This window comes from Mycolicibacter minnesotensis (genome assembly GCF_010731755.1).
GTDB lineage: Bacteria > Actinomycetota > Actinomycetes > Mycobacteriales > Mycobacteriaceae > Mycobacterium > Mycobacterium minnesotense.
Genome location: NZ_AP022589.1, coordinates 3603559 through 3718901 on the forward strand (window position 1 = coordinate 3603559; position 115343 = coordinate 3718901).

Annotated in this window: 102 protein-coding genes and 1 tRNA gene (2 of these 103 only partly in view); 68 read left to right on the plus strand and 35 right to left on the minus strand. The window is 66.6% G+C overall.

Going from position 1 to position 115343, the window contains the following annotated elements; genetic code table 11:
* The 12 genes from mraY to G6N09_RS16695 all read left to right on the plus strand — a co-directional run.
* On the plus strand, positions 1 to 347 hold the 3' portion of the coding sequence (gene mraY / locus G6N09_RS16640; protein WP_083025176.1) for a phospho-N-acetylmuramoyl-pentapeptide-transferase. The gene continues 733 nt to the left of window position 1, outside the view; only the last 347 of its 1080 coding nucleotides appear in the window; its start codon lies off the left edge, out of view; it ends in the stop codon at positions 345 to 347.
* Between the two features lies 1 nt (position 348).
* Positions 349 to 1833 carry a UDP-N-acetylmuramoyl-L-alanine--D-glutamate ligase gene (gene murD / locus G6N09_RS16645; RefSeq protein WP_179959850.1) on the plus strand — a complete coding sequence of 495 codons (1485 nt, stop codon included), beginning with the start codon at positions 349 to 351 and terminating at the stop codon, positions 1831 to 1833.
* Positions 1833 to 3359 (plus strand): putative lipid II flippase FtsW, encoded by a 1527-nt coding sequence (gene ftsW, locus G6N09_RS16650; RefSeq protein WP_407662698.1) that lies wholly within the window; start codon positions 1833 to 1835, stop codon positions 3357 to 3359. Before murD ends, ftsW begins: the two co-directional genes overlap by 1 nt.
* A 3-nt stretch (positions 3360 to 3362) precedes the next feature.
* The gene (gene murG, locus G6N09_RS16655) at positions 3363 to 4508 is read left to right on the plus strand and encodes an undecaprenyldiphospho-muramoylpentapeptide beta-N-acetylglucosaminyltransferase (protein ID WP_083025171.1); all 1146 of its coding nucleotides are present in this window, start codon (positions 3363 to 3365) and stop codon (positions 4506 to 4508) included.
* Between the two features lie 61 nt (positions 4509 to 4569).
* Entirely contained in the window at positions 4570 to 6054 is a 1485-nt protein-coding gene (murC, locus tag G6N09_RS16660; RefSeq protein WP_083025168.1) for a UDP-N-acetylmuramate--L-alanine ligase, read from the plus strand.
* On the plus strand, positions 6051 to 7049 hold the full coding sequence (locus G6N09_RS16665; protein ID WP_272937505.1) for a cell division protein FtsQ/DivIB: 999 nt from the start codon (positions 6051 to 6053) through the stop codon (positions 7047 to 7049). Before murC ends, G6N09_RS16665 begins: the two co-directional genes overlap by 4 nt.
* A 211-nt stretch (positions 7050 to 7260) precedes the next feature.
* The gene (gene ftsZ / locus G6N09_RS16670) at positions 7261 to 8424 is read left to right on the plus strand and encodes a cell division protein FtsZ (protein ID WP_083025165.1); all 1164 of its coding nucleotides are present in this window, start codon (positions 7261 to 7263) and stop codon (positions 8422 to 8424) included.
* A 63-nt stretch (positions 8425 to 8487) separates the two neighbouring features.
* Complete coding sequence (gene pgeF / locus G6N09_RS16675) at positions 8488 to 9195, plus strand: peptidoglycan editing factor PgeF (protein ID WP_083025163.1); 708 nt, start codon at positions 8488 to 8490, stop codon at positions 9193 to 9195.
* Between the two features lie 155 nt (positions 9196 to 9350).
* A complete protein-coding gene (locus G6N09_RS16680; RefSeq protein WP_083025160.1) occupies positions 9351 to 10019 on the plus strand; it encodes a cell division protein SepF in 669 nt (222 codons plus the stop codon).
* A gap of 70 nt (positions 10020 to 10089) precedes the next feature.
* Positions 10090 to 10380, plus strand: coding sequence for a YggT family protein (locus tag G6N09_RS16685; RefSeq protein ID WP_083025157.1), 291 nt, complete (start codon positions 10090 to 10092; stop codon positions 10378 to 10380).
* A 406-nt stretch (positions 10381 to 10786) separates the two neighbouring features.
* The gene (wag31, locus tag G6N09_RS16690; protein WP_083025155.1) at positions 10787 to 11596 is read left to right on the plus strand and encodes a DivIVA-like cell division protein Wag31; all 810 of its coding nucleotides are present in this window, start codon (positions 10787 to 10789) and stop codon (positions 11594 to 11596) included.
* 65 nt (positions 11597 to 11661) lie between these two features.
* Positions 11662 to 12000 (plus strand): hypothetical protein, encoded by a 339-nt coding sequence (locus tag G6N09_RS16695; protein ID WP_083025152.1) that lies wholly within the window; start codon positions 11662 to 11664, stop codon positions 11998 to 12000.
* A 4-nt stretch (positions 12001 to 12004) separates the two neighbouring features.
* Here G6N09_RS16695 and G6N09_RS16700 read toward each other — a convergent pair whose 3' ends face one another.
* From G6N09_RS16700 to G6N09_RS16710, 3 genes are read right to left on the minus strand one after another with little or no spacing between them, the layout of a single operon-like run.
* Complete coding sequence (locus G6N09_RS16700) at positions 12005 to 12454, minus strand: DUF5078 domain-containing protein (protein WP_083025316.1); 450 nt, start codon at positions 12452 to 12454, stop codon at positions 12005 to 12007.
* Between the two features lie 20 nt (positions 12455 to 12474).
* Positions 12475 to 15342, minus strand: coding sequence for an MMPL/RND family transporter (locus tag G6N09_RS16705; protein ID WP_083025150.1), 2868 nt, complete (start codon positions 15340 to 15342; stop codon positions 12475 to 12477).
* On the minus strand, positions 15339 to 15785 hold the full coding sequence (locus tag G6N09_RS16710) for an MmpS family transport accessory protein (protein WP_083025147.1): 447 nt from the start codon (positions 15783 to 15785) through the stop codon (positions 15339 to 15341). Before G6N09_RS16710 ends, G6N09_RS16705 begins: the two co-directional genes overlap by 4 nt.
* A gap of 164 nt (positions 15786 to 15949) precedes the next feature.
* Between G6N09_RS16710 and G6N09_RS16715 the strand changes: the two genes are divergently transcribed.
* Positions 15950 to 16543: a TetR/AcrR family transcriptional regulator gene (locus G6N09_RS16715; RefSeq protein ID WP_083025313.1), complete on the plus strand. Its 594-nt coding sequence runs from the start codon at positions 15950 to 15952 to the stop codon at positions 16541 to 16543.
* A 770-nt stretch (positions 16544 to 17313) separates the two neighbouring features.
* Positions 17314 to 18645 carry a lipase family protein gene (locus tag G6N09_RS16720; protein ID WP_109558898.1) on the plus strand — a complete coding sequence of 444 codons (1332 nt, stop codon included), beginning with the start codon at positions 17314 to 17316 and terminating at the stop codon, positions 18643 to 18645.
* 460 nt (positions 18646 to 19105) lie between these two features.
* Here the strand turns inward: G6N09_RS16720 and G6N09_RS16725 are convergent, their stop codons facing one another.
* Positions 19106 to 20173, minus strand: a complete 1068-nt coding sequence (locus G6N09_RS16725; RefSeq protein ID WP_197745884.1) for a LysR family transcriptional regulator — start codon at positions 20171 to 20173, stop codon at positions 19106 to 19108.
* 236 nt (positions 20174 to 20409) lie between these two features.
* Between G6N09_RS16725 and G6N09_RS16730 the strand changes: the two genes are divergently transcribed.
* From G6N09_RS16730 to G6N09_RS16755, 6 genes are all read left to right on the plus strand, one after another.
* Positions 20410 to 21624, plus strand: coding sequence for an acyl-CoA dehydrogenase family protein (locus tag G6N09_RS16730; protein WP_083025142.1), 1215 nt, complete (start codon positions 20410 to 20412; stop codon positions 21622 to 21624).
* Between the two features lie 4 nt (positions 21625 to 21628).
* Positions 21629 to 22771: an LLM class flavin-dependent oxidoreductase gene (locus G6N09_RS16735; protein WP_083025140.1), complete on the plus strand. Its 1143-nt coding sequence runs from the start codon at positions 21629 to 21631 to the stop codon at positions 22769 to 22771.
* An 18-nt stretch (positions 22772 to 22789) separates the two neighbouring features.
* Positions 22790 to 23917: a dimethylsulfone monooxygenase SfnG gene (gene sfnG / locus G6N09_RS16740; protein WP_083025138.1), complete on the plus strand. Its 1128-nt coding sequence runs from the start codon at positions 22790 to 22792 to the stop codon at positions 23915 to 23917.
* A gap of 14 nt (positions 23918 to 23931) precedes the next feature.
* The gene (locus G6N09_RS16745) at positions 23932 to 25119 is read left to right on the plus strand and encodes an acyl-CoA dehydrogenase family protein (protein WP_083025136.1); all 1188 of its coding nucleotides are present in this window, start codon (positions 23932 to 23934) and stop codon (positions 25117 to 25119) included.
* A gap of 78 nt (positions 25120 to 25197) precedes the next feature.
* Positions 25198 to 26157 (plus strand): cation diffusion facilitator family transporter, encoded by a 960-nt coding sequence (locus G6N09_RS16750; RefSeq protein ID WP_083025135.1) that lies wholly within the window; start codon positions 25198 to 25200, stop codon positions 26155 to 26157.
* A gap of 17 nt (positions 26158 to 26174) precedes the next feature.
* Entirely contained in the window at positions 26175 to 26780 is a 606-nt protein-coding gene (locus G6N09_RS16755) for a methyltransferase family protein (protein ID WP_083025133.1), read from the plus strand.
* Between the two features lie 7 nt (positions 26781 to 26787).
* Here G6N09_RS16755 and G6N09_RS16760 read toward each other — a convergent pair whose 3' ends face one another.
* Positions 26788 to 27744 carry a carbon-nitrogen hydrolase family protein gene (locus tag G6N09_RS16760; protein ID WP_083025130.1) on the minus strand — a complete coding sequence of 319 codons (957 nt, stop codon included), beginning with the start codon at positions 27742 to 27744 and terminating at the stop codon, positions 26788 to 26790.
* A 733-nt stretch (positions 27745 to 28477) separates the two neighbouring features.
* Here G6N09_RS16760 and G6N09_RS16765 point away from each other — a divergent pair.
* Both G6N09_RS16765 and G6N09_RS16770 read left to right on the plus strand, forming a co-directional pair.
* Positions 28478 to 30583: a DNA methyltransferase gene (locus G6N09_RS16765; protein ID WP_197745885.1), complete on the plus strand. Its 2106-nt coding sequence runs from the start codon at positions 28478 to 28480 to the stop codon at positions 30581 to 30583.
* Positions 30584 to 33082, plus strand: a complete 2499-nt coding sequence (locus tag G6N09_RS16770) for a DEAD/DEAH box helicase (RefSeq protein WP_083025127.1) — start codon at positions 30584 to 30586, stop codon at positions 33080 to 33082.
* Positions 33083 to 33324: 242 nt separating this feature from the next.
* Here the strand turns inward: G6N09_RS16770 and G6N09_RS16775 are convergent, their stop codons facing one another.
* Together G6N09_RS16775 and G6N09_RS16780 are read right to left on the minus strand one after the other, a co-directional pair.
* The gene (locus G6N09_RS16775) at positions 33325 to 34044 is read right to left on the minus strand and encodes a creatininase family protein (RefSeq protein WP_083025125.1); all 720 of its coding nucleotides are present in this window, start codon (positions 34042 to 34044) and stop codon (positions 33325 to 33327) included.
* Positions 34041 to 35246: a hypothetical protein gene (locus G6N09_RS16780; RefSeq protein WP_083025305.1), complete on the minus strand. Its 1206-nt coding sequence runs from the start codon at positions 35244 to 35246 to the stop codon at positions 34041 to 34043. Before G6N09_RS16780 ends, G6N09_RS16775 begins: the two co-directional genes overlap by 4 nt.
* 167 nt (positions 35247 to 35413) lie before the next feature.
* On the opposite strand from G6N09_RS16780, the gene G6N09_RS16785 reads away from it, so the two are divergent.
* The 4 genes from G6N09_RS16785 (at position 35414) to G6N09_RS16800 (ending at position 40642) form a co-directional block, all read left to right on the plus strand.
* Entirely contained in the window at positions 35414 to 35752 is a 339-nt protein-coding gene (locus G6N09_RS16785; protein ID WP_083025123.1) for an SCO3933 family regulatory protein, read from the plus strand.
* A 94-nt stretch (positions 35753 to 35846) separates the two neighbouring features.
* On the plus strand, positions 35847 to 37277 hold the full coding sequence (locus G6N09_RS16790) for an FtsK/SpoIIIE domain-containing protein (RefSeq protein ID WP_083025121.1): 1431 nt from the start codon (positions 35847 to 35849) through the stop codon (positions 37275 to 37277).
* A gap of 53 nt (positions 37278 to 37330) precedes the next feature.
* Positions 37331 to 38815, plus strand: coding sequence for a replication initiator (locus G6N09_RS16795; protein WP_234806983.1), 1485 nt, complete (start codon positions 37331 to 37333; stop codon positions 38813 to 38815).
* 186 nt (positions 38816 to 39001) lie between these two features.
* Complete coding sequence (locus G6N09_RS16800) at positions 39002 to 40642, plus strand: recombinase family protein (protein WP_083025117.1); 1641 nt, start codon at positions 39002 to 39004, stop codon at positions 40640 to 40642.
* Here G6N09_RS16800 and G6N09_RS16805 read toward each other — a convergent pair.
* Positions 40624 to 40709: transfer RNA gene (locus G6N09_RS16805), tRNA-Leu, on the minus strand. The two genes, G6N09_RS16800 and G6N09_RS16805, sit on opposite strands and share 19 nt — an antisense overlap.
* A gap of 108 nt (positions 40710 to 40817) precedes the next feature.
* On the opposite strand from G6N09_RS16805, the gene G6N09_RS16810 reads away from it, so the two are divergent.
* Together G6N09_RS16810 and G6N09_RS16815 are read left to right on the plus strand one after the other, a co-directional pair.
* Positions 40818 to 42164: a M20/M25/M40 family metallo-hydrolase gene (locus G6N09_RS16810; RefSeq protein ID WP_407662624.1), complete on the plus strand. Its 1347-nt coding sequence runs from the start codon at positions 40818 to 40820 to the stop codon at positions 42162 to 42164.
* 20 nt (positions 42165 to 42184) lie between these two features.
* The gene (locus G6N09_RS16815; protein ID WP_083025113.1) at positions 42185 to 42715 is read left to right on the plus strand and encodes a YbhB/YbcL family Raf kinase inhibitor-like protein; all 531 of its coding nucleotides are present in this window, start codon (positions 42185 to 42187) and stop codon (positions 42713 to 42715) included.
* Between the two features lie 81 nt (positions 42716 to 42796).
* On the opposite strand, the gene G6N09_RS16820 is transcribed toward G6N09_RS16815, so the two are convergent.
* The 3 genes from G6N09_RS16820 to G6N09_RS16830 are packed head-to-tail and all read right to left on the minus strand — an operon-like array spanning position 42797 to position 45127.
* Complete coding sequence (locus G6N09_RS16820) at positions 42797 to 43864, minus strand: quinone-dependent dihydroorotate dehydrogenase (protein WP_083025112.1); 1068 nt, start codon at positions 43862 to 43864, stop codon at positions 42797 to 42799.
* Positions 43865 to 43868: 4 nt separating this feature from the next.
* Positions 43869 to 44135, minus strand: a complete 267-nt coding sequence (locus G6N09_RS16825; RefSeq protein ID WP_083025109.1) for a DUF5703 family protein — start codon at positions 44133 to 44135, stop codon at positions 43869 to 43871.
* A complete protein-coding gene (locus G6N09_RS16830) occupies positions 44132 to 45127 on the minus strand; it encodes a YncE family protein (protein ID WP_083025107.1) in 996 nt (331 codons plus the stop codon). The genes G6N09_RS16825 and G6N09_RS16830 overlap by 4 nt, the downstream gene beginning before the upstream one ends.
* A 179-nt stretch (positions 45128 to 45306) precedes the next feature.
* Here G6N09_RS16830 and G6N09_RS16835 point away from each other — a divergent pair, with 179 nt between their 5' ends.
* The 8 genes from G6N09_RS16835 to G6N09_RS16870 all read left to right on the plus strand — a co-directional run bounded on the left by G6N09_RS16835 (position 45307) and on the right by G6N09_RS16870 (position 51744).
* The gene (locus G6N09_RS16835; protein ID WP_083025105.1) at positions 45307 to 45600 is read left to right on the plus strand and encodes a hypothetical protein; all 294 of its coding nucleotides are present in this window, start codon (positions 45307 to 45309) and stop codon (positions 45598 to 45600) included.
* Between the two features lie 45 nt (positions 45601 to 45645).
* Positions 45646 to 46500, plus strand: coding sequence for an undecaprenyl-diphosphate phosphatase (locus tag G6N09_RS16840; protein WP_083025303.1), 855 nt, complete (start codon positions 45646 to 45648; stop codon positions 46498 to 46500).
* Entirely contained in the window at positions 46497 to 47183 is a 687-nt protein-coding gene (locus G6N09_RS16845) for a histidine phosphatase family protein (RefSeq protein WP_083025102.1), read from the plus strand. The genes G6N09_RS16840 and G6N09_RS16845 overlap by 4 nt, the downstream gene beginning before the upstream one ends.
* A 51-nt stretch (positions 47184 to 47234) precedes the next feature.
* A complete protein-coding gene (locus G6N09_RS16850; RefSeq protein WP_083025100.1) occupies positions 47235 to 47828 on the plus strand; it encodes an Rv2134c family protein in 594 nt (197 codons plus the stop codon).
* On the plus strand, positions 47812 to 48633 hold the full coding sequence (locus G6N09_RS16855; RefSeq protein ID WP_083025098.1) for an Rv2133c family protein: 822 nt from the start codon (positions 47812 to 47814) through the stop codon (positions 48631 to 48633). The genes G6N09_RS16850 and G6N09_RS16855 overlap by 17 nt, the downstream gene beginning before the upstream one ends.
* 116 nt (positions 48634 to 48749) lie before the next feature.
* Positions 48750 to 49526, plus strand: coding sequence for a 3'(2'),5'-bisphosphate nucleotidase CysQ (locus G6N09_RS16860; protein WP_083025096.1), 777 nt, complete (start codon positions 48750 to 48752; stop codon positions 49524 to 49526).
* Positions 49527 to 49606: 80 nt separating this feature from the next.
* On the plus strand, positions 49607 to 50842 hold the full coding sequence (gene mshC, locus G6N09_RS16865) for a cysteine--1-D-myo-inosityl 2-amino-2-deoxy-alpha-D-glucopyranoside ligase (protein WP_083025095.1): 1236 nt from the start codon (positions 49607 to 49609) through the stop codon (positions 50840 to 50842).
* 29 nt (positions 50843 to 50871) lie between these two features.
* Positions 50872 to 51744, plus strand: a complete 873-nt coding sequence (locus G6N09_RS16870; protein WP_083025094.1) for an SDR family oxidoreductase — start codon at positions 50872 to 50874, stop codon at positions 51742 to 51744.
* Positions 51745 to 51764: 20 nt separating this feature from the next.
* On the opposite strand, the gene G6N09_RS16875 is transcribed toward G6N09_RS16870, so the two are convergent.
* Positions 51765 to 52631 carry a PAC2 family protein gene (locus G6N09_RS16875; RefSeq protein ID WP_083025093.1) on the minus strand — a complete coding sequence of 289 codons (867 nt, stop codon included), beginning with the start codon at positions 52629 to 52631 and terminating at the stop codon, positions 51765 to 51767.
* Positions 52632 to 52819: 188 nt separating this feature from the next.
* Between G6N09_RS16875 and metH the strand changes: the two genes are divergently transcribed.
* The 5 genes from metH to G6N09_RS16900 all read left to right on the plus strand — a co-directional run bounded on the left by metH (position 52820) and on the right by G6N09_RS16900 (position 59033).
* Positions 52820 to 56599, plus strand: coding sequence for a methionine synthase (gene metH / locus G6N09_RS16880; protein WP_083025092.1), 3780 nt, complete (start codon positions 52820 to 52822; stop codon positions 56597 to 56599).
* 26 nt (positions 56600 to 56625) lie between these two features.
* On the plus strand, positions 56626 to 57327 hold the full coding sequence (locus G6N09_RS16885; protein WP_083025301.1) for an HAD family hydrolase: 702 nt from the start codon (positions 56626 to 56628) through the stop codon (positions 57325 to 57327).
* A 6-nt stretch (positions 57328 to 57333) separates the two neighbouring features.
* Complete coding sequence (locus G6N09_RS16890; RefSeq protein WP_046190833.1) at positions 57334 to 57615, plus strand: phosphoribosyl-ATP diphosphatase; 282 nt, start codon at positions 57334 to 57336, stop codon at positions 57613 to 57615.
* A gap of 2 nt (positions 57616 to 57617) precedes the next feature.
* Positions 57618 to 58478, plus strand: a complete 861-nt coding sequence (gene hisG / locus G6N09_RS16895; RefSeq protein ID WP_083025090.1) for an ATP phosphoribosyltransferase — start codon at positions 57618 to 57620, stop codon at positions 58476 to 58478.
* Between the two features lie 72 nt (positions 58479 to 58550).
* A complete protein-coding gene (locus tag G6N09_RS16900; protein WP_083025298.1) occupies positions 58551 to 59033 on the plus strand; it encodes a DUF4126 family protein in 483 nt (160 codons plus the stop codon).
* 8 nt (positions 59034 to 59041) lie between these two features.
* On the opposite strand, the gene G6N09_RS16905 is transcribed toward G6N09_RS16900, so the two are convergent.
* A complete protein-coding gene (locus G6N09_RS16905) occupies positions 59042 to 59827 on the minus strand; it encodes a thioesterase family protein (protein ID WP_083025296.1) in 786 nt (261 codons plus the stop codon).
* Complete coding sequence (locus G6N09_RS16910; RefSeq protein WP_109558897.1) at positions 59824 to 60636, minus strand: RecB family exonuclease; 813 nt, start codon at positions 60634 to 60636, stop codon at positions 59824 to 59826. Before G6N09_RS16910 ends, G6N09_RS16905 begins: the two co-directional genes overlap by 4 nt.
* A gap of 65 nt (positions 60637 to 60701) precedes the next feature.
* Here G6N09_RS16910 and G6N09_RS16915 point away from each other — a divergent pair, with 65 nt between their 5' ends.
* Complete coding sequence (locus G6N09_RS16915) at positions 60702 to 61538, plus strand: tRNA (adenine-N1)-methyltransferase (RefSeq protein ID WP_083025088.1); 837 nt, start codon at positions 60702 to 60704, stop codon at positions 61536 to 61538.
* A gap of 4 nt (positions 61539 to 61542) precedes the next feature.
* Here the strand turns inward: G6N09_RS16915 and G6N09_RS16920 are convergent, their stop codons facing one another.
* The 3 genes from G6N09_RS16920 to G6N09_RS16930 all read right to left on the minus strand — a co-directional run bounded on the left by G6N09_RS16920 (position 61543) and on the right by G6N09_RS16930 (position 64392).
* Entirely contained in the window at positions 61543 to 63249 is a 1707-nt protein-coding gene (locus G6N09_RS16920) for a hypothetical protein (protein WP_083025087.1), read from the minus strand.
* Positions 63250 to 63343: 94 nt separating this feature from the next.
* A complete protein-coding gene (locus tag G6N09_RS16925) occupies positions 63344 to 63886 on the minus strand; it encodes a lipoprotein LppK (protein ID WP_083025086.1) in 543 nt (180 codons plus the stop codon).
* 11 nt (positions 63887 to 63897) lie between these two features.
* Positions 63898 to 64392: an MTB12 family secreted protein gene (locus tag G6N09_RS16930; RefSeq protein WP_083025085.1), complete on the minus strand. Its 495-nt coding sequence runs from the start codon at positions 64390 to 64392 to the stop codon at positions 63898 to 63900.
* Positions 64393 to 64546: 154 nt separating this feature from the next.
* Here G6N09_RS16930 and arc point away from each other — a divergent pair, with 154 nt between their 5' ends.
* Positions 64547 to 66370, plus strand: coding sequence for a proteasome ATPase (gene arc, locus G6N09_RS16935; protein WP_083025289.1), 1824 nt, complete (start codon positions 64547 to 64549; stop codon positions 66368 to 66370).
* A gap of 2 nt (positions 66371 to 66372) precedes the next feature.
* Here arc and G6N09_RS16940 read toward each other — a convergent pair whose 3' ends face one another.
* Positions 66373 to 67005, minus strand: coding sequence for a hypothetical protein (locus tag G6N09_RS16940; protein WP_083025082.1), 633 nt, complete (start codon positions 67003 to 67005; stop codon positions 66373 to 66375).
* Positions 67006 to 67084: 79 nt separating this feature from the next.
* On the opposite strand from G6N09_RS16940, the gene dop reads away from it, so the two are divergent.
* The 5 genes from dop (at position 67085) to G6N09_RS16965 (ending at position 71167) form a co-directional block, all read left to right on the plus strand.
* Positions 67085 to 68593 (plus strand): depupylase/deamidase Dop, encoded by a 1509-nt coding sequence (gene dop / locus G6N09_RS16945; protein WP_083025081.1) that lies wholly within the window; start codon positions 67085 to 67087, stop codon positions 68591 to 68593.
* Between the two features lie 84 nt (positions 68594 to 68677).
* Positions 68678 to 68872 (plus strand): ubiquitin-like protein Pup, encoded by a 195-nt coding sequence (locus G6N09_RS16950; protein WP_068917438.1) that lies wholly within the window; start codon positions 68678 to 68680, stop codon positions 68870 to 68872.
* A complete protein-coding gene (prcB, locus tag G6N09_RS16955) occupies positions 68869 to 69750 on the plus strand; it encodes a proteasome subunit beta (RefSeq protein ID WP_083025079.1) in 882 nt (293 codons plus the stop codon). The genes G6N09_RS16950 and prcB overlap by 4 nt, the downstream gene beginning before the upstream one ends.
* The gene (gene prcA / locus G6N09_RS16960) at positions 69747 to 70493 is read left to right on the plus strand and encodes a proteasome subunit alpha (RefSeq protein WP_083025076.1); all 747 of its coding nucleotides are present in this window, start codon (positions 69747 to 69749) and stop codon (positions 70491 to 70493) included. The genes prcB and prcA overlap by 4 nt, the downstream gene beginning before the upstream one ends.
* 8 nt (positions 70494 to 70501) lie before the next feature.
* Positions 70502 to 71167 (plus strand): GntR family transcriptional regulator, encoded by a 666-nt coding sequence (locus tag G6N09_RS16965; protein ID WP_083025074.1) that lies wholly within the window; start codon positions 70502 to 70504, stop codon positions 71165 to 71167.
* Positions 71168 to 71176: 9 nt separating this feature from the next.
* Here G6N09_RS16965 and G6N09_RS16970 read toward each other — a convergent pair whose 3' ends face one another.
* From G6N09_RS16970 to G6N09_RS16980, 3 genes are read right to left on the minus strand one after another with little or no spacing between them, the layout of a single operon-like run.
* Positions 71177 to 71407 carry a DUF167 domain-containing protein gene (locus G6N09_RS16970; RefSeq protein WP_083025071.1) on the minus strand — a complete coding sequence of 77 codons (231 nt, stop codon included), beginning with the start codon at positions 71405 to 71407 and terminating at the stop codon, positions 71177 to 71179.
* Between the two features lie 13 nt (positions 71408 to 71420).
* Positions 71421 to 72617, minus strand: a complete 1197-nt coding sequence (locus tag G6N09_RS16975; protein ID WP_083025068.1) for a lipid-transfer protein — start codon at positions 72615 to 72617, stop codon at positions 71421 to 71423.
* On the minus strand, positions 72610 to 73059 hold the full coding sequence (locus tag G6N09_RS16980; protein ID WP_083025287.1) for a Zn-ribbon domain-containing OB-fold protein: 450 nt from the start codon (positions 73057 to 73059) through the stop codon (positions 72610 to 72612). Before G6N09_RS16980 ends, G6N09_RS16975 begins: the two co-directional genes overlap by 8 nt.
* A 114-nt stretch (positions 73060 to 73173) precedes the next feature.
* On the opposite strand from G6N09_RS16980, the gene G6N09_RS16985 reads away from it, so the two are divergent.
* Complete coding sequence (locus tag G6N09_RS16985; RefSeq protein WP_083025066.1) at positions 73174 to 73461, plus strand: putative quinol monooxygenase; 288 nt, start codon at positions 73174 to 73176, stop codon at positions 73459 to 73461.
* A 29-nt stretch (positions 73462 to 73490) separates the two neighbouring features.
* Entirely contained in the window at positions 73491 to 76187 is a 2697-nt protein-coding gene (gene polA, locus G6N09_RS16990; RefSeq protein WP_234806976.1) for a DNA polymerase I, read from the plus strand.
* An 83-nt stretch (positions 76188 to 76270) separates the two neighbouring features.
* Here polA and G6N09_RS16995 read toward each other — a convergent pair whose 3' ends face one another.
* The gene (locus tag G6N09_RS16995; RefSeq protein ID WP_083025063.1) at positions 76271 to 77398 is read right to left on the minus strand and encodes a PrsW family intramembrane metalloprotease; all 1128 of its coding nucleotides are present in this window, start codon (positions 77396 to 77398) and stop codon (positions 76271 to 76273) included.
* Positions 77399 to 77571: 173 nt separating this feature from the next.
* On the opposite strand from G6N09_RS16995, the gene rpsA reads away from it, so the two are divergent.
* Together rpsA and coaE are read left to right on the plus strand one after the other, a co-directional pair.
* The gene (gene rpsA / locus G6N09_RS17000) at positions 77572 to 79011 is read left to right on the plus strand and encodes a 30S ribosomal protein S1 (RefSeq protein WP_083025285.1); all 1440 of its coding nucleotides are present in this window, start codon (positions 77572 to 77574) and stop codon (positions 79009 to 79011) included.
* A gap of 30 nt (positions 79012 to 79041) precedes the next feature.
* The gene (coaE, locus tag G6N09_RS17005) at positions 79042 to 80259 is read left to right on the plus strand and encodes a dephospho-CoA kinase (protein WP_083025061.1); all 1218 of its coding nucleotides are present in this window, start codon (positions 79042 to 79044) and stop codon (positions 80257 to 80259) included.
* 13 nt (positions 80260 to 80272) lie between these two features.
* On the opposite strand, the gene G6N09_RS17010 is transcribed toward coaE, so the two are convergent.
* Complete coding sequence (locus G6N09_RS17010; RefSeq protein ID WP_083025060.1) at positions 80273 to 80713, minus strand: hypothetical protein; 441 nt, start codon at positions 80711 to 80713, stop codon at positions 80273 to 80275.
* Between the two features lie 59 nt (positions 80714 to 80772).
* A complete protein-coding gene (locus tag G6N09_RS17015; protein WP_083025282.1) occupies positions 80773 to 81312 on the minus strand; it encodes a ribonuclease FAU-1 family protein in 540 nt (179 codons plus the stop codon).
* A 56-nt stretch (positions 81313 to 81368) separates the two neighbouring features.
* On the opposite strand from G6N09_RS17015, the gene uvrB reads away from it, so the two are divergent.
* Together uvrB and G6N09_RS17025 are read left to right on the plus strand one after the other, a co-directional pair.
* Positions 81369 to 83540, plus strand: a complete 2172-nt coding sequence (gene uvrB, locus G6N09_RS17020) for an excinuclease ABC subunit UvrB (protein WP_083025058.1) — start codon at positions 81369 to 81371, stop codon at positions 83538 to 83540.
* A complete protein-coding gene (locus G6N09_RS17025) occupies positions 83537 to 84934 on the plus strand; it encodes an MFS transporter (RefSeq protein WP_165756576.1) in 1398 nt (465 codons plus the stop codon). Before uvrB ends, G6N09_RS17025 begins: the two co-directional genes overlap by 4 nt.
* Here G6N09_RS17025 and arsB read toward each other — a convergent pair.
* Positions 84898 to 86388, minus strand: a complete 1491-nt coding sequence (gene arsB / locus G6N09_RS17030; protein ID WP_083025055.1) for an ACR3 family arsenite efflux transporter — start codon at positions 86386 to 86388, stop codon at positions 84898 to 84900. The genes G6N09_RS17025 and arsB overlap by 37 nt on opposite strands.
* Complete coding sequence (locus tag G6N09_RS17035; protein ID WP_083025278.1) at positions 86388 to 86783, minus strand: ArsI/CadI family heavy metal resistance metalloenzyme; 396 nt, start codon at positions 86781 to 86783, stop codon at positions 86388 to 86390. The genes arsB and G6N09_RS17035 overlap by 1 nt, the downstream gene beginning before the upstream one ends.
* Positions 86784 to 86885: 102 nt before the next feature.
* Between G6N09_RS17035 and G6N09_RS17040 the strand changes: the two genes are divergently transcribed.
* Complete coding sequence (locus G6N09_RS17040) at positions 86886 to 87245, plus strand: Rv2640c family ArsR-like transcriptional regulator (protein WP_083025265.1); 360 nt, start codon at positions 86886 to 86888, stop codon at positions 87243 to 87245.
* 7 nt (positions 87246 to 87252) lie between these two features.
* Here the strand turns inward: G6N09_RS17040 and G6N09_RS17045 are convergent, their stop codons facing one another.
* Positions 87253 to 88812, minus strand: coding sequence for a glycosyltransferase family 39 protein (locus G6N09_RS17045; protein ID WP_083025053.1), 1560 nt, complete (start codon positions 88810 to 88812; stop codon positions 87253 to 87255).
* Between the two features lie 235 nt (positions 88813 to 89047).
* On the opposite strand from G6N09_RS17045, the gene G6N09_RS17050 reads away from it, so the two are divergent.
* Positions 89048 to 89494, plus strand: a complete 447-nt coding sequence (locus G6N09_RS17050) for a universal stress protein (protein ID WP_083025050.1) — start codon at positions 89048 to 89050, stop codon at positions 89492 to 89494.
* 31 nt (positions 89495 to 89525) lie between these two features.
* Here G6N09_RS17050 and G6N09_RS17055 read toward each other — a convergent pair whose 3' ends face one another.
* Positions 89526 to 90212, minus strand: coding sequence for an MBL fold metallo-hydrolase (locus G6N09_RS17055; protein ID WP_083025048.1), 687 nt, complete (start codon positions 90210 to 90212; stop codon positions 89526 to 89528).
* Between the two features lie 57 nt (positions 90213 to 90269).
* Here G6N09_RS17055 and uvrA point away from each other — a divergent pair, with 57 nt between their 5' ends.
* The gene (gene uvrA, locus G6N09_RS17060; protein ID WP_083025046.1) at positions 90270 to 93176 is read left to right on the plus strand and encodes an excinuclease ABC subunit UvrA; all 2907 of its coding nucleotides are present in this window, start codon (positions 90270 to 90272) and stop codon (positions 93174 to 93176) included.
* On the opposite strand, the gene G6N09_RS17065 is transcribed toward uvrA, so the two are convergent.
* From G6N09_RS17065 to lysX, 4 genes are read right to left on the minus strand one after another with little or no spacing between them, the layout of a single operon-like run.
* Positions 93177 to 94358, minus strand: coding sequence for a winged helix DNA-binding domain-containing protein (locus G6N09_RS17065; protein ID WP_083025043.1), 1182 nt, complete (start codon positions 94356 to 94358; stop codon positions 93177 to 93179).
* 3 nt (positions 94359 to 94361) lie between these two features.
* Positions 94362 to 94601: a hypothetical protein gene (locus tag G6N09_RS17070; RefSeq protein WP_083025041.1), complete on the minus strand. Its 240-nt coding sequence runs from the start codon at positions 94599 to 94601 to the stop codon at positions 94362 to 94364.
* Between the two features lie 25 nt (positions 94602 to 94626).
* Positions 94627 to 95943: an alpha/beta hydrolase gene (locus tag G6N09_RS17075; RefSeq protein ID WP_083025262.1), complete on the minus strand. Its 1317-nt coding sequence runs from the start codon at positions 95941 to 95943 to the stop codon at positions 94627 to 94629.
* Between the two features lie 57 nt (positions 95944 to 96000).
* Positions 96001 to 99348 (minus strand): bifunctional lysylphosphatidylglycerol synthetase/lysine--tRNA ligase LysX, encoded by a 3348-nt coding sequence (gene lysX / locus G6N09_RS17080; protein WP_083025039.1) that lies wholly within the window; start codon positions 99346 to 99348, stop codon positions 96001 to 96003.
* A 325-nt stretch (positions 99349 to 99673) separates the two neighbouring features.
* On the opposite strand from lysX, the gene infC reads away from it, so the two are divergent.
* From infC to G6N09_RS17100, 4 genes are read left to right on the plus strand one after another with little or no spacing between them, the layout of a single operon-like run.
* Positions 99674 to 100327 carry a translation initiation factor IF-3 gene (gene infC, locus G6N09_RS17085; RefSeq protein WP_083025259.1) on the plus strand — a complete coding sequence of 218 codons (654 nt, stop codon included), beginning with the start codon at positions 99674 to 99676 and terminating at the stop codon, positions 100325 to 100327.
* A 27-nt stretch (positions 100328 to 100354) separates the two neighbouring features.
* Positions 100355 to 100549: a 50S ribosomal protein L35 gene (gene rpmI / locus G6N09_RS17090; protein WP_046188963.1), complete on the plus strand. Its 195-nt coding sequence runs from the start codon at positions 100355 to 100357 to the stop codon at positions 100547 to 100549.
* Positions 100550 to 100606: 57 nt separating this feature from the next.
* Positions 100607 to 100996: a 50S ribosomal protein L20 gene (gene rplT / locus G6N09_RS17095; RefSeq protein WP_083025038.1), complete on the plus strand. Its 390-nt coding sequence runs from the start codon at positions 100607 to 100609 to the stop codon at positions 100994 to 100996.
* Between the two features lie 14 nt (positions 100997 to 101010).
* Complete coding sequence (locus G6N09_RS17100; RefSeq protein ID WP_083025036.1) at positions 101011 to 101793, plus strand: TrmH family RNA methyltransferase; 783 nt, start codon at positions 101011 to 101013, stop codon at positions 101791 to 101793.
* 7 nt (positions 101794 to 101800) lie between these two features.
* Here the strand turns inward: G6N09_RS17100 and G6N09_RS17105 are convergent, their stop codons facing one another.
* Positions 101801 to 102919 carry an oxygenase MpaB family protein gene (locus G6N09_RS17105; RefSeq protein WP_083025034.1) on the minus strand — a complete coding sequence of 373 codons (1119 nt, stop codon included), beginning with the start codon at positions 102917 to 102919 and terminating at the stop codon, positions 101801 to 101803.
* Positions 102920 to 103074: 155 nt separating this feature from the next.
* On the opposite strand from G6N09_RS17105, the gene G6N09_RS17110 reads away from it, so the two are divergent.
* Both G6N09_RS17110 and G6N09_RS20370 read left to right on the plus strand, forming a co-directional pair.
* Positions 103075 to 103980 (plus strand): adenylate/guanylate cyclase domain-containing protein, encoded by a 906-nt coding sequence (locus G6N09_RS17110; protein ID WP_083025031.1) that lies wholly within the window; start codon positions 103075 to 103077, stop codon positions 103978 to 103980.
* A 142-nt stretch (positions 103981 to 104122) separates the two neighbouring features.
* Positions 104123 to 108253 carry a PGRS repeat-containing protein gene (locus G6N09_RS20370; protein WP_163752843.1) on the plus strand — a complete coding sequence of 1377 codons (4131 nt, stop codon included), beginning with the start codon at positions 104123 to 104125 and terminating at the stop codon, positions 108251 to 108253.
* A gap of 79 nt (positions 108254 to 108332) precedes the next feature.
* Here G6N09_RS20370 and G6N09_RS17120 read toward each other — a convergent pair whose 3' ends face one another.
* Both G6N09_RS17120 and G6N09_RS17125 read right to left on the minus strand, forming a co-directional pair.
* Positions 108333 to 108590 (minus strand): Txe/YoeB family addiction module toxin, encoded by a 258-nt coding sequence (locus tag G6N09_RS17120; protein WP_083025028.1) that lies wholly within the window; start codon positions 108588 to 108590, stop codon positions 108333 to 108335.
* Entirely contained in the window at positions 108587 to 108862 is a 276-nt protein-coding gene (locus G6N09_RS17125; protein WP_083025025.1) for a type II toxin-antitoxin system Phd/YefM family antitoxin, read from the minus strand. The genes G6N09_RS17120 and G6N09_RS17125 overlap by 4 nt, the downstream gene beginning before the upstream one ends.
* Before the next feature lie 218 nt (positions 108863 to 109080).
* Between G6N09_RS17125 and pheS the strand changes: the two genes are divergently transcribed.
* The 5 genes from pheS to argJ form a co-directional block, all read left to right on the plus strand.
* Positions 109081 to 110133, plus strand: coding sequence for a phenylalanine--tRNA ligase subunit alpha (gene pheS, locus G6N09_RS17130; RefSeq protein ID WP_083025023.1), 1053 nt, complete (start codon positions 109081 to 109083; stop codon positions 110131 to 110133).
* Entirely contained in the window at positions 110133 to 112616 is a 2484-nt protein-coding gene (gene pheT, locus G6N09_RS17135; RefSeq protein ID WP_083025021.1) for a phenylalanine--tRNA ligase subunit beta, read from the plus strand. Before pheS ends, pheT begins: the two co-directional genes overlap by 1 nt.
* Positions 112617 to 112637: 21 nt before the next feature.
* Entirely contained in the window at positions 112638 to 114125 is a 1488-nt protein-coding gene (locus G6N09_RS17140) for a dihydrolipoyl dehydrogenase family protein (RefSeq protein WP_109558896.1), read from the plus strand.
* 78 nt (positions 114126 to 114203) lie between these two features.
* Entirely contained in the window at positions 114204 to 115262 is a 1059-nt protein-coding gene (gene argC, locus G6N09_RS17145; protein WP_083025018.1) for an N-acetyl-gamma-glutamyl-phosphate reductase, read from the plus strand.
* On the plus strand, positions 115259 to 115343 hold the 5' end (the start) of the coding sequence (gene argJ / locus G6N09_RS17150; protein WP_083025016.1) for a bifunctional glutamate N-acetyltransferase/amino-acid acetyltransferase ArgJ. It continues 1118 nt past the right edge of the window; the window shows 85 of its 1203 coding nt (coding positions 1-85); the start codon lies at positions 115259 to 115261; its stop codon lies beyond the right edge, outside the window. Before argC ends, argJ begins: the two co-directional genes overlap by 4 nt.

The following is a 115343-nucleotide window of genomic DNA, read 5'->3' on the forward strand; positions in this document are numbered from 1 at the left end:
TCCTGTGGTGGAATGCCGCCCCGGCCAAGATCTTCATGGGCGACACCGGCTCGCTGGCGCTGGGCGGCGTGATCGCCGGGATGTCGATCACCACCCGCACCGAGATCCTTGCGGTGGTGCTGGGCGGGCTGTTCGTCGCCGAGATCACCTCGGTGGTGGTCCAGATCCTGGCCTTCCGCAGCACCGGCCGCCGAGTGTTCCGAATGGCGCCGTTCCATCACCACTTCGAGTTGGCCGGCTGGGCTGAGACCACCGTCATCATCCGGTTCTGGCTGCTCACAGCCATTGCCTGTGGTTTGGGTGTCTCGATGTTCTACGGCGAGTGGTTCACCGCCGTAGGTGGCTGAGGTGTCTGGCGTAGCGGGCCCGCCCGGATTGGCCCTGCTCTCGGGCGAAGCGCGGGTCTTGGTGGCTGGGGCCGGGATCACCGGCCGGGCCATCGTGACCGCGTTGGCGCCGTTCGGGCTGGATGTGACGCTGTGCGACGACAACCCCGCGGCGCTGCGTGCCTATCCCGACGTGACCACCTGCCCCCCGCACCAGGCTGCGGCACGCATCAGCGACTACGCGCTGGTGATCACGAGTCCCGGCTTTGGGCCGGAGACTCCGGTGCTGGCCGCTGCGGCGTCGGCAGGGGTACCGATCTGGGGCGACGTGGAATTGGCCTGGCGGCTCGATGCCGCCGGCCACTACGGACCGCCGCGGCGCTGGCTGGTGGTGACTGGCACCAACGGCAAGACCACCACCACCTCGATGCTGTACGCGATGCTGGTGGCTGCGGGCCGCAGCGCCCAGTTGTGCGGCAATATCGGCAGCCCGGTACTTGAGGTCCTGGGACCGCCGCATGAATCCGAACTGCTGGCCGTCGAGCTGTCCAGTTTCCAGCTGCATTGGGCTCCCTCGTTGCGCCCGGAGGCCGGTGCGGTGCTCAACGTCGCCGAGGATCACCTGGACTGGCACGGCAGCATGGCCGCTTACACCGCGGACAAGGCTCGCGCGTTGGCCGGACGGGTGGCGGTGGTCGGGATGGACGATGCCCATGCCGCGGCGTTGCGCGATGCCGCGCCCGCGCCTACCAAGGTGGGCTTTCGGCTGGGGCACCCGGCGCCGGGTGAGCTTGGCGTCATCGACGGCATGCTGGTCGACCGGGCCTTCGGCGACACCCTGGCGCTGGCATCGGCGGCGTCGATCCCGGTGCCGGGGTCCGTGGGGGTGCTCAACTCGTTGGCGGCCGCCGCGCTGGCCCGCAGTGTCGATGTTGCCCCGGAGGCGATCGCTGCCGCGCTGGAATCGTTCCAGGTGGGCCGCCACCGCGCCGAACTGGTCGTCGTCGATGCCGGCGTCCGCTACGTTGACGACTCCAAGGCCACTAATCCCCATGCCGCTGAGGCCTCGGTGCTGGCCTATCCGCGGGTGGTCTGGGTGGCCGGCGGATTGCTCAAGGGCGCCTCGATCGAGCCGACGGTCGCCAGAATCGCCGGGCATCTGGCTGGGGCGGTGCTGATCGGCCGCGATCGCGGAGAGGTTGCCAAGGCGTTATCACGACACGCGCCGGATGTCCCCGTCGTCCACGTTGTGACGGGCGAGGATATTGATATGGGTGATACTGCTGTGTCTCCAGTTACTCATGTGAGGCGAGTGACTGACGGGCTGGACGAGACGCTGGGTTCGCGGGTGATGACCGCGGTGGTGGCCGCCGCCCGCGAGCTGGCCCGGCCCGGTGACACGGTGCTGCTGGCTCCGGCGGGAGCGTCCTTCGACCAGTTCGCCGGCTATGGCGCCCGGGGCGACGCGTTCGCCGACGCCGCCCGCGCCGCGGCGGGATCGGTGTGATCGCCATCCTGGCCCGGCTGCGGCGGGATGCCGGAGCCGCCGACGGCGCCGCAGCCGACGAGGCCACCACGGACAAGCCCGCCAAGACCGAGCCGCGCACCCGGTTCGGTGCCTGGTTGGGCCGCCCGATGACCTCGTTTCATCTGATCGTCGCGGTGGCGGCGCTGCTGACCACGCTCGGCCTGATCATGGTCCTGTCCGCATCCGGGGTGGAGTCCTACGGCGTCGACGGATCTGCCTGGCGGATCTTCGGCAAGCAAGTCATGTGGACGTTGATCGGGCTGATCGGCTGCTATGTGGCGTTGCGGATATCGGTCCGGTTCATGCGCCGGATGGCTTTTGCCGGTTTCGCGTTCACCATCGTGCTGCTGGTGCTGGTGCTGATCCCAGGCATCGGTACGTTGTCCAACGGTTCTCGCGGCTGGTTCGTCATCGCCGGCTTCTCCATGCAGCCCTCGGAGCTGGCCAAGATCGCCTTTGTGATCTGGGGCGCGCACCTGTTGGCGAGCCGGCGCATGGAGCGGGCGTCGCTGAGCGAGATGCTGGTCCCGCTGGTACCGGCCGCCGTGGTCGCGCTGGTTCTGATTGTCGCCCAGCCCGACCTGGGACAGACGGTGTCGCTGGGCATCATCCTGCTGTCGCTGTTGTGGTACGCAGGCCTGCCGTTGCGGGTGTTCCTTACGTCGCTGACGGCCATCGTCGCCGCGGCCGCGATCATGGCGGTGACCGAGGGCTACCGCTCTGACCGGGTGCGGTCCTGGCTGGACCCCGACGCCGACCTGCAGGGCGCCGGTTACCAGGCGCGGCAGGCGAAGTTCGCCCTGGCCAACGGAGGCATCTTCGGTGACGGCCTGGGACAGGGCACCGCGAAATGGAATTACCTACCCAACGCCCACAACGACTTCATCTTCGCGATCATCGGCGAGGAACTCGGCTTCATCGGCGGGTTCGGACTGCTGGCGCTGTTCGGGCTGTTTGCCTACACGGGCATGCGGATCGCCAAGCGCTCCGCCGACCCGTTCCTGCGACTGTTGACCGCCGCCACCACGATGTGGGTGATCGGGCAGTCGTTCATCAACGTCGGGTACGTGATCGGGCTGCTGCCGGTTACCGGAATCCAGCTGCCGTTGATATCTGCAGGCGGAACATCCACGGCAACAACACTTTTCATGATCGGTATCATGGCCAATGCGGCCCGGCACGAGCCGGAGGCGGTGGCGGCGCTGCGGGCGGGCCAGGACGACCGGATGAACCGGATCCTGCGGCTTCCCTTGCCGGAGCCGTACTCGCCGACCCGCCTTGAAGCGCTGCGCGACCGGCTGAGGTCACGCCCGCAGCAGGGGGCGCGGCCGCGTAGTGGGACACGGCCACCGGCTCGATCCAGCCGCCAAGGAGCAGCCGCCCAGCCCACGGCACGGGCAGCGAGTCACCGCGCAGGGAGCGCAGGGCAAAATGGAGGCGGCCGGCGTCACGCCGGGGCGCGTCCGACCGGCGGGCGCGTACGCGCATTGGAAGGTCAGCGATAGGCGGTGAACGACTCGGTCATTAAGCCGGACCGCGGTGCGCCACTCTCGGTTGTTCTCGCCGGCGGCGGCACGGCCGGCCACGTTGAGCCCGCGATGGCCGTCGCCGACGCGCTGCGCGCGCTGGATCCCGACGTCCGAATCACCGCGCTGGGTACGGCCCGCGGCCTGGAGACCCGGCTGGTGCCTGCCCGCGGCTACGACCTGCAGTTGATCACCCCGGTGCCGTTGCCCCGCAAGCTCAACGCCGATCTGGTCCGGCTGCCGGTGCGGGTGCTGCGCGCTGTCCGGGAGACCCGGTCGGTCTTGCGCGACGTGCGCGCCGACGTGGTGATCGGCTTTGGCGGTTACGTTGCGCTGCCGGCCTACCTGGCCGCTCGGGGCCTGGGGTCGCGGCGTGTTCCTGTCGTTATTCACGAGGCCAACGCGCGCGCCGGCCTGGCCAACCGGGTGGGTGCGCGCGGTGCGCAGCGGGTGCTCTCGGCCGTCGCCGACTGTGGACTGGCTCGACCCGAGGTGGTCGGCGTACCGGTCCGGGCAGCCATCACCACTTTGGACCGGTCAGCGTTGCGTGCGGCGGCTCGCGCCGAGTTCGGCTTCGCCGACGACGCCCGGGTGCTGCTGGTCTTCGGTGGTTCCCAGGGCGCCCGGTCGATCAATCAGGCGGTCGCCGGGGCAGCTAAACAGCTTGCCGCCGCTGGTATTTCGGTCCTGCATGCGCACGGCCCGAAGAACACCCTGGACCTGCCGGAAACTGCTGCCAGTGACCCGCCCTATCTGGCAGTGCCCTATCTGGACCGGATGGACCTGGCCTACGCGGCCGCAGACCTGGCGATCTGCCGGTCGGGGGCGATGACGGTCGCCGAGGTGTCGGCGGTCGGGCTTCCCGCGGTCTACGTCCCGCTGCCGATCGGCAATGGTGAGCAGCGCCTCAACGCGCTGCCCGTGGTCAACGCCGGTGGCGGCATCCTGGTCGAGGACGCGGCCCTGACGCCGGATTTTGTGGCCGACACGGTCGCTGGGCTGCTCACCGACACCGCCCGGCTGGCCGCGATGACAAGCGCCGCGGTGCTGGCTGGACATCCGGAGGCGGCCCGACGGGTGGCTTCCGTCGCGCTGGACGTCGCGAGCGCAGCGAGGGGCGGCCAGTGAGCGGCATGAGTACGGTCGCGCTGGACGTCGCGAGCGCAGCGAGGGGCGGCCAGTGAGCGGCATGAGCGCTTCGCAACTGCCGCCGGAGCTGAGCCGGGTGCACATGGTCGGTATCGGCGGAGCAGGGATGTCGGGCATCGCCCGGATCCTGCTGGATCGCGGTGGCCTGGTCTCGGGTTCGGACGCCAAGGAGTCCCGCGGTATCCACGCATTACGAGCCCGCGGCGCGCAGGTGCGCATCGGTCATGACGCGTCGGCCCTGGACCTGTTGCCCGGTGGGGTCACCACGGTGGTCACCACGCACGCGGCGATCCCCAAGACCAATCCCGAACTCGTCGAGGCCCGGCGACGCGGCATTCCGGTGGTATTGCGACCGGCGGTGCTGGCGAAGCTGATGGCGGGTCGCACCACGCTGATGGTCACCGGCACCCATGGCAAGACGACCACGACGTCCATGCTGGTGGTCGCCCTGCAGCGCTGCGGACTGGATCCGTCCTTCGCCGTCGGCGGCGAATTGGGTTCTGCCGGTTCCGAAGCCGGCACCAATGCACACCACGGCAGCGGGCCACTGTTTGTTGCCGAAGCCGACGAGAGCGACGGCTCGCTGTTGGAATACACCCCCAATGTCGCGGTGGTGACCAACATCGAGGCTGATCACTTGGACTTCTTCGGCAGCGAGCAGGCCTACACGCAGGTGTTCGATGCGTTCGTCGAGCGCATCGCGCCGGGTGGGGCAGCGGTGATCTGTGTCGATGATCCTGGCGGCGCCGAGTTGGCGGACCGCACTGCGGCACAGGGCATTCGGGTGTTGCGCTATGGAAGCGAAGGAACCGGGACCGCCCCACTCGACGGCGTGCTGGCCAGTTGGGAACAGCGGGGCACCGGTGCGCTCGCCGAGGTAGCACTGCTCGGCAGTGGCGAGCGCCGCTCCATGCGACTCTCGGTTCCCGGACGGCACATGGCCCTCAACGCGCTCGGCGCGCTGCTGGCCGCGGTCGAGGTCGGCGCGCCGCTGGAGGGGGTGCTCGACGGATTGGCCGGATTCGACGGGGTGCGCCGCCGGTTCGAACTGGTCGGCTCGGCCGGCTCCACCGGGTCGGTGCAGGTCTTCGACGATTACGCCCACCATCCCACCGAGATCACGGCCACGTTGACCGCGGTCCGAGCCTTGCTCGACGAGCGGGGTACCGGGCGCAGCCTGGTCGTGTTCCAACCGCATCTGTATTCGCGCACCCAGGAGTTCGCCACGGAGTTCGGCCGGTCCCTGGACCGCGCCGACGAGGTCTTCGTCCTAGACGTCTACGGTGCGCGTGAGCAGCCCTTGCCCGGGGTGAGTGGGGCCAGCGTCGCCGAACACGTCAGCGTGCCCGTGCACTACCTGCCGGACTTTTCTGCCGTTCCCGAGGCAGTCGCGGCGGCGGCCGGTCCCGGCGACGTGATCGTCACCATGGGTGCCGGTGACGTGACCGTATTGGGCCCGGAGATCGTCACCGCGCTGCGAGCGCGGGCCGATCGGAGCGCTCCCGGCCACCCGGGCGTGCTGTGAGCGTGCCGCCCGAGAGCACCGAGGACCCCGAAATCGTCGGGGACACTCCTGACGGCGAGGCCGCTTCGGCGCCGCCGACGGATGCCGCAGAGGCTGTAGCAGGCGTTGCGTCCGCCGAGGAAGAGTCGACCGAGGAAGAGCCCGCCGGCGAAGGGTCGGCGGAGGGCGAGCCTGCCGAGGAGGAGGGCCCGCGTCGGCGGGCTCGTCGGGAACGCGCGGAGCGGCGCGCGGCGCAAGCGCGCGCCGAGGCCATCGAACAGGCCCGCAGGGACGCCAAGCGGCGGCTGCGTGCGGGGTCCACTGAGCCACCCAAAGGCGTTCCCCGGGGCACCATCAGGGGCCTGAAGATAGTGCTGGCCGCCTTCCTGGCGGCTGCGCTCGTAGTCGGGATCGGGCTGATCCTCTACTTCACGCCGCTGATGTCGGTTCGCGAATTCGAGGTCACCGGGATCGTCGCGGTGACTCGCGAGGAAGTGTTGGACGTGGCGCGGGTGCAGTCCGGGACGCCGCTGCTGCAGATTGACACCGGCAGCGTGGCCGAGCGGGTGGCGACCATCCGGCGGGTGGCGAGCACCCGGGTTCAGCGGCAGTATCCCTCGGCGCTCGGGATTGAGATCGTCGAGCGGATCCCGGTGGTGTACAAGGATTACCCCGACGGCCCGCACCTGTTCGACCGTGACGGTGTCGACTTCGCGACGGGTGCGCCGCCGTCGATGCTGCCGTTCTTCGACGTGGAGAATCCTGCCCCGGCCGATCCGCCGACGATGGCGGCTTTGCAGGTGATGACCGCTTTGGCTCCCGACGTCGCTGGGCAGATCAGCCGGGTGGCGGCTCCATCGGTGTCGTCGATCACGTTGACGCTGGCCGACGGCCGGGTGGTGGTGTGGGGCAATACCGACCGCACCGCGGAGAAGGCCCAGAAGTTGGCGGCCCTGCTGACCCAGCCGGGCCACACCTATGACGTGTCGAGCCCGGATCTGCCCACCGTTCGGTAGGGCGGCCGCAGGAAAATTCGCGCGGCGTGTCTCGGCGCGTCGGCGCCGCGGACGACCGAGCCGGCCCTACTGTGGCGGTTGCACGGAACAACTTGACATAACTCTAAGCCTTTGGTTGAGGTTGAAGGTTTAACCGAAGGCAGTTCGGCGAGTTTCGCGTCAAGCCCGGCCCCAGAGAGGACTCCAATCCCACCAGGGAGGAAGACGAACGATGACCCCACCGCACAACTATCTGGCCGTCATCAAAGTCGTGGGTATCGGTGGTGGCGGCGTCAATGCCGTCAACCGGATGATCGAGCAGGGGCTCAAGGGCGTCGAGTTCATCGCGATCAACACCGACGCACAGGCATTGCTGATGAGCGACGCCGACGTCAAGCTCGACGTCGGCCGTGAATCCACCCGCGGCCTCGGCGCCGGCGCCGACCCCGAAGTGGGTCGTCGGGCTGCTGAAGACGCCAAGGACGAGATCGAGGAGCTGCTGCGCGGCGCCGACATGGTGTTCGTCACCGCCGGCGAGGGTGGCGGTACCGGCACCGGCGGCGCTCCGGTGGTGGCCACCATCGCCCGCAAGCTCGGTGCGCTGACCGTCGGCGTGGTCACCCGGCCGTTCTCCTTCGAGGGCAAGCGGCGTGGCAACCAGGCGGAGCTGGGCATAGCTGCCCTGCGCGAGAGCTGCGACACCCTGATCGTGATCCCCAACGACCGGCTGCTGCAGATGGGCGACGCCCAGGTCTCGCTGATGGATGCGTTCCGCAGTGCCGACGAGGTGCTGCTCAACGGTGTCCAGGGCATCACCGACCTGATCACCACCCCCGGATTGATCAACGTCGACTTCGCCGACGTCAAGGGCATCATGAGCGGCGCAGGCACGGCGTTGATGGGCATCGGGTCGGCCCGCGGCGACGGTCGGGCGCTCAAGGCCGCCGAGATCGCGATCAACTCGCCGCTGCTGGAGGCCTCGATGGAGGGCGCCCAGGGCGTGCTGATGTCGGTCGCCGGCGGCAGCGACCTGGGCCTGTTTGAGATCAACGAGGCGGCATCGCTGGTTCAGGACGCCGCGCACCCCGAAGCCAACATCATCTTCGGCACTGTGATCGACGACTCGCTCGGCGATGAGGTGCGGGTGACGGTGATTGCGGCGGGCTTTGACTCCGCGGGCTCCGGCCGCAAGCCGGTTACCGGTGCCTCCAGTGCGGCCCGGCATGCCATGGCGCCCGGACAGGCCGGCAAGGTGACCTCGTCGTTGTTCGACCCGGTGGATGCGGTCGGTGTTCCCCCCGCCACCAACGGGGCAACGGTCAGCGTGGGCGGTCGCAACGGCGACGACGGCGTCGATGACGACGACGTGGACGTTCCGCCGTTCATGCGGCACTGAGCTGATGGCGCTGGCCCGCGTCGCCCGGCTTCGCCGCGCTAGCGACCACCGCTGGCTCGCCCCGTGACTTTTCGCGTCCGGCGGGTGAGCACCACCCGCGCCGGTGGTGTGTCGAAGGCACCGTTCGACAGCTTCAACCTCGGCGATCATGTCGGTGATGACCCTGCCGCGGTAGCGGCCAACCGTGCCCGGCTGGCCAAGGCCACCGGTCTGGGGGCTGACCGTCTGGTCTGGATGAACCAGGTGCATGGCGATCATGTGGTGAGGGTCGATGAACCACGCGCGAGTGTGGTCGAAGAGACCGATGCACTGGTGACCACCGTGCCCCGGCTGGCCATGGTGGTGGTGACCGCCGACTGCGTTCCGGTGCTGATGGCCGACGCGCGCGCGGGGGTGGTCGCTGCGGTGCATGCCGGCCGGGTCGGCGCGCAGCACGGCGTGGTCGTTCGGGCACTGGAAACCATGCTCGCGGCCGGCGCCCGGGTGGGCGACGTCTCGGTTTTGCTGGGCCCGGCGGTGAGCGGGTTGCACTATGAGGTGCCCGCCGCGATGGCCGACGAGGTCGAGGCAGCCCTGCCCGGCAGTCGCACCGTCACGTCTGCGGGCACGCCCGGGTTAGACCTGCGCGCCGGAATCGCACGTCAACTAAGGGAATTGGGCGTGGCGGCCATCGATGCCGACCCGCGTTGCACCGCTGCGGATCCGAAGCTGTTCAGTCACCGCCGGGACGGGCTTACCGGCCGGCTGGCATCGGTTATCTGGCTGGAATGAGCCGGCGGTAAAGGTCGCTGGCAGGGGCGGGTGAAACCGGTGGGAGGTGTCCGCGTGTCGGTGCCACGCCATCACGCTCGCTGCCGTTACCGTCACCGTTATTAGTCACTTCAGTCACACCTTCATCACAGTCATCAGCCTAGAAGGGTCCAAGGATGAGCACACTCCACAAGGTCAAGGCCTACTTCGGGATGGCTCCAATGGAGGACTACGACGACGACTACTACGAAGACGGCGACGACCGTGCCGGGTCACGTGACTACGCACCTCGGCCCGAGCGATTCGGCGAGGATGTCTTCGACCGCGTCGCCGGCCGCGCGGAGAGCCGCTATGACGAGCGTTTCGAGGACCGTGACTATGACGACGCCCCGGCCGGCTACCGCGGCGGCTATGAGGATGACCCCCGCGAGCCCCGGTACCGGGGCCGTGAGTTCGAACGTCCTCGTGACTTCGAGCGCCGGTTCTCCTCGCTGCGCGGTTCCACCCGCGGCGCCCTCGCGATGGAGCCGCGCCGGATGGCCCAGATGTTCGATGAGAGCAGCCCGCTGTCGAAGATCACCACGCTGCGGCCGAAGGACTACAGCGAGGCGCGCACCATCGGGGAGCGATTCCGCGACGGCACCCCGGTGATCATGGACCTGGTCTCGATGGACAACGCAGACGCCAAGCGACTGGTCGACTTTGCCGCGGGCCTGGCCTTCGCTCTGCGGGGTTCCTTCGACAAGGTCGCCACCAAGGTGTTTCTGCTGTCGCCGGCCGACGTCGACGTGTCGCCGGAGGAGCGCCGCCGCATCGCCGAGACCGGCTTCTACGCGTATCGGTAGGCTGGAAGGGCAGTCGAGCCGGTCAGCGCTGCTGATGCGGGCCCACCCTCGTCAGTAAGGTCTCACTCCGTTGGCGCTGTTCTTTACGATCCTCGGTATCGCGCTGTTCGTCTTCTGGCTGTTGTTGATCGCCCGAATCGTCATCGAGTTCATCCGCTCATTCAGCCGTGACTGGCATCCGCGCGGTACCACGGTGGTGATTCTCGAGCTGATCATGAGCATCACCGACCCGCCGGTAAAGCTGCTCCGACGCCTCATCCCTCAGTTGACCATTGGGGCAGTGCGTATCGACCTCTCGATCATGGTGCTGCTGCTGATCGCGTTCGTCGGGATGGAACTGGCTCTGCAGCACGCTGCGTGACGCGGAACGGCGCCCGGCGCGACACGTTTGGCCGCGCCGCGAAATAAATCACATTCTGGGTGCGTCGCCGCCTCAGTGCTTTGCTGTCGGGCATCCGGTGGGGCCGATCCGGCCGCGGTGGCCCGCGGTGCTCCGCGAGGCAGGTCCAGCCGGTTTCGGCCCCGGTCAGGGCCGTCGGCGGGCCGCGTTCCCCGGTGGGGACCTCTGATAGCCCTCAGAGCTCCCGTTTGCCAAAGCGTGATTTCTGTGGCAGCAATTTGAAATTCGCTCTTAATATCATTCACATTGCCGAGCGCAGCGGCGGATGTGACAGGATGGACGGCAGTTACACACGGCTAGCGTGTTTCCGGTCGACCTACCCGTGCCCGATCGGCGCTAACTACTACCTGACTCGAGGGGGCAGACGATGCCACTAACACCGGCCGACGTACATAACGTCGCGTTCAGCAAACCGCCGATTGGGAAGCGCGGCTACAACGAGGACGAGGTCGACGCCTTCCTCGACTTGGTCGAGACCGAACTGACCCGGCTCATCGAGGAGAACGCCGACCTGCGCCAGCGGATCAGCGAGCTCGACCAAGACCTGACCGCGGCCCGCGCCGGTGGTGGGTCGCAGCAGCCGGTTCCCTCCATCCCGGTCTACGAGCCCGCCCCCGAGCCGGTGGCACCGCCTCAGCCTGTGGTGGCCGCACAGCCCGGACCGGAAGTGTCCACCGAGGAGCAGCACCTCAAGGCGGCACGGGTGCTGAGCCTGGCCCAGGACACCGCGGACCGTTTGACCGGCACCGCGCGCGCCGAGTCCGAGAAGCTGATGGCCGACGCCCGCGCCAACGCCGACCAGATCCTCACCGAGGCACGTCAGACCGCGGAGACCACGGTCACCGAGGCCCGGCAGCGGGCCGACGCGATGCTGGCCGACGCCCAGACCCGCTCGGAGACCCAACTGCGCCAGGCGCAGGAGAAGGCCGACGCATTGCAGGCCGACGCGGAGCGCAAGCATTCCGAGATCATGGGCACCATCAACCAGCAGCGCACTGTGCTGGAGGGCCGCCTCGAGCAGCTGCGCACCTTCGAGCGCGAGTACCGCACCCGGCTCAAGACCTACCTGGAATCCCAGCTCGAAGAGCTCGGTCAGCGGGGTTCGGCCGCACCGGTCGACAGCAGTGCTTCCGGAGACGGCGGCGGGTTCAACCATTTCAACCGCGGTACCAACTGACCGTCAGAATCGAGCCGCCTCACCGCGGAATCGAGTAGTTCGCCCGTCGGACTGGAGGTGATTCGATGCTGGTCATCGCATTGGTATTGGCGGTAGTCGGCCTTGCCGCGTTGGTGTTCGCCGTGGTCACCAGCAATGCCCTGGTGGCGTGGGTCTGTATCGGCGCGAGCCTGTTGGGTGTTTTGCTGCTGATCGTGGACGGGCTGCGAGAGCGGCGCGCGAACACGCGCCCCGCGCAGGATCCCACCGACGAGGTGGACCCTGAGACGCCCGCCGACGATGACGACAACGTCGAGGTGGAAAGCGCCGACGAGGCCGAGGTGGCGGACTTCGACGCCGAGGCGTCCGCTGAGCTGCCTGAAGCGACCGGCGAGGACGAGCCCGCCGCGCACCCGCTCGACTGACGCGCTAACGCCAGTCCCACACCGACATGTCGCCGGCGGGATAGTTCAGGCAGATTTCTGTGGTGCGCGCGGCCACACCCTTATTGTTGAAGAACAGCTTGGCCCAGTTCGGCCAGCGCCAGGACATGGGCTCGAAGAAGGCGTTGGTGGCGGTGTCTTCGGCGTACTGGCGCCGCCCGGCGTAGTCCATGGCGAAGAACCTGTGGATGCTGTCCTGGGCGGCTTGGCGGTCGGCCACCGGCTTGTTGTGATAGTCGATCATGTAGCGCTCGTAGTAGACGGGTTCGACGTCGCGGGCAGCGGCCATGATCTGCTCTGCCGTGCATGGGGTTCGCAGGATCCGGCGGGGAATCGGATAGTCGTCGGTGGCGTCGGCGGCGGCGACCCCCGCGGTGGCCAGTGCGCCGGTCAGCATTGCGGTGGCGATGGCGGAGCGCAATCCGAAGCCGACCATCCGCGCGGCGACGGCGCGCTTCACTGCACGACCTCTTCGGGTGTGCGCCGAAGGGGCTCGGGCCATTTCGCGGGGATCGGGCGCTGGCGCACCAACTTCGGCCACCAGAACCACTTGCCCATCAGTGCGGCGATCGACGGGGTCATGAACGACCGCACGATCAAGGTGTCGAACAACAGGCCCAGTCCGATAGTCGTGCCGATCTGGCCGAGGATGACCAGCGGGCTGAAGATGAAGGCTGCCATGGTCGCCGAGAACACCAGCCCCGCCGCGGTCACCACCGAGCCTGTGCCGCCCATCGACCGGATGATCCCGGTGTTGAGACCCGCGGGCAACTCTTCCTGGAAGCGGGACACCAGTAGCAGGTTGTAGTCCGCGCCCACTGCCAGCAGCAGAATGATGGCCAGTGGCACCACGACCCAGAACAGGTGAATCCCGAAGATGTACTGCCACACCAGGACCGACAGGCCGACCGATGCGCCCAACGAGACCACAACGGTGCCCACGATGATGGTGGCGGCGACGAGGCTGCGCGTCACGATCACCATGATCAGCAGAATGAGAGCGACCGCGGCCAACGCCGAAATCAACAGGTCGTATTTCATTCCCTCGGAGATGTCCTTGTTGGTCGATCCGATCCCGGCGACGTAGATCTTGGCGTCGGACATCGGCGTCGCCTTGAGCGCGTCGAAGACCGCCTCCTTGATGGCGTTGATATGCGGAATCGCCTGGGGATCGGCCGGATTGCCCTGATGAGTCACGATCATGCGGGCCGCCTTGCCGTCGGGTGACAAGAACAGCTTGAGGCCGCGTTTGAAGTCGGCGTTGTCGAAGGCCTCCGGTGGCAGGTAGAACGAGTCATCGTTTTTGGCGTCATCGAAGGCCTTGCCCATCGCGGTGGCGTTGTTCAGGGCCTCTTCGCTTTGGGCATTGATGCCGCCGGTGGTCGCGAAATTCGACAGCGTGAGTTCGCGGTTGCGCTCCTGGATCGCGATCTGCGGCGGCAACAGGGCCACCAGTTGCGGCTGTAGGGCGTCGAGGTTGTCGAGGCTTGCGGTGATGTCGCCGAACTTCTCGGACAGTTCCGAGATTCCGTCCAGCGAGTCGAATACGGACCGCATTGCCCAACACATCGGAATGTCGAAGCAGTGCGGTTCCCAATAGAAGTAGTTGCGCAGCGGGCGGAACTGATCGTCGAAGTCGGCGAGTTTGTCGCGTAGGGCGTTCATCGTGGTCACGGTGTCGTGGAACGCCTCAGTTTGCTCGTGGGTGACTGTAGCGCTCTGCTGCTGCAGGGCGAGCTGTTGTCTGAGCACCGCGATCGTGTTGTCGATCTCGCCGGCCTGCTTGAGCAGATCGTTGGCCCGGTCCTTCTGGTAGTCCAGGTTCATGATCTGGCTCGCACTGGACGCGCTGATCTGGAACGGAATGGAGCTGTGCGTGATCGGTGTCCCCAGCGGGCGGGTGATCGACTGCACCAGAGCGATTCCCGGCGTGTGGAGCACCGCCTTGGCCGCACGTTCGAGGATCAGCATGTCCGCCGGGTTGCGCATGTCGTGATCGGTCTCGATCATCACCAACTCGGGATTGATCCGCGCTTCGGTGAAGTGCCGTTCGGCGGCCTCCATCCCGACGACACCGGGCGCGCTGGCGGGGATGTAGGGCCGGTTGTCATAGCTGGTGTGGTAGCCAGGCAACGCCAGCAGACCGATGAGTGCGACTCCGCTGGTGACCACCAGGATCGGTCCGGGCCAGCGCACGATGGCGGTGCCGATCTTGCGCCAGCCGCGGGTTCGTTGCGCGACTTTGGGTTCCATCAGTCCGAACCGGGTCGCCATCAACAGCACGGCGGGCCCCAGCGTGAGGGCGGCCGCCAAGGTCACGAGAACACCGACGGCTGCCGGTATCCCGAGGGTCTGGAAATAGGGGAGGCGGGTGAAGCTCATGCATGCGACCGCGCCGGCAATGGTCAGGCCCGAGCCGACCATGACATGGACGGTGCCGCGCCACATGTCGTGGTAGGCGTCAAGGCGCTCCATTCCCTTGCCGCGGGCCTCCTGGTAGCGGCCGACGACGAAGATCGCGTAGTCGGTTCCCGCGGCAATCGCCAACAGCGTCAGCAGATTCGTCGCGTAGGTGGACAGACCGATCACGCCGGCGTGCGCCAGCACCGCCACCACACCGCGGGCGGCGGCGAGCTCGATGGCCACCGTCGCCAACACGATCACCATGGTGGTCAGTGAGCGGTAGACGAACAACAGCATCAGGCCGATGACCAGGAAGGTGATTCCGGTGACCTCGTTGGTGCCCGCGCTGCCGACCTCGAAGTTGTCGGTCACCAGGGGTGAGGCGCCTGTGACGTAGGCGTGGAGGCCGGGCGGAGGTGGCGTGTCGTCAACGATCTTGCGGACGGCGTCGACGGATTCGTTCGACATCGCCTCGCCCTGGTTGCCGCGCAGATAGATCTGCGTCAGGGCCGCCTTGCCGTCTTTGCTCTGTGACCCGCCCGCGGTGAGTGGATCGCCCCAGAAGTCCTGCACATGTTCGACGTGTTCGGTGTCGGCCTGCAGCTTCTTCACCAGGCCGTCGTGGTAGGTGTGCGCTTCGGGGCCGAGTGGTTCATCGCCTTCGAGCACGATCATCGCCGCACTGTCGGAATCGAATTCGTTGAAGACCTGCCCGATGTGCCGCATCGCGAGAATGCCCGGTGCATCCGGGGCGTTCTGCCCCACGGAGCGCTCCCACCCGACGATCTCGAGCTGGGGCGCGATGGTGTTCGAAATCGCGGCGATGGCGATCCAGATCAGCAGGATCGGCAGCGAGAGTCTGCGGATGATCCGGGCTGCCCGCGGGCCTTCGGCCGGGGGAGCGGTGCGGTGCCCGCTCATGCCGTCTTGTCCAAGCAGGCGATGTAGCCGTTGACGTTGTCCGACGAACGTTCGTCTTTGACGATTCCGTTGACGGTGATGCGGCAGCCGATGCTGGTGCCGTCGCCTTGTGCGCGCAGGTCGGCATACATCGTCGGGTCGTCGGTGGTCAGCGTCTGTGACCACGGCAGACGGACATCGGCGACGCGCTGAGGTTGGGCGTTGATGTCCAAGAAGTTGATGGTGGCCACTGTTCCGGGCGTTCCGAATACTTCGAACAGCACGTGTTTGGGGTTGTAGCCGGTGTTCTCCAGGGCCTCTGATCCGGGTCTGGATACTTCGTTGTCGGATCCGAAGATGCCGCGCAGCCGGTCGACGCTGAACCCGACCAGGGCGACCACCACGACCACCACGATCGCCACCCACTGTCGGCGTGCCAATGCGGTTACCGAAAACCTGCTCACAGCAAAGCCCCTCGACGTGCCGGTGACGATCGCGCGATGCAGTGTGGCGATATCGTCGCGTACGGGAGAACGGTACGGTACCGTACGCTGTATCGCAAGGCACTTGACATGCAGACAAATTGCTGCGCAAGCGTGAGGTCTGCGGCGCGGTGGGTAAGGGGTCGATGATTTCCGAGGACAGTTGCGACGAGTCGGCATGCCCGTGGAGTGAGCGGGAGGCTGAGATGTTGGCGATCACGCTGGAGCTGCTGCAGCAGCACGGCTATGACCGTTTCAGCGTCGAGGCGGTGGCGACCACGGCCAAGGCGAGCAAAGCAACCGTGTATCGGCGCTGGCCGACCAAAGCTGATCTGGTGCTGGCGGCAATCATCGAAGGCACCCGTAGCGCGGCCACTCCGCCCAACACCGGCTCGCTGCGCGGCGACCTGCTGGAAATCGGTCGCGCCACCTGCGCGCAGGCGCTGGAGCACATGCGCACCATGCGTGCGGTCCTCAACGAGATGTCGCACAGTCCCGCTCTCCAGGAGGCCATGCAGCAGAAGTTCGTTCTGCAGCGCAGCCTGGTGATCGACGCGGTGTTGGCTGCCGCTGTCGAGCGCGGCGAGATCGAGGCCACGGCGATCAACCACGAGATCTACGACCTGCTGCCGGGCTACCTGGTGTTCCGGGCGCTGGTCGCCGACCGGCCGCCGACCGAGAAAACGGTCCGCGTGGTGGTCGACGATGTGCTGTTGCCCAGCCTGAAGGCTAAAAAATAGTGCGCCGCCGGCAACCTCCGAACCGCTATATATGCAGGGGCACGGTGGAACGCAGGGTAGTGGCACCAGGGTCTCTGGTCACGTCTGACTAGATAGCCAACGGTTGGCCCGCGCGATCGCTCGACTTGGCCCCGTCCGGGCAGGCCGCAGGCGTCACTCCGAGTCAAGAACACCGATGTGGCTTAGTTCGTAGCGACAAAATCGATTACCGAGAAATTTCGGTAATCAGGATTCCCTATCGGCTGATAGTAATTACCGGGCACAACTACGGCGGTATATAGGATTCCCCTTACCCCGCATAGGAGATTTCTATAACGCGGGATTGGCCCGTCTCTATATTCGTCCGATCTTCATTCGGGAAACGTCCCAAGAGATGCGTTGATCAATTTTTCATCATAATGGATCAAATCCGGATTATGGGATGAAACCGCTGGTCAAGAGGTCTTTGGTGGATGGTTGGTGATCACGTTCGGGTCTCTGGTGGGTATCGGCACCGTTATGTTCAGTGCGACAACAGACGCACTCACGTGGTTTCGTCGCCGGCCATGTCGGCAAATCGCGCGGGAGTGCTGGAGAACCAAAATCGTGGTATTTCAGTCGAGTCGACAGTCGCGGGCGATTAGTCGTGGTATCAGCGGCGGTCAACACCCTCTGTTCGGCGAGAAAGGTCTCAAGGAATGCGGGCACAAGTGAAAAAGTGGAACCAGGCCTCCGGCTCTCCGTCTCGGATGCTGCTTGGTCGATCGGCCAGAGCGCGCGGCGCTCAGCTGATGCCAACCCGGCCCGCTGCGGGTGCTCGTCAGACTCTGCGATTGACGGCGGCGCTGGTGGTCGCGTTCATGTTCGGTGTCGTAGCGGTGGTGCCGGCGGGCGTTGCGCACGCAGATGACATCAAGTACGAGCAGTTCTACACTCCGCCCGACCCCCTGCCGTCTGGCAAGCCCGGTGAATTGATCCGTACGGAGCCGTCGCGGCTGGTGCTAGAACCGTCGGGCCAGCTTGGCGCATTTGTCGGCTCCGGCACCCGAATCATGTACCTCAGCACTGATGCTCAGGGCAGGCCGGTGCCGGTGACCGGTACTTATATCGAATCCGACGTGCCCTGGCCCGGCAAAGGATCGCGCCCACTTTTGGCTTACGCCACCGGACCATACGGAGTGGGTGAGCAGTGCGCACCGTCGCGGCTGTTCGATCAGGGCATCCACTTCTCGCAAGGCTTCGACCTGATGTTCAACTACGAAGAGGGTTTCATCGCCACGCTGCTGGCGCGCGGATACTCCATCGTGGTGACCGACGGTGTCGGAGAGGGCATTCACAGCCCCGTCTCGCCTCAGTTCCTGAATCGGGTGGCGGCCGGAACTGCGTTGATCGATGCTGCCCGTGCAGCCCAGAAGCTGCCGGGGACTTCACTGGATCCAGATGGTCCTGTCGCGTTCTGGGGCTGGGCAACAGGAGGGCAGGCCTCGCTGTCTGCGGCTGAACTGGCCTCGACCTATGCGCCGGAACTCAAGGTTGTCGGCAGCTATGCGAATGCCCCGATCACCAATATTCCCGAGGTCATCCCGGCCGTGGATGGCAACTTCCTGGCCGTCCTGGCGGGCTACCTGCTTCGAGGCATCCAGGCCTCCTATCCCGAAACCGAGCAACCGATCTGGGATGCGCTGACGCCACGTGGTGTTCAGATGCTCGATTGGAGTGGACACACCTGCCTGGTGCAGGGCGGCGTGGACTACGCCTTCCGCCATCTGCAGTTCTACTTCAAGGATGACTTGAATCAGATCGCCTCAACCGATCCGTTCAAGAGCATCTTCGCAGCGCAACGCATCGGCAACATCAAACCCACAGTGCCGGTATACATTTCGCACAACCGGTGGGATCCGCTGGCCCCCTACAACGCTGCACACGACACTGCTCGGGACTGGTGCGCCAAAGGTGCCGACGTCCAGTTGTGGACCAACGAACAGCCGCCCTTCCTCAATAAGATGGACGTCAACATCCTGTTGCCGCAGTTCGTTGATGGTGAACGCAGCATGGCGTGGGTCGCCGATCGGTTCAACGGTGTCTCCACCACGCCCAACTGCGGCGAGATCCAGGGGGCGTGAAGCCAGACGCTCACTCCCGCGGCGCAGACACACTGCAGCGTGTCTGCGCCGCGGGGGAATCAAAGAGTTCCGTCGCGACCCCCAGATGGTGACAGGGCTGCCGGCCAGGTCAACACGATAATTCGAAGAAGAGCTTGCCGTATCGGCGGAATTGATTCCGATTCAACTGTCCCTTGGGATCAAGTTCAGGGCAGTACTTTTCGCATGCCCGGATTTCGCAGTCCTACACGTAGCGATCTGCAACTCATATCGCAGTGACGATTGGGCGTCCTTACGGTCTATTAGGCCACCTTATCGCACTTGTGTTGTCTCAGTGAAGAGAATTGTTGCCGCCTCGCCTGCCGCAACAATTCGAAAGGATAAGGCGCACGTTTTCCGGCCTTTAGAGTCACGATGACGGAATACCTCGCGGGCGCGGTCAGCCTAGAGGCTTGGCCAAGCTAGTGATAGGCAAAACCATTCAGATGGCGAGTTGGTAGTCGAGCGCCCGCCGCTGCAACGCGGACTGGAGTGCCCCTAGCGCCTGGGGCACATGCCGAACCGCGCGCGTCTGCATGACGAGCGAGACCGCTGTTGATTCGTCGGCGAGTGGGCGCAGGGTGAGCACTCCGGCGCGCACGAGCGGATCGCCGGCAACCGAGTAGTCCGGCAAGATAGTGACGCCCAACCCCTGGGCCACCATGAGCTTGCCCATCTCGGCGCCGTCCGCGGAGTAGAGAAAGGTAGGCATCTCTGTGCCGAAGAGCCGACGGGCGAAGCGATGCATCGCGTAGCCCGCCCGCATGGCGATAAGGTCTTGCGCGCGGAGCTCATCTGCGCAGATCGCCGTGTTCTGCGCGAGAGCGCTGTCTGCGCGGAGGCAGACGACAGGTCGTCCACGCAGCAACTGCACTGTCGTCAAGTCTGATTCGGGGTCATCGCCGTCGAGCAAATTGGCCAGTCCGAGGTCAAGCGAGCCCTCCCGAAGTGCCCGGTGGATGTCTTCCTGAATCGCAGTCAGAACCTCAACCTGGGTCCCGACGCGCTGGGCCTGAAGTGCCTCTATCGCGGGCAGCAACAACGGCACCGTCGCGCCCCCGACCGTCCCGACGCGCAGCATCCGACTGGTGCGTTGCTGTTCGCTTGCGGCAGATCGGAGCCGGTCGACGGCCTCCAGAATGTCGACGATGTGGGGCAGTAGTTCCCGACCGTCGGCGCTGATCCGAGCGCCCGACCGCTGCCTGTCCAGCAGAGTCACACCAAGCTCGGACTCCAAGTTGCGCAAGGTTTCACTCAGTGCCGGTTGCGATATCTTCAGGGACTCGCCGGCCCGCCGCAGCGATCCCAGCCGCGTGACCGCGGCGACGTACTCCAGCTGTTTGATGCGCACTCGTGCAGCATAGTCCAGCTGCTGAGAGGTTTCTCCTATCGAATTGGGCCGATCGGAATCGGTGCCGCTCCGCATTCTTCTTGACCGGCGCACCTCGTGGCTGAACTCTGGAGCCTCGCCGCCACCTCGTATTTCCATTCGCAGCATCATCGAATTCATTGATCGACGTACCGAGCGCGGTAAATTGCCAAGTATCGCCACCCTGTGACTCGTTAGAATCAGCATGATGCTTAGGTTGGATCATGCTAAATGAATGGTCACAGCTCTAAGTGGTCGATCGGCTCGATCCGCGGGCTGCGACAGGCGGCATTGCCTGTCTCTATATTCGGCGGAGTATTACCTGATCCGCCACTGGCTCTTTGCCTGTGGTTGCACTAAGCCCTGGGAGTCGAGCTATGTCTGTCATTACCGCCAACGCCCCTGCCGTCGCTGAAGTTCTTGCCCGCGTGCTGGCCACCGCGGATCGTGTCGCTGACGAGCTGCGCCAGACCGCCGCTGCTCGGGACAAGGCCAACGCCGCACCCCGCGCAGAGATCGAGTTGTTGCGCCGCAACGATCTGCTTCAAGTGCAGGAGCCGGTCGAATACGGTGGCTCGGGGCTCAGCTACCCGCAGGCCTCCCAGGTGACACGGCGGATCGCCCGAGGCGATACATCGATCGCCCATCTCCTCGGATACCACTTCGCCCAAACCCGCATCGCCAGCTTGTTCGGGACCCCTGAGCAAGCTGATGAGCTCTCACGCCGCAATGGGTCCGAGAAGCTGTTCTGGGGCGGGATCCAGAATCCTCGTGGCGGCTCTGACCTCGTTCTGACCCGCGACGGCGATGGCTTCCGTCTCAACGGCAGCCGGACCTTCGCCAGCGGTGCGAGCACCGGCGACCAGCTCTCTGTGACGGCGTCGTTGGATGGCTCACTGGTATTCCTGTCGCTGGACGTGCGCGGTGGCCGTCAGGGATTCACGTTTCTTGACGACTGGGACAACATCGGTCAGCGGCTGACGGACTCGGGTGGCGTACGCATCGTCGATGCGCGGATCGAGCACCAGGAGGTGCTCGGCGAGGAGCCTTTTGGCAGTGCGGATCTCACGCCGTATCAGACTCTCGTAACGCCGCACTGGCAGTTGGCATTTGTGAACTTTTACGTCGGGACCGCCGAGGGTGCGCTGACAGAGGCCTTTGATTGGACACGCGCCTACGCGTCGCCGTGGGAATCCTCGGGCGTCGAGCGCGCCACCGATGACCCCTACATCCTGCAGACCGTAGGCGAACTCGTCAGTGAGGTTCGGGCCGCTGCGCTGCTCGCCGACCGCGCCGGCGATGCCTTGCAGGCTGCCCTCGACATCGGTCCATCGCTGACCGAGGATCAGCGGGCAGAAGCGGCCATCGCCATCTACGAGGCCAAGTATCTGTCCACCAAGGTGGCCCTGGACACGGCCAGCCGACTTTTCGAGATCCAGGGCGCCCGTGCGACGACCAGCAAGTACGGATTTGACCGGCATTGGCGCAACCTGCGCACCCACACGGTGCACGATCCGGTGGCGTACAAGGCCAAAGAGGTTGGTGACTGGGTTCTCAACGCCCAGCGCCCCGAGTTCTCGCTGTATCGGTAGACCGATGGCCATCACATTGCATTGGTTCCTGCCCACCAACGGCGACTCACGCAGTGACCTGAGCCTCGGCAACGCGGTTGGCGAAGCAGGCAGCCGGGTGGATTCCTTCGGCGCGGATCGGGCCCCTGACCTTGACTATCTCAGTCTGGTGGCCGGCGCCGCGGAGCAGCTCGGGTTCACTGGAGCGCTGACACCCACCAGCAGTTGGTGTGAGGACGCCTGGGTATTCACCGCCGCGCTGACCCAACGCACCGAACGGTTCAAGTATCTGGTGGCATTCCGCCCGGGACTGCAGGCTCCGACGCTAGTGGCGCAGGCCGCAGCGACCTACCAGCGGATCTCGCAGAATCGGCTGCTGCTCAACGTTGTTACCGGCGGTGACGACGTCGAGCAGCGCCGGTTCGGCGACTACCTGGGTAAAGCGGAGCGCTACGAGCGCGCGGCCGAATTCCTCACCATATTTCGGCAGTTGTGGTCTGGGCAGTCGGTGACGTTCACCGGAAAGCACCTGTCGGTTGAGGATGCGACCATTGTTCCCGCCGCCGCGTGGCCTGATATCTACCTCGGCGGCTCGTCCTCTGAAGCGCTGGATGTCGCCGCAGAACATGCCGATGTCTATCTGACCTGGGGAGAGCCTCCCGCGCAGGTTGCGGAGAAGATCGACGCGGTGCGACGCCGCGTGAAGAACCTCGGCCGAGCGCGGGCGGCTGCGGGCGACTTGCGATTTGGGATCCGACTACACGTCATCAGCAGGCAGACGGAAGAAGAGGCCTGGGCACAGGCCAACCGGCTGCTGTCCGGCTTGGATCCTGACCAGATACGCCGCGCTCAACAGATTCAGCGCAACTCACAATCAGAGGGGCAAAGGCGGATGTCCGCGCTACACGGCGGCAGCACCGACAACCTAGAGGTATCGCCCAACTTGTGGGCAGGCGTCGGGTTGGTCCGCGGAGGCGCCGGCACAGCGTTAGTCGGCAGCCACGAACAGGTTGCCGATCGTATCGCCGAATACCACGAGCTGGGCCTCGATGAGTTCGTCTTGTCCGGCTATCCGCACTTGGAAGAGGCCTACGCCTTCGGCGAAGGAGTCATCCCCATTCTTGCCGACCGTGGGCTCCTTGCCGACCGTCCTGCCCGTTCCAGTTAGCTTCGCGAGGAGACCGTTATGCCAACCGATCCCACTACACCCCTGAGTTTCGCGTACTGGGTACCCAACGTCAGCGGTGGGCTGGTGACATCCACTATCGAGCAACGCACCGACTGGAGCTATGACTACAACGTCGCGTTGGCGCGGCTGGCGGAGGAAGCTGGCTATGAGTACGCACTGACCCAGGTGCGCTACACCGCCAGCTACGGAGCCGAATACCAGCAAGAATCAACCAGTTTCAGCTTGGCGCTGCTCTTGGCCACTGAACGACTGAAGGTGATCGCCGCCGTCCACCCTGGTCTGTGGCAGCCCGGCGTGTTGGCCAAGTGGGTGGCAACCGCCGACCATCTCTCCAACGGCCGCGCTGCAGTCAACGTCGTTAGCGGATGGCTCAAGGACGAGTTCACCAAACTGGGAGAGCCCTGGCTCGAACACGACGAACGGTACCGGCGCAGTGCCGAATTCATCCAGGTGCTCAGAGAGATCTGGACCGAGGAACGAGCCAACTTCGCCGGCGATTTCTACCGAATCCGTGATTTCAGCCTCAAACCGAAGCCACTGTCGTTGCCAGACCGACCCCACCCGGAGATCTTTCAGGGTGGCAACTCCACGGCAGCCCGCCAGAACGGGGGCCGCTACTCCGACTGGTACTTCTCCAACGGCAACGACTTCGACGGCGTCAGCCAGCAACTTGCCGACCTCCGCAGGATCGCCGCGGAGGCGGGCCGCACCGAGGGGCCACGGTTCGGGCTCAACGGATTCGTGATTGTTCGCGACACTGAGGCTGAAGCACGAGAGCAACTGCGCGAAATCGTCGCGAAGGCCGACAGGCCCGCGGTCGAAGGGTTCGGGGCAGCGGTCAAACAAGCTGGTGCCGCCACGTCCGATCAACGTGGAATGTGGGCCGACTCCAGCTTTGAAGATTTGGTTCAGTACAACGACGGGTTCCGCACCCAACTGATCGGCACCGCTGAACAGGTCGCCGAACGCATCGTCGCGTACCGCAGGCTGGGCGTTGATCTGATCCTGACGGCTTTCCTGCACTTCCAGGAGGAGCTTGAAGCCTTCGGAAAGAAGGTGTTGCCGCTCGTTCGGGAATTGGAGGCCGCCGAAGTCAACCGGCCCGCGGTCTTCACGGCATCTTGACCGGGGCAGAACCTGTGACGAGAAGGACACACGCGGAAGTCGTCGCCACAGCCGAACAATTCGCCAGCGCAGTGCGGTTCAGCGCCGCTGACCGAGATCGGGCCGGGACGGTTCCGCGAGCTGAGGCGGCTCAGTTCGATGATCTCGGTCTACCGGCTATCACGGTTCCCGTCGAAGACGGTGGGGACGGGCTCGGACCTCGCACCCTGGCCGAGGTGATCAGGATCATCGCGGCAGCCGATCCCGCGTTGGCCCAGATTCCGCAGGGCCACTTCCTGGCCATCGACATCCTGCGGCTACTGGGGACTTGGCAGCAGCGGGCCCGGATCTTTCCGGCAGTGGTCAAAGGTGCACGCGTCGCCCCCGTGCTAGCTGAGCGCGGCGGTCACCATGCGCAAGACCTCAAAACTCGCTTGGTTGCCGACGGCACCGGCTGGCGGATCGAGGGGGTCAAGTACTACTGCACCGGGGCGATTACCTCGCAGTGGCTGGCGGCCAGCGCGTTGGATCCCGACGGTCGCCTCGTTCTCGCTTTCGTCGAACGCGACACCCCTGGTGTGACCATTGATGAAGATTGGGCCGCCATGGGTCAGCGCTCGACCGTGAGCGGAACCACCACGTTGGACGGCGTGGTCGTGGATCCCGACCTCGTCGTCCCTTACTGGTCAGCGTTCGAGAGGCCGCAGTTGCTCGGTGCGCGTGCCCAGCTTGTCCACGCATCGATCGAAGCAGGCATTGCCGAAGGTGCCCTGGCTGAGGCCGCCGAGTTCGTTCGCACCCGTTCGCGCCCATTCTTTGAGGCTGTCCGACACGGACAAATCAATGCGGCCAGCGAAGACCCCCATATCCTGCTGCGATTCGGTGAACTTGCCACCCGAACCCGTGCCGCAATCCAATTATTACGCTGGGCTGCAGACGAACTCGAAGACGCCGAACTCGCGCCAGGTGACCCGAACACCGCAGGCCATGGCTCGATCGCGGTCGCCCAAGCCAAAGCGTTCGCCAGCGATGTGGCTGTCGATGTTGCCAGCCAGATCTTCGCATTGACTGGGGCCAGCGGAACCGACCGTCGTTACGACCTTGACCGACACTGGCGAAACGCCCGCACCCATAGCGTGCATGACCCCGTCGATTGGAAATACCACCACATCGGAGCATGGGAACTGGCCGGGGTGCCACCACCCAACCACGGTCAAATCTGACGGATGTCCGGGTCGGCCGGAGCTTGCACCGATCGGCCCCTACTTGCACATATAGTGATATATGCATATATTTTGGTCATGGCAAATCGCGGGGAAGTGGCGGCAGGGGCCTCCGGGCACGCTCACGCGCATACATCGCCCGACAGTGACCGGCGCTGGCTGACCGGTGCCTTGGCAGTGATCGTCGTGTTCATGCTCGGCGAAATCACGGTTGGTGTGCTGGCCGGCTCGTTGGCGTTGCTCTCCGATGCAGCGCACATGCTGACCGATTCCGCGTCGATCGTGTTGGCGCTGTGGGCGATTCGGCTGGCCGCCAGGCCCGCTGCGGGGCGTATGACCTATGGCTGGAAACGGGTCGAGATTCTGTCCGCGCAGGCTAACGGTGTGACCTTGTTGGTGCTGGCGGCGTGGCTGGCCTATGAGGCCATTCGTCGCCTGGTCCACCCGCCCGAGGTCACCGGCGCCCTGGTGCTCATCACGGCGCTGTGCGGGATCGTCGTGAATCTCGCCGCGACCTGGATGATCAGCCGCGCCAACCGCTCCAGCCTCAATGTCGAGGGTGCCTTCCAGCACATCCTCAACGATCTGTTCGCGTTCATCGCGACCGCCGTGGCCGGAGTGGTCATCGTGACCACCGGGTTCGCGCGCGCCGACGCGATCGCCACGCTGGTGGTCGTGGTGTTGATGATCAAGGCCGGCGTCGGGCTGGTGCGCGCCTCCAGTCGGATCTTTCTGGAAGCGGCCCCGCTCGACCTGGACCCGGCCGCGATCGGGCGCGAGATGGCCACGCAAGACAGCGTCCTCGAAGTTCACGACCTGCACATCTGGGAGATCACGTCGGGCTCTCCAGCGCTCTCGGCGCATGTTCTCGTCCCGCCGGACAGCGACTGCCACGCTGTGCGCGCCGATCTGAACCGGTTACTGACAACGAGTCACAACATCGAACACTCGACCTTGCAGGTCGACCATGCCCAGTCCGGCGCCGGCGCGCACTGCGACCACCCCCACGGCCCGAGCCACCGGGCCGACCACCGCTAACTCCAGGAGGTTTTGTCATGGCTGCCACCGCGATCGTGCTCTACGTCGTCTTCGTCGCGCTCGGATTCGGCTGGCGCAGCTGGGTGCAGTACCGCCATACCGGCAGCGCCGGATTCCGCGGCGTCAGCGGACGTCCCGGCTCGCCCGAGTGGCTGGCCGGTGTCGGATTCGTCGTTGCGATGATCGCCGGCATCGCCGCCCCCCTGTTGCAGCTGAGCGGGATACTCGCACCGATTCCCCTGTTGCACACGCTCGGAGTGCAGGCGGCCGGTACGTTCCTTGCGCTGGCCGGCATAGCGGCGACCCTCTACAGTCAGCGTGACATGGGGGAGTCCTGGCGCATCGGGGTTGACGCCGACGAGACCACCGCCTTGGTGCGCCACGGCGTGTTCGCGCGGGTGCGCAACCCGATCTTCACCGCCATGCTGACCTTCGCCGCCGGCATCACCCTGATGACCCCTAACCCGCTGGCTCTCCTCGTGTTCGGGGTTCTGCTGGTCTCGATCGAACTGCAGGTCCGCGTGGTTGAAGAGCCTTACCTGGTGCGCACTCACGGCGAGGCCTACGGCAACTACCGCAGCGCTGTGGGCCGGTTTGTGCCCGGGGTAGGGCGGGTGGGATGAATCGGCTTTACGTCGCTAGAGCGTCAGATGCGGTGGCCGACGTCGGCGCCGAGGCGACTGCGCTGCGGGCGCTGTTGTCGACGGTGAGGGTGAACACGTCCGGTCGGGAGTAGTGGCCGGTGACGTCGAGGTCGTATTTCCCGCGGACCTGATCGTCGAGATCGAGATCGGCCACCAGCAGTGCTTCCGCGCCGTAGACCGGCCCGGCGAGCACCTCGCCGAGCGGGGAGACGATGACGCTGCCGCCGCGGATCAGCTCGCCCGGCACCGGCTGCGGATCATGGTTCTGATAGTCCTCGGGCAGGTCGGCGGTGCTCAGGTACTGGCAGGCGCTGAGTACGAAACACCTTCCCTCATAAGCGATGTGCCGCATGGTCGACTGCCAGATGTCGCGGTCATCGACCGTCGGTGCGCACCACAACTGCACGCCCTGCTGATAGGTGGCGAGGCGGAACTGGGGCATGTAGTTCTCCCAGCAGATCGTCGCGGCGAACCGGCCGGAGGGGGAGTCGAAGACCTCGATCGTCGAACCGTCGCCCTGGCCCCAAATGAGCCGTTCACTCCCGGTCGGCATGAGTTTGCGGTGCTTGCCCAGCAACTGCCCGTCGGGGCCGAAATAAACCGCCGTGCAATACAGGGTGCCACCGTCGCGCTCGATCACACCCACCACGATCGTCATCCGCGACCGGCGCGCTAGCTCGCCGATCCGCTGGGTCGCCGGGCCGGGCACCGCCACCGCTGACGAGCAGTAGCGCAGGTAATCTTCGCGACCAGCCGGGGTGCGAGACCCCACGACCGCGCCGAACGACAGCCCCTTGGGGTAGCCGCCCACGAAGGCTTCCGGAAACACCAGGAACTCGACCCCCGCCGCCTTCGCACGGTCGACGAACGTCTCCAGCTTGGCCAGGGTCGCGGCGGTGTCGAACAGCACCGATCCGACCTGTGCAACCCCGGCTTTTGGCATATTGGTCCTCCCGATTGGTACCCCAATCGTAGGAGGTGCCAGGTGTGAGCGGATGCGGTGAGGCCGCCGTGACACGTAGAGATTCGTGCCGGGCCTCCTGGCCCAGGAAACAGAAAGGCCCCGGCACGCGCCGGGGCGATCCGTCATTGATGAGCTGACTCATCACACTGTGTCCGAGGGGGGACTTGGCCACCTGCGACACGGGTTGAGATCTTTCAACTGAGTTGACCATCGCCTCGGATTGATGAAGGGGCGTCCGCGGGCCTGGTGGCAACCTCTTCGGGTTCGACCAGGCCCGGCGCAGTGATGCCCGGTCGGGTCTTATTGCTTACAGTCCCGCATTCGCTGGATTCGGGCAGCTACACGCTTGGACTGCTGGGTTCCGTACCTGCGAATCGTGTGCCGTCGTCTCACCGAGGGTGGATACGGCGACGACGAACCGTGGGACGGTGGTTATCGCTGCTGGCCCGTGTCGATGCCTTGGGCGACGCTTTGCGATGATGACCATCCGCAGGAAAGCCCTGGCGATCGGCCCATTCCGGTGGGCGAACCGCCCCCGATGGCGTTCCGCGGGTCTTCTACCGGGGTCGGGACGCGGCTGATAGCCGCCGTGGTATGCCTGACCGATTTTGAGTCGAACGCACTAGACGTCGGGGGTTCCAGGTAGCGTGACGGTTCGTTCGGCAAGCTGGTGTGGCGATGGCCACTGCTGTCTGGGGGGCGGGGATACACGGTGGCTCACATTGACGCCCTTATCGATAAGGTTGCTGATCCAGCGTTGAGGCAGGCGCTTCGCGAGCAGGTCGATACGATGCTGACAAAACAGTCGTTTGGCCTGGTATTTCAAGCGCACAAGCCGGAGACGGTCGAGATTCCCCATTTTAGGGTGCGCAGGGGCTGCAAGGTCCGCATCAAGTCTGAAGCCCGTCAAGATCTCTACGAAGTCAAGAAAGTCACGCGAGGTGTGGCAAGGGTGGCTTCGCTCACTGATGAACCCGAATTCTGGGACGTCGATGTAGCAGACCTAGTGGTGGTCCGCGAGTTCGGAGAGCCAATCTATCCAGGGCTGATCTCGACCGGCTTAGTCAACAACGGGGGTAACAAACCTCCACACTTGGTTATCAATTCCGAGAATTTTCACGCGCTAGAAGCTTTGCTCTATACGCACGAAGGCAAATTTGATGCAATTTACATCGACCCACCGTATAATTCTGGCGCACGCGATTGGAAATATAACAACGACTATGTCGACAGCGTCGATCAATATAGACACAGCAAGTGGCTTGCGATGATGCAGCGGCGCCTTGATCTCGCGAGTCGGCTTCTCAGGCCCGAGAACTCAGTGTTGATCGTAACGATTGATGAGAAAGAATGTGTCACGCTTGGGATGCTGTTGGAGCAGGTTTTCCAGCAGGCGCGGATCCAGATGGTGTCGATCAGCATAAACCCTGCCGCAGTGGCCCGAAATGGTATGTTTGGGCGGGCGGATGAATATGCATACTTCGTCATGTTCGGCGAGGCCGGCCCCCAACCGCTTGCGCTTGGCCCTGAGTGGATCACAACCAAGGGTCGGACTCATCTCGGTGCAATCCGATGGGACCTTTTGCGCAAATCAGGCTCCAGCCCATTGCGACAAGGCCACCCCGGCACCTTTTATCCAATTTTTTTAAGGGCCGATGGCAGCGCTATCCATAGCATCGGGGATATCTTGGATGTGGGTCAAGACCGTGCCACGGTGGTGGCACCGCCGGGAACAATTGCCGCTTTTCCGATCCGCAAAGATGGAAGTGAGGGTCGATGGGCAGTCGGACCGCGTGTCGCCCGTAACATCTGGGCCGATGGTCATCTCAAACTAGGTACTTTCAGCGGCGAGAACACACCGATTTACTACCTTGCCCGCGGCGAACGGGCGAAGATCAAACAAGGTATCTACACAGTGATCGACCGCGCCGCGGACGGGTCAGTCGTGACCGATCTGCTTGAGACTACTGATCGTTATTTTGTCCCGGGAACTCAGTGGAGAATTCCGAGTCATGATTCCACCCAATACGGATCTCGTTTACTCCAACGGCTTATACCCGGCCGACGTTTCCCGTTCCCAAAATCGCTATATGCGGTTGAGGACTGCCTACGGTTCTTCATTGCAGATAAGCCCGATGCGGTCGTCCTAGACTTCTTCGCTGGATCTGGCACAACCATGCACGCAGTCGCCAGGCTGAACCGCCAAGACGACGGACGAAGAAGAACGATTTGTGTAACCAACAACGAGGTGTCTGAAGCAGAGGCGAATCTACTCACCGAAAAGGGATTCGAGCCTGGTGACCCTGACTGGGAGCAGCTGGGAATTTGCGAACATATTACCAAACCGAGGGTGCGGTCCGCGATTACTGGATTGACACCCGACGGCGATCCGATAGCTGGCGACTACACCTATGTAGATGAGTTTCCCATTGCGGAAGGTTTCGCGGAGAACGCAGAATTCTTTGATCTAACATACGAAGATCCCGATCTCGTCAGTCTGGGGCGCAATTTCGAGGTTATCGCGCCGCTGTTATGGATGAAAGCTGGCGGGACTGGAACGCGCATTGAGAAACCGAGTGAGACATGGGTTGTACCGACAGGTGCATTCTATGGTGTGTTGTTTAAGACCGACTTGTGGCGCGAGTTTGTAGATGCAATCACGGAGCGCGCTTCCGAAATCAAGCATGCGTTCGTGGTGACCGACTCCGAAGCGACCTTCCAGCAGATAGTCAGTGGACTTCCCAGCAATGTCGATGCGACTCAGCTCTACAGCGACTACCTGCGCAGCTTTGAAATCAACACGAAGGGGCGTGCCTGAGTGAGATACACGCTGAAAGATTACCAACTTTCGTCTTCTACTGAGATCGTCAAGGCGCTTCGCCGTGCTGGAGCGGCTTGGGAAGCGGATAACGACGATTATTGGTCAGTGATCCTAAGCGCACCAACCGGTGCCGGCAAGACCGTTATCGCTGCGTCAGTTATCGAGACGTTATTCGATGGCTCATCGACTTTTGCAGAAGATCCGCTTGCGACCGTCTTATGGGTCACAGATGATCCGGCGCTTAATGAGCAAACTAAACGTAACATGCTCCAGGCTTCGTCAGTATTGGGACCGAGCCGATTAATAACAATCGATTCCGGCTTCGATGAGCCAGTATTTGGAGCACGCCAGGTCTATTTCCTAAATATCCAGAAACTTGCTCGTAGCAATCCGTTGTCGCGTGGCAATACGAATGGTCGAACCTATTCCCTATGGTCGACGATTTCGAACACAATAACCTCTAACGGTTCACACTTCTACGTTGTCATCGACGAGGCGCACCGTGGCATGCGCAATGAGGGAGACCGTAGGACGATAGTTTCGCGAATTATCAACGGCCAAACGGGCATTAATCCACCGGCGCCAACGGTGTGGGGGATCAGCGCTACGCCCGAGCGTTTCATGGCAGCAATCGAGCGGTGGGAAGTTGAGCGTACCAATAAGCCAGTAACCGTTCCTCTAGAGGACGTTCGGGCCTCGGGCCTGCTCAAAGACAAGATTATTCTGGATAATCCTTCCGCAGGTCAGGCGGAAGGAGACACGACTCTCACGCGGGCCGCGGTCAAGCAGACGCTTCAGTTCGAGGAGGACTGGAATAAGTACGCGCTGGCCCAAAATGAGCCGCCAGTGCTACCCGTGCTTGTCGTCCAAGTTCCGAATACGCCTAGTGATGGAGAGATGTCTGAGATTCTCGGTGCGGTTTTCGGTGCGTGGGAGGGCTTAAAGGATAGAAACGTCGTCAACACTTTCGGAGAACATACTGCTATAAGTGTGGCCGGGCACACGATTGGATATATGGCTCCGCAGGATATCCAGGACGATCTGGATGTGAGGGTCGTGCTCTGCAAAGATGCCATTTCGACCGGTTGGGATTGCCCGCGTGCGGAGGTCCTCGTTTCGATGCGGCGGGCCCAGGACTATACCTACATTGCGCAGCTTATCGGTCGTATGGTGCGCACACCGCTTGCCCGTCGGATCGCGACGGACCAATCGTTGAACGATGTCCACTGCTATCTGCCGCGATTCGATAGTCAGCAGGTACAAGAGATCGTGACTCGATTCGCGGAAGGCAGGAGTGATGAGCCACCGGTGGAGGTGGTTACGAATGCTGTCCGCGTGTGGCGGAACGAGACTCTTCTACCGGAACTGTTTGATATGACCCAGGCCCTTCCGACATACGTTGTGCCGGGGAAGATTTACCGAAGTCAGATTTCTCGTCTGACAACGTTGGCAACGCTCCTTTCTGGCGATCACATAGTTGAAGATGCGCTCGCTCAGGTCCGTATGCAGCTAAACGGTGTCTTGGCGATCCAGCGTCAAGGGCTTGAGAGCGATGGAACATTCGAAAAAGCCCTGCAAAGACTTCGGAGCCTCAGGGTAGAAAGAAGCTACGCGTTGTTAGCCGCTGAGTCGATGGACGACCTGCCGCCTGAAGTTTTGTACGATATGGACCGAGATGATAACAATATCGAAGATCTATACCGGGTCGCAAAACGAAAGCTACCTGAGGGTGTTGCATCGAGCTACTGGAACGATCTCGTAATTTCCCAGGGTGACGATGATTACGATCCGATCGAGGCAAAAGCTGTCACTGCAGCGCTAGCGCTCCACCCAGAGGTTATCGAAGCAGTGGAGGCAGCAGCCGAACATCAAGTGCGCACGTGGTTGCGAGTCCATCAGCCATCGATATCGAAACTTCCGGATGCCCGAAAGGTTGTTTACGAGCCTGTCAAGAGGGAGACACGAGAGCCTGAATTGAGCGACCTAGTGCTGCCCGAGACGAAGGTAGTTTCAGATGCTGACGAGCGCTGGGCCAAACATCTATTATGTGATGAAAAGGGCGAGTTCCCCAGCGCTTTGAAAGGCTGGGAGCGGAAAGTACTTGTACGTGAGTTAGCTGATAATGACTTGATTGGTTGGTATAGAAACCCCACGGGCGGCTCTTCGTCATTGCGTGTGCCGTACCGCTCAACTCAGTTTGACCGGGCGATGTACCCGGATTTCATTCTTTTCCACAGAACAGACGAAGGGGTCAAGGCTTCCATAGTTGACCCTCACGGCTTTCACCTCTCAGATGCCAGTGCAAAGCTAAAAGGTCTGGCCCGGTACGCGGAGGTTCACGAGGCGAAGTTCGGAAGGATCGAGGCGGTAGCCGAAATAGACGGCGTTCTGCTTGCGCTCGACCTCCGATCGGCTGCTATACGCGGCGCGATTCGAGAAGTGGGTGAGGGTGGCGTGCGTGCTCTGTTCGAAGGCCATGCGGGCCGGTATAGCTAGGAGCCCTTAGGGGAATTCAAAGAGCCTCAACGCTATTCGACCAGGGGCTCGCTCGCACCGCTTCACTCGTGGTCACCGGGTGCAGTTCAGTCTTGAGCGCTACTTGATACCAGTAGAGAAAGTTCTCACAAGTTGGGTCAGCGGTGGTCGCTGCTGGGCGTCGGCGGTCCAGGGGCCGGGGTGTTGCGGGGCGGCGGACGGGAGCGCCAGCGGACGGTAGCCGCCCCGCCCGGCTGCTTGGCTTATTGACCGGTGAGTAGTCCGATCAGCGTGGCCGCGTTGCGGCCGAGGTGGTCGATGGCTTGGGTGCCTTTGGTTTCGGTGGCTTGTGATGGGTAGCCGATGACGCCGGTGGGGGTGTAGGCGTGGATGCCGATGGTGGTCAGGTAGCGGCGGTCGCTGGCGGTGTGGTCGCTGGTCTGCCACCCGTCTCGCAGGTAGTCGGGGTGAACGGCGAGCAGGATGGAGGTTTCTAGTTCCCCGGCGTGCATGTCGTCATGGCTGCTGCTCTGGATGCCTGCGGCGTTGCGGGCCTCGGCCCAGTCTTCGCGGCTGGGGTAGAGCCCGACGTTGATGGGGGCCTTCGGCTGGTTGGCCTGCTGGACGACGTTAGTCAGTACAGCGTTGCCGCCGTGGCCGTTCACGATGATCAACCCGGCGGTGTTTTGTTGTGACAGTGATTCGATGATGTCAGTGACGATCGCGGCGAGGGTGGTGGCGCTGATGCTCACGGTGCCGGGGTAGGCCGCGTGTTCGTGAGAGCAGCCGAATGTAACCGGTGGTAACTGAAACACTTTGTGGTGCTGACTGATTGACGATGCGATAGCACTGGCGATGAGCGTGTCGGTGCCGAGCGGAAGGTAGGGGCCGTGTTGCTCGAATGAGCCGATCGGCAGCACCGCGATAGAGCGGGCAGTTGCGGGGTCTGTGCTGGTGGTGTCGGGAATGACTCGACGGCTCATGCGATGACTCCTTGGGTGGCGTTTTTGATACGGCCGGCGAGCTGTTGCAGGATCGGGTCCTTGTTCCGTCGTCGTCGGCGGTCGCGCACGAGTGTGCCCGCCTTGGCCAAATGAAGTCTGGCCCGCTGCGAGGGCGCCGCGAGGTAGCCCGGGATCGCCGTGTCGGTGAGGGCCAGTGCTTGCTGGTATTCGCCGGTGGCGATATAGGCGTGCAGGAGTCGCATGTCGGCCACGGTCTGATCGCGGTACTGGTGGGCGGTCCAGGCGTGATGGTGTCCGGCGAGCAGGGTGACGGCCTTGTCGGGGTCATCGATGCGGAGGTAGCCGAAGGCGATCTCGCTGGCGACGTAGGCGGCGTGGGCGTAGATCGCATGATCATGAGGGTGGGGTTGCAGATCGCCGAGTTCGAGGGCTGCGGCGGCACGGCGATGAAATTCTCGCTCATTCTGGTTAGCCAGCTCAGCTAGGGCCAGTTGGCGGGCGATACTGGCGGCCAGGCGACCCACGTCGCGCCCATCGATCAGTTCGGCGGCCTCAGCAGCCAAGACGGCGGCCAGGTCGGGGTCGCTGCGGGTCAGGATGTTGGACTGGCGCATCAGGATCATGGCGTTGAATGCTGGGCCGGCTGTGCGCAGGTGCAGGGCAGCGGTGTGGGTGAGTTTCTCTGCGGCGGCGTAATCACCGACATCTTGGGCGATCCATCCAGCGACCTCGGCGGTAGCCCCGGCAGCATGCCGCATCTCGGTCTTGATCTGCGAAGGTGCGTGCGCAATCAGGGATTCGATCGTGGCAAGGTCGGATTCCACCAGGGGGCGGGCGTGCTGAGGGCCGAAGGTGTGTTCGACTTCGATATGGGCTTGTTGCCGGGACTCGATGACAGCGAGTACATCGCGGTTGACAGGAAGTCGCACCAGCAGCGGGTGCGGCAATGCGGTGGCGATGGGCACGCTGAACAACTCGTCGGGTTCGACGCCGAACACGGCGGCGAGGTCTTCTCGCCACATCGGGCCGAGCATCCCGGTTCGCTCGATCTGGGCGATCTTTTGTCGCAGGGACTCCAGTTCGGGTAGATCGGCATCGCCGCGTAGCCTGCGGACGTTTTCAACCTCGATTGCCAACTCACGCAGGCTGTAGCCGTAGCGTTTCCGGGCCGCGCTGAGCCGCTGCGCATTGAGTGCGCGGATCGGGTCGGCTGCGGCCATGATTTTGATCATGCCGCATACATCGGCGCAGGTCAGCTAAGTGCGCGTGTTTGCGGTCATCACTGTTATCACTGCCCGTCACTTCCAGCAGCATCGTCGGTAGCGCTGTCCTTGATCCGCGGATGAACACACCCGCGTGAGAACAACAAAGGAAGGACAGCATCGAGATGAAACTGAAAATCGATACGACCGGCGTGACGTTCCTGTGCACCCGGATTCCGGAGCAGCGCACCAATTTCGACACCGGGACGCCACGCATCGATAAGGCAACTGGTCAAGCGTTGTGGCAGGTGCAGTTGATCGCCCTGGACGCCACCGGAGGCGAGGTGCTCGCCGTCACTGTGGTCGGGGAACCGAAGCTGACGGTCGGACAGCCGGTCGCGGTGTCGGGTCTGGTCGCGTTGCCGTGGTCGCAGGACGGCCGCTCGGGCATCGCGTACCGCGCCGAAACCATCGCCGCCGCCGACCCGGCCGCGGCCACCAAGACGGCCCAGCCGCCCCGGTAACTAAGGCCTGGCCCGGCAAGTACCCGCAGTAGTGCTTGCGGGCTTGCCGGGTCAGCGCCCCATCATCTTCCCGCCGTAGCGAAAGCAGATCCCCATGTCCAATGCCCCAAACCGTAAGAATCACAACACTAATCAATCAGATGATGACTGGATCGGCGAGCTGATCTGGGCAGGAGTCAAAGCCGCCGGACAGTTACTGTGGTGGGCGATCCTGTTCCCAGCCCTGAGCATCCCCGCCGGTGCAGCGATCTGGGCCGGTGTTAGCCACGGCGTCCGCACCGGGTTCGGGGTTGCTCTCGCGGCGGTCGCGGCATATATCGGCTGGGCTGTGCTGGAACCGGCATCATTCACTCGGTGGGTGAGCGCACCGCTGCGGCACCGCTGGCTGGCGTGGTGGCGCTATCACCGAACCTGGGAATCGGTGTGCGCCCTGCACGGTTTGACCGCCAAACATGGCGAGCGCACCCTGGTGCCGATCGTGAACTCGGTGCAGATCGGCCACCACGCTGACACGCTGACCGTGCAGGTCGTGACCGGCCAATGCCTCACAGACTGGCAGAAATGCGGTCCGGCGTTGGCGGCGGCGTGGCGGGCTGAGCGGTTGACGATCCGGGCCACCGCGCCGGGGCAGGTACGGATCATCATCGGTCGCGGTGATGTACTCGGCCAACCGATCGCGTTGCCCATGCCCCGCCCTGCGGCCCCAGTTGACCTGGGCGCGGTGCGTGTCGGGATCACCGAATCGCGCGCCTGGTGGCGGCTGCCCGTGTTGGGGCAGCACCTGTTGGTCGCCGGTGCCACCGGGGCTGGGAAGGGCTCGGTGTTGTGGTCGCTGATTGCCGGACTAGCGCCCGAGGTCAAGTCCGGCCGGGTCAGGTTGTGCGTGATCGACCCGAAAGGCGGCATGGAACTCGGCGCTGGCGCAGGGCTGTTCACTCGGTTCTGTCATCACACCGGTGAACCCGTGATGGTGCTGCTGCACGAGCTGGTGGAGCTGATGCAGGCACGCGCCAACCGGCTGCGTGGACACACTCGCCTGCACAACCCCACGCCCAGCGAGCCGCTGATCGTGTTGATCGTTGACGAGATCGCCGCACTGACCGCCTATGTCACCGACCGCAAACTGCGCACCGAGATCGAGCAGCTGCTGGGGCTGTTGTTGTCGCAAGGTCGTGCGGTCGGGATTTCGGTGGTGGCGGCGGTGCAGGACCCGGCCAAAGACACCCTGCCGGTGCGGCAGTTGTTCACGGTGCGGATCGGGTTGCGCATGACTGAGGCCACCCAGACCACGATGGTGCTCGGCCAGGGGGCTCGTGATGCTGGTGCCGAATGCGATCTGATTGCTGATGCCACCCCCGGGGTCGGGTACGTGATGATCGACGGCACCGCTGAGCCGGTGCGGGTGCGATCCTTTCACGTCACTGACCGCGACATCGCCAGCTTGGCCCGCACCTTTCGGGCACCGCGCACGGGCGGTGAGCATTCGCAGGGCCGGGTCCAGCCGACGTGGGGGGCGGTCCGGTGATCACGCTGCCGGGCCTGCCCACCACCACCGACCCCGCGCCGGTGATCACCCAGATGGTTCGGCGCGCATCCTCGCCGGGGTTCGAGATGTGGTGGCAGCGGGTGGAATCGGTCGGCCACTGCGCCCACCCGATCCAGCTGGTCGGCGCTGGCTCTATTGGGCGCCGGCAGGTGGTGTGGACGCGCTGCAACAACCGCCGAGCCACCGTCTGCCCGTCATGCTCGGATCTCTACGCCCGTGACACCTGGCAGCTGGTGCACGCCGGTGCCGCCGGTGGCCACCACAACATGCCCGCCGAGGTCGCTGCTCGCCCACAGGTGTTCGCCACCTTGACCGCGCCGAGCTACGGCACGGTGCACAACGCCACCGGCGCGCGTTGCCGGCCCACATCGACGAGTCCAGGCAGCCGCTGTATTCATGGGAATCGGTTGCAGTGCAACATAACCCATTCCGCTGATGATCCAATAGTAGGACAGCCGTTATGCGGCCAGTGTTACGACTACTTCGGGCATGTTCTGTTCACCTGGCATCTGCCCGAGCTGTGGCGGCGTTTGACCATCGCGCTGTGGCGTGCCGTAGCAGCACAGTTGCGAGCACGTGGAATGGACCGGGGTTCGGTGCGAGTGAGTTTTGTCAAGGTCGTCGAACTGCAAGCCCGTGCCATCCCGCACATCCACGCCTTGATCCGTCTCGACCCGCCGTCAGCACCCACCACCCAGAGTGACCAGAACCATTACGGCCCCGCCGCCACCTGTGGCGGTGGGGAGCCCCGTCCGGGTGCCGGACACCGCGACTGGGTATCGCCAATCACCGCGGGCGAGCTGGCCACGCTGATTCAGAGCGCTGCGCGCCAGGTCCGTGTCGATGTTCTGGCCCTCGATGGCGAGGCACGCGAGCTGCGGTTCGGCACCCAGATCGACGCCCAACCGCTCAGCGGCGAAGTACTGGCAGAACCGGCCGATACCGGGCCGACAGCTCGCTTATCACCGCGCCGCGTTGCGGCATACCTCGCCAAATACGTCACCAAATCCCTGCAGGACTTCGGTATCACCGCCCGGCGACTCTCGACGGAAGCGATCGCCACGCTCGACGTCACCGAACACGTCCGGGCGATCCTGACCACCATCGCCGAACTCGCCGAACGTGTTGAGCCGATGGCCGGAATTGGGCGATGGCTGCACACGCTGGGATACCGCGGACACATCACCACCAAATCCCGGCACTACTCAACCACCATGAGCGCCCTGCGCGCCGCACGTGCAACCTGGAAGCGAAGGAAGGACGCCAAACCGATTGAACGCCAGGGTGATAAATGGTCAATCGGGCAGGACGTCCCGACAGCGGAGGCGCCGGCCAACCTGGATGCTGACGAGGTGCTCTGGAAGTTCGACCACGCCGGACACACCAGCGCGGGGGAGCGCACCCTCGTCTACTCCGCGGCCCTCCAACGTATCCACACCCGGCGCATCGGACTGGTGGAAGCCCGTCGTCAAGTCCGCGACCAGCACGGAGATCCGCCAGGAGGACACGATGGCTGACGGTTCCCAAACAGCACAGCCTCGCTCCGAGTGCGGCGGTCGAAGCGACGCGCCGACGATGTCAGAGGGAGGTGTTGAAATTGTCGTACCAGAGAGCTATTGCCTTCCGCATGAGGCCAACCGCGCGCTCGTGCGCGTCATACTGGCCGTGCGGGACCGGATGCTCGGATCAGACAGGGGAGTCGCGTGAGCCTGAGGTTCGCCTTCTACGGCCGAGTGAGCACGGAGGATGCTCAAGATCCGGAGGCGAGTCGCGGCTGGCAGAAGCGCCGTGCCCTGGATTTGATCTCCCCGCACGGCGGAGTCCTTGTCACTGACTACTTCGATGTGGGACAGAGCCGCTCGCTGCCGTGGAAACGCAGGCCGGAGGCATCGCGCCTGCTTGCCGATGTCGCCGCTCGTGACCGTAGTTTCGATGCCGTCGTGATCGGGGAACCCGCCCGCGCGTTCTACGGTCCGCAGTTCGCGCTGACTTTCCCGGTGCTCACGCACTACGGAGTCGGCCTGTGGGTGCCCGAAGTCGGTGGCGCGGTCGATCCCGGCTCCGAGGCGCATGACCTGGTGATGACACTGTTCGGTGGCATGAGCAAAGGCGAGCGCGCTCGAATCCAGATGCGCGTCCGCACCGCGATGTCGGCACTGGCGCAGGACACCACCAGATATCTCGGTGGCCGACCGCCGTATGGTTACCGGCTCGCCGACGCCGGCCCGCACCCGAACCCTGCCAAGGCAAGTCTTGGGCAGCGGCTGCACCGCCTCGAACCGGACCCCGCGACATCGTCGGTCGTCGAGCGGATCTACCGCATGTACGCCGACGGAGCGGGCCTGCGCTACATCGCCCAACGGCTCACCGACGATGGTGTGCCGTCACCGAGCCAGTACGACCCGGAACGCAATCGGCATCGTGACCCGCGAGGGTGGTCGCATTCGGCGATCCGCGCCATCCTCGACAACCCGACATATCTCGGTGTGCGCGTGTGGGGCAAGCAGGAGAAATACGAAGTGCTGGTCAACCCCGACGATGTCGCGGCGGGGTATGAGACGCGGATGCGGTGGCGCGATCAGGCGAACTGGGTTGTACCGGACCGTCGCACGCACGAAGCTCTGATCTCTGACGAACTGGCGCAGGCTGTTCGTCTTCGCACCCAGACTCGGCGGGGTCCGGGTCTGGTGTGCAGCAGAGAATCGACGGTGCCGTACGCACTTCGCGGAATCCTGTTCTGCGCCGTCTGTGGACGGCGGATGCAGGGCGCCGCTCGCGGCGGGAAGCAAGCAACACGCATCCTGTACCGGTGTGAGCTGGGTAAGTCGCGTTCGGTGCCTGTGGACCTGACGGATCACCCGCGCACGGTCTACCTGCGTGAGGACGCGGTGACACCTCGACTCGACGAATGGATCGCCAGCCTGGCCGATCCAGAAGACCTGGCCCGCGGTCAGGAAGTCGACCCGGAAGCCGACAACGTCGCCTTGCTGCGCCAGCTCAGCGAAGCGAACAGCAAGGTTGCCGCGTTGGTAGCCGCAGTGGAGTCCGGTGTGGCCGTCGAGGACCTCACCGATGCGTTGCGCCGCCGGACCGCAGAGCGCGACGAACTGAAGGCCCGCCTGGAACGAGCCGAGCGACCCCGCGCCATGTCTGCCGCACAGGTCACCGAGTTGGTGCAGGAATTGGGCGGGCTGGCAGCGGTGCTAGGCGAAGCAACCGGGGCCGAACGAGCTCAGGTATACGCGAGCCTGGGCTTGCGTCTTGACTTCGATCCCAACCTGCGTCAGGTCAAGGCGACTGTCGACATAAGTCGTGTCGCCGGATGTGTCCGAGGGGGGACTTGAACCCCCACGCCCGTTAATAGGGCACTAGCACCTCAAGCTAGCGCGTCTGCCATTCCGCCACTCGGACCTACCCGGCTCGGCCGGGCAGCTAAGGCTAACGGATGCCCAGGGCCGGACCCAAACCCAGCCCTCGCAACGCGATCCGAAGGGGCGCGAAGTGGTAGTAAAGGTAACTGTGACCGAATTCCCCGATCCTGCCGTCGATGCAGTGGGCGAGGTGGTCGAACTCGTCAGCACCCTCATCCGATTCGACACGTCCAACACCGGCGAGCTGGCTACCACCAAAGGTGAGGCCGACTGCGCGCGCTGGGTCGCTGCCCAGCTCGAAGAGGTGGGCTATGAGACCGAGTACCTCGAATCCGGCGCCCCCGGGCGAGGCAACGTCTTCGCTCGCCTCAAGGGCAGCGATCCGTCCCGCGGGGCGCTGCTGATCCACGGCCACCTCGATGTGGTGCCGGCCGAGGCCAGCGACTGGAGCGTGCACCCGTTCTCCGGGGCCATCGAAGACGGCTATGTCTGGGGCCGCGGCGCGGTCGACATGAAGGACATGGTCGGCATGATGATCGCGGTGGCCCGGCACCTGGCCCGCGCGGGCATCACCCCGCCGCGCGACCTGGTGTTCGCGTTCGTTGCCGACGAGGAGGCCGGCGGAAAATACGGCGCCCACTGGCTCGTGGAGAATCGCCCCGATCTGTTTGCCGGGGTCACCGAGGCGATCGGAGAGGTCGGCGGCTTCTCCCTGACCGTGCCGCGGCGCGACGGCGGCGAGCGCCGGCTCTATCTGATCGAGACCGCGGAGAAGGGCCTGTGCTGGATGCGGCTGCGGGCGCACGGCCGGGCCGGGCACGGATCGATGATCAACGACGACAACGCCGTCACCACCCTGGCAGAGGCGGTGGCCCGGCTGGGACGGCACCGCTTCCCGCTGGTGCTCACCGAGGCCGTGGAGCAGTTCCTGATCGCGGTGAGCGAGGAGACCGGCCTGGCCATCGACGTCGACTCCCCGGACCTGGAGGGGATGATCGAGAAACTGGGGCCGATCGCCCGCATCGTCAACGCCACCCTGCGCGACACCGCCACCCCCACCATGCTGCAGGCCGGCTACAAGGCCAACGTGATCCCGGCGACGGCCGAAGCGGTGCTGGACTGCCGGGTGCTACCCGGCCGCCAGGCGGCGTTCGAGGCCGAGGTCGACGCCCTGATCGGCCCCGATGTGACCAGGGAATGGGTCACCATCCAGCCGTCGGTCGAGACCACCTTCGACGGCGACCTGGTGGAGGCGATGAATGCCGCGCTGCTGGCCTGCGATCCCGACGCCCGTGCCGTGCCCTACATGCTGTCCGGCGGAACGGACGCAAAAGCCTTCGCCAAGTTGGGTATTCGCTGCTTCGGATTCGCCCCGCTGCGCCTTCCGCCCGACCTTGATTTCGCCGCGCTGTTCCACGGCGTCGACGAGCGCGTCCCGGTCGACGCGCTGGAGTTCGGCACCCGCGTCCTGCACCACTTCCTGACACACTGTTGACCACAACGAGAGGACCACACATGAGCTCTGCCCCCGACCCCTACGCCGCGCTGCCCAAGCTGCCGACGTTCACCCTCACCTCGACCTCGCTCACCGACGGGCAACCGCTGAGCAAGGCCCAGGTCAGCGGAATCATGGGCGCCGGCGGTGAAGACGCCAGCCCCCAGCTGAGCTGGTCGGGCTTCCCCGAGGAGACCCGCAGCTTCGCGGTCACCGTGTATGACCCCGACGCCCCCACAGCCTCGGGCTTCTGGCACTGGGCGGTGGCCAACCTGCCGGCCACCTGCACCGAACTTCCCGAAGGCGTGGGTGACGGCAGCCTGCTGCCCGGTGACGCCCTGGCCCTGGTCAACGACGCCGGGATGCGCCGCTACGTGGGTGCCGCGCCGCCCGCCGGCCACGGCGTACACCGCTACTACGTCGCGGTACACGCCGTCGACGTGGAGAAGCTGGAGCTGGCCGAGGACGCCAGCCCGGCATACCTGGGCTTCAACCTGTTCATGCACGCGATCGCCCGCGCGGTGATCGTCGGGACCTACGAGCAGAAGTAGGCAAACCTCCGAGAGGGAATTCCACGACGCGACACGCCAGATGTGCGTCGTGGAATTCCGTTTCGGCCTGGCGGGGGTGCACTAGCGACTGGCGGACCCGACCGCCTCGGCCAGCGACGCGAATCCGCGGGCGCGCAGCCGCTGGGCCAGGCCCTCATGGATGGACTTGGCCCACAGGCCGCCGCCGTAGATGAACCCGGTGTAGCCCTGCAACAGTGAGGCGCCGGCGGTGATGCGTTCCCAGGCGTCGTCGGCGGTCTCGATCCCGCCCACACTGATCAGCACCAGTTGATCGCCCACCCGGGCATACAACCGCCGCAGCACTTCCAGGGCCCGGTGGGCCACCGGGGGACCGGAAATGCCGCCAGGGCCCAACTCGGCCACCCCCGGGGTGGCCAACCCGTCACGCGAGATCGTGGTGTTGGTCGCCACGATGCCGGCCAGGCCCAACTCCACGCAGAGATCGGCGATCGCATCCACATCGGTGTCGGCCAGATCCGGCGCGATCTTCACCAGCACCGGCTTGGTGGTCTCGGCTCGTACCGCGGCCAGAATGGGCCGCAGCGACTCGATGGCCTGCAGGTCGCGCAGCCCCGGGGTGTTGGGCGAGCTGACGTTGACCACTACATAGGCGGCCAGGGGGGCCAGCAGATGGGCGCTGGTGCGATAGTCCGCTACCGCGTCCTCGGGCGGAGTCACCTTGGTCTTGCCGATATTGACCCCGATCGGCACCTCGGCCTGATGCCGGGCCAGCTGTTCCGCCAGCGCGGCCGCCCCATGATTGTTGAATCCCATCCGATTGAGCAGGGCGCGGTCCTGCGGCAACCGGAAAAGGCGCGGCGCGGGATTGCCCGGTTGCGCAACAGCGGTCACGGTGCCCACCTCGGCGTAGCCGAAACCCAATGCACCCCAAGCCTTTATCCCGACACCGTCTTTGTCGAAACCCGCGGCCAGTCCGAGCGGGCCGGGAAAGTGCACCCCGAACACGGTGCTGGCCAGCACCGGGTCGTGCGGAGCGAGCCGGCGTCGCAGCGCACGGCGCGTCGGTGGCGCAGCGGTGGCGCCGCGCAGCGCGGAGAACGCGACGGTGTGAATGCGTTCCGGTGGCACCAGGAACATGGCGCGACGCAGCGCGCTGTAGAGGCCCATCGCGCTACAGTCCCGGCTGGTCGACGCAGCGGCTGTCGCTGATCGCAGTCACGGCGGACTTCTTGCGGCGCAGCAATACTCGTCTGCTTCCGTCGGTATACAACCGCACTCGGGTCAGCTCCCAACCTCGGTATTCGGCTTCGATGGACAGTCGGGTGGACGCCCCGATCCGGGTGACCTCCGGCGGTAGGCGCAGCGGGATCCACTCGTAGTCATCGGAGAGTTCGGCTTCCCAGCTCGCCGGTAGCCGGCGGGGGCGCAGCGCGGTCAACGTGGCCTCACCGCGTGCTCGATCACCTGGACTCCGTCACCCGAGCCGGACACCACATACAAAGTGTCCGACTTCTCATCTAGGGCCAGGGTATTGGGCTGCTGCACGGTCGGATAGCGAACCTTCTCCACAGGGATTCCGGTGGTCAGATCGTAGCCGACCACAACGTTCGTTCCGGTCTGTGACACCCACGCGAACCCGCCCGCGCCGGCCAGGCCGTAAGGCGCGTTCGGCACTGGGAAATCCTGGTGCAGCATCAGGGGGTCCACGCCATAGACCAGCAGTCGGCCCCCGCGGGGATCGGCGGCCAGCACCGGCCCGCGCGGATCGGCGGCCAAGGTGGTCGCGCCCTGGCCCGCGCGCAGCGCGTACTGAGGTTTGCCGTCGGTGCCGATGGTCGTCACCGAGGTCTGGCCACGGTCCAGCACGACCGCGACATCGCCCTGGGTCACGATCTGGTCGACCCGGGCGAAGATCTTGGCCCGCTCGGCCACGTGCCTGCCATCGGAGGTCAGGGTGAAGACCGCGCCGTCGGCGCTGCCCAACACCAGGATGCCGTCCGAGCGTCGGGCGATCGCGGTGAAGTCGACGTCTGCCGCTTCGTCGACGTCGACCTGGGTGAGTTCACGGGTGGCCAGGTCGAGCGTCACATAGCCGCCGCGCCTGGACAGGTAGACCACGCCGCGGCCATCGCCGGCCAGCGCGCTCGCCGGTCCCGGCAGCGCCACCGCCGTGGGTGGCTTGGCGGACCCGCCCACCAGCCCCACCGTGGCGGGGGCCTGCGGATCCGGCCCGGGGGACAGCACCGCCAGCAGCCCGGTGGCGGCGTCGAACACCGCGGCGGTGGCCGCACCGGCCAAGGGCCGCACCGTGCCGGCCGGCCGGGCGGTGGTGGCGGGGGACACGGCGGGTTGGGCCGGCGCGATCGTGGGTGGCGGTGCGGTGATGGGATTGGAGGAGCAGGCTGTGAGCAGCAGCAACAGTGCCAACATGGGGCCTGCAAGGAGCCGGCGGGGCCGGCGGGTGAAGCGCTTCAGCACGGGGCAGATCTTCCAGCTCGTCGCGGTGGGTGGGCGGTTCGTGGGACGAACACCGATTCTAAGGACGGCGGCGAGGTGAATCCCGCATGTCTGATGGAACTATAAGTTCGCTTAGGTGTAACCTCGCGGACATGACTGTGGTCGAAGACTGGCAGCTGGTTTGTTCGGAGTTCCGCATCGAGGAGATCTGGACCGGGGCCTTCGCCAGTGGCTTCGGTGAGGTCGGCGACGGCCGCAGTTTCTCCTTCCATATCCAGCAGCAGAAGCTGGTGGTCGACATCTATCGGCCCCGGCTGGTCGGGCCCGTCCCGCAGGACGAGGACGTGGTGGCCACCGCGAGCCGGCACTTGTTCGCGATCGACATCGCCGACGAGCGCAGTCTGACAGCGGCCGTGCGTGACGTGGTGTCCGATCTGATCCGCTGACCTTCGCCCGGTACGGTCATCGTCGTGTCGGTAGTGGAGACGGTGATGTCGTGGCCGCAGGTAATTGTCCTGGCGATTGTGCAGGGCCTCACCGAATTTCTGCCGGTCTCATCTTCGGGGCATCTGGCGGTGGTGTCCCGACTGCTGTTCGCCGGTGACGCCGGCGCCTCGTTCACCGCGGTGACCCAGCTCGGCACTGAGCTGGCCGTGCTGGTCTATTTCGCCAAGGACATCGCGCGCATCGCCACCGCCTGGCTGTCCGGGGTGGCCTCGGCGCTGGCCAAGACTCCATTGCCCGCCGAACGCCGGACCGATTATCGGATGGGCTGGTTTGTCATCATCGGCACCCTCCCGATCTGCGTCCTGGGCCTGTTGTTCAAGGACTTGATCCGGTCCGGGGTCCGCAACCTGTGGGTGGTGGCCACCGCATTGGTGGTGTTCTCACTGGTGATCGCCGCCGCCGAGTATTTCGGCCGGCAGACCCGGCATGCCCAGGAACTGACCTGGCGTGATGCCGTGCTGGTGGGCTCCGCGCAGACCTTGGCGCTGGTGCCCGGGGTGTCGCGGTCCGGGGCAACCATCAGCGCCGGGCTGTTCGCCGGTCTGGACCGGGAGTTGGCTGCCCGTTTCGGGTTCCTGCTGGCCATCCCGGCGGTCTTCGCCTCCGGGTTGTTCTCCCTGCCGGATGCGTTTCATCCCGAAGGTGCGGGCATGAGCGCCTCTGGGCCGCAGCTGCTGGTCGCCACCCTGATCGCCTTCGTGGTGGGCTGGGCCGCCGTCTCCTGGTTCCTCAAATTCCTGGTGTCGCACAGCATGTACTGGTTTGTCGGATATCGGATCGTGGCCGGCACGACGATCCTGGTCCTGCTGGCCACCGGCGTATTGGCAGCCTCGTCATGACCGTCATCCTGGTGCGGCACGGCCGGTCCACCTCGAACACCTCCGGGGTGCTGGCCGGGCGCACCGAAGGCGTCGAACTCGACGACCTGGGTCGTGAGCAGGCCGTGCAGCTCGTCGACCGGCTGGCCGGCCTGCCGATCAAGGCGGTGGTGCGCTCACCGCTGCTGCGCTGCCGTCGCACCCTCGAACCGCTGTCGGAGAGTCTGGGCCTCGAACCCCTCGTCGACGAGAGGCTGGTCGAGGTCGATTACGGCACCTGGACGGGTCGCAAGATCAGCGAGCTGACCGCGGAGCCGCTGTGGCGGGTGGTGCAGGCCCAGCCCAGCGCGGCGATCTTCCCCGAAGGCGAGGGACTGGCGCAGGTACAGGCCCGGGCGGTCGCCGCGGTGCGCGACCACGACCGGCAACTGGCCGCGCAGCACGGCACCGACGTGCTCTGGGTGGCGTGCACGCACGGCGACGTGATCAAGGCCGTCATCGCCGACGCGCTGGGCGTCCATCTGGACGGGTTCCAGCGGATCACCGCCGACCCCGCTTCGGCCAGCGTGATCCGCTACACCCCGTTGCGTCCGTTCGTCATCCACCTCAATCACACCGGCGCGTCCTTGGCCGCCGCGGTGCAGAGTTCGCCGGCCCACGCCGGCGGTGAAAGCGACGCCGTCGTCGGCGGTTCGACCACCTAGCCGATGCCAGATACCGGTGGACAACCGGACTGCCGGTATTTTGGAGTTGCCATGTCCCGAGCAATTCACGTCTTCCGCACCCCCGACCGCTTCGTGGCCGGGACCGTCGGCCAGCCTGGAAACCGCACCTTCTACCTGCAGGCGGTCCACGCCGAGCGGGTGATTTCGGTGATGCTGGAAAAGCAGCAGGTCGCCGTGCTCGCCGAACGAATCGGCGCATTGTTGCTGGAGGTCAACCGCCGATTCGGCACCCCGGTGCCGCCCGAACCCACCGAGATCGACGACCTGAACCCGCTGGTCACGCCCGTGGACGCGGAGTTCCGGGTCGGCACCATGGGGTTGGGCTGGGATTCGGAGGCGCAGGCCGTGGTGGTCGAACTGCTCGCTGTCAGCGACGCCGAGTTCGACGCGTCGGTGGTGCTCGACGACACCGATGAGGGGCCGGACGCGGTGCGGGTGTTCCTCACTCCGGAATCCGCGCGCCAGTTCGCCACCCGCTCGAATCGAGTCATCTCCGCGGGACGCCCGCCGTGCCCGCTGTGCGAGGAGCCGCTGGACCCGGCCGGTCACATGTGCGTGCGCACCAACGGCTATCGCCGGGGCGCTTTCGGGCCCGATGACGAGCCCGATGAGTCCGACCTCTGACGAGCGGGAGGCGTTGCACTCCGGGGAACTGGAGATTCTGGGCCGCATCCGCTCGGCGAGCAACGCCACCTTCCTGTGCGAGGCCACGCTGGGCGAGCACCGTGTGCACTGCGTCTACAAGCCGGTCGCCGGCGAACAGCCGCTCTGGGACTTCCCCGACGGCACGCTGGCCGGACGCGAACTCGCTGCCCACCTGATATCGGTGGAGTCGGGCTGGGATCTGGTGCCCTACACAATTATTCGGGACGGTCCCGCTGGTTCGGGCATGGTGCAGCGGTGGATCGATCAACCCCAGGATGACGGCGACGAGGCGTCACCGGTGCCGGAGCTGGTCGACATCGTTCCCGCTGACCACATTCCCGCCGGCTACCTGCCGGTGCTGCAGGCCTACGGAAACGCCGGCGAACCGGTTGCCCTGGTGCATGCCGATGACGCCCGGTTGCGCCGGCTGGCCGTCTTCGACGTGGTGATCAACAACGCCGACCGCAAAGGCGGCCACGTGCTGTGCGGCACCGACGGCCATGTCTACGGTGTCGACCACGGGGTGAGCCTGCACAGTCAGGACAAGTTGCGCACGGTGCTGTGGGGCTGGGCGGGTCGGCCGGTGGCAGACCTGGACGATGACGCGCTGCCGGCGCTGTCCCGACTGCTGACCGCGCTCGACGGGCCGCTGTCGGCAACACTGCAACCCCACCTGACCGCCGAGGAGATCGCTGCGCTGCGCCGGCGGGTCACCGACCTGCTGGAGCACCCGGTGATGCCCGCCCCCAACCGGCACCGCCCGATACCCTGGCCGGCCTTCTGAGCCTGGCCGCAGTTGTACCGTCGAGTGTGCGTTTTTGCCGGCGCAATCCCCTAAGTGCCCACTAAAGCGCACACTCGCGAAACCGGTGCCGCCTCGCGTCGGGAATACTGCCAAGCGTGACGCTGACTGACGCGGCGCTGGCCGCCGAACTGGCAGTCGACGCCGGAAAGCTTTTGCTGGCAGTGCGTGACCAGGTGGGATTCGCCCAGCCCTGGCACCTCGGCGACACCGGCGACGGTCGAGCCAACCAGCTGATCATCCGCCGGTTGCGCGACGAACGCCCCGGTGACGCGGTGCTCAGCGAGGAGTCACCTGACACCCTGGCCCGGCTGACGTCTGACCGGGTGTGGATCGTCGACCCGCTGGACGGCACCCGCGAGTTCACCATGCCCGGACGCGACGACTGGGCGGTGCACATCGCGTTGTGGCAGCGTGATGGCGCCGACGGCTTCGGGGCCATCACCGACGCCGCGGTGTCGCTGCCGGCCTACGGCAACGTCGTCTTTCGCAGCGACACGGTGACCCCGCCCGCGATGTCTGCCGAGGTGCCCCACCCCATTCGGGTAGCGGTCAGCGCGTCCCGGATGCCGTCGGTGGTGCGGCTCATTCGGGAGGTGCTGCCGGTTGAGCCGGTCCTGATGGGATCGGCGGGCGCCAAGGCCATGGCGGTGGTGCGCGGCGACGTAGACGCCTACCTGCACGCTGGTGGCCAATGGGAGTGGGATTCCGCCGCCCCGGCCGGTGTGGTGTTGGCGGCGGGTCTGCACGCGTCTCGCATCGACGGTTCGCCGTTGCGCTACAACCGGCCCGACCCTTACCTGCCCGACCTGCTGATGTGTCGGCCCGACGTGGCGCCGATCCTGCTGGACGCAATGCGGCGGACAGTGCTCTAGAGCCCTGCCCATGCGGCGGTTCCAGCTTCGCTTCGCCTCCGGCGAACCTCGCTAAACCGCCGGGCCCTAAAGTCGTGGGCATGCAATCGTGGTCCGCGCCGGCCGTTCCGGTTCTGCCCGGGCACGGCCCGGCATTGCGCCTCTATGACACCGCCGACCGCCAAGTGCGTCCGGTGTCGCCGGGCCCTACGGCCAGAATGTACGTCTGCGGCATCACGCCGTATGACGCCACGCATCTGGGCCATGCGGCCACCTACCTGGCGTTCGATCTGATTCACCGGCTCTGGCTCGATGCGGGCCATCAGGTGGACTACGTGCAGAACGTCACCGATGTCGACGACCCGCTGCTGGAGCGCGCCGAGCGCGACGGGGTGTCGTGGGAGTCGCTGGCGGCCAGTCAGGTCGAGCTGTTCGGCACCGACATGACCGCGCTGCGGGTGCTGCCACCCCGCGACTATGTGGCGGCCACCGAGGCGATCGCCGAGGTGGTCGAAGTGGTGGAGAAGATGCTGGCCGCCGGTTCGGCCTACGCCGTTGACGGCGACTACCCCGACATCTACTTTCGCGCCGACGCCACCGAGCAGTTCGGCTACGAATCCGGATTCGACCGCGCCACCATGCTGGAGCTGTTCGCCGAGCGCGGCGGAGATCCGGACCGGGCTGGCAAGGCTGACCCGCTGGACGCCCTGCTGTGGCGCGCCGCTCGCCCGGGGGAACCCAGTTGGGCCGCGCCGTTCGGGGCCGGCCGGCCGGGCTGGCACGTCGAGTGCGCCGCGATCGCGCTGAGCCGCCTCGGCTCCGGCCTCGACGTTCAGGGCGGCGGATCCGACCTGGTCTTCCCGCACCACGAGTTCTCCGCCGCGCACGCCGAATCCCTCACCGGGGAGCGTCGCTTCGCCCGGCACTATGTGCACGCCGGGATGATCGGCTGGGACGGCCACAAGATGTCCAAGAGCCGCGGCAACCTGGTACTGGTGTCGAAGTTGCGCGCGCAGGGGACCGAGCCGGCCGCGATCCGGCTGGGCCTGCTGGCCGGGCACTACCGCAGTGACCGGTTCTGGGACGACGCGACCCTGCAGGACGCGGTCGCGCGCCTGCACCGCTGGCGGGCCGCGACCAGCCTGTCCGCCGGCCCGGACGCCGCCGACGTCATCGCCCGGGTTCGCCGCTACCTGGCCGACGACCTGGACACCGGCAAGGCGCTGGCCGCCCTGGACGGCTGGACCACCGACGCGCTGGAGTACGGCGGCCACGACACCAGCGCGCCGGCGCTGGTGTCCACCGCCGTCGATGCGCTGCTGGGAGTGGAGCTCTAGACCACCCGCACCGAGGGTAGGTTGAGCACATGTCTTCGATTCATTCCCAGGTCGTCTTCATCACCGGCGGCGCGCACGGTATCGGCGAGCAGTTGGCCCGCCGGCTGCACTCACAGGGCGCCCGCGTCGTGGTGACCGACCTGGACGAAGCCGGGCTCGCCAAGCTGGGCGATGAACTCGGCGAACGGGTGCTGACCGCCGTCGCCGACGTGCGGGATCTGGCCGCCCTGCAGTCGGTGGTCGCCCAGGCCGCGCAGCGTTTCGGCGGCATCGACACCGTGGTCGCCAACGCCGGCATCGCCAGCTACGGGTCGGTGCTGAATGTGGATCCCGAGACGTTCAAACGGGTGATCGACGTCGACGTGGTGGGGGTCTTCAACACCGTGCGCGCCGCGCTGCCCTCGGTCATCGAGCGTCGCGGCTACGTGCTGGTGGTGTCTTCGCTGGCGGCGTTCAGCCCGCTGGCCGGGATGGCCTCCTACGATGCGGCCAAGGCCGGGGTCGAGCACTTCGCCAGTGCGCTGCGCCAGGAGGTCGCCTACCTGGGCGTTGAGGTCGGATCGGCGCACATGGGCTGGATCGACACGCCCTTGGTCCGCGACACCAAGGCCGATCTGGGCGCTTTCGACGACATGATGGCTACGCTGCCGTGGCCGCTGAACAAGACCACCTCGGTCGAGAAGTGCGTTGACGCCTTCGTCAAGGGCATCGAGGGCCGCAGCCGTCGCGTCTACTGCCCGCGCTGGGTGGGGGCGTTCCGCTGGCTCAAGCCGGTGCTGACCCTGCGTCCGGTGGAAGGCTCCCTCATCAAGGGAGCCGCCACGATGGTTCCGCGGATGGACGCCGAAATCGCTGCTTTGGGCCGCTCCACCAGCGCCTATAACGAGAAAATGGAGAAGTAGAGCCGCATCGGCCCGGTGGCTCAGCGCCGTCGGCGCCGCAGGTAGCGCTCGAACTCCGCCGCCAGCGCGTCGCCGTCGACCTTGCTCAGCGCATCGGTCATGTCGACCTCGGCGTCGCCGCGCTCTTCCAGAGCGGTCACGTAGTCGGCGATCTCATCGTCCTCACTGGCCATCTCGCTGACCGCCAGCTCCCATTCCTCGGCCTGCGCGGGCAGGTCGCCCAGCGGAACTTCGATGTCCAGGGCATCCTCGACGCGCTGCAGCAGGGCGACGGTGGCCTTGGGATTGGGCGGCTGCGAGACGTAGTGCGGCACCGCCGCCCAGAACGTCACCGCCGGAATGCCGGCCGCCACGCAGGCGTCCTGGAACACCCCGGTGATACCGGTCGGACCTTCGTAGCGGGTCTCGGCCAGCCCGAAGCGGGCGGCCGACTCCGCCGAGTACGCCGCCCCCGATACCGGCACCGGGCGGGTGTGGGGGGTGTCGGCGAGCAGTGCCCCCAGGATCACCACGGTGTCGACATTGAGTTGCTCGATGATCCCCAGCAGCTGGGCGCAGAACGACCGCCACCGCATGTTCGGCTCGACCCCGTGCATCAGCACGATGTCGCGGTCGCTGCCGGGCGGCCTGCAGTGCGAAATACGCATCGACGGCCAGACCAGTTCACGGGTGACGCCGTCGAGCTGGCGGATCACCGGCCGATTCACCTGGTAGTCGTAGTAGGCCTCGTCGTCGATCTCGACGATCAACCGGGCTTCCCAGATGTCGTTGAGGTGCTGCACCGCGTCGCTGGCGGCGTCGCCGGCATCGTTCCAGCCCTCGAACGCAGCCACGACGATGGTGTCGTGCAGTTCGGGAAGCGCAGCGCCGTCGTCCGGTCGGGTCACGGATTCAGCCTACGGCGTGGGTCACGCACACGGGCTCTACCCGACCCGCCGAGTCGCCTCGTTGCGTGGGGTATTGGTCCCCACGGCGGGGGACGACGTAGACTTTCGGGCGTCGAGAGGCGTTGCAACGGTTCGCCGGTCTCTGCCGGTGACCGCCACGCTCGGCAGAGTTAAGGACGCCTTCCGTCATGGAAGGGACGTACGTGAACGCCACTGAGCTGAACTCCTCGGCGCCCGAAACCTTCGCGCCCAACATCCGGCCCGACTGCACCGATGAGCTGACGGCCGCCCTGAACAGCCGGATCATGGTGATCGACGGCGCGATGGGCACGGCCATTCAGCGAGATCGCCCCGATGAGGAGGGCTACCGCGGAGATCGCTTCACCGAGTGGCCGACTGCGCTGCAGGGCAACAATGACCTGCTCACCCTGACGCAGCCGCAGATCATCGAGGGCATCCATCGCGAATACCTCGAGGCGGGCGCCGACATTCTGGAGACCAATACGTTCAACGCGAACGCGGTCTCGCTCGCCGACTACGACATGGCCGACCTCAGCTATGAGCTGAACTACGCCGGCGCGGCCCTGGCGCGCAAGGCCTGCGACGCGTTCAGCACCGCGGAGAAGCCCCGCTACGTGGCCGGTGCCATCGGGCCGACAACGCGGACCGCCTCGATCTCGCCGGACGTCAACGACCCCGGTGCCCGCAACGTCTCCTACGACCAGCTGGTGGCCGCCTACCTGGAGGCCGCCAACGGCCTGGTCGACGGTGGTTCCGACATCATCATCATCGAGACCATCTTCGACTCGCTCAACGCCAAGGCCGCGGTGTTCGCCGTCGAGACGCTGTTCGAGCAGCGCGGACGCCGTTGGCCGGTGATCATCTCGGGCACCATCACCGACGCGTCCGGTCGCACGTTGTCGGGTCAGGTCACCGAGGCGTTCTGGAATTCGATCCGGCATGCGAGGCCGATCGCGGTGGGCCTCAACTGCGCCCTGGGTGCTCCGGAGATGCGGCCCTACATCGCCGAGATGGCGCGGATCGCCGACACCTACGTGTCCTGCTATCCGAATGCCGGTCTGCCCAACGCCTTCGGCGAGTACGACGAGTCCCCGGAGCGGCAGGCCGGCTATATCGCCGACTTCGCCGATGCCGGCCTGGTGAACCTGGTGGGAGGGTGCTGCGGTACGGCGCCGCCACACATCGCCGAAATCGCCAAGATCGTCGAGGGCAAGCCACCGCGTGAGCTGCCCACACTCGACGTGGCCACCCGGCTCTCGGGCCTGGAACCGCTCAACATCACCGATGACTCGCTGTTCGTCAACATCGGTGAACGCACCAACATCACCGGGTCCGCCCGGTTCCGCAACCTGATCAAGGCTGAGGACTACGACACCGCGTTGTCGGTCGCGCTGCAGCAGGTCGAGGTGGGCGCGCAGGTCATCGACATCAACATGGACGAGGGCATGATCGACGGCGTCGCCGCGATGGACCGGTTCACCAAACTGATCGCGGCCGAGCCGGACATCAGCCGCGTCCCGGTGATGATCGACTCCTCCAAATGGGAGGTCATCGAGGCAGGCCTGAAGAACGTGCAGGGCAAGCCGATCGTCAACTCGATCTCCATGAAGGAGGGCGAGGAGAAATTCATCCGTGAGGCGCGGCTGTGCCGCAAGTACGGCGCCGCCGTGGTCGTGATGGCTTTCGACGAGCAGGGCCAGGCCGACAACCTGGAGCGCCGCAAGGAGATCTGCGGGCGGGCCTACCGGATCCTCACCGAGGAGGTCGGTTTCCCGGCTGAGGACATCATCTTCGACCCCAACTGCTTCGCACTGGCGACTGGCATCGAGGAGCACGCGACCTACGGCATCGACTTCATCGAGGGCTGCGCGTGGATCAAGGAGAACCTTCCCGGGGTGCACATCTCCGGCGGTATCTCGAACGTGTCGTTCTCGTTCCGGGGCAACAACCCGGTCCGAGAGGCCATCCACGCGGTGTTCCTGTTCCACGCGATCAAGGCCGGCTTGGACATGGGCATCGTCAACGCTGGGTCGCTGGTGCCCTATGACTCGATCGACGCCGAGCTGCGCGACCGGATCGAAGACGTGGTGCTCAACCGTCGCCCCGACGCCGCCGAGCGACTCCTGGAGATCGCCGAGAAGTTCAACAGCTCCGAGAAGGCTGAAGATCCGGTAGCGGCCGAGTGGCGCAGTCTGCCGGTCCGCGAACGCATCACGCACGCCCTGGTGAAGGGCATCGATGCCCACGTCGATGACGACACCGAGGAACTGCGGGCCGAGATCGCCGCCGCGGGCGGACGCCCGATCGAGGTGATCGAGGGCCCGCTGATGGACGGCATGAACGTGGTCGGCGACCTCTTCGGTGCGGGCAAGATGTTTCTGCCCCAGGTCGTGAAGTCGGCCCGGGTGATGAAGAAGGCCGTCGCCTACCTGCTGCCGTTCATCGAGGCGGAGAAGGAAGCGGCCGGCGCCACCGCGGACAAGGACACCAACGGCACCATCGTGATGGCGACCGTGAAGGGCGATGTGCACGACATCGGCAAGAACATCGTCGGAGTCGTCCTGCAGTGCAACAACTACGAAGTGATCGATCTCGGCGTGATGGTGCCCGCCCAGAAGATTCTGGACGCCGCCAAGGAGCACGACGCCGACATCATCGGTCTGTCCGGCCTGATCACCCCGTCACTGGACGAGATGGTCAACTTCGCGGTCGAGATGGAACGCGAAGGCATGGAGATCCCGCTGCTGATCGGCGGCGCCACCACCTCGCGAGCCCACACCGCGGTGAAGATCTCACCGCGCCGCAGCGGTCCGGTGGTCTGGGTCAAAGATGCCTCGCGGTCCGTTCCCGTGGCTGCCGCGCTGCTCGACGACAAGCAGCGGCCGGCCCTGCTGGAGTCCACCGAGGCCGACTACGCGTCGCTGCGGGAACGCCACGCGCAGAAGAACGAGCGGCCTATGGTGCCATTGGAGAAGGCCCGCGCGAACCGCACGCCGATCGAGTGGGACGGCTACACCCCGCCGGTGCCCGCTATCGGCGTCGGAGTCCGGGAATTCCTGGACTACGACCTCGCCGAGCTGCGGGAATACATCGACTGGCAGCCGTTCTTCAACGCGTGGGAGATGAAGGGCCGTTTCCCCGACATCCTCAACAATCCGGCCTCGGGAGAGGCGGCACGCAAGCTCTACGACGACGCCCAGGAGATGCTGGACGCCCTGATCAAAGAGAAGTGGCTGACCGCCAACGGCGTGATCGGCTTCTTCCCGGCAAACGTGGTCGGTGACGACATTGAGGTCTACACCGACGAGACCCGCACCGAGGTCCTGACCACGCTGCACAACCTGCGCCAACAGGGTGAGCACCGGGCCGGCATCCCCAACCGTTCGCTGGGCGACTACATCGCACCCAAAGAGACGGGCCTGAGGGACTACGTCGGCGCCTTCGCGGTCACGTCTGGGCTCGGCAGCGGAGAAAAGATCACCGAATTCAAGGAGGCGCTCGACGACTACAGCGCGATCCTGCTGGAGTCGATCGCCGACCGGCTGGCGGAGGCATTCGCCGAGCGGATGCACCAACGGGTCCGCACCGAGCTCTGGGGATACCAGCGTGACGAGCAGCTGGACAACGAGGCGCTCATCGGGGAGAAGTACGTCGGAATTCGCCCCGCCCCCGGCTACCCGGCCTGCCCCGAGCACACCGAAAAGGCGACGCTCTGGGAAATGATGGATGTCCACGAGCGGACCGGTATCGAGTTGACCGAGTCGATGGCGATGTGGCCCGGTGCCGCCGTCAGCGGCTGGTATTTCTCGCATCCACAGTCGCAGTACTTTGTGGTCGGCCGGCTGGCACAGGATCAGGTCGCCGACTACGCCCGGCGCAAGGGGTGGACCCTGACCGAAGCCGAGCGCTGGCTGGCCCCCAATCTCGGCTACAACCCCGAGGACTGAGCCTGTTGGATGAGGGCACGGCGGTGCTGCGTGCGGTGCTGTGCGACATGGACGGCACCCTGGTGGACTCCGAGAAGCTCTGGGATGTCGCGATGCACGCGCTCTATGACCACCTGGGTGGCGTGCTGACCCCAGAGGTTCGAGCGTTGACGGTGGGCGGTAGCGCACCCAACACCATGCGCACGGTCTACGAGGATCTGGGCCTACCGCTGGATCCGGAGGCGATGGCGGCCTCGACGCGCTGGATGCACGACTTCACCGGCGAGCTGTTCGACGCCGGTCTGCCCTGGTGCGACGGAGCCCGTGAGTTGCTCGATGAGCTGGCCGCCGCGGCAGTGCCGACCGCATTGGTGACCAACACCGCGCGGATGCTGACGGAACGGGCGCTTTCCAGCATCGGGCGCCACTATTTTGCGGTCGTGGTCTGCGGTGACGAGGTGCCGCAGGGTAAGCCGGCCCCGGACCCCTACCTGCGTGCCGCGCAGTTGCTGAAGCTCGAGACGCGCTCGTGCCTGGCCGTCGAGGACTCACCCACCGGTGCCGCTGCCGCGGAGGCGGCCGGTTGCACGGTTCTGGTGGCACCGAATGCGGTTCCGGTCCCTGGCGGGCCACGACGGCATCAGGTCGCGTCATTGTCCGGGCTCTCCGTTGGGGATCTGAGCAGAATTCACGGCGAGCTGACCGGCTCGGCGCGGGTCGCCGCCGGAAACCGGCGTGACCTTCGCTGACCGGGCATGAAACAATCGCTGCTCGTGAAGACCTTCGAGGAGCTGTTCGCCGAGCTCGGTGAGCGTGCTGCCACCCGCCCGGCCGGCAGCGCCACCGTGGCCGCGCTGGACGCCGGGGTACACACCGTCGGCAAGAAGATCCTGGAGGAGGCCGGCGAGGTGTGGCTGGCCGCCGAGCATGAGTCTGACGACGCGCTGGCCGGTGAGATCAGTCAACTGCTGTATTGGACGCAGGTGCTGATGATCTCGCGCGGCCTGACGCTCTCCGACGTGTACGGCAAGCTGTGAGCATGTTGCGGGTGGCGGTCCCCAACAAGGGGGCGCTCAGTGAGGCGGCCGCGGCCATCCTGTCCGAGGCCGGCTACCGCAGCCGCACCGACGCCAAGGACCTGACCGTCATCGACCCGGTCAACAAGGTCGAGTTCTTCTTCCTGCGTCCCAAGGACATCGCCATCTATGTCGGTTCCGGGGAGCTCGACTTCGGGATCACCGGACGGGATCTGGCTGCCGAGTCGGGCGCGCCGGTGGCCGAGCGATTGGCACTGGGTTTCGGGTCCTCGCGATTCCGCTATGCCGCTCCCGCCGGACGAGAGTGGGTGGCCGCGGACCTGGCCGGCAAGCGGATCGCCACCGCCTACCCCAATCTGGTCCGCAAGGATCTGGCCGGCAAGGGGATTGAGGCCACCGTCATCCGGCTCGATGGGGCGGTGGAGATCTCGATCCAGTTGGGGGTCGCCGACGCGATCGCCGACGTGGTGGGTTCCGGCCGGACACTGCGTCAGCACGGACTGGCGGCTTTCGGTGAGTCGCTGTGCGATTCGGAAGCGGTGTTGATCGAGGGCGCGCAGCCCAACGGCCGTAGCGCCGAGACCGCCGCCGCCCGTGACCAGTTGGCTGCCCGGGTGCAGGGCGTGGTGTTCGGGCAGCAGTACCTGATGCTCGACTATGACTGCCCGCGTGCGGTCCTCGACCAGGCCACGGCGATCACCCCGGGCCTGGAATCACCGACCATCGCCCCACTCGCCGACCCGGATTGGGCCGCCGTTCGCGCGCTGGTGCCACGTCGCGGCGTCAACGCGATCATGGATGAGTTGGCCGCGATCGGGGCCAAGGCCATCCTGGCCTCCGACATCAGATTCTGCCGATTTTGATCAGTGCCGGTCACAGCGGCTTTCGCGTGTTAGCGTCGGCGTGATCCGGCTCGATCGGCCTTGGAGGTTGTGGTGACGCATTTCATCGTCTTGGTCCTCGCACTGCTCATCGGCGCTGTCGCCGGTCTGCGGGCCCTCACCGCGCCGGCCGTCATGGCCTGGGCGGCTGCGCTGCACTGGATCAACCTGGACGGCACTTGGGCTCATTGGCTCAGCCACCCGGCAACCGTCACCGTGCTCACGGTGTTGGCCGTCGGTGAACTGATCACCGACCAACTGCCCAGCACTCCGGCGCGCACCGTGCCCGTGCAGTTCGGTACCCGGATCTTGTTGGGCGGCTTCTCCGGTGCGGTACTGGGCACGGCCTGGAACTTCACCTGGACATCTCTGGGCGCGGGCATCATCGGTGCGGTGATCGGCACCCTGGTCGGTTTCCAGCTGCGCCGGCGCCTGGTTGCCGCCAATGGTGGCCATGACCTGCCGATCGCGTTGCTGGAAGACAGCGTCGCGGTGTTGGGCGGTCTCGCGATCGCCGCCTTGACCGCGGTGGTCTGAGCCGCCGGTCAGCGCCGCTGCACCAGCAGCGCCTGCGCCGAAGTGCCGACGAATCCCTTGTCGTCGAACAGGTCTGCGGTGGTGACACCCACGCCGTCCGGCCCGATGGAGGCGCGCGCCCGTAGCCCGAAGTCCGTCCCGACGGGCATCCGGTGCAGGTGCACGACGGTATCGGTGTTCATGAACATGTACTCGTTGACGTTGAGCACGGCGCCGACCCCGTTCGCGGAGTCGACCACCATCGCCAGCCGCTGCAGGGCGGTAGTCGGTTCACCGTCCACCAGATGCACCTGTGGGCTCAGCCACGCGATCGCCGTGCCGTCGGGCGCGTCCGGCTGGACGCGCCACCGCACGGACGTGGCGTAACCGTCGGCCTGGGCGAACCACGCCGGCGGCGGCAATGCGGGCCCGCGGGTCAGCGGAGCATGCCGGTCGGAGGCCACCGCGGTGGTGTCGGAGCGGGCCAGTGCCCACGCGCTGAGCCGGGCCACGGGCCGGTCGTCGCCGGGGGTGAGCATCTCGGCCTCCAACAGGGCGATTCGCCGGCCAGGCCGTTGCACCCGCGCCCGAACCCGTACCGGCGCGACGGGAATGGCCCCGAGAATGTCCAGACTCAGCCGAGCGATCTGCTGCCCCGACCCGGCGATCAGCTGCTCCACTTCTCGGGTGAGCATTGCCAGCGGGGGAGAGCCGTGTTGCAGCTGACCCCAGTTACTGCGGGTCAGATCACTGGACTCATAGGTCACGCCATCGGGGCCAGAATCGTCAACCCGGCGGTAGTAGCTGGCGGTCATGCCGCGCTCTCCGCTGGCCAGCCGGGGTAGGGCGGCGCGGCCCCGCCGAACGCCGGACACAGCGCGCGGTGCGCGCACCAGTCACACAGTCGTGACGGCTGGGGGCGGAAATCCCCTGTGGCACCGGCATTCTGGATGGCCTGCCAGATGGCGACCAACGTCTTCTCGAAGCGAAGCAACTCCTCGTGGTCGGGGGAGTAGTCCAACAGTTGACCGTCGGCCAGGTAGATCAGCCGTAACCGTGCGGGCATCACGCCGCGTGAGCGCAGCAGAGCGACGGCGTAGAACTTCATCTGGAACAGTGCCTTGGCCTCGGCGGCTCCGGATGTCCGGCCGGTAGCGGCAGGCGCCCGGCCGGTCTTGTAGTCCACCACCCGCAACGCGCCCGTCGGAGAGACGTCGATCCGGTCGACGAATCCGCGCAGCAGCGTGCCGTCGGTGAGCTCGACCTCGACCCGTTGTTCGCAGCTCTGCGGCTCGAAGCGGCGGGGATCCTCCAGCCGGTAGTAGCCGGTCAGCAGCTTGCGTGCCTCGGCCATCAACTGCTCGGCGTCCATGCCGTCCGAGATGGCCGGGATGGTGCTGAGCAGGTGTTCCCAGGCCGGCGTGACCAGCGCACGAGCGGCGTCGGGGCCGCGCTGCGCCGCGGGGAGCGCATAGAGCCGCTCCAGCGCCCCGTGAACCACCGAGCCGCGCAGTTGTGCGGCCGTCGACGGCTCTGGCAACCGGTCGATGGCCCGGAACCGGTACAGCAGCGGGCACTGTTTGAAGTCGGCCGCCCGCGACGGTGACAACGCCGGCTTGCTCATAGCTGCGAACCCTACGGGCATGCGCCGACAACCCCTCTCGAACACGCTGCGTAGGGTGGACGCCTGTGTCCGAATCCGGGATCTTTCAGGCGGGCGATCGGGCCCAGTTCACCGACGCCAAGGGGCGCCGTTACACCACGGTGCTGGTTCCTGGCGGAGACTTCCACACCCATCGCGGGGCCATTCCGCACGATCAGGTGATCGGGCTGCCCGACGGCAGCGTGGTCAAATCCGCCAACGGCGACCCGTTCCTGGTGCTGCGGCCGCTGCTGGTCGACTACGTGATGTCGATGCCGCGCGGTGCGCAGGTGATCTACCCCAAGGACTCGGCGCAGATCATCCACGAGGGCGACATCTTCCCCGGGGCCCGAGTGCTCGAGGCCGGGGCAGGGTCGGGGGCCCTGACGTTGTCGCTGCTGCGGGCGGTCGGGCCGGAGGGCAAGGTGATCTCCTACGAGCTGCGCGACGACCACGCCGTGCACGCCCGCGCCAACGTCGAGACCTTCCTCGGGGAACAGCCCGACAACTGGCAGTTGGTGATGGGTGATGTGGCCGACTGCGACCTGCCCGACGGGTCGATCGATCGGGTGGTGCTGGACATGCTGGCGCCTTGGGATGTGCTGGGCACCGTGTCGCGGGTCCTGGTGCCCGGCGGCGTGCTGGTGATCTACGTCGCCACCGTCACCCAGTTGTCCCAGGTGAACGAGGCGCTGCGGGAGCAGCAGTGCTGGACCGAGCCGCGGTCCTGGGAGACCATGCAGCGCGGCTGGAACGTCGTCGGCTTGGCGGTGCGGCCCCAGCACGCGATGCGCGGCCACACCGCATTCCTGGTCTGCGCTCGCCGGCTGGCGCCGGACACCGTCACCCCGACGCGGCTGGGGAAAAAACGGGGACGGCCGTAGCGGGTTAGGACGTCCTGGTGAGCAGCGTGGCCACCACGTCTTTTTCGGTGCGCGTCTGCAGGGCGCGCACCAACGCCGGCTGCGATCGAACAAGGTGCCCGACAAAGGCATAGGCATCGTCGGTGTCGAGCAGATAGGCCGCGGCGCGGATCACCTTGCCGGTCTCCTGAAGCTGCTGGTGTCCGGTCAGGCCGGCATAGGCCGGTAGTCCGATGTTGAGCACCGTCGGGTCGTACTTGATCGGGTCGCCTGGGCCTGGCCGTCCCATCGGCTCGTATTGGACCTTGTATTTGTCCAGCATCGCCGTGTAGCACCGGCTCAGCGCGGCCAGATAGTTCGCGTCGGCGATCAGTTCCGCACCGACGAATCCGACGACGATACTGGGTGTGGCGATCACGTTCGTCGCCACGTTCCCCACGATCGACGCATCGGTCACGCTGCAGCTCACCGGCAGATCGAAGTTGCCGCCCGGATCGGTCACCGTTAGATCCAACACGGTGTCCGTTGCGGTGTAGCCCACGCTCACTCGCCGCACCGCCGTCACCGGGTTCTGGCCGTTGTAGCCGTCCACTGGAACCGTCACTTGCACGGTGCCAGAACCGGATACGGCGATTCCGCGGATGCTCCAACTGGCTCGGGGCGTGCGGTACCGGGTCCAGTTCAGCCGAATCCGAGCGGTCTCGGACACCGAGTACAACACGTACTCGTAGTGGTCATCGGCGATGCAGCAGGCCGGTATGGTCGCGCAGGCACGGCGGACCGCGGGGTCGGTCACCAGAGTTCCCCGCGCCACCTCGCGCCGGCTGGTCTCGGACACCTTCGCCTCGATCTGCGCGCCGTAGTCGTCGTCGATCGGGATGATGGTGGCCCCGTGCCGGACCGACCAGTACGACTGCACACGAACGTCGTTGACCCAGGCGCGTTGCCGCACCTGGCCGCCGCTGACCGTCGAATTGCTCCAGTCGCAGATCTCGCAGTTGCTGTCCAGCGGTTCCCGCCGCCACCCGTCTGCCTCGGGATCGGTCAGGATTTCCACCAACTCGTGGCCCAACGTCGACATCGTCAGCTCGATGTCCTCGGTCGCCGGGTCGAAGTAGCGCACCCAGCCCGCCCAGTACCGATCGGTGTCGAACGGGAAATCGAACGTGTAGTCCGTGGAGTGCGCGCCCGCAACGGCGCCGCCGGCCACCGTAAAGCCCTGCGGCATCAACACGATGAAAGCGATCCGCGGGCCGTCGTCGGGATCGGGGAACACGCCGTCGTCGATGGAGTCCTCGATCAACCCCAGTACCTTCCGCATCGTCGCGGTGGAATCCACGGCACCCAACGGCGGAGCGGGGGAGATCACCGTGACCGAGCCTCGCCAGGTCGGGGCGCCGGCGATGTAATACTGCGCCAGCTCACTGAAATATCGACTCGCCAGCAGCGACTGAGTGCGGGACTCGATCAGACCGCGCTGAGCCGAACCCGCGCCGTTCCACCAGCCTCCCCAGAACACCAGCTGTACCGGCGTCTGCGTGCCGCCGAGTACGCCGTGGTGGTAGGCCACCGCCGACCCGTCGTGGGAGTTGTCGGAGAAGACCAGCGCTGGCACCTTCGGGCGTGACCACGCCCCGCTACACGAGTGATCGTCACGCTGATAGGTGATGATCGGTATGGAATCCGGTATCTCGTCAACAACGCTGACGATCAGCCGTTGCTCGATGGGCATGTTCGGAGTATGCGCCGCAGTTGACGGCGGCGCGCGGAATTTGCCCTACGAAGTTAACGTACGTTTCGGTGACGCTCGACGCGGGCCGCCCGGGCTAGGGCGTCGGTGGCGCGGGCTCGGCGGTGCTGCTGCCGGTCTGGGCTTTGCCGAAGGCCAGCAGGCTCTTGGCTGTCGCCTGCGACAGCTGCCAGTTGCCGTCCTTGGGTGCGAACTCCATGGGGAAGAAGAACTCCCCGGCGTCCGGATTGGCCGTGGTCACTCGGACATCGACGGTCACGTTGCCGGGGGAGCGATCCGCCCAGCTGATCGCGGCGGCATCGAGATTGAGCGGCAGATACCCGCCGTCTCGGAGTGCGGTGGCGAACTTGTCGATGGTTTCGGCGTCGGTGGGTTTGGCGCCTTCGATGAGGGCCACCTTGTCGGTGCCGGGAACCTCAGGGTCCGCTAACCGGTAGAGCACATCGGTCAGCACTTCGGGCCCGGGCAGCGGCGACGACGGCACCGAGACAGTCGCCGTCGTCGAGATCGCGGGAACCTCTGCTGCCGGCACCGTCTCCTGGTGGCCGGTACAGCCCGAGATCGCCCACACCACCACAGCCGTGGCGGTGGCGGTGCGGGCGATGCGGCGGTAACACATGGGGTCTGCGATCAGCCCGACGTCAGCTGCGACAACGAGAGCAGCGAGGCCCGGGACAGCTTCCAGCCGCCCTGGTCGACGAACGTCAGATTCACCGTGTGCGGCTCCAGCTTCGGGCTCGACGCGGTGATGTCCGCGCTGGCCGCGCCGGGGCCCGTGGGTACGACATTGGCCACGCTGATCGACAGCGGCAGTGCACCCTTCTTGAGCGCCTTCTGCAGCTTGTGGTCAATGACACCGCTCTCCGCCGGCCCGAGACCACCCTCGACGAGGTCGGACTTTCCGGCGGCGGGCACACCCGGGTCGGCCAGCGTGTTGAGCACGCTGGCCAGCTGCTCCGGAGCAGGCACAGCGGCGGCCGGGTCTAAGGGCAGCGGTGCGAAGAACACCGTCGTCGGCACTTCCGCAGCGGCAGTGACCGGTGCTGTCAGGTAGCTCACAGCGGAGGCTGCGGTGCCGATGGCTGCCACCGCCGCCATAGCCGTGGCGAGGGATTTCATAGTCATGGAGGTCCTTTCGACTGCTCGATGTGACAGCGAGGCTAACAGCGCAGCCGGTGTGTCGGATTGTCTCTCCACCCGCGAATGGACAATGGCCGGTAGCGTTGAGGCATCCGTCGCTTCAACTTCCAGTTCGGGAAAGGAGCGCACCATGAGCACCATGGGAGAGTCGCCGCGTCCTGAGGGTTTCGGCGCGTCCGGGGGGGCGCACACATCCGGCGAGGGTTTCGCTGAGTTGGAGGAACTTCGCCGCGAGGCCGCGCTGCTGCGCGCACAGCTCGACAACACCCCCCAGGACACCACCCGAGTGGGCCGAGACGTGCGTCAGCTCGAATCGCAGATTGACTCGCTGACCACGCGAAACTCCAAACTGATGGACACCCTCAAAGAGGCGCGCCAGCAGTTGTTGGCGTTGCGTGAGGAGGTCGATCGTCTGGGCCAGCCGCCGAGTGGTTACGGCGTGCTGTTGGGCGCTAACGACGACGACACGGTCGACGTGTTCACCTCGGGCCGCCGGATGCGACTCAACATCTCGCCGAACATCGAGATCGCCACGCTGAAGAAGGGCCAGACGGTCCGGCTCAATGAGGCGCTGACGGTGGTCGAAGTCGGCAATTTCGAGTCGGTCGGCGAAATATCCACGTTGCGCGAAATCCTGTCCGACGGGCACCGCGCGCTGGTTGTGGGGCACGCCGATGAGGAGCGCATCGTCTGGCTGGCTGAGCCGCTGGTCGCCGCGGACCTGCCGGACAGCAACCCCGACGCGCTGTCGGATGACTGGCGTCCCCGCAAGCTGCGGCCCGGTGACTCGTTGCTGGTCGACACCAAGGCCGGCTACGCCTTCGAGCGCATTCCCAAGGCCGAGGTCGAAGACCTGGTGCTTGAGGAGGTCCCCGACGTCAGCTACGGCGACATCGGCGGCCTGACCCGCCAGATCGAGCAGATCCGCGACGCCGTCGAGCTGCCCTTCCTGCACAAGGACCTCTACCGCGAATACGCGCTGCGTCCGCCGAAAGGTGTGCTGCTCTACGGCCCGCCCGGCTGTGGTAAGACGCTGATCGCCAAGGCGGTGGCCAATTCGCTGGCCAAGAAGATGGCCGAGGTGCGCGGTGACGATGCCCACGAGGCGAAGTCCTACTTCCTCAACATCAAGGGCCCCGAGCTGCTGAACAAGTTCGTCGGAGAGACCGAACGCCACATTCGGCTGATCTTCCAGCGTGCCCGCGAGAAGGCCTCCGAAGGCACCCCGGTCATCGTGTTCTTCGACGAAATGGATTCGATCTTCCGCACGCGTGGCACCGGCGTCTCCTCCGACGTGGAGACCACGGTCGTGCCCCAGCTGCTCAGTGAGATCGACGGCGTGGAGGGGCTGGAGAACGTCATCGTGATCGGCGCCTCCAACCGTGAGGACATGATCGACCCGGCGATCCTGCGGCCCGGCCGGCTGGACGTGAAGATCAAGATCGAACGTCCGGATGCCGAAGCGGCACAAGACATCTTCTCCAAGTACTTGGTCGAGACGCTGCCGGTGCACGCCGAGGACCTCGCCGAGTTCGGGGGAGACCGGGCGGCCTGCATCAAGGCGATGATCGAGAAGGTCGTGGACCGGATGTACGCCGAGATCGACGACAACCGGTTCCTGGAGGTCACCTATGCCAACGGTGACAAGGAAGTCATGTACTTCAAGGACTTCAACTCCGGGGCGATGATCCAGAACGTCGTCGACCGGGCGAAGAAGAACGCCATCAAGGCGGTGCTGGAGACCGGTCAACCGGGCCTGCGCATCCAGCACCTGCTGGACTCGATCGTCGACGAGTTCGCCGAGAACGAGGACCTGCCCAACACCACCAACCCCGATGACTGGGCGCGGATCTCGGGCAAGAAGGGGGAGCGGATCGTTTACATCCGCACCCTGGTCACCGGCAAGAGCTCCAGCGCCAGCCGGGCCATCGACACCGAGTCCAACCTGGGGCAGTACCTGTAGCGCTAGCTGGACTGCAGCGAGTAGCTGTTCGTCAGGTCGTCCTGCAACACGCGGGCGACCTCGGTAGTGGTGTCCACCCGCAGCGGGCTGGTCAGCACGCGCGCCTGGTAGGTCCAACCCGATGGGAGCTTGAGGCGACCGGCCAGTCCGGCCAGGTCGGCCCGGGACAGGCTCGGGTCCGCCACCTGACTCCAGGTCTGCATCACCCAATGCTGCCCCTCGGGGTCGATCAGCTCGTAGATCTCCTCGCCGGCGTCGAAGACGAAGATGGAGTGACGGCTCACCTCATTGACGGTGTACGGCGCGGGATTCATCGACGACAGCGCCACCTGGGCCTGCTTGATCATCTCGATGCCGCCGAAGGTCTTGGTCTCGCGTGGGCCTTGCGGTGCCTTCTCGATGGTGTTCATCAGCCAGTAGCGCGGACCGTTGAGCAGAGCGGCGGCCGCACCATTCTCGGTTGCGATGGTCTGCGCGTCCAGGGCGGACCACGGCTGCGCGGGGCAGTCGTTGAGCGGGAACGAGTTGTAGACGCTTGCCTGCGGGCCGGACGGGCCGATTTCGACGAGCAGTACCTCTCCGTAGCGCTTCCCGGCTACTCCGGTGGTCTGCTGGCGGGTCTGCTCGGCGGGCATTGAGTGAAATTAGCCACCGACCTGGGCGACGTCAACACCTCTGCAGGCCTCGTTCCGTCACCCCTTTAGGCTGAACCTCATGCAGCGGATCATCGGGACCGAAGTCGAATACGGGATCGCTTCGCCGTCGGATCCGACCGCCAATCCGATCCTGACCTCAACCCAGGCGGTGTTGGCCTATGCGGCCGCTGCGGGGATCCCGCGTGCCAAGCGCACCCGCTGGGACTATGAGGTGGAATCGCCGCTGCGTGACGCCCGTGGCTTCGACCTGAGCCGCTCGTCGGGGCCACCGCCGATCATCGACGCCGATGAGGTCGGCGCCGCGAACATGATCCTCACCAACGGGGCACGGCTCTACGTCGACCACGCTCACCCCGAATACTCCGCGCCCGAGGTCACCGACCCCCTCGACGCGGTCATCTGGGACAAGGCCGGTGAGCGCGTGATGGAGGCCGCCGCCCGCTATGTGGCCAGTGTGCCCGGCGCGGCCAAGCTGCAGCTCTACAAGAACAACATCGACAACAAGGGCGCCTCCTACGGCACCCACGAGAACTACCTGATGAGTCGCCAGACGCCGTTCTCGGCGATCATCGCGGGGCTGACCCCGTTTCTGGTGTCGCGACAGGTGGTCACCGGCTCGGGCCGCGTCGGGCTGGGCGCGGCCGGCGATGAGCCGGGTTTTCAGCTGTCGCAGCGTGCCGACTACATCGAAGTCGAGGTCGGCCTGGAAACCACGCTGAAGCGCGGCATCATCAACACCCGCGACGAACCTCACGCCGACGCCGACAAATACCGCCGGCTGCACGTGATCATCGGGGACGCCAACCTCGCTGAGACGTCGACGTATCTCAAGGTGGGCACCACCGCGCTGGTGCTCGACCTGATCGAGGAGGGCGCCGCGCACGGGATCGACCTGAGCGATCTGGTGTTGGCGCGGCCGGTGCGCGCGGTGCACGTCATCAGCCGTGACCCGACTCTGCGCGCCACCGTCGCGCTCGCCGACGGCCGCGAGATGACCGGCCTTGCGCTGCAAAGGATCTACCTCGAACGGGTGACAAGACTGGTCGAGGCCCGGGAGCCGGATCCACGGGCCACCGACATCATCGAGACCTGGGCCAGGGTCCTCGACCAGCTGGAGCGCGACCCGATGGAGTGCGCCGACCTGCTGGACTGGCCGGCCAAGCTGCGTCTGCTGGAGGGCTTCCGGCAGCGGGAGAACCTCAGCTGGTCAGCGCCCCGGCTGCACCTGATCGACTTGCAGTATTCCGACGTGCGGCTGGACAAGGGTCTGTACAACCGGTTGGTGGCGCGCGGCTCCATGCGCCGACTGATCACCGAACAACAGGTGCTGGCCGCGGTCCACAACCCGCCGACCGACACCCGCGCCTACTTTCGCGGTGAATGCCTGCGCCGATTCGGCGCCGACATCGCCGCGGCGAGCTGGGACTCGGTCATCTTTGATCTGGGCGGGGACTCGCTGGTGCGGATTCCCACCCTGGAGCCACTGCGCGGCAGCAAGGCCCACGTCGGAGCGCTGCTGGACTCGGTGGACAGTGCCGCCGAACTGGTACAACAACTCACCACCTAGACCCCGAGCAACATCGGCGCTGACCGGTAGGGTGGGAGAAACCGGCCGCGGTCATGCGCGGTCGATGAGATTCAGGAGGCAGCAATGGCTCAGGAGCAGACCAAGCGCGGCGGGGGCGGCGGAGACGACGACGATCTCACCGGCAGCACTGCGGCGGGCCAGGAACGCCGGGAGAAGCTCACCGAGGAGACCGACGACCTGCTCGACGAGATCGATGATGTGCTGGAGGAGAACGCCGAGGACTTCGTGCGCGCATACGTCCAAAAGGGCGGCCAGTGACCTGGATGTCGCGTGATCGTCTGCCCCTCAACTCAGCATCTCCCGGAATCGCGCTCACCGGCGTAGGCCTGTCGTCGTTCTCGGAATTCCTGCGGCTGCAGGCACCCGAACTGTTGCCGACGGGCGCCGGGAATCCCGTCGGTCCTGGCGACCAATTGCCGCACGGCACCACCATCGTGGCCTTGAAGTACCCGGGCGGGGTCCTGATCGCCGGCGACCGGCGCTCCACGCAGGGCAACATGATCGCCGGCCGCGATGTGCAGAAGGTGTATGTCACCGACGAGTACACCGCGACCGGCATTGCGGGCACCGCGGCGATCGCCGTCGAGTTCGCGCGGCTCTACGCGGTGGAGCTGGAGCACTACGAGAAGCTCGAAGGCGTGCCGCTGACGTTCGCTGGCAAGGTCAACCGGCTCTCGACCATGGTGCGGGGCAACCTGGGGGCCGCGATGCAGGGCCTGGTCGCGTTGCCGCTGTTGGCCGGTTACGACATCGACGCCGACGACCCGCAGACCGCGGGGCGCATCGTGTCGTTCGATGCCGCCGGTGGGTGGAATGTCGAGAGCGAGGGCTATCAGGCGGTGGGCTCGGGCTCCCTGTTTGCCAAGTCGTCCATCAAGAAGCTCTACAGTCAGATCAACGACGCCGATTCCGCCCTGCGGGTGGCGATCGAGGCGCTCTATGACGCCGCCGATGACGACTCCGCCACGGGTGGACCGGATTTGGTGCGGGGCATCTACCCGACCGCGGTCACCATCGACAGCGACGGGGCCGTCGAAATCACCGAGGAGCGGATCGCCGAACTGGCCCGTGCCGTGGTCGAGAGTCGCACGCGTGGAGGGAACCCGGTGCCGGAGACCAAGCGGGGTAAGAAATGAGTTTCCCGTATTTCATCTCCCCCGAGCAGGCGATGCGGGAGCGCAGCGAACTCGCCCGCAAAGGTATTGCACGAGGCCGCAGTGTGGTGGCACTGGCGTACGCCGACGGTGTGTTGTTCGTCGCCGAAAACCCTTCGCGCTCTTTGCAGAAGATCAGCGAGCTCTATGACCGGGTGGGTTTTGCTGCGGCAGGCCGGATCAATGAGTTCGAGAATCTGCGCCGCGGCGGAATTCAGTTCGCCGACACACGTGGCTATGCCTATGACCGGCGTGACGTCACCGCACGCCAGCTGGCCAACATCTACGCCCAGACCCTGGGCACCATCTTCACCGAGCAGGCCAAGCCCTATGAGGTGGAGTTGTGCGTTGCCGGCGTCGCCTACCAGGGGCAGACGAAAGCGCCTGAGCTGTATCGGATCACCTACGACGGTTCGATCACCGACGAACCGCACTTCGTGGTGATGGGTGGCACCACCGAGCCGGTGGCCAATGCGCTCAAGGAGTCCTACGCCGAGAACGCGGAGCTGGCCGATGCGCTGCACATCGCGGTCAATGCTCTCCGACAAACCGACAGCGGCAACGGCGCCGAGCCGCGTGAGCTGGGACCGGGCACCTTGGAGGTCGCCATTTTGGATGCCAATCGACCCAAGCGAGCGTTTCGCCGAATCAACCGTGCTGCTTTGGAATCGTTACTCTCACAAACCGACTCGTCGGGGGAGGCGTCAGACGAGGCTTCTGGCTAGGCCCCGAGATGCCGAAGAAATACGGGTTCAAAGAGAAAGATCTGGTCGTCAACTACATCGTCGACCTGGTGTTGGCCGGAGAGTTGCGCACCGACGACCGGATCAACCGCGATGCGATAGCGCGAGCGGTGGGGGTCAGTCGGCTGCCGGTTCAGCAGGCTCTGGATCAACTCGAATGCCAGGGGATGCTCGTCAGCCGCTATCACCGCGGTGTTTTCGTCTCGCGGTTCGACGAGGCGGTTGTTCGTGAGCAGCACGAGTTGCATGGAACATTGAATGCGATTCCGTCGGCGCGAGCGGCCGCGAGTCCAACTCCGCGTGTGCTCGCCGAACTGGATGCAGCGCTGAGAGAATTGCGCACCAGCACCGAGCCAGCCGGGTTTTACGTCGTGGCAACCGGATTCCGCCGAATCATCGTCGAAGAATATGCCGGCCCGCCATTGCAGGCGGCTATCAGCTCCTCACGGGTGTTCATGCCGCGCGGGTTCTGGGGAAGCTACGTCAACGACCACGCGGAGTTCCTGCCGAGTTACGAGGCTGAAGCCGCAGCCATCCACCAGCGTGACCCGGAGGCGGCTCGGGTGGCGTGCATGGACCGCGTCGAATTGCAGGCTCAGGTGGTGCTCGCCGAGTTGAGCCGACGTGGCGTGCTGCGCCCCATCGGTTCGGTCTGACGCTGCCGCCTACCGATCGATCCGGAAACGCTTGACCCGCGCACCCGCGCCGGATGCCAGCTCCACTCGGCTGCGCGGAACCCCGAAATGCCCAGCCAGCACTCGGATGACGGCGGCGTTCGCCTTGCCATCCACTGCTTGTTCGCGCACGTAGACGGTCAGCGCGCCATCATCGTCGGTCTCCACCAGCGGCCCTTTGCGGCTGCCGGGTTTGACCTTGACGACGACGGTTTCGGTCATCGCGCGTGAGGAATCAGCGGGCGACGATCACCGACGAGCCGTGCCCGAACAGGCCCTGGTTGGCTGTCACACCCACGGTGGCGCCTTCGACCTGCCGGCCGGTGGCCTGACCGCGCAGCTGCCAGGTCAATTCGCACACCTGGGCAATGGCCTGCGCCGGGATGGCCTCGCCGAAGCAGGCCAATCCGCCGGACGGGTTCACTGGCACCCGGCCACCGAGGGTGGTGGCGCCGCTGCGCAGCAGCTGCTCGCCCTCGCCCTTGGGGCACAGACCCAGGTGCTCGTACCAGTCGATCTCCAGCGCGGTGGACAGGTCGTAGACCTCGGCCAGGCTGACGTCCTCCGGGCCGATTCCGGCCTCGGCGTAGGCGGCGTCCAGGATCTGATCCTTGAACACCCGCTCGGGGGCCGCCACCACAGCGGTGGAATCCGTTGCGATGTCCGGCAGTTCGGGCAGGTGCTGCGGGTAGCGGGGGGTCACGGTGGACACCGCGCGCACCGACGGCACACCGTCGAGGGAACCCAGGTGCTTGCGGGCGAACTCCGCGCTGGCCACGATCAACGCCGCGGCACCGTCGGAGGTGGCGCAGATGTCGAGCTGGCGCAGCGGGTCGGAGACCACCGGGCTGGCCAGCACATCGGCGACCGCGGACTCCTTGCGGTAGCGCGCATTCGGGTTGGACAGGCCGTGGCGAGAGTTCTTCACCTTGACCTGGGCGAAGTCCTCGGAGGTGGCGCCGTAGAGGTCCATCCGGCGGCGCGCCAGCAGCGCGAAATACACCGGGTTCATCGCGCCGATCAGGTGGAACCGCTGCCAGTCCGGGTCGTTCTTGCGCTCACCGCCGACCGGGGCGAACGCGCCCTTGGGGGTGGTGTCGGCGCCGATCACCAGCGCGACATCGCAGAACCCGGCCAGGATCTGGGCGCGGGCGCTCTGCAGGGCCTGCGAACCGGAGGCACATGCGGCGTAGCTCGACGACACCGGAACCCCGTTCCAGCCCAGTTTCTGGGCGAACGTCGAACCGGCGATGAAGCCCGGGTAGCCGTTGCGGATGGTGTCCGCGCCGGCGATGAACTGAATCTGCTGCGCGTTCAGGCCGGCGTCGGCCAGCGCGGCACGGGCGGCGACCACCCCGTACTCGGTGAAGTCGCGGCCCCACTTGCCCCACGGGTGCATGCCTGCACCCAGGATGTACAGCGGCTCAGCCATTGGAGTCCACCCTCTTCCACGCGTAGACGGTGCGCGTCACGCCGTCGCCGTCGGTGTAGAGCGGCATGGTGGTCAGTTCCATCTCCATGCCGACCTTCAAGTCCGCGGCCAGGGTGCCCTCGACCACCTTGCCCAGCACGATCAGACCCTCATCGGCCAGCTCCACCGCGGCGATCGCGAACGGCTCGAACGGGTCGCTGGGCGGGTACGGGGCCGGCGGTGAGTACCGGTTCTCGGTGTAGCTCCAGATCGTGCCGCGCCGCGACAGCGCGACCGGCTCCAACACGTCGCCGTCGCAGGCGGGATTGGGGCAGTTGTTCTCCCGCGGCGGGAACACGTAGGTGCCGCACTGGGGACACTTCGCGCCGATCAGGTGGGGGAGGCCGGCGTCGTCGGTGGCGAACCACCCGTCGATCGCGGGCTGCGAGGCTACATCTGGCACCCGGTCAGCGTACCCAACGTCGGCGGTGAAATTGAAACGTGTTCCAGTCACCGGGCCGTCGGGTGCTCCGACCTATGGTGGCGAGGTCAGACGCGGAAGCAGAGGGGTTCGGCAATGGTGATCGTCGCGGGCCATCTGGCGGTGGATCCCGGTCAGCGGGACGGCTACCTGCACCAGTGCAGCGACGTCGTGCGTCAGGCTCGCCGCGCACCGGGCTGCCTGGACTTCGCGATCACCGCGGACCTTCTCGACCCGAGTCGCGTCGACATCTTCGAACGTTGGGAATCGCGGGCCGCGTTGGAAGCGTTCCGCGGCAGCGGGCCCAGCGACGAGCAGGCCGCCGTGATTCTCTCAGCGGCGATCGCCGAGTACGACGTCTCCGAGGAGCGACCGCTGACTTGATGTCCGCGGCAGTGCATAGAGTTGTCCCCGTGAGTCAGACCAAACCGACGCTGCTGCTTCTCGACGGAAACTCGCTGGCGTACCGCGCGTTCTATGCGCTACCGGCGGAGAACTTCAAGACACGCAGCGGCCTGACCACCAACGCCGTCTACGGGTTCACCGCGATGCTGATCAATCTGCTGCGCGACGAGGCCCCCACGCACGTGGCCGCCGCGTTCGACGTATCCCGGCAGACCTTCCGTTCCGAGCGTTTCCCGGAGTACAAGGCCACCCGCTCGGCGACTCCCGATGAGTTTCGCGGCCAGATCGACATCACCAAGGAGGTGCTGGCGGCGCTGGGTATCACCACGCTGTCGGAGCCCGGTTTCGAGGCCGATGACCTGATCGCCACGCTGGCCACCCAGGCCGACGCCGAGGGCTATCGGGTATTGGTGGTCACCGGTGACCGCGATGCCCTGCAACTGGTCAACGAGAACGTGACCGTGCTCTACCCCCGCAAGGGTGTCAGCGATCTGACCCGATTCACCCCCGAGGCCGTCGTCGAGAAATACGGCCTGACGCCGGTGCAGTACCCGGATTTCGCGGCGCTGCGCGGTGACCCCAGCGACAACCTGCCGGGCATCCCAGGAGTGGGGGAGAAGACCGCCTCGAAGTGGATCACCGAATACGGCTCGCTGCAGGGACTGGTCGACCATGTCGACACCGTCAAGGGCAAGGTCGGAGATGCGTTGCGCGCCAACCTGTCCACCGTGATCCTCAACCGTGAGCTCACGGACTTGGTGCGTAACGTGCCGTTGGCGCAGACCCCGGACACCCTGCGGCTGGTGCCTTGGGACCGCGAGCAGATTCACCAGCTGTTCGACGACCTCGAGTTCCGGGTGCTGCGGGATCGACTGTTCGAGACACTGTCCACAGCCGGCGGCACGGTGGCCGAGGCCGAAGAGGGCTTCGAGGTGCGCGGCGGCGCACTGGAACCAGGGACGGTCGCGGGCTGGCTGACCGAGCATGCCTCCGACGTGCGCCGCACCGGACTGGCCGTGATCGGCACCCACCGCAGCTTCGACAGTGATGCCACCGCGCTGGCGCTGGCCTCGGCCGACGGGGAGGGCGGCTATATCGACACCGCAGCCCTGACCGCCGAGGACGATGCCGCGCTGGGGACCTGGCTTGCCGACCCGACCAAACCGAAGGCATTGCATGAGGCCAAGCTGGCCATCCATGATCTGGCCGGGCGCGGCTGGGTCTTGGAGGGTGTCACCAGTGACACCGCACTCGCCGCTTACCTGGTGCGTCCCGGCCAGCGCAGCTTCAGCCTCGATGATCTCTCGGTGCGCTACCTCCGGCGGGAACTGCGCGCTGAATCCGATGAACAACAACAGCTTTCGCTGCTCGATGACACCGAGGGCATCGACGACCAAGCCGCGCAGACGGCGATCCTACGGGCCAGGGCGGTCAATGATCTGGCCGACGCCCTGGACCTCGAACTGGACCGGATCGACTCCGCCGGTCTGCTCTCCGACATCGAACTGCCCCTGCAGCGGGTGTTGGCCGAGTTGGAGGACGCCGGGATCGGTGTCGACCTCGGCCACCTGAATCAGCTGCAGAGCCGGTTCGGCGACCAGATCCGCGACGCCGCGGAGGCGGCCTACGCGGTGATCGGTAAGCAGATCAACCTCGGATCGCCCAAACAGCTGCAGGTGGTGCTCTTCGACGAGCTGGGCATGCCCAAGACCAAGAAGACCAAGACCGGCTACACCACCGACGCCGACGCCCTGCAGACCCTGTTCGACAAGACCGGGCATCCGTTCCTGGAGCACCTGCTGACCCACCGCGACGTGACGCGGCTGAAGGTGACGGTCGACGGCCTGCTGAAATCGGTGGCCTCCGACGGGCGCATCCACACCACGCTGAACCAGACCATCGCTGCGACTGGCAGGCTTTCTTCTACCGACCCCAACCTGCAGAACATCCCGATCCGCACCGACGCCGGCCGCCAGATCCGCGACGCCTTCGTGGTCGGTGAGGGCTTCCCCGAGCTGATGACGGTGGACTACAGCCAGATCGAGATGCGCATCATGGCGCATCTGTCGGCCGACGCCGGCCTCATCGAGGCGTTCAACACCGGTGAGGACCTGCACTCGTTCGTCGGGTCGCGGGCGTTCTCGGTGCCCATCGACGAGGTGACCCCGGACATGCGCCGCCGGGTCAAGGCGATGTCCTACGGCCTGGCCTACGGGTTGAGCGCTTACGGACTGGCCTCCCAACTGAAGATCTCCACCGAAGAGGCCAAAGAGCAGATGGACGCCTACTTCGACCGCTTCGGCCGGGTGCGCGACTATCTGCACGAGGTGGTCGAGCAGGCCCGCAAGGACGGCTACACCTCGACGGTGCTGGGTCGGCGGCGCTACCTGCCGGAGCTGGACAGCAGCAACCGCCAGGTCCGTGAGTCCGCCGAGCGGGCCGCGCTCAACGCCCCGATCCAGGGCAGCGCGGCCGACATCATCAAGGTGGCCATGATCAACGTCGACACCGCGCTCAAGGCTTCGGATCTGCGGTCGCGGATGTTGCTGCAGGTGCACGACGAATTGCTGTTCGAGGTGGCCGAAGGGGAGCGCGAGCCGCTGGAGGCCCTGGTGCGCGACAAGATGGGCAGCGCTTACCCGCTCAGCGTCCCGCTGGAGGTCGCGGTGGGCTATGGGCGCAGCTGGGACGCTGCCGCGCACTGACCGAGCACAAGCTCGTTGACTCTGCGCTCACGGCAACGTGTCGCGGCGTGTCGTCGCCCTGACCGCAGAGTCAACGCAGAACGCTAGCGCCGCACCGGCAGGGGAGAGTGATACCCGGCCATGGTGTAGAGCACCGGCGCCGCGGCACGGGCAGCCACCACCCCGTAGGCGTCCTCGTGCTGTTCCGCGAACACCTCGGGATCGCCGAAGCCGCGATCGATGCGGTCCCGGATGAACGCCAGCCGCACCACCTGGACGGCGAATTTCTTCACGGCCCGGCCGGCGGGTCGGCCGCCGATGCGGGTGGCCTCGCGGATGGCGTGCTTGCGGGTCCGGATCGATCCGAGCCAGGTCGCCTCGTTGGCGCTGATCAGCCCGCCGGCCACCATGGCGGGCAGTTTGGTCGCTACCAGCTGCTGTTCGTGTCGACGGCTGAGCATGGCCAGCAACACCATCAGCAGGAACACCGGCACCAGCCAGAACAGGTACGTCACCAGGAACAACTGCCCACCACCAACTGCCAGGGAGGCATTCCAGGAGGCGTGCAGCGCCACCGCCCCCAGGTAGCCGAGCAGAATCACGAATGCCTTCGACCAGAACCCATGGCGGCGCAGTGCGAAGAACACCCCGATCCCGGTCATCGTGGTGAACAGCGGGTGGGCGAAGGGGCCGAAGATCAGCCGGGCGATCGCCACTGCGGCCATCTTCGCCGGTGAGTCGGCAGGGGCGATATAGACGATGTCTTCCATCCAGGCGAATCCCACCGCAACGATGCCCGCGTAGACCATGCAGTCGGTCATCGAGTTGAGCGCGAGGCGTCGGCGTCCGGTCAGCATGATCAGCAGGAAAAGGCCCTTGGCGGCCTCCTCGATGAACGGTGCCTGGATGGCGGCCATGTCGAAGGTCTTCGACACCAGCGGGCGAATGTTGGCCACCGACGACCCGAAGGTCTCCAGGCCCACGGCCAGCACCACGGCCACCGATGCACCCCAGAGGAATGCCAGTTGCAGCAGGCGGCGCGGCTCGGGCTCCCAGCGATCCAGCCACCGGTAGCACAGCAGCACCACCAGCATCGACATGCTCGCCAGCACCAGAGCGGTCAGGGTTCCGCCCGGGTTGGCCGCGGTGAACAACAGCAACAGGAACGTCGTGAGAATGGCGAGCAGGACAATGACGATGAGCGGCGCTCCGACTTTCCGCCGGTTCCGCATCTGAGGCATAGCGAGCGAGCGTAGCCACCGGTTTGTCCAGCGTGCAACGCGTCGAGTAGCCTCAACTGGTAGTCCGCGACTAGTCCCAGACCGAGATCGTGTGCTACCGCGTGTTCAGCATGCGTGACATCACCCGTCCCTACTACGCCACAATGTCCGGAGCAACCCAACACATGCCAAGTCCCACCATCACCTCGCCGCAAGTAGCCATCAACGACATTGGCTCGGCCGAGGACTTTCTCGCCGCTATCGACAAGACGATCAAGTACTTCAACGATGGCGACATCGTAGAAGGGACGATCGTCAAGGTTGACCGGGACGAGGTCCTGCTCGACATCGGTTACAAGACCGAAGGGGTCATCCCCTCCCGCGAACTGTCCATCAAGCACGACGTCGACCCCCACGAGGTGGTGTCCGTCGGCGATGAGGTCGAAGCTCTGGTCCTGACCAAAGAGGACAAAGAGGGTCGGCTGATCCTGTCCAAGAAGCGCGCCCAGTACGAGCGCGCTTGGGGCACCATCGAGGAGCTCAAGGAGAAGGACGAGGCCGTCAAGGGCACCGTCATCGAGGTCGTCAAGGGCGGCCTGATCCTCGACATCGGGCTGCGCGGCTTCCTGCCGGCCTCGCTGGTGGAGATGCGCCGGGTCCGCGACCTGCAGCCCTACATCGGCAAAGAGATCGAAGCCAAGATCATCGAGCTGGACAAGAACCGCAACAACGTGGTGCTGTCGCGTCGCGCTTGGCTGGAGCAGACCCAGTCCGAGGTGCGCAGCGAGTTCCTCAACCAGCTGCAGAAGGGCGCCGTCCGCAAGGGTGTCGTGTCCTCGATCGTCAACTTCGGCGCCTTCGTCGACCTGGGCGGCGTGGACGGCCTGGTGCACGTCTCCGAGCTGTCCTGGAAGCACATCGACCACCCGTCCGAGGTGGTTCAGGTGGGCGACGAGGTCACCGTCGAGGTGCTCGACGTCGACATGGACCGCGAGCGGGTTTCGCTGTCGCTCAAGGCCACTCAGGAAGACCCGTGGCGGCACTTCGCCCGTACCCACGCGATCGGTCAGATCGTCCCGGGCAAGGTCACCAAGCTGGTGCCGTTCGGTGCGTTCGTCCGCGTCGAGGAGGGCATCGAGGGTCTGGTGCACATCTCCGAGCTGGCTGAGCACCACGTCGAGGTCCCGGACCAGGTGGTCGCGGTCGGCGACGACGCCATGGTCAAGGTCATCGACATCGACCTGGACCGTCGCCGGATCTCGCTGAGCCTCAAGCAGGCCAACGAGGACTACACCGAGGAGTTCGACCCCTCGAAGTACGGCATGGCCGACAGCTACGACGAGCAGGGCAACTACATCTTCCCCGAGGGCTTCGACGCCGACACCAACGAGTGGATCGAAGGTTTCGACAAGCAGCGCACCGAGTGGGAGGCCCGCTACGCCGAGGCCGAGCGCCGGCACAAGATGCACACCACGCAGATGGAGAAGTTCGCCGCTGCCGAGCACGCGGAGCCGCGCTCGGGTGCCAACGGTTCGCACCGCGACGAGGCTCCGGCCGGCGGTTCGTTGGCCAGCGACGAGCAGCTCGCCGCTCTGCGGGAGAAGCTCGCCGGTAACAGCGCTTAACTCGCGCTCAAGCGGGTTGAAGGGGCGCAGATGCTGCGTATCGGTCTGACCGGCGGTATCGGCGCCGGTAAGTCGACGGTGTCGGCTACCTTCAGCCACCACGGTGGTGTCATCGTTGACGGTGACGTCATCGCCCGTGAAGTTGTGGAGCCCGGTACCGAAGGCCTCGCCAAATTGGTCGAGGCCTTCGGGCCGGGCATCCTGCTTTCCGACGGAGCTTTGGATCGTCCGGCGCTGGCGGCGATCGCCTTCAGTGACGACGACAAGCGAGCGATCCTCAATGGCATCGTCCATCCCCTGGTGGCGCACCGCCGGTCGGAGCTGATCGCCGAAGCCGGTGACGAGGCGGTGATCGTGGAGGACATCCCGCTTCTGGTCGAATCACAGATGGCCCCGCTGTTCCCGCTGGTGGTCGTGGTGCACGCGGACGTAGAGACACGAGTAGCCCGACTCCTCCAGTACCGTGGCATGTCGGAGGAGGATGCGCGGGCTAGGATCGCCGCGCAGGCCACCGAGCCGCAGCGTCGCGACGTCGCCGATGTCTGGCTGGACAACTCGGGGGACCCCGAACAGCTGGCAGAACAGGCACTGGAGCTGTGGCACCGGCGCATCAAGCCGTTCGCACACAATCTGATCACCCGCCAGACGGTGCCCTCCCCGACGCGCGTCAAGCCGGCCGACCCGACCTGGCCGGATCAGGCGCAACGCATCCTCGCCCGGCTGCGCACCGCGTGCGGGCACCGGGCGGTCCGGGTGGATCACATCGGCTCCACAGCGGTGACCGGGATGGACGCCAAAGACGTCATCGACGTCCAGGTCACGGTCGCCTCCCTGGCGATGGCCGACGAACTCGCCGATTCCCTGCTGCGCGCCGGCTATCCCGCGGTGGAGGCGATCACCGCTGACAACGGCAAGCCCGACGCGCGCAGCACCGCAGCCGAATTCGATCACGTGGGAGATCCGGCGTTATGGCAGAAGCGTATTCACGCCTCCGCCGATCCGGGGCGGGCCACCAACGTGCACATCCGAGTCGAGGGGTGGCCCAATCAGCAGTTCGCGCTGCTGTTTCCGGCCTGGCTTTCCGCCGACCCTGCCGCCCGGGCCCAGTACCTGGCGGTCAAGCGTGACGCCGAGCGCGCGGGTATCGACGGCGGTATCGAGGCCTACGCGCAGGTCAAGGAGCCCTGGTTCGACGCCGCCTATCGGCAGGCGTGGGCCTGGGCCGACGACACCGGGTGGCGTCCCTAGCGGACCTGGCCGGTCAGGCCATGCTGCTGATCAGCGCGCCGCACAGCATCGCGCCGGTATGGGGGTCATTGGTATTGCCCCAGGTGTTGACGAACCGCTCACTCTTGACCGTGGTGACCTCGTCGACCTTGATCTCGCAGTGCACGGTCGCGGTGGTCGGGAAGCGCAGCCGGATCACCATGCCGGCCTTGCTGGGGTCAGACATCACGGTGTTGGCCTCGAACGGAGTGCCGAACGCGTCGAGGTCTGCGCTGGCGGTCTCGTAGTCGTTGCGCATGAAGGTGACGACGTTGCCGCTCGACCAGGCGTCGACCTTCGCGATGTAGGTGACGTTGTGCAGCTCGGTGGTGTTGTCGTTGTCATCGGCTGCCGCCGGGGCTGGGATCAGCTGACCGCTGCCGAACAGGGCCGCGGTGGTCGCTGCGGCGACACCGATTCGCAGTGTGGCGTTCATATCAGCGGAGTTTAGCGCGATCACCGAAACTACCTGCGGGCATTGCCCGCTCCCTGGGTCTACTGAGATGCCGGTGGCGTCCCGGTGAATCCGTCGCCGACCGGCCAGCTCAGCTGCATGCCCTGATCGCCGAGCCACCGCTGTAGGTCGTAGCCGTGCCGTGCCAGGCCGTCGACGGCGGCCACCGCACGCAACACCGCCTGCTCGGCGTCGTGCCTGGTCAGCAGGCCCTCGGCGACGGCGGCCACCAGCTCGTCGGTGTCGGCGAGCTCTACGCCGGATCCGGTGCGGACCACCAGATCCAGGTAGTGGTCGCGTGCATGCCAGAGCTGTGGGCCCGCGGTGTATTCGCCGACGTCCAGATAGAAGTCCTGGTCGCGCTCATGGCCCGGGTTGAAGTGGAACACGGTTGCGCGGAGTCCCAGCGACGGCAGCAGCCAGGACTGCAGATAGTGGAACTGCGCGCGGCCGGGGGTGGGCCGGGCCAGATAGAGGCCCCAGGGCTGCACCGTGTAGATGTCGACGGCGCGCACCACCCCTTTGGGGTCGGTGTTGGTGTGGCCGACCAGATCAAAGGTCTCTTCCTTTGGTGCGTGCACCGCGATGCCCTTCTGCCCTGACCGCACTGTCGGCGGCCGCGCTTACTCTGGTTTCCGTGGCCTTCGCAACGGAACACCCCATCGTCGCGCATTCGGAGTACCGGCCTGCCGCTGACGCCGTCGAGGGCGTCGTGCGCGCCGGCGGCCGGTTCGAGGTGGTCAGTGAATTCCAGCCGGCCGGTGACCAGCCGGCCGCCATTGCCGACCTGGAGCGCCGCATCACCTCCGGGGAGAAGGACGTGGTGCTGCTGGGTGCCACCGGTACCGGGAAGTCGGCCACCGCAGCCTGGCTGATCGAACGGCTACAGCGGCCCACCCTGCTGATGGCTCCCAATAAGACGTTGGCCGCGCAGCTGGCCAATGAGCTGCGAGAGATGCTGCCGCACAATGCCGTCGAATACTTCGTCTCGTACTACGACTATTACCAGCCGGAAGCCTATATCGCGCAGACCGACACCTACATCGAGAAGGACAGCTCCATCAACGACGACGTGGAGCGGCTGCGCCATTCGGCGACTTCCAGCCTGCTGTCCCGGCGTGACGTCGTGGTGGTGGCGTCGGTGTCCTGCATCTACGGTCTGGGCACCCCGCAGTCCTACCTGGACCGCTCCGTCGAGCTGCAGGTCGGTGCGGAGGTGCCGCGCGATGCCCTGTTGCGCCTGCTGGTCGACGTGCAGTACACCCGTAACGACATGTCGTTCACCCGTGGATCGTTCCGGGTGCGCGGCGACACCGTCGAGATCATCCCCTCCTACGAGGAGCTGGCGGTGCGCATCGAGTACTTCGGCGACGAGATCGAGGCGCTGTACTACCTGCACCCGCTGACCGGGGACGTGGTCCGCAAAGTCGATTCGCTGCGCATCTTCCCGGCCACCCACTACGTCGCCGGTCCAGACCGGATGACCCAGGCCATCTCCACCATCGAAGAGGAGTTGGCGGCCCGGCTCGACGAACTGGAGCGCCACGGCAAGCTGCTGGAGGCCCAGCGGCTGCGGATGCGCACGAACTACGACATCGAGATGATGCGTCAGGTCGGTTTCTGCTCGGGGATCGAGAACTATTCGCGCCACATCGACGGTCGCGGCGCCGGCACGGCGCCAGCCACGCTGATCGACTACTTCCCCGAGGATTTCCTACTGATCATCGACGAGTCGCACGTCACCGTGCCGCAGATCGGCGGCATGTACGAGGGCGACATGTCGCGCAAACGCAATCTGGTCGAGTTCGGCTTCCGGTTGCCATCGGCGTGCGACAACAGGCCGTTGACCTGGGAGGAGTTCGCCGACCGGATCGGCCAGACGGTCTACATGTCGGCCACCCCGGGCCCCTACGAGCTCAGCCAGGCCGGCGGGGAGTTCGTCGAGCAGGTGATCCGCCCTACCGGCCTGGTCGATCCCAAGGTGGTGGTCAAGCCGACCAAGGGCCAGATCGATGACCTCATCGCCGAGATCCGGCAGCGCACCGAGGCCGACGAGCGGGTGCTGGTCACCACGCTCACCAAGAAGATGGCCGAAGACCTCACCGACTACCTGCTGGAGATGGGCATCCGGGTGCGTTATCTGCACTCCGAGGTCGACACCCTGCGCCGGGTCGAGCTGCTGCGGCAGCTGCGGCTGGGGGAGTACGACGTGCTGATCGGCATCAACCTGCTGCGCGAGGGCCTCGATCTGCCGGAGGTGTCGCTGGTTGCGATCCTGGATGCGGACAAGGAGGGTTTCCTGCGCTCCACTCGCAGCCTGATCCAGACCATCGGCCGCGCTGCCCGCAATGTCTCGGGCGAGGTCCACATGTATGCCGACAAGATCACCGACTCGATGCGCGAGGCCATCGACGAGACCGAACGGCGGCGGGCCAAGCAAGTCGCCTACAACGAGGAGCACGGCATCGACCCGCAGCCGCTCCGCAAGAAGATCGCCGACATCCTCGACCAGGTCTACCGCGAGGTGGAGGACACCGAAGCCGTAGAGGTCGCGGGGTCGGGTCGCAATGCCTCGCGTGGGCGGCGTGCCCAGGGCGAGCCAGGCCGATCGGTCAGCGCCGGGATCATCGAGGGCCGTGACACCAGCAACATGCCCCGCGCCGAGCTCGCCGACCTGGTCAAGGACCTCACTGAGCAGATGATGAACGCGGCGCGCGACCTGCAGTTCGAACTGGCGGCCCGGATTCGCGACGAGATCGCCGACCTCAAGAAGGAATTGCGGGGCATGGACGCGGCCGGGATCAAGTGACCCTGCATGACACGGGCAGCTGGCGTGAGCTGCTCGGCAAGCGGTATTTGGGCACTTCGGCGGTGCTGGCCGGCGGTGTCGCGCTGTATGCCACCAATGAGTTGCTGACCATCAGCCTGCTGCCCAGCACCATCAATGACATCGGCGGGGAGCGGTTCTACGCCTGGGTGACAACTCTGTATCTCGTCGGATCGGTGCTCGCGGCGGCGGCGGCCAACGCGGTCCTGACTCGACTGGGCTCCCGGTCGGCCTATCTTGTGGGCCTGCTGGCCTTCGGCGCGGGTGCGGTGGTGTGTGCGCTGGCGCCCCAGATGGAAGTTCTGCTGGTCGGCCGCACCCTGCAGGGCATGGGCGGTGGACTGCTGGCCGGGCTGGGCTATGCGCTGATCAACGCGGTACTGCCCAGCTGGTTGTGGACTCGGGCCTCGGGGCTGGTGTCGGCCATGTGGGGGATCGGCACCCTGGTCGGGCCGGCGGCCGGCGGCCTGTTCGCCCAGTTCGGGATCTGGCGGTGGGCCTTCATCGTGATGGCGTTGCTGACCGTCGCGATGGCCGTGGCGGTCAGTGTGGTGCTGACGGCCGGCAGCAGCGGGCACCGGGGTGAGCCGACGACATTCCCGCTGCGGTCGCTGCTGTTGCTGGGCGGCGCGGCGCTGGCGGTGAGCGTGGCGCAATTACCGCGCAGCCTGCTCGGGGCCACCAGTCTGTTGCTCGTCGGCGGGATTCTGCTGATGGTGTTTCTGGTGGTGGATCGGCGCTCGCAGTCCGCGGTGTTGCCGCCCAGCGCATTCCATCCCGGCCGTGCGAAGTGGATATACCTGACCCTGGGCCTGTTGATGGCCACCACGAAGGCCAATCTGTACATCCCGTTGCTGGGTCAGCGCCTGGCCCACCTCGCGCCTGTGATGGCGGGTTTTCTGGGCGCAGCGCTGTCGACGGGCTGGACATTCAGCGAGATCGCCAGCGCCTCGGTGAGCAAGGTGCGGGTGGTCATCGGGTTGGTGATCAGCGCACCGCTGGTGATGTCGGCAGGGCTGGCGGTGGTCGCGTTCACCCGGATGAACCACTACAACCCGACGGCGGTGGCCGCGATCTGGGCGGTGGCGCTGCTGGTGGTGGGCATCGGCGTGGGCGCGGGCTGGCCGCACCTGTCGGCGTGGGCGATGAGCTGCGTCGACGATCCCGCCGAGGGGGGTACCGCCGCGGCGGCCATCAACACCGTCCAGTTGATCGGCGGGGCGTTCGGGGCGGGCTTCGCCGGTCTGGTGGTCAACACCGCGATGAGCGCCGGTCAGCCCGCGGCCCGCTGGCTGTTCGCGATCTTCGCTGTGCTCGCCGCGCTGGGATGTGTAGCGGCTTATCGGGCCAGCCGCGGTGCCGGAGCCGTCGCCTGAGGTGACGCGACCGAGGGAAGCAGTTCGTCGACCAAGGCGTGGACCCGGGCGGCGATGTCGTCACGGATGCCCCTGACGGCGTCGATGGGCTGTCCGGCAGGGTCATCGAGCTTCCAGTCTCGATAGATCACGCCGGGGAAGTGGGGGCAAGAATCTCCGCAACCCATGGTGATGACGACATCACTGGTCTGAACCGTGTCGGCGGTGAGGACTTTGGGCGTGGCGCCGGTGAGATCGATACCGATCTCGGCCATCGCCGCCACGGCGCCAGGGTTGATCTGGTCAGCCGGCTCGGTCCCGGCGGAACGAACTTCGATGCGGTCGCCGGCGAGGTGGCTCAACAGCGCGGCGGCCATCTGCGAGCGACCGGCGTTGTGCACGCAGACGAACAACACACTGGGTCGGGTGGGCGCGGAGAAGCGTGATTGCAGCGCCAGTGACGCATAGACCAAACCGACCAGCACGGGCACTTCGATCAGGGGACCGACGACCCCGGCCAGGGCCTGTCCGCTGGTCGCTCCCCAGGTAGCGACGGCCACTGCGATAGCCAGTTCGAAATTGTTGCCTGCCGCGGTGAAGGCCAAGGTGGTGGTGCGCGCATAACCGAGACCGAGTGCGGCGCCCAGCGCATAACCGCCACCCCACATGATGGCGAAATAGGCGAGTAGCGGGATCGAGATGCGGAGCACGTCGAGCGGCTCATGGGTGATCCGATCACCTTGCAGCGCAAAGAGAATCACGATCGTCAAGAGCAATCCATACAGTGCCCACGGCCCGATCCGCGGCAGGAACTTGTGTTCATACCAGTCGCGGCCCCTGGTGCGTTCGCCCACGCGGCGGGACAGGTAGCCGAGGGCCAGCGGAATGCCCAGGAAGATCGCCACCGATTTGCCGATCTGCGACGGGGAGATCTCGATACTGCTCTGCGGCAGTCCAAGCCAGCCCGGCAACACCGAAAGATAGAACCAGCCCAGGACTGCGAACATCGCGACCTGGAACACCGAGTTGAGCGCGACGAGAACGGCGGCGGCTTCGCGATCGCCGCAAGCCAGGTCGTTCCAGATGATGACCATGGCGATGCAGCGCGCCAGCCCGACGATGATCAGCCCGGTGCGGTATTCAGGCAGGTCGGCCAGCAGCAGCCAGGCCAGGACGAACATCACCGCCGGTCCAATAATCCAGTTGAGCAGCAGCGAGCTGAGCAGCAGTCGCCGGTCGGAGGTGACGGTGTCGAGCCGGTCGTAGCGCACCTTGGCCAGCACCGGATACATCATGATCAGCAGCCCGGCGGCGATCGGGAGCGAGATCCCGTCGATCTGCACCGAGGTGAGGCCGGCGCCCAGGCTGGGGATCATCCGTCCCAAGGCCAGGCCGGTGGCCATGGCGAGCCCGATCCAGACCGGCAGCAGGCGGTCCAGCGTGGAAAGTCTTGTAGCTGTGCTGTTGTCGCCCATCAGCAGCAGGTAGCCGGCGCGTCGGCCGAATCGGTGTCGGCGATCTTGGTGTAGACCTCCCAGCGTTCTTGATCGGGGCCGCTGACCCAGACCTTGTCCTGGGTGGCAAAGCAGCAGGTGGTTCCCATCTGCTTCTCGGTGAACAGATCGGCGGCCTGCAGGCGAGCGATCTCGGCGTGGACGACACTGCTTGACGTCACTTCGATGCCGAGGTGGTTCAGGGTGCCGCCGTGGCCCGGATTCTGCATCAGCACCAACTTGAGTGGGGGGTCGCTGATCGCGAAATTGGCATAGCCCGGCTTGATCTTGGCCGGCTGGGCATTGAAAAGCGCGGAATAGAACGCGATGGCGGCGTCGAGGTCGTCCACGTTGAGTGCGAGTTGAATGCGGGACATGGCAACCACCTCCGGGTTGTGCGACATATGTCGAATCATCGATCCGGTGTCAGCATGCCGACGTCTTCGACATATGTCAATAAACCTGCCAGAATGAGCGGCATGCCCAAAGCACTGCCGGTGATCGACACGACCGCCCCGGTGTGCTGCGCGCCGGTTGCGGCGGGCGCCATGACGGACGCGGATGCGCTGGAGATCGCGCTGCGGCTCAAGGCATTGGCGGACCCGGTACGGGTCAAGATCGTGTCCCACCTGTTCGGCGCGAGCGCCGGGGAGGAGAGTTCTGGCGAGTTGGCCACGGTGCTGGGTCTGAGCGAATCCACCGTGAGTCACCACCTGACCCAGCTGCGCAAAGCCGGACTGGTGCTGTCGCATCGCCGCGGGATGAATATGTTTCACCAGGTCCGCCCGGATGCCTTGCAGGCACTGTGCGCGGCCTTGGACCCCAACTGCTGTACCTAGGCGCCGCTCACCGGATGGACTTGATCACCTGGGCGAACGTGAACTGCCAGCGTTCAACGACGTGGAAGCCCAGCGCCTGCAACATCTGACCGTCGGGCGTGCGGGCGAATCGCTTGCCCGGCGGCAACATCACCGCACGCTGATGGGTGGGCAGGCCGCGGTCATGATCGGTGATCGTCCAGATCGCCGGGCACTGATCGAACTGGTCGGCCAGCGCCGACACCGACAGGTGCCCGTCCCACAGCCGCCCCAGCGTCTGGCGGTGCGGCCCCAGTCCGGGATCGGTCAGCTTCGCGAATGCCTCGGGGCGCGCGGCCGTCAACGCCCGGATGGGGCCGGGCAACCACCGGGTGGTGTTGTCGATCAGCAGGCAGTCCCCAGCCTGGGCGTGCGCGACGATCACGTCGGCCACCGCGCTGTAGTCCCAGCCCTTCTCCTTGGTATACCGATCACGCTGATTAGCAACGTAATTAGGCAACGCTGCCAGTGCCAGAACTGCGACGACGGCGATCACGGCGCGTCGTGAACCGGCCAGAGTGGTGATGGCAATGGCCAGGGCAATCGCCATGGCCGGCGCCGTGCTGATCAGATACCGCGGGTAATAGACGGGCTTTGCCACCGCGGAATAGGCCACCGTGGCCAACGTCGGAATGAGCATCCACGTCACACACAGCAGCACCAGCCGGCGCGTGTCGGAGTCGGGGGCCGGGCGGGCACCGGTCCGCACCGCCACCACCGCCCCGGCCAACATGAGCCACGCCAGGATCGTGAACGGCACGCTCTTGTCGAAGTACTGCTGCTCAACGATCTCCACGACGGTCTGCGGGCCCGGTGGCCGAATCCAGGCGACCTGACGGATCTGCCCCTGGCTGAACCACAAGAACGGCGCCAGTGCCACCAGCGCGCCACCGGCCGCGACAGCCCACCTCCGCCTCGCCCGGGAATCGGCCCCCACGATGCGCAGCGTCACCGCGTGAACCGCCACCACGAGCACGGTGAACGTGTTGAGCAGTGTCGATACCGCGATCGCCACGCCGTAGCCGGTCCACAACCCGACGGTGTTGCGTCGGGCCGCGGCAACCCACAGCACGGTGAGCCAGACGGTGGCCATCGCCGCCAATGCGTACGGGCGGGCCTCGACGCCGGCCCATGTCATCCGCGGCAAGATCGCGTAAAGCGCACCGGCGCAAAGGGATACCTGCCGGCTGCTGAATCTGCTCGTCAGCACGACCACACCGGCGGCCCCAACGCCGACCGCCAGCGCGCTCGGCAGCCGTGACCAGAACTCGGTTGCGGGGAACACCGCGAACCAGCCGTGCATCAACAGGTAGTACAGGCCGTGCACCGCGTCGATGTGAGTGAGCAACCGCCACAGTTCCGGTAGCGAACGGTGCGTCGCCGCCGAGATGGTGGCGGCCTCGTCGAACCACAGCGAAGGCCGGCTCGCCCCGATAACGCTGATCAGCGTTGCCGCGACGGCGATTACGGCCGCATCCGGTGACCGCGACGAGCGAGCGTTCGGGGACACCTCGATGCTCACCGGTGCCGGGGTCAGGACCTGGCTCACCGGCGTGCGCTGTTGGTTGCGGTGGCAGTGATGACATTCCACGCTACCGCTCGCCACGTGCTGTCAGCTACGTCACCAGGCCCCCCGCGCGGGGCTTCCTGGCTGTTCAGGAGGCCGAGCACACCACGGCGCAAACGACATGTGACGTCAATTGCCCCCATCGGGGCCGTCGACGCGTTAGGGTCGCCATGGCTTAATTTGCGAACAGGCGATCAATGCACCGGGAGGGTTACGAATGAGCGGCTACAAGACCGTGGTGGTCGGTACGGACGGCTCGGACTCGTCGCTGCGCGCCGTCGACCGCGCGGCTCACCTGGCGTCCGGTGAAGGCTCGAAGGTCGTCATCGCCACCGCCTACCTGCCGCACGCCGACGACCCCCGCGCCGCCGACGCGCTCAAGGACGAGGGCTACAAGGCTTCGGGCAACGCCCCGATCTACGCCATCCTCAAGGAGGCCAAGGAGCGGGCCATCGCGGCCGGCGCCTACGAGGTCGAGGAGAAGGCCATCGTGGGTGCCCCGGTCGACGCGCTGGTGGAGCTGGCCGAGTCGGTCAAGGCCGACCTGCTGGTGGTCGGCAATGTCGGACTGAGCACCATTGCCGGGCGGTTGCTCGGTTCGGTGCCGGCCAACGTGTCGCGGCGCTCCAAGATCGACGTGTTGATCGTCCACACCACCGGCTAACCGCTGGCTAACCGCCGGGGGCGGGGCTAGTTCACCAGCCCCGTTCGCGCCACTCCGCTAGGTGCGGGCGCTCTGATCCCAGAACGGTGTCGTCGCCGTGCCCGGGGTAGACGACGGTGTCGTCCCCGAACCGGTCGAACACCTTGCGGCTCACATCGCCCAGCAGGCGCTCGAAATCTCCAGGCTGCCAAGTCTTTCCGATGCCTCCGGGAAACAGGCAGTCACCGGTGAACAGCTGAGTCACCCCGCCGGTCGCCGCGCCGTCCAGGGCCAGCGCCACCGATCCCTCGGTGTGGCCCTGTAGGTGGATCACGTCGAAGCTCAGTTCGCCGACGGTCACGGTGTCGCCGTCGGCCAGGATGCGGTCTGGTTTCACCGGCAGCGGCTCGGCGTCCAGCGCGTGCGCCGCCGTCGGCGCCCCGGTGGCCTCGACCACCGCGGTCAGCGCCTGCCAATGATCGAAGTGCTGGTGGCTGGTGAGGATCAGCGCCACGTCCGGCGCCTGCTCACGCACCAGGGCCACCAGCTGCTCGGCGTCGTTGGCGGCATCGATCAGCAGGGTCTTGCCGGTAGTGGCGCAGGTCACCAGGTAGACGTTGTTGTCCATCGGGCCCACCGACGCCTTGATGATCGTGGCGCCGGGCAGGGTGCGCCTGGCCGCGGCTCCGGGCTCGACGTGTCCGGTGTAGTTGTCGGCAACCGCGATCTCAGACGTCATATCCGTCACGGTACTGGCCGTGAGCTGGGTGTCGGTAGGGCCACCTAGCATGGACCCGTGGCTGACCGGCTGATCGTCAAGGGTGCGCGTGAACACAACCTGCGCGGTGTGGACCTGGACCTGCCCCGCGACGCCCTGATCGTCTTCACCGGGTTGTCTGGGTCGGGTAAATCCTCGCTGGCCTTCGACACCATCTTCGCCGAGGGCCAGCGCCGCTACGTCGAGTCCCTGTCGGCCTACGCCCGCCAGTTCCTGGGCCAGATGGACAAGCCCGACGTCGACTTCATCGAAGGCCTGTCGCCGGCGGTGTCCATCGACCAGAAATCCACCAACCGCAACCCCCGCTCGACGGTCGGCACCATCACCGAGGTCTATGACTACCTGCGGCTGCTCTACGCACGGGCCGGTACCCCGCACTGCCCGGTCTGTGGTGAGCGCATCGCCCGCCAGACCCCGCAGCAGATCGTCGACCAGGTGTTGGCCATGGATGAGGGCCTGCGGTTTCAGGTGCTGGCGCCGGTGGTGCGTACGCGCAAGGGCGAATTCGTCGACCTCTTCGAGAAGCTGAACACCCAGGGCTACAGCCGGGTCCGGGTGGACGGCGTGGTGCATTCTCTGACCGATCCGCCCAAGCTCAAGAAGCAGGAGAAGCACGACATCGAGGTGGTCGTCGACCGCCTGACCGTCAAGGAATCCGCCAAACAGCGGCTCACCGACTCGGTGGAGACCGCGCTGGGCCTGGCCGACGGCATCGTGGTGCTGGAGTTCGTCGACCGCGAAGACGACCATCCGCACCGCGAGCAGCGTTTCAGCGAGAAGCTGGCCTGCCCCAACGGGCACGCACTTGCCGTGGATGACCTGGAGCCGCGGTCGTTCTCCTTCAACTCGCCCTACGGCGCCTGCCCGGAGTGCGTCGGCCTGGGCATTCGCAAAGAGGTTGATGCCGACCTGGTGGTGCCCGACCCGGAGCGCACCCTGGCCGAAGGCGCGGTGGTGCCGTGGTCGATGGGGCCCACCAGCGAGTACTTCACCCGGATGATGGCCAGCCTCGGTGAGGCGATGGGCTTCGACGTCGACACCCCCTGGCGCAAACTGCCGGCCAAGGCCCGCAAGGCCATTCTGGAGGGCTCCGACGAGCAGGTGCATGTCCGCTACCGCAACCGCTACGGCCGGACCCGCTCCTATTACACCGATTTCGAAGGTGTGATGGCGTTCCTGCAGCGCAAGATGGAGCAGACCGAATCCGAGCAGATGAAGGACCGCTACGCCGGTTTCATGCGTGACGTGCCCTGTCCGGAATGCGCGGGCACCCGGCTCAAGCCGGAGATCCTGGCGGTGACGCTGGCGGCGGGTGATTACGGCAGCAAATCCATCGCGCAGGTCAGTGAGCTCTCGATCGCCGACTGTGCCGATTTCCTCAACGCGCTCACCCTGGGCCCGCGCGAGCAGGCCATCGCCGGGCAGGTACTCAAAGAGATCCAGGCCCGATTGAGCTTCCTGCTCGACGTCGGCCTGGAGTATCTGACCCTGTCGCGGGCCGCCGGAACGCTCTCCGGTGGTGAGGCGCAACGCATTCGGCTGGCCACCCAGATCGGCTCGGGTCTGGTCGGGGTGCTCTATGTGCTCGACGAGCCATCGATCGGCCTGCATCAGCGGGACAACCGTCGGCTGATCGAAACGCTGGTCCGGCTGCGCAACCTGGGCAACACGCTGATCGTCGTCGAACACGACCTGGACACCATCGCGCACGCCGACTGGATCGTCGACATCGGCCCGGCGGCCGGCGAGCACGGCGGCAAGATCGTGCACAGCGGGCCCTACACCGACTTGCTGAACAACCCCGACTCGATCACCGGGGCCTACCTGTCCGGCGCGAAAAGTATCGCGGTGCCCGAGGCGCGCCGTCCGGTGGATGCCAAGCGTCAACTGGGTGTGGTCGGTGCGCGCGAGCACAACCTGTCCGGAGTCGACGTGGCGTTTCCGCTCGGCGTGCTCACCGCCGTCACCGGCGTCTCCGGCTCGGGCAAGTCCACCCTGGTCAACGACATTCTGGCGACGGTGCTGGCCAACAAGCTCAACGGTGCCCGGCTGGTACCCGGCCGCCACACGCGAATCACCGGGCTGGATCACCTGGACAAGCTGGTGCGCGTCGACCAGTCGCCGATCGGGCGCACGCCACGGTCCAACCCGGCCACCTACACCGGGGTGTTCGACAAGATCCGCACCCTGTTCGCCGCCACCACCGAGGCCAAGGTCCGGGGCTATCAGCCCGGCCGCTTCTCGTTCAACGTCAAGGGCGGTCGCTGCGAGGCCTGTACCGGCGACGGCACCATCAAGATCGAGATGAACTTCCTGCCGGACGTCTACGTGCCCTGCGAGGTCTGCCACGGCGCCCGCTACAACCGGGAAACCCTGGAGGTGCACTACAAAGGCAAGACCATCGCCGAGGTACTCGACATGCCGATCGAGACGGCAGCGGAGTTCTTCGAGCCGATCACCAGCATCCACCGCTACCTGCGCACCTTGGTCGAGGTCGGGCTCGGGTATGTCCGGCTGGGCCAGCCGGCGCCGACGCTGTCCGGCGGTGAGGCTCAGCGCGTGAAACTGGCCTCCGAACTGCAGAAGCGATCCACCGGCCGCACGGTCTACATCCTCGATGAGCCCACCACCGGCCTACATTTCGAGGACATCGCCAAGCTGTTGGTGGTCATCAACGGCCTGGTCGACAAGGGCAACACGGTGATCGTCATCGAGCACAATCTCGACGTCATCAAGACCGCGGACTGGATCATCGACATGGGCCCCGAGGGCGGCGCAGGCGGCGGCACGGTGGTGGCCACCGGTACGCCGGAGGACGTCATGGCCGTTCCGGAGAGCTACACCGGCAAGTTCCTCGCCGAAATCCTGGGCGCACCGGCCAAGCCCGTGAAGGCTGCCAAGCGGCGGCGTAAGGCCAGCGCCTAGCTAGCGACCAGCGTTACTTGCCTTGACGAGCGGTGACGGGAACCGAGGCGGCACCCGCACCCCGTCCAGCCATTCCGTGAGTTCCCGCGCCCGCTTCTCCAACACCGAGCGTGCGTCCTGGCCCGGGTCTTCGAGCAGCTGCAGCTGCACCTCGGCAGCCGCATTCTGATACCAGCCGCCGACAATCCGGCCCTCCCACCAGGCGGTGGGGCCGGCATTGCCATAGTTGTCGAAGACCTGGCCGCGATGCTCACCGAGATACCAGTCGCGCTGGTACCAACCCATGGTGGTGACGTCCAGACCGGGCAGCAGGGCGCCCCAGGGCTCGCACTCCGGTTCGGGCTCCAGGTCGTCGGGCAACACATACCCGGGCGTGCCGTGCAGGTCGACGTCGACGGCCCCGATCTCGCTCAGTGCCTTGCGGACCGCGGTCTTGGTGCTGCCGAACCACCACCTGATGTCCTCCCCGGTGGCCGGGCCGAACGTGTGCAGCCAGGTGCGGATCAGCGCGGCCTGCGCCGGCTCAGCGGTCATCGGGGTACCGACTTCACCGAGCCAGCTGGAGGCGGTAGCCCACTTGGGTCGCGACGAAGTCCAGCCGCCCTCGTTGGGACCCCGCAGGATGTGGCCTTGGGCCCCCAACACGATCAGCGCCCGCGGCGCCAGATGGGTTGGGCCGCCGTAGGGCTTGCCGGGTGCGGGATCGTAGGTTCCGGCCAAGGCGGGCAGGGCCGCCCGCAGCGCACTGCTGCTGGTCGGTCCGTGTTCATCGAGGTGCGCCAGCACCGCTGCCGAGGCCCGAGTGAGCCATTCGTGACCGTCATCGGCCACGCCCGCCTTGGCCACATCGGCGATCAGGCGGCGCTGTTCGGCGCCGGCCACCCGCTCGCTGGCGGCGGCCTGCACCGCCGGCAGATCGGCGACGTCGACCACCCACACCGTGCGGCGCATCGCCAGATGCTTGACCAGAGAACGCGTTTCGTACAGGGCATCGTTCAAGTCGGCGACGCTGAAGCCCGGCCGGCGTGCCCATAACGACAGATACGGGGTGGCGGGATCGCTGGAGTGCAGTCCGACCAGTGCCGACGCGATCGTGGTTATCGACTCAGCGGCGGTGTCGCAGGCCAGAAAGTGGCGGCGCGCCAAACGGTTCCGCCGTTCGGCGACGTTAAAGGTCCGCACCGGTCAGTGCTCATCCTCGCGCATCGACTTGCGGATCTGTTCGAGCCGTTCGGCGGCCGCGCGCTGGCGGTCCTCGTACTGCTTCTCGACGGTGCGGCCCTCCGGTGTCTCGGAGTCCAGCTCCTGGGCGCCGATCGAGGTCTCGTATCGCCGTTCGATCTTCTCGCGCACCGCATCGAACGTCGGCACGCCGGTGTCGTCGTATCCGGTGTCGGGCTGCGGGTCGCTCGGGTCGTCACCCATGATCGACACGCTACGCGCTGACGCACTAGGGGTGGGCGTGCCGGCCGGTCGCGCCCGACGATGTATCCGGAAACGGAACCGGCTTCACCCCCGGAGTGCTCAGCCGGGCGGCCAGCCACGGCAGTGCATGGGTGAACACCCTCCCGGCGAAGGGCCAGTCGTGTTGGCCTGGCTCGGAGATCACTGCGCAGTCGATACCGTTGGTCTGGCCCAGCGCGCACAGCGACGTCGCGGCGGCCAGCTGACCGCCGGTATCGGACTTGGCAGTGCTGTCATCGACCGCGAACCACCCCGAAACCCCGGAATACCGGCCGTGCCTGGCGATCACCGTCGACGGGTCGAATGCCGCCCAGGCATCGACGCTACCGCCGAACAGCCGGTTGATGGTCTGGGAGCGGGTTCCCGCATTGGGGCTCAGGTCGCCGGCGATGTCGACAAACGCGCTGAACTTGTCGGGGTGCATCGTGGTCAGGTCGACCGCGCAGGTGCCGCCCATGGACCAGCCGACCACACCCCAGCGCGACGGTTCGGCACTGACCCCGAAATGCGAGATCAGGTAGGGCACCACGTCTTCGGTCAGATGGTCGGCGGCATTTCCGCGCGGGCCGTTGACGCATTCGGTGTCGTTGTTGAAGGAGCCACCCGAGTCGACGAACACCAGCACTGGGGCGTTGCCGTGGTGCGCGGCCGCGAAGTCGTCGACGGCCTTGATCGCGCCCCCGGAGCGCAGCCAGTCAGCGGGCGTGTTGAACTCGCCGCCGATCATCATCACGGCCGGCAGCGGCGGCGGCGGATCCTGGGCGAACCACGCCGGGGGCAGGTACACCAGTTCGCCGCGATGCTTGAAATGCGAAGAGTCGGCGGGAATCGCTACCCGCAGCACGTGGCCGCGCCCGGGCACCGTGCCCGAGCCGGCGATCGCGTTCACCGCGGCCAGGTCGCTCTGGTCGGGCAGCGGGCCGGACGTCAGTTGGCCCCAAGCGCTCTGCACGGTCGGGAAGTAGCCGACCCAGGAATTGAGGGTCAAACCGGTACTGAGCAGACACAGCGGCACCGCCAGCAGGACGATGCCGCGGCGCCACCAGGCCGCACCGCGCCAGCCCAAGACCAGCAGCGCCGCGGCGGCGCCGGTCAGCGCGATCCACAGCCACAGCATTAGGGGCGGCGGCTGACCGGACAAGCCGTCATCGGTGACGAGCCAATACGCGCACCCCGCCGCCGCCAGCCCCAGAGCGCCGATCAGCGGCAGTCGCCACAGCCAGCGGCGCGACCGCCAATCCACGGCCAGCACCAGCGACAACACCGCCGCCGCCTGCACCGTGACCGGAATCCAGCCATGCATCAGCGAGGTGTGTTCGCCACTCGCCAGTATCACCCCTCCATGATGGACCGCAACCGCTCAGCGGGGCTTGGCCAGCGGGAACGGCAGGGTGTCGCGGATGCTGTGGCCGGTGATGAGCATGACGATGCGGTCGACGCCCATGCCCAGCCCGCCGGTCGGCGGCATGGCGTACTCCATGGCCTGGAGGAAGTCCTCATCGAGTTCCATGGCCTCGGGGTCGCCGCCGGCGGCCAGCAGCGACTGCTGGAGCAGTCGCCGCCGCTGTTCCACCGGGTCGGTGAGCTCGCTGTAGGCGGTGCCCAACTCCACACCCCACGCCACCAGGTCCCACCGTTCGGCCACCCCCGGTTTGCTGCGGTGCGGCCGGGTCAGCGGCGACACCGAGGTGGGGAAGTCGGTGTAGAACGTGGGCTGCTCGGTGCGGGCCTCGACCAGGTGTTCGTAGAGTTCGAGCACCACCGCGCCGGCATCCCACTGCCGCAGGTAGTGCACGCCGGCGCTATCGCACAGCCGGCGCAGGGTGGCCAGATCGGTGCCGGCGTCGATGCGCTCGCCGAGCGCGTCGGACACCGCGTCGTGCACGGTGCGCACCGGCCACTGCCCGGAGATGTCGACCGCCTCCAGCTGCTCGCCGGAGCCCGGGCGCATCACCACCGGTGCCCCGTTGGCGGCGATCGCGGCGTTCTGGATCAGCTCGCGTGCCCCGTCGATCCAGGCGAGGTAGTCGCCGTGGGCCTGGTAGGCCTCCAGCAGCGTGAACTCCGGGTTGTGGCTGTAGTCGACGCCCTCGTTGCGGAATGCGCGGCCCAGCTCGAAGACCCGCTCCACCCCGCCCACGCACAGGCGTTTGAGGTATAGCTCGGGGGCGATCCGCAGATACAGGTCGAGGTCGTAGGCGTTGATGTGGGTCACGAACGGGCGTGCGTTGGCCCCGCCGTGCAGTTGTTGCAAGATCGGGGTCTCGACCTCCAGGAATCCCTTGGCGAACAGGGTGTCCCGGATGGAGCGCAGCACATTGCTGCGGGCGGCGATTAGCTCGCGGGACTCGGTGTTGATCGCCAGGTCCACGTAGCGGGTGCGCAGCCGGGCCTCGGGGTCGGTCAGCCCCTTCCACTTGTCGGGCAGCGGCCGCAGGCATTTGCCGATCAACCGCCAGTGCGTCACCAGCAGTGACGGGGTTCCGTTGCGGCTCTGTCCCATCCGGCCGGTCGCTTCGACCAGGTCGCCGAGGTCGACGCCGGCATTGAAGTCCGCGGCGCGTGCGGTCCCGCCGGCCTGCGCGAGCACCGAATTGTCGAGCAGCAACTGCACCTCACCCGACCAGTCACGCAGCTGGGCGAATAACACTCCGCCGTAGTCGCGCATCCGCAGCACTCGCCCGGCCACCGAGACCGATTCCCCGGTGCCGCCTGCCAACGCCTGGGCAACGGTGTGGCTGGGCGGGTCTCCCACCGGGTAGGCGTCGACGTCGTTGTCTTGCAACGATTTCAGCTTGGCCATCCGGACTCGGACCTGCTCGGGCAGCCGGGGGAGCGCTTCGCCGTTTTCGGTGAATCTATCGACGGCACTGGCGTCGATACCGTCGGGCGCGGTTCCATCGTCATGCAGCCGGCCGGTGGCGGCCACGGTCTCCGGCACGGACGGGTGGTGTCCGGTGTGCTGCTCGGTGCGCCGTGAGAATGGCAGCACCAGAAAGCCTTCGGCGATCACCGAGGCGACCCCGACGCGCGGGATCATCCGGGCGTCCTCATAGCAGGCGTAGCGGGGCACCCACTGCGGCCGATACTTCATGTTCGATCGGTACAGCGTCTCCAGCTGCCACCAGCGCGAGAAGAACATCAACAGCCGGCGCCACAGTCGCAGCACCGGACCGGCGCCCAATTGCGCGCCCTGCTCGAAGGCGGCCCGGAACATCGCGAAGTTCAGCGAGATGCGGTTGACGCCGATCGTGGCGGCCTGCAGTGTCAGTTCGCTGACCATCAGTTCGATCGTCCCGTTAGGGGATTGCGGTGAGCGTCGCATCAGGTCCAGGGAAACCCCGCTGTGTCCCCAGGGCACCAGCGACAGCATCGCCACGACCTCCCCGGTGGCCTGGTCGCCGCGCACCGCTTCCACCAGCAGGCAGTCGGCGTCGGCCGGGTCGCCCAGGCGGCCCAGTGCCATGGAGAACCCTCGCTCGGATTCGGTGTCGCGCCAGGCGTCGGCGCGTTCGATGACCCGGGCCATCTCGTCGGGGCCGATATCGCTGTGCCGACGCATCCGCACCGTCAGTCCCGACCGGCGGGCACGGGTCACGGCCTGGCGTACACCGCGCATGTCCGGGCCGGACAGTTTGAACTCCGAGGGCCGCAGGATCGCCTCGTCACCCAGCTCCAGGGCGCTCAGGCCGGCATCCCGGAAGGCTTGCGCACCGGTGAAGCTGGCACCCATCACCCCGGGCGCCCACCCGTAGTCCTTGCAGACGCGCAGCCAGCTGTGGATGGCCTGCGGCCAGGCCCGCGGGTCGCCCACCGGGTCGCCGCTGGCCAGGCAGACGCCCACTTCGACCCGGTAGGTGATGGCGGCGCGGCCGTTGGGGGCGAACACCACCGACTTGTCGCGCCGGGTGGCGAAGTAGCCCAGCGAGTCGTTCTGGCCGTATTGCTCCAACAGCCCGCGGATCGCGGACTCGTCCTGGCCGGTCAGCGCGTTGTCGGAGCGCTGTGACAGGAACAGCACGATGGCCGCGACTACCAACGCCACAGCCCCGAGTAGCCCGCACAGGGCGCGCAGTCCGAGTTCCGGCTTGCCGGGGAAGAAATCCGGTTCCAGCAGTCCGAAGCCCACCACCCGGTTCACCACGTAGGGCAGCCGCAATGGGGGTGTCACGGTGCCCGGAAAGAGCTCGACCAGTCCCCAGCACAGCAGGATCGCCACCGCCCAGCCCGCGGCCAGCGTGGCGGCGGACTTGAACAGCGCACCGCGGCGGACCTTGGCCCAGAACTCGCCGCGGGCCAGCACCAGCACGACGACCGCGCCCACATGCAGCATCAGGCCGGCAACTCCGCTGATGACCTGGAACCGATCGGAGGTGTCGGAGACCAGCCGGCTGATATTCCAGCCGCCGGCCACCACCAGGTTTGCGATCAACAGCCACCAGGCGATGCGCTTGCGTGCGCTGAGTGCCGCCGCCAACAAGGCCAGGACGAAGGCCCAGGCCAGGCTGGTGTCGGGGAAGTTGAACAGGTATTTGTCGATGAATTCCCGCGGCACGCGGATCGCCCAGCGGATCACCGGCGACATGCTGGCCAGCAGGGACAATGTGGCAGCGATACCGACCGCCCAGGCAGCCGTCGCGGGCACCCAGTGGAACCAAGTCGTCGCGCGGCCGCGCGAGCGCGACTCCGGCGGCACAATCAACGTCATAGCCAGCGAGAATAAGCAGCAAAACCTGGAAATATATGTGAGGAATCGCCGGTGGGCGTGTTCGGCGTGAAGAAGTGGTGCTGAACTGCTGCTAGACTGTGCTACGCGACCGTCCCGGCGTACGCCAGGACAGCAAGTGGAGTTCCCTCCCACCCTGGGCCGAACAGGCTCAGCGGTCCGGTCGCAGGCGGTGTAAACCGCCTGCTCTGCGCGTTGCGCGGGCGGCTTGATGCTGTTCAAGCCGTGATCGGTCGGTATTGGGCCCTGCTTCGTGCAGGGCTTTTTTGCTGGTGGGTGGGTCAGCGCCGCTGCGTCCGGACGAGCACTGCGGCGGCCGCGACCGAAGACTACCCAAGGAGGTCCCATCAGCACTGAGATCCGCGTCAACGAGCGCATTCGCGTACCTGAGGTTCGTTTGATCGGCCCGGGCGGGGAACAGGTAGGGATTGTGCGCATCGAAGATGCGCTTCGCGTCGCCGCAGATGCCGATCTCGACCTTGTCGAAGTCGCACCGACCGCCAAACCGCCGGTCTGCAAGATCATGGACTACGGCAAGTACAAGTACGAGGCGGCTCAGAAGGAGCGCGAGTCTCGCAAGAACCAGCAGCAGACCGTCGTCAAGGAACAGAAGCTGCGTCCCAAGATCGACGACCACGACTATGCGACGAAGAAGGGCCACGTGGTCCGCTTCCTCGAAGCCGGGGCCAAGGTCAAGGTGACCATCATGTTCCGCGGCCGTGAGCAGTCCCGGCCCGAACTCGGCTACCGCCTGCTGCAGCGGCTGGGCGCCGACGTCGCCGAGTACGGCTTCGTCGAGACCTCCGCCAAGCAAGACGGACGCAACATGACGATGGTGCTGGCACCGCACCGTGGCGCGAAGACCCGCGCCAAGGCAGCAGAGGACGCTGGCGGAGGCGCTCACACCGCCCCCGCATCCGCCCCCGCGGCGGAGGCGGCCGAGCCGCCGCCCGAGAACTGAACAACCCGACACCAGAACTGAGGAAACATGCCCAAGGCGAAAACCCACAGCGGCGCTTCGAAGCGGTTCCGTCGTACCGGAACCGGCAAGATCGTCCGGCAGAAGGCCAATGCCCGCCACCTGCTCGAGCACAAGCCGAGCAAGCGCATGCGTCGTCTGGCCGGCCGCACCGAGGTGGCTGCCAGCGACACCAAGCGCGTCAACGCGATGCTGAACGGCTGATCCAGACCCTTTCAGTACTGCAATCCCCTTACGCCCCAACCAGAATAGGAACACCCCATGGCACGCGTGAAGCGCGCAGTCAACGCGCAGAAGAAGCGTCGTACAGTCCTTAAGGCATCCAAGGGCTACCGTGGCCAGCGGTCGCGGCTGTACCGCAAGGCCAAAGAGCAGCAGCTGCACTCACTGACCTACGCCTACCGTGACCGTCGCGCCCGCAAGGGTGATTTCCGCAAGCTGTGGATCACGCGGATCAACGCGGCGGCCCGCGCCAACGACATCACCTACAACCGGTTGATCCAGGGCCTCAAGGCCGCCGGTGTCGAGGTGGACCGCAAGAACCTCGCCGAGATCGCCGTCAGCGACGCTGCTGCCTTCACCGCACTGGTCGAGGTCGCCCGGGCCGCGCTGCCCGAGGACGTGAACGCGCCTTCCGGCGAGGCTGCCTGACCCGAACCGAGCCGATGCTGACCGAACGTTCGGCCCGGGTGGTCGCGGCGGTCAAACTGCATCGGCACGCGGCCAGGAAGCGCGAACAGCGCTTCCTGGCCGAGGGGCCCAATCTGATCGAGGCCGCGATCTCTCGCGGTCTCGTTCTTGAGGTCTTCGCCACCGAATCGGCGGCGCAACGTCATCACGAGTTATTGGCTTCAGCGCCGGCTCCGGTTCATCTGGTGACCGACCGCGCAGCTAAAGCCCTGTCGGACACCGTCACCCCCGCCGGACTGGTCGCGGTGTGCACGCACACCGAAGCAGACCTGCACGCGGCGCTCGACGGGGCTCCGCGCTTGGTGGCCGTGGCCGTGGGAATCGGCGAACCCGGCAATGCCGGCACCCTCATCCGTATTGCCGACGCCACCGGTGCTGACCTGGTAGTGCTGACCGGCAACAGCGTCGATCCCTACAACGGCAAATGCCTACGGTCCTCGGCCGGCAGCATCTTCAACGTTCCGGTGGTGGTGGCTGCCGACACGGACGCCGTGCTCACGGCGTTGGGGGAGGTGGGCCTGCAGGTGCTGGCGACGGCCCTGAACGGCGAACTGAGTCTGGACGACGCCGATCCAGTGCTGAGCGCACCTACCGCCTGGCTGTTCGGACCGGAGGCTCAGGGCTTGCCGGCCGAGGCCGCAGCCGCCGCCGATCACCGGGTGCATATCCCGATGGCGGGCGGAGCTGAGAGCCTCAATGTTGCTGCAGCAGCAGCGATCTGCCTCTATCAGAGCGCGCGAGCGCAGCGCCGCGCCTAGCCGCCGTTCAGGCGGCTTTGGGCTTACGGCGCGGCGGACGCGGGGTGAGGCCACTGCCGGCGGCCAGGGAGAACGTGCTGTGCATCAGCGCACCCGCCCGCTCCACCAGCTTCATGCCCTGGCTGACCGGCGGGACGTAGTGCATGCCGCTGCGGCGGCGTTCCTTCGGTGGTCCGCTGAACCACGGGGCCTCGATCGGCGGGGTGTCGCTGGGAATCTTGCCCTGCTCACGCCGGTAGCCGGCGAGTGCTCGCGGGTGCAGCCGGATCTCGTCGGGCACCACGCTGAACGCCAGGTGGCTGACTTTGCCCAGCAGCCGCAGCAGCACCTCGTCGCTCTCCGACCAGCGCAGGCCGGCCTTCTCGCGCACCGCCGGCTCGAACAGTCCGGTCGCCACCCAGCGTTGGGCGGCCAGCGCCGGCTTGAACATCTGGTGCCACACCGCGTCGGGCATCGGGACGAACCACGGCTTGGGAATCTTGATGTTCAAGATGTCGAGTGCGGCCGGAGTCAGTTCCAGCTCGTCCTCGCAGACGCGGTCCCAGTACTCACAGAAGTCTTCCCAGGACTTGGGCACCGGGCGCATGCTCATGCCGTACATCCGGTACCACTGGACGTGCTCGTCGAACAGCTGACGCTTTTCGGCCAAGGTCAGGCCACCGTCGAAGTACTCAGCAAGCTTGATGATCAGCATGAAGAACGTGGCGTGCGCCCAGTAGAACGTGTCGGGGTCCAGGGCGTGGTAGCGCCGGCCCTGCTCGTCGGTCCCCTTGATGTCGCGGTGGTAGTCGCGGATCGAGGAGCCGGTGTGCTGGGCCCGCGCGCCGTCGTAGACCACGCCCATGATCGGGTACACCGACCGCGTCACCCGCTGCATCGGCTCGCTCAAGATGCTGGAGTGCTCGGTGACGCCGGCACCCAGGCCGGGGTACATGTTCTCGATGGCGCCGATCCAGACGCCCATGATGCCGGTGCGCAGGTCGCCGAAGTACTTCCAGGTCAGCGATTCGGAGTTCAACGGCTCCACGGCCGGGGCCGGCTTAGGGGCAGCTGGTGCGGCGCTTTGGGCGCTTTCCTCGGCCGACTGAGAAGCCTGCTCAACGGACGCGGTGGGCGTAACAGTCATCACGTCTCCTGTCTGGGAACCTGAAACTACGATAATTGTGACAACGGTCGTTGTCTACATCTGCTGTGGCGCGTCGCACCCGAAACACTGATCGTGGCGTGCGCCACTGTCTGTGTCGTTGCCGGTGTCCCGCAGAGCCAATTACGCTGAGCTGCATGGACCTCGAGCCGGCCCCCCGGCAGGCTGCAGGGCTCGGGGAGGCGGCGGAGATGCCCGACCAGGCCAGCCCCACTCGCCGCGCGCCCTTCTCCTTGGACGAGGCCGCGGCCTGGCTGAACCGGACCACCAACGACGTCCGGATCGTCGACATGGTCCGGCGGGTGCGCCGCGTGTTGCCCGGCGATCCGGAGTTCGGCGACCCACTGTCGACGGCGGGCGAGGGCGGACCCCAGACCGCGGCGCGGGCCGCAGACCGGCTGATGGGGGATCGCTCGGCGGCCTCGCGTGAAGTGAGCCTGGGTGCCCTGCAGGTCTGGCAGGCGCTGACCCAGCGGGTGTCGCGCGTGCCCGGCAATGCCGAGGCGACGCTGGTCTTCACCGACCTGGTCGGCTTCTCGACGTGGTCGCTGCAGTCCGGCGACGACGCCACCCTCACCCTGCTGCGGCGGGTCTCGCGGGCCATCGAGCCTCCGCTGCTGGACGCCGGCGGGCGAATAGTCAAGCGGATGGGCGACGGCCTGATGGCGGTGTTTCGCGACCCCTTGGTGGCCGTGGCCGCGGTCCTGCAGGCACAGGAGGCCATCGCGGAGGTCGAGGTCAACGGGCACACTCCCCGGATGCGGGCCGGAATTCACACCGGTAGGCCACAGCGGCTGGGCGACGACTGGCTCGGTGTTGACGTCAATATCGCCGCCCGTGTCATGGAGCGCGCCATCAAGGGCGGGATCGTGGTGTCCGGGCCGACCTTGGAACGCATCGATCCGGCCGCGCTGACGGAGCTGGGAGTGGTTGCCAAGCGGGCGCGCCGCCAGGTGCTCGCGGCCAAGACCAGCGGCGTCCCGGCGGATCTGATGATGTATCGCCTCAAGGCAGTTCGCCAGAGCCCCCCGGCCAGTGATTGATTACGTGCCGTTAACCACCGTGTGACCCGGTCAGCTGGGTTCCTACGAGTGGATGAACCCCGTTCCTTGGAATACCCTGCGGTGAGCAAGGTAACTATTTGACCGGTTTGCACAGGTCGCCTTAACGCAGAAGCGGGGAATCATGTCAGGTGGGCAGCAGCGTCGGAACAACCGCCGTAAGACGAATCGGCTGGTGGGCGCGGGCGGCACGGTGGCGGCGTTCCTGACGTTCGGCATGGCCCCGCTGGCAGAAGCCCCTCAGGCGCGCGCTGACTGGGACTTCGACTGGGTCAATGACCTGTTCACCCCGATCACAGACACGTCCACCGGCTGGGACACCAATGCCTGGGACATCAGCTCGTGGTTCAGCGGCTGGTCGGCAGACCCGGGCATCGCCGCCGACACCACCTCGTTCGACTGGACGCTGGTGTTCAACTCACTGATCTACCAGCCCTTCCTGACGGCCATGGATTCGTGGATCGACAATTCGTCCAACGCCTGGATCATCGACGCGGTTAACGCCTGGGCGCCGGCCGGCCAGATGTTCATCGGCAACGGCGCCGACGGCACGGCCGAGAGCATCAACGGCGGTGCCGGCGGTCTCTGGTTCGGTAGCGGCGGCGATGGCTTCGACGGCGCCGACGGTATCAACGGCGGTGTGGGTGGTGCCGCCGGCTGGTTCGGCGACGGTGGCGACGGTGGCGCGGGTGGACTCGGTGCGGACGGCGGCGACGGTGGTGCCGGCGGCCTGATCATGGGCTTCGGTGGCGCCGGTGGTGCCGGCGGGCTGGGCGGCGACGGCGGTGACGGTGGTGCCGGCCTGGGCTGGCTGTTCGGCGTCGGCGGCGCGGGCGGTGACGGCGGCGCGGGCCTGGCCGGCACAGTGGGGCTCACCGGTACCTGGTTGGACGGTGGCCTGGGCAACGGTGGCACTGGCGGCGACGGTATGAGCGGTGGCAAGGGCGGGAACGGCGGCTCGGCCGCCGACTCCCTGTTCGGCACCGGCGGTGTCGGCGGCAAGGGCGGCGCCGGTGGTATCGGCGGCGAGGGCGGTGCCGGTGCGGCCGGTGACGAGGACAACGTCAACGGCGGCACCGGGGGCACCGGCGGCGCCGGCGGTCTTGGCGGCGAGGGCGGTACCGGCGGCCTCGGCGGGACGCTGGGCATCAAGGGCGCCGACGGTGCAGACAGCACCATCTACGGTGCCGGCGGCAAGGGTGGTATCGGCGGCGCCGGCATGGACGCCGTGGGCGGCAATGCCGCGGGTAATGGTGGCAACGGTGGCAACGGTGGCGCCGGCGTTGAGAACGGTAACGGCGGTGCCGGCGGCACGGGCGGTGCCGGCGGTGCCGGTGATGCCACCCACAGTGCCGGCAAGGGCGGTGACGGCGGCATCGGTGGTGACGGCGACGAGACCGGCAACGGTGGTGCCGGCGGTATCGGCGGTGCCGGTGGGCTCAGCGGTACCTACGCGGGCGCCACAGGCGGCGCGGGTGGTCTCGGCGGCGCCGGCGGAATCAGTGGCTCCGAAGCGGGCAATGGTGGTGCCGGCGGCGTGGGTGGTGTCGGCGGTGCCGGACACGACGGCATCAAGGGCGGTGCCGGATCGGCCGGGGTCTCCGGCGTCAACAACGGCGTCGGCGGTAGCGGCGGCAAGGGCGGCAATGGCTTTGACGGCGGCGTAGGCGGCGCGGGCGGTAAGGGCGGCGCGCTCCACGCGGACAACGAGGTTGGCAAGGCCGGCACGGACGGAATCGGCGGCCGGGGCGGCAACGGCGGCGCCGTTGGTGCGGGCGGCGACGGCGGCACCGGCGCGGCGGGCGTCTGGGGTGCCAACGGCTCCGGTGGCCTCGATGGGGCCGGTGGCGACGGCGGCCAGGCCGGCGGCGTCGGCTTGGCCGGTAACGGCGGTCTCGGTGGCGGCACGGGTGACTACAAGGGTGAAGAAGGTCTCGACGGCAACCTGCAGCCGACCCAGGCCAGCAACGGTGGATCGGGCGGTAATGGCGCCGCAGCCGACGGCAGCCACCTCAACGGCGGTAACGGCGGTAACGGCGCCGACGGCCACGACGGCGGCAACGGTGGCGCGGGTGGTAATGGCGGCGCTGCGACCACCGGAAACGGCGGTAACGGTGGCTACGGCGGCGACGGCGCCGACAGCACCTTCGGCGTCGGCGGCAAGGGCGGCGTAGGCGGCAACGGCGGTGCCTCGGTGTCGGGTAACGGCGGCAACGGTGGTCTCGGCGGCGATGGTGGCAACGGCGCCGCGGGCAAGCAAGGCACGGACGGTATTGACGGTGACATCACCGCCAACAGCGGTGCCGGCGGTAACGGCGGCAAGGGTGGCGCGGGCTTCGACGGCGGCGCCGGTGGTGCTGGCGGTAACGGCGGCGCCTCGGTAAGCGGCACTGTGGGCGTCAACGGCAATGGCGGTGACGGCGGCACCGGCGGTGCCGGCGGAGCCGGTGGTAACGGCGGCAACGGCGCTGCAGGCAACTGGGAGTTCAAGGGCCAATACGGCTTCGGCTCGGGCGGTAAGGGCGGTAACGCCGGTGACGCGGGTGCCGTCGGCAAGGGTGGCGCCGTGGGCGTTGCCGGAACCGGCGGCAGCGGTGGTGTGGCCGGCGGCAAGGGCGCGGACGGATCCGGAGTTTCCACTGATGTCGCCACGGGCGGCAACGGTGGTAACGGCGCGAACAGCGACGGGGTCCTGCACCCGAACGGCGGCGCCGGCGGCGACGGAGGTTCCGGCGGCACCCACGGCGACGGCGGCACCGGCGGCAATGGTGGCGGCTACTACGCCGGTAACGGCGACCCGAAAGCGCCCTGGGGCGTCGATGGCACGACACCACTCCCTGACCCGAACCCGGTGACCGGCGGTAATGGCGGCGCCGGCGGTAACGGTGGCGCCGGTGGCAGCGTCTCCGGCAGCGGCGGCGACGGCGGCAACGGCGGAGATGCGTACAAGCCGGCCGAAACCGACCTCAGCGTCGCGAACAAGGGCGGCAACGGCGGCGCCGGTGGTAACGGCGGCGCCGGCAACGGTGGCGGCAACGGTGGCAATGGCGGCGAAGGTGGTGACGGCAAATCCGGCACCCTCGCCGGCGGTACCGGCGGCGTCGGCGGTAAGGGCGGCGCGGCCACCGGCACCGGCAACGGCGGCGATGGTGGCGACGGCGGTGCCGGCGGCATCGCGACGGGTTGGAAGTCCGACGGCACCTGGGGCCTGGACGGCTTCACCAACAAGTTCGCCTCCGGCACCATCCTGGGTGTCTCCGGTGCCGGTGGCGCCGGTGGCGCCGGTGGGGCGTCTGTCAAGGGTGATGCCGGTGCGGGCGGCAACGGTGGTGACGGCGGCGCCGCCGCCAGCGACGCCGGTGCCCGCGTCATCTGGGGCGGCGCCGGGGGCAATGGCGGCGCCGGCGGTGCTGCGGCCAACAGCGGTAAGGACGCCGCCGACAGTGGCGATGGCGGTTTGGGTGGCAACGGAGGCAACGGCGGGGCCGGGGTCATCACCGGTGGCTCTGGCGGGTCCGGCGGGGCCGGCGGCGCCAGCGCCAACGGCGTGGGCGGCGCAGGCGGCAAGGGGGGCGAAGGCAACACGGCGTCCGGCTGGAATGACGTCAACGGCAACATCGCCGGCAAGGGCCAGATCCTGGGCTTCGGCGGCAGCGGCGGCAAGGGCGGCGCCGGCGGCAACGGTGTGACCGGCGGTGCCGGCGGTGACGGCGGCAACGGTGTGAACGGCATCAGCGGCGGCAACAAGTTCGGCTCCGGCGGCACCGGTGGAGCCGGCGGCTCCGGTGGCACCGGAACCACCGGTAGCGGCGGCAACGGCGGTGACGGCGGCAACAGCGGCGGCGGCAGCTGGCGTGCCCAGACCGGCGGCGCCGGCGGAGCGGGCGGCAACAGCACCAGCGGCAAGGGCGGCATCGGCGGCGACGGCGGTAACGGCGGGAGCCTGACCGGCGCCGGCACCGCACCCACCAACGGAGCGGTCGTCCAGGTCGGCGCCGGAGGTGCCGGTGGTGCCGGTGGCAGCAGCACCAGCACCACGACCACCGAAGAAGGCGGTGCCGGTGGTAAGGGCGGTGCCGGTGGCGACGGCGTCGGCACCATCAAGGGTGGTGCCGGCGGTACCGGTGGCACCGGCGGCAAGGCAGGCAGCGTGGCCGGCGGGGCCGGCGTCAAGGCGCCCACGCCCACCGACACCAACGGAACTGCCGGCGGTGCCGGCGGCGCCGGGGCCGAGGCCAAGGCGCCCAGCAGCTAAACCCGCAGGCGAAAAGCCCCGCACACCGGGTTCTAGGGGCCGGTGGGCGGGGCTTTTCGCCGCCACCGAGGCGGCGCAGTCAGTAGTGGTAGCGGGCTTTGAGGATCTTGACTTCGTCATCGGTGGCCCGGTACACGAGCCGGTGTTGGTCGTCGATGCGACGTGACCAGTAGCCGGACAATTCGCCCTTCAGTGGCTCGGGTTTGCCGATCCCGCTAAAGGGATCACGTTGGATCTCCGCGATCAGCCTGACGATGCGACGAGCCATCTTCAGATCGGAGCCGAGCCAGAACTGGAAGTCCTCCCAGCCGGCGGCATCGAATCCGATACGCCTCACGCCTCGCCGCCGGCCATCTCCCGCAGCGTCTCAATCGACGTGGTCGATGTGGCCTGTCCCTGCCGGTCGCGGGCGACGGCCTCCATCAGTCGCCGGGCGTTCTCCGGGGACCGCAACAGATAGACCGTTTCCTGCCAGGAGTCGTAGTCGTCGGCGGACATCAGCACGGCATCCCCTCCGCGCGACGTGATGCGCACCGGCTGGTGGTCAGTGTTGACCTGCTCCAGCAGCGGGAACAGCTGTTTGCGGGCTTCGCTTGCGCTCATGGACATGGCCGACCCCCGACTTAGAATGGTACAACTTTGTCGTACTACTATAGTACGATCTGACTTTCGGGGCGGCAATGTCGGGTTCGTTGACGTACGACTCACTGCGGCGCGGCGCGTCGCAGTCGATATGATCTGGACCGGCCGTCGTACCGGCCGGGGCAGCCGGGATTGACCTCGAACCGGACCCGATTCAACCCAGTCAGCAAGGAGTGTGCCGTCGCGTGGGCGAACAACCAGTCGACCCCTCCGTCGTCTCCGACTCCACCCTGACCGCAGCCCTGCAGGCGGCGCAGGTCGCGTTCGTCGCAGCCGCCGACTTGGACGCGCTGGCGCAGGCCAAGACCGAGCACCTCGGTGACCGGGCGCCGTTGGCGCTGGCCCGCCAGGCGCTGGCCAAACTGGACAAGTCCGAGCGCGCCGACGCCGGCAAGCGCGTCAATGCCGTCCGGACGCAGGCCCAGCACGCCTACGACGAGCGCCTGGGGGAGCTGCGCGCCGAACGTGACGCCGCGGTATTGGCCGCCGAGAGCATCGACGTCACCCTGCCCTCGGCCCGCAAGCCCGTCGGCGCACGCCACCCGATCACCATGCTGGCCGAACACGTCGCCGACACCTTCATCGCGATGGGCTGGGAACTGGCCGAAGGCCCCGAAGTCGAGGCCGAGCACTTCAACTTCGACGCGCTGAACTTCCCGGTCGACCACCCCGCGCGCAGTGATCAGGACACCTTCCACATCGCGCCGCCGGGATCGCGTCAGCTTCTGCGCACCCACACCTCCCCGGTGCAGATCCGCGCCCTGCTGGCCCGCGAGCTGCCGGTCTACGTCGTCTCGATCGGCCGCACCTTCCGCACCGACGAACTCGACGCCACCCACACCCCGGTGTTCCACCAGGTGGAGGGGCTGGCGGTGGACCGCGGCCTGACCATGGCGCACCTGCGCGGCACCCTGGACGCCTTCGCCCAGTCCGAGTTCGGGCCGGCCGCCAAGACCCGCATCCGGCCGCACTTCTTCCCGTTCACCGAGCCGTCGGCCGAGGTCGACATCTGGTTCGAGGGCAAAAAAGGTGGCCCCGGCTGGGTGGAATGGGGCGGCTGCGGGATGGTGCACCCCAACGTTCTGCGCGCGGTCGGCATCGACCCGACCGAGTACTCCGGCTTCGCGTTCGGCATGGGCCTGGAGCGAACCCTGCAGTTCCGCAACGGAATCCCCGACATGCGCGACATGGTCGAAGGCGATGTCCGATTCTCCCTGCCGTTCGGAGTGGGTGCCTGATGCGTATTCCCTACAGCTGGTTGCGCGAGACCCTGATCGCCGGCGCGCCGGGCTTCGACATCACCGCCGCCGAACTGGAGCAGGCGCTGCTGCAGATCGGCCACGAAGTCGAAGGCGTGCACACCCTGGGGCCGGTCACCGGACCGCTGACAGTCGGCCGGGTCGCCGAGATCGAGGAACTCACCGAGTTCAAGAAGCCGATCCGGGCCTGCCGGGTGGACGTCGGCGAACCCGAGCCCCGCGACATCGTCTGTGGCGCCACCAACTTCGCCGTCGGTGACTTGGTGGTGGTGGCCTTGCCGGGTGCGGTGCTGCCCGGCGACTTCACGATCGCCACCCGCAAGACCTACGGGCGCACCTCCGACGGGATGATCTGCTCGGCCTCCGAGCTGCGGCTGAGCACCGATCACTCCGGCATCCTGGTGCTGCCGGCCGGCACCGCGCAGCCGGGCGCCGACGCGCATGAGGTGTTGGGCCTCGATGATGTGGTCTACGAGCTGGCGATCACGCCCGATCGCGGCTACTGCATGTCGGTGCGTGGCCTGGCACGTGACCTCGCCTGCGCTCTGGATCTGGACTTCGCCGACCCGGCCGACGTTGCGGCCCTGCCCGCCGACGGCCAGGCGTGGCCGCTGACCGTGCAACCCGACACCGGGGTGCGCCGCTTCGCGCTGCGCAGCGTCACCGGGATCGACCCCGCGGCGGTCTCGCCGTGGTGGCTGCAACGTCGCCTGGCACTGTGCGGTATCCGGGCGATCTCGCCGGCCGTCGACGCCACCAACTACGTCATGGTGGAACTCGGCCACCCCATGCACGCCCACGACCGGGCGCGCATCACCGGCGGATTCGACGTCCGATTCGCCCGCCCCGGCGAGACCGTCACCACCCTCGATAACATCGAACGCACGCTGGAAGCGGCCGATGTGTTGATCGTTGACGACGTCGCCACCGCGGCCATCGGCGGCGTCATGGGCTCGGGCAGCACCGAAATGCGTGACGACTCAACCGATGTGCTGCTGGAAGCCGCCATCTGGGATCCGGCGGCGGTGTCGCGAACCGCTCGGCGGCTGCACCTGCCCAGCGAGGCCGCCCGGCGCTACGAACGCTCGGTGGACCCGGCCATCTCGGTGGCGGTACTCGATCGCTGTGCGACGCTGCTGGCCGACATCGCCGGGGGAGTGATCGGAACCGGGCTGACCGACTGGCGCGGTGAACCGGCTGTACAGCACTGGAACCCGGCTGCCGTGGAGATCGCCGCCGACCTACCGGACCGCACCGCGGGAGTGAGCTACCCCGAGGGAACCACCGTGCGCCGGCTTACCCAGATCGGCTGCGAGGTGGCGATCGCGGGCGACACACTGACCGTCACTCCACCGAGCTGGCGGCCGGATCTGCGCCAGCCCGCCGACCTGGTCGAGGAAGTACTGCGGCTCGAGGGCCTGGAATCCATCCCGTCGGTGCTGCCAGCGGCACCGGCCGGACGCGGCCTGACCCCCACCCAGCGCCGGTGCCGCGCCATCGGCAAGTCGCTGGCCCTGGCCGGCTACGTGGAGGTGCTCGGCACGCCGTTTTTGCCCGCCGGGGTGTTCGACACCTGGGGCCTGGCCGCCGACGACCCACGCCGCAACACCGTCTCGGTGCTCAACCCGCTGGAGGCCGATCGGCCCCAGCTGGCCAGCACCCTGCTGCCCGGTCTGTTGGAAGCCTTGAACCGCAACGTGTCTCGTGGCATGAGTGATGTGGCGCTGTTCGCCATCGCCCAGGTGGTGCAGTCGGCAGGTCCGGCCGAGTTCCCGGCCGTCACCCCCGCCCGACGCCCGACCGATGCCGAGATCGCCGGGATCGACGCCGCCCTGCCGCGTCAGCCGCAGCACATCGCGGTAGCACTGACCGGCCTGGCCGAACCCCGTGGCCCGTGGGGGCCGGGGCGGCCCGTCGAGGCCGCCGACGCCATCGAGGCGGCCCGGGTGATCGCCCGTGCCAGCGGCGTCGAGGTGACTTTGCGCTCCGCGGCCCACCTGCCCTGGCACCCCGGCCGCTGCGCCGAGGTGCTGGTCGGCGACACCGTGATCGGGCACGCCGGGCAACTGCACCCGGCCGTCATCGAACGTGCCGGCCTGCCCAAGGGCACCTGTGCGGTCGAACTCGACCTGGACGCCGTCGAAGTGACCGTGGCGCTGCCCGCCCCACGGGTCTCCCCGTTCCCGGCGGTGTTCCAGGACCTGGCCCTGGTGGTCGATGAGAAGGTGACCGCGCAATCGGTGGCCGACGCCGTCCGTGACGGCGCCGGGGAGCTGTTGGAGGACATCGCGCTGTTCGACGTCTACACCGGACCCCAGGTCGGTGCGGGCCGCAAGTCGCTGGCGTTCGCGCTGCGCTTCCGGGCCACCGACCGCACGCTGACCGAGGACGAGGCCAGCGCCGCCCGCGATGCCGCCGTCGCCCGTGCCGGAGAGGCCGTGGGGGCCGCGCTGCGGGGCTAGATTCCTCGGGAGCCGCCAGGCATGCTGGACGCACACTCTGGCCGAGAGGAATTCGGACATATGACGCAGCAGGCTCAAACCGTTGACGTCGTCGTCCTAGGCGCTGGACCGGTCGGGGAGAACGTCGCCGACCGCGCTCGCGCCGCCGGACTGACGGTGGCGATCGTGGAACGTGAACTGATCGGCGGTGAATGTTCCTACTGGGCCTGTGTGCCCAGCAAGGCCCTGCTGCGTCCGGTGCTGGCCCTCGATGACGCCCGCCGGGTGGCCGGCGCCCGTGAAGCCGTGAGTTCCTCTATCGACGCCGCCGCGGTCTTCGGCCGGCGCAATCACTATGTGGGCGACTGGGACGACTCCGGGCAGGCGGACTGGATCGAGGCGATCGGGGCGACGCTGGTGCGCGGCCACGGCCGTCTGGACGGTCCGCGTCGCGTGGTGGTCACCAGTTCCACCGGTGAGGTGGCGTTGACCGCCCGGCACGCGGTGGTGGTCTGTACCGGGACCCGAGCGGCGCTTCCAGACCTGCCCGGCATGGCGCAGGCCCGACCGTGGACCAATCGCGAAGCCACCGAGGCCACCTCGGTGCCCCAGCGCATGGCTGTGGTGGGAGCCGGCGGTGTGGGCGTGGAAATGGCCACCGCCTGGCAGGGTTTGGGTTCGGCGGTGACCCTGCTGGTCCGTGGATCGGGGTTGCTGCCGCGGATGGAGCCGTTCGTCGGCGAATACGTGGCCCGGGGCCTGGCCGATGCCGGTGTCGACGTGCGCACCGGTGTCTCGGTCGCCCGGCTGGCCCGTCCCGACGCCGGCGGCCCGGTGCGCCTGGAGCTGACCGACGGCAGTGAACTGGAGGTCGACGAGATCCTGTTCGCGACGGGCCGCACTCCGCTCACCGACGACATCGGGCTCCAGACGGTGGGCCTGCGTCCCGGTGACTGGCTGGAGGTGGACGACACCTGCGGGGTGCGGGCGGTCGAGGACGGCTGGCTCTATGCCTGCGGCGACGCCAACCACCGGGCGCTGCTGACCCACGAGGGCAAATACCAGGCACGCATCGCCGGCGACGCGATCGGGGCCAGGGCGGCCGGAACGCCCCTGGACACCGCACCGTGGGGCAAGCACGCGGCCACCGCCGACCACCATGCCGTGCCCCAGGTGTTCTTCACCGACCCCGAAGCGTCCGCGGTGGGCCTGTCCGCTGCGGAGGCCGAGCAGGCCGGCCACCGAATTCAGGTGGTGGACGTGGAGATCGGCGAGGCAGTGATGGGCGCCAAGCTGCATGCCGACGGCTATCGCGGGCGGGCACGCATGGTGGTCGACACCGACAGTGAACTGCTGCTCGGTGTCACGTTCGTGGGGCCGGGTGTGGCCGACCTGTTGCATTCGGCCACTGTCGCCGTCGCGGGTCAGGTGCCGATCAGCCGGCTGTGGCACGCGGTGCCGTGCTTTCCGACCATCAGTGAGGTGTGGTTACGGCTGTTGGAGGCCTACCGCGACTCCGCCTCCACCTGACGCGTCGACTACCGTCAGCGATCGGGTCGGGATGCCCCGCAACCGCCCCGTTATTAGTTTGCGTATAGACGCATAATCATGCAGAATCGCCCAGTGACCAAAGCGATCAAAGTGGCGGTGGCCGGTGCCAGTGGCTACGCCGGCGGGGAGATCCTGCGGCTGCTGCTCGGACACCCCGCCTACGCCGACGGCCGGCTGAGCATCGGCGCCCTGACCGCCGCCGGCAACGTCGGGAGCACGCTCGGCGAACAACATCCGCATCTGGTGCCGCTGGCTGACCGCGTCCTGGAGCCCACCGACATCGACACCCTCGCCGGGCACGACGTGGTGTTTCTCGGCCTGCCGCACGGGCATTCAGCTGTATTGGCCGAACAACTCTCCGACGACACCCTGGTGGTGGACTGCGGCGCGGATTTCCGGTTGGGTGACGCCGGCGACTGGGAACGCTTCTACGGCTCGGCGCACGCCGGCACCTGGCCCTACGGGCTGCCCGAGCTGCCCGGCGGCCGCGACCAGCTCAAGGATGCTCGGCGCATCGCGGTGCCGGGCTGCTATCCCACCGCGGCGCTGCTGGCACTGTTCCCCGCCATCGCGGCCGGTTTGGTGGAGCCCGACGTCACGGTGGTCGCCGTCAGCGGTACCTCCGGAGCCGGCAAGGCCGCCAAAGTCGATCTGCTGGGTTCGGAGGTCATCGGATCGGCGCGGGCCTACAACATCGGCGGCGCCCACCGGCACACTCCCGAGATCAGCCAGGGACTGCGGGCGGTCACGCACCGCGACGTCAGCGTCGCGTTCATCCCGGTGCTGATCCCGACGTCACGGGGCATCCTGGCCACCTGCACCGCCAAGACCACGGCACCGCTGGCCGAACTACGCGCGGCCTACGAAAAGGCCTACCAGAACGAACCCTTCGTGCATCTGCTGCCGCAGGGACAGTTGCCCAAGACTGGATCGGTGATCGGCAGCAACGCCGCGCACCTGGCGATCGCCGTCGACGAGGACGCCTCGACGTTCATCGCCGTGGCCGCGATCGACAACCTGGTCAAGGGCACCGGTGGGGCAGCGGTCCAGGCGATGAACCTCGCGCTGGGTTGGCCCGAGACCGAAGGACTATCGACAGTGGGAGTGGCGCCATGACCCAGACGAAGCTGCTGCGCGAGCAGGGCGTCACCGCACCGGGCGGCTTCCGGGCCGCCGGAATCGCCGCCGGCATCAAGG

Coding starts and splice junctions, on each gene's coding strand:
- arsB (WP_083025055.1), bottom strand. CDS start 86,388: ATGGGCGACAACAGCACAGCTACAAGACTTTCCACGCTGGACCGCCTG.
- G6N09_RS16785 (WP_083025123.1), top strand. CDS start 35,414: ATGAAACTGAAAATCGATACGACCGGCGTGACGTTCCTGTGCACCCGG.
- G6N09_RS16700 (WP_083025316.1), bottom strand. CDS start 12,454: ATGGTCGGCTTCGGATTGCGCTCCGCCATCGCCACCGCAATGCTGACC.
- G6N09_RS16870 (WP_083025094.1), top strand. CDS start 50,872: ATGTCTTCGATTCATTCCCAGGTCGTCTTCATCACCGGCGGCGCGCAC.
- G6N09_RS20370 (WP_163752843.1), top strand. CDS start 104,123: ATGTCAGGTGGGCAGCAGCGTCGGAACAACCGCCGTAAGACGAATCGG.
- G6N09_RS17110 (WP_083025031.1), top strand. CDS start 103,075: ATGGACCTCGAGCCGGCCCCCCGGCAGGCTGCAGGGCTCGGGGAGGCG.
- pheT (WP_083025021.1), top strand. CDS start 110,133: ATGCGTATTCCCTACAGCTGGTTGCGCGAGACCCTGATCGCCGGCGCG.
- G6N09_RS16985 (WP_083025066.1), top strand. CDS start 73,174: ATGGTGATCGTCGCGGGCCATCTGGCGGTGGATCCCGGTCAGCGGGAC.
- hisG (WP_083025090.1), top strand. CDS start 57,618: ATGTTGCGGGTGGCGGTCCCCAACAAGGGGGCGCTCAGTGAGGCGGCC.
- G6N09_RS16695 (WP_083025152.1), top strand. CDS start 11,662: ATGCTGGTCATCGCATTGGTATTGGCGGTAGTCGGCCTTGCCGCGTTG.
- G6N09_RS16905 (WP_083025296.1), bottom strand. CDS start 59,827: ATGACCGCCAGCTACTACCGCCGGGTTGACGATTCTGGCCCCGATGGC.
- G6N09_RS16735 (WP_083025140.1), top strand. CDS start 21,629: ATGGCCATCACATTGCATTGGTTCCTGCCCACCAACGGCGACTCACGC.
- prcA (WP_083025076.1), top strand. CDS start 69,747: ATGAGTTTCCCGTATTTCATCTCCCCCGAGCAGGCGATGCGGGAGCGC.
- G6N09_RS16715 (WP_083025313.1), top strand. CDS start 15,950: ATGATTTCCGAGGACAGTTGCGACGAGTCGGCATGCCCGTGGAGTGAG.
- G6N09_RS16950 (WP_068917438.1), top strand. CDS start 68,678: ATGGCTCAGGAGCAGACCAAGCGCGGCGGGGGCGGCGGAGACGACGAC.
- G6N09_RS16795 (WP_234806983.1), top strand. CDS start 37,331: ATGGTTCGGCGCGCATCCTCGCCGGGGTTCGAGATGTGGTGGCAGCGG.
- G6N09_RS16855 (WP_083025098.1), top strand. CDS start 47,812: ATGAGTCCGACCTCTGACGAGCGGGAGGCGTTGCACTCCGGGGAACTG.
- G6N09_RS17125 (WP_083025025.1), bottom strand. CDS start 108,862: ATGTCCATGAGCGCAAGCGAAGCCCGCAAACAGCTGTTCCCGCTGCTG.
- G6N09_RS16845 (WP_083025102.1), top strand. CDS start 46,497: ATGACCGTCATCCTGGTGCGGCACGGCCGGTCCACCTCGAACACCTCC.
- G6N09_RS16725 (WP_197745884.1), bottom strand. CDS start 20,173: ATGAATTCGATGATGCTGCGAATGGAAATACGAGGTGGCGGCGAGGCT.
- G6N09_RS16820 (WP_083025112.1), bottom strand. CDS start 43,864: ATGGGCCTCTACAGCGCGCTGCGTCGCGCCATGTTCCTGGTGCCACCG.
- G6N09_RS16780 (WP_083025305.1), bottom strand. CDS start 35,246: ATGGCCGCAGCCGACCCGATCCGCGCACTCAATGCGCAGCGGCTCAGC.
- G6N09_RS16775 (WP_083025125.1), bottom strand. CDS start 34,044: ATGAGCCGTCGAGTCATTCCCGACACCACCAGCACAGACCCCGCAACT.
- argC (WP_083025018.1), top strand. CDS start 114,204: ATGCAGAATCGCCCAGTGACCAAAGCGATCAAAGTGGCGGTGGCCGGT.
- G6N09_RS17010 (WP_083025060.1), bottom strand. CDS start 80,713: ATGAACGCCACACTGCGAATCGGTGTCGCCGCAGCGACCACCGCGGCC.
- metH (WP_083025092.1), top strand. CDS start 52,820: ATGGAAGGGACGTACGTGAACGCCACTGAGCTGAACTCCTCGGCGCCC.
- G6N09_RS16965 (WP_083025074.1), top strand. CDS start 70,502: ATGCCGAAGAAATACGGGTTCAAAGAGAAAGATCTGGTCGTCAACTAC.
- arc (WP_083025289.1), top strand. CDS start 64,547: ATGGGAGAGTCGCCGCGTCCTGAGGGTTTCGGCGCGTCCGGGGGGGCG.
- G6N09_RS16930 (WP_083025085.1), bottom strand. CDS start 64,392: ATGACTATGAAATCCCTCGCCACGGCTATGGCGGCGGTGGCAGCCATC.
- rpmI (WP_046188963.1), top strand. CDS start 100,355: ATGCCCAAGGCGAAAACCCACAGCGGCGCTTCGAAGCGGTTCCGTCGT.
- rplT (WP_083025038.1), top strand. CDS start 100,607: ATGGCACGCGTGAAGCGCGCAGTCAACGCGCAGAAGAAGCGTCGTACA.
- mshC (WP_083025095.1), top strand. CDS start 49,607: ATGCAATCGTGGTCCGCGCCGGCCGTTCCGGTTCTGCCCGGGCACGGC.
- rpsA (WP_083025285.1), top strand. CDS start 77,572: ATGCCAAGTCCCACCATCACCTCGCCGCAAGTAGCCATCAACGACATT.
- G6N09_RS17140 (WP_109558896.1), top strand. CDS start 112,638: ATGCTGGACGCACACTCTGGCCGAGAGGAATTCGGACATATGACGCAG.
- G6N09_RS16920 (WP_083025087.1), bottom strand. CDS start 63,249: ATGCCCATCGAGCAACGGCTGATCGTCAGCGTTGTTGACGAGATACCG.
- G6N09_RS16705 (WP_083025150.1), bottom strand. CDS start 15,342: ATGAGCGGGCACCGCACCGCTCCCCCGGCCGAAGGCCCGCGGGCAGCC.
- G6N09_RS16730 (WP_083025142.1), top strand. CDS start 20,410: ATGTCTGTCATTACCGCCAACGCCCCTGCCGTCGCTGAAGTTCTTGCC.
- G6N09_RS17075 (WP_083025262.1), bottom strand. CDS start 95,943: ATGCATGGCTGGATTCCGGTCACGGTGCAGGCGGCGGCGGTGTTGTCG.
- G6N09_RS16760 (WP_083025130.1), bottom strand. CDS start 27,744: ATGCCAAAAGCCGGGGTTGCACAGGTCGGATCGGTGCTGTTCGACACC.
- G6N09_RS17035 (WP_083025278.1), bottom strand. CDS start 86,783: ATGTCCCGCATTCAACTCGCACTCAACGTGGACGACCTCGACGCCGCC.
- G6N09_RS16850 (WP_083025100.1), top strand. CDS start 47,235: ATGTCCCGAGCAATTCACGTCTTCCGCACCCCCGACCGCTTCGTGGCC.
- G6N09_RS16830 (WP_083025107.1), bottom strand. CDS start 45,127: ATGTTGGCACTGTTGCTGCTGCTCACAGCCTGCTCCTCCAATCCCATC.
- G6N09_RS17050 (WP_083025050.1), top strand. CDS start 89,048: ATGAGCGGCTACAAGACCGTGGTGGTCGGTACGGACGGCTCGGACTCG.
- sfnG (WP_083025138.1), top strand. CDS start 22,790: ATGCCAACCGATCCCACTACACCCCTGAGTTTCGCGTACTGGGTACCC.
- G6N09_RS16940 (WP_083025082.1), bottom strand. CDS start 67,005: ATGCCCGCCGAGCAGACCCGCCAGCAGACCACCGGAGTAGCCGGGAAG.
- G6N09_RS17070 (WP_083025041.1), bottom strand. CDS start 94,601: ATGGGTGACGACCCGAGCGACCCGCAGCCCGACACCGGATACGACGAC.
- G6N09_RS17100 (WP_083025036.1), top strand. CDS start 101,011: ATGCTGACCGAACGTTCGGCCCGGGTGGTCGCGGCGGTCAAACTGCAT.
- G6N09_RS16835 (WP_083025105.1), top strand. CDS start 45,307: ATGACTGTGGTCGAAGACTGGCAGCTGGTTTGTTCGGAGTTCCGCATC.
- G6N09_RS16975 (WP_083025068.1), bottom strand. CDS start 72,617: ATGGCTGAGCCGCTGTACATCCTGGGTGCAGGCATGCACCCGTGGGGC.
- G6N09_RS16720 (WP_109558898.1), top strand. CDS start 17,314: ATGCCAACCCGGCCCGCTGCGGGTGCTCGTCAGACTCTGCGATTGACG.
- G6N09_RS16995 (WP_083025063.1), bottom strand. CDS start 77,398: ATGCGGAACCGGCGGAAAGTCGGAGCGCCGCTCATCGTCATTGTCCTG.
- G6N09_RS17040 (WP_083025265.1), top strand. CDS start 86,886: ATGCCCAAAGCACTGCCGGTGATCGACACGACCGCCCCGGTGTGCTGC.
- G6N09_RS16925 (WP_083025086.1), bottom strand. CDS start 63,886: ATGTGTTACCGCCGCATCGCCCGCACCGCCACCGCCACGGCTGTGGTG.
- dop (WP_083025081.1), top strand. CDS start 67,085: ATGCAGCGGATCATCGGGACCGAAGTCGAATACGGGATCGCTTCGCCG.
- G6N09_RS16910 (WP_109558897.1), bottom strand. CDS start 60,636: ATGAGCAAGCCGGCGTTGTCACCGTCGCGGGCGGCCGACTTCAAACAG.
- G6N09_RS16815 (WP_083025113.1), top strand. CDS start 42,185: ATGAGCTCTGCCCCCGACCCCTACGCCGCGCTGCCCAAGCTGCCGACG.
- G6N09_RS16890 (WP_046190833.1), top strand. CDS start 57,334: ATGAAACAATCGCTGCTCGTGAAGACCTTCGAGGAGCTGTTCGCCGAG.
- G6N09_RS16970 (WP_083025071.1), bottom strand. CDS start 71,407: ATGACCGAAACCGTCGTCGTCAAGGTCAAACCCGGCAGCCGCAAAGGG.
- G6N09_RS17055 (WP_083025048.1), bottom strand. CDS start 90,212: ATGACGTCTGAGATCGCGGTTGCCGACAACTACACCGGACACGTCGAG.
- G6N09_RS16790 (WP_083025121.1), top strand. CDS start 35,847: ATGTCCAATGCCCCAAACCGTAAGAATCACAACACTAATCAATCAGAT.
- coaE (WP_083025061.1), top strand. CDS start 79,042: ATGCTGCGTATCGGTCTGACCGGCGGTATCGGCGCCGGTAAGTCGACG.
- G6N09_RS16755 (WP_083025133.1), top strand. CDS start 26,175: ATGGCTGCCACCGCGATCGTGCTCTACGTCGTCTTCGTCGCGCTCGGA.
- G6N09_RS16680 (WP_083025160.1), top strand. CDS start 9,351: ATGAGCACACTCCACAAGGTCAAGGCCTACTTCGGGATGGCTCCAATG.
- G6N09_RS16750 (WP_083025135.1), top strand. CDS start 25,198: ATGGCAAATCGCGGGGAAGTGGCGGCAGGGGCCTCCGGGCACGCTCAC.
- wag31 (WP_083025155.1), top strand. CDS start 10,787: ATGCCACTAACACCGGCCGACGTACATAACGTCGCGTTCAGCAAACCG.
- ftsZ (WP_083025165.1), top strand. CDS start 7,261: ATGACCCCACCGCACAACTATCTGGCCGTCATCAAAGTCGTGGGTATC.
- G6N09_RS17105 (WP_083025034.1), bottom strand. CDS start 102,919: ATGACTGTTACGCCCACCGCGTCCGTTGAGCAGGCTTCTCAGTCGGCC.
- lysX (WP_083025039.1), bottom strand. CDS start 99,348: ATGACGTTGATTGTGCCGCCGGAGTCGCGCTCGCGCGGCCGCGCGACG.
- G6N09_RS16840 (WP_083025303.1), top strand. CDS start 45,646: ATGTCGTGGCCGCAGGTAATTGTCCTGGCGATTGTGCAGGGCCTCACC.
- murC (WP_083025168.1), top strand. CDS start 4,570: ATGAGCGCTTCGCAACTGCCGCCGGAGCTGAGCCGGGTGCACATGGTC.